The following is a 113,486-nucleotide window of genomic DNA, read 5'->3' as shown; positions in this document are numbered from 1 at the left end:
CCCTCGGGCTGCAGCATCGGCGTCGACGGTGCGGACACGAACGGCGGCTCGAGCATCCGCGCGGGCAGCAGCCGGCCGGCGTTGACGATGCGCTCGTTGTGCGAACTGCTCCACAGCGCGTAGTTCCAGTCGACGATGCGGCCGCCCGCGTCGAGCGACGCGCTGAGCTCGGTGACCATCGCCGGCGTGAAGTGGTCCCACGTATGTTCCTGCTCGCGCATCCATTGCACGCGGATCGGCTTGCCGGGCATCGCCGCGGCGATCAGCGCCGCATGCGCGGCCGCATCGTCCGCGCCATTGTGCCCGTAGCAGCCGGAACCCTCGGTGTGAATGCAGCGCACGCTCGCCTTCGGCAGCGACAGCATCTCGGCGAGGGCGTCGCGCAGCGGGTAGACGCCCTGCGAGTGGGTCCACACCGTCAGCGTGCCGTTCTCGAGATGCGCGACCGAACACGACGGCCCGATCGAGCCGTGCAGCAGGTAATTCTTCAGGAACGTGGCGGACAGCGTCTTGGTCGCCGGCGCGGCGGGTGCATGCGTGTTGGCGATTTCGATGCGCTGCGTCGCGATCCGCTTCAGCTCCGCGTGGACCGTCGCGCGATCGGGCAGCGTGCGGCCGCCGGACCAGCGGCAGCTTGCGGCCAGCGCGCGCTGCGCGACGACCGCCTGCCATTCCCCGTGCGCGACGACCGCGAGCATGCTGCCGTTGCGCACGATTCGCACGACGCCCGGCATCTTCAGGATCGCGGCTTCGTCGAACGACTGCAGTGCCGCGTCGTACACCGGCGGCATCACGACGCGCGCGTGCAGCATGCCCGGCAGTTCCATGTCCTGCACGTAGCTGACGCCGCCCGTGACCTTGTTCGGGATGTCGACGCGCGGCAGCGACGTGCCGATCACGGCGAACGTGGCCGGGGGCTTCAGCGGCGAGGTCGGCGTCGCGTTGCGGTGCAGGTCGACGGTGCGCACCGCGTCGCCGTAGCGCATCGTGCGGCCGTCCGGCGCCTTGATGACGGCATCGGCGACACTCAGCGTGCGCGGATCGACGCCGAACTGCTTCGCCGCGCCGTCGACCAGCAGCCCGCGCACCTGCGCGGCGGCGTTCAGCAGCGCGGAGCCGCTGTCCGCCATCGTGTGGCTGCCCGCCGTCAGGCCCTCGTCCGGCGACGCGCCGGTGTCGGCGGTCAGGAACGTGATCAGCGAGGGCTTCATGTTCAGCTCCTCGGCGGCCACCTGCAGCAATGCGGTGCGCACGCCGGTGCCGAGCTCGACCTTGCCGGTAAACACGGTGACCTTGCCGTCGGGCGCGATCTTGATCCACGCGTCGAGCAGCGGGTTGGTCTTGAGGCTGCCGGCCAGCGTTTCGGTGGCCTTGGCGACGTGGACGGCGGCGCCTTCGTCCGCGATCACGACTTCGGCGAGCGCGCGCGCGGCCGGCGCGAGGCTGAACGCGACGAAGAGCGCGCCGGAGACCATGAAGTGCCGGCGGCCTTCGTCGATGTCGTCGGGTGCGTTCATCAGATTCCCTTGCTGATCATGACCGGCGCGGCGGACGGTTCCGGCTCCGGCAGGCCCGCGACCTGGCGCACGGCGGCCAGGATCCGCATGTGGGTGCCGCAACGGCACAGGTTCGGTTCCATGTGGGTGCGCAGCTCGCGTTCGGTCGGTTTCGGGTTGCGTTCGAGCAGCGCCTGCGCACGCATGATCATGCCCGCGATGCAGTAGCCGCACTGCGCCGCCTGGTGGTCGATGAACGCCTGTTGAAGCTTGCCCGGATGGTCGGCCGTGCCGAGGCTTTCGAGGGTTCTGACGCGGCGCTCGCCGAGCGCGGCGACCGGAATCAGGCACGAGAACATCGGCTTGTCGTCGACGATCACGGTACATGCGCCGCATTGCCCGAGGCCGCAGCCGAATTTCGCGCCGTGCAGGTGCAGGTCGTTGCGCAGCGCGTACAGCAGCGGCGTCGACGGATCGATGTCGAGCGTGTGCCGCACGCCATTCACGGTGAGGGCGATCATGGTGCGCGGTCCTCCTTTCTGAGCTTCGCGGCGAGGGTGTCGATGCCGCTCCATGCGGGGCGATCGGAGTACGTCTCGCGCAGGTAGGCGGCGAGATCAGCGATCTGCGCGTCGTCGTACTGGTCGAGGTAGGACGGCATGTAGTTCAGCGTGTCCTCGCCATGCCAGCCGATGCCGTTGAACATCATCTGGATCGCGTTGCGCGGCGTGTCGGCATGGATGGCCGTGCTGAACGCGAGCGTCGGCCGCTCGCCGATCGACTGCATCGGCGAGGCCGGCCCGTGACACTGTGCGCACGACGCCTGGAACAGTACGGCGCCGCGCTGCGCGGCCGGCGTCGTCGGGCCGTGTTCCGCGGCGGCCGTTGTTGCGGGACGGGCGGCCGCCGGCTTCTGGATGGACAGGATGTACGTGGCGATCGCCTCGACGTCTTCCGCCGGCACCGTCGCGAGATCGCGCGTGACCGGCAGCATCGGTCCGGCGGCCGCGCCGTGCTCGCTCGCGCGGCCGGTGCGCAGGTACGTGACCAGTTGCGCCTGCGTCCACGGCCGGGCCGCGTTGCCGAGCGTGTTGAGCGGCGGCGCTTCCCAGCCGTCGACGATGCCGCCGTCGAACGCCTTGCCGGCCTGTTCGCCGCCGATCGCGTTCAGCGGCGAATGGCAGGACGCGCAGTGCCCGAGGCCGTCGACGAGCATCTTGCCGCGATTCCATTGCGCGGATTGCGACGGATCGGGCCGGTACGCGCCTTCGCGCAGGAACAGCACGTTCCAGAACGCGACCAGCGGCCGGAAGTTGAGCGGGAAGATCAGGTCGTTCGCCGGCGTCTTCGTCTGCACCGGTTCGCGCGTCATCAGGTACGCGTATGCGGCTTCGATGTCCTGGTCGGACATCCGCGTGAAATGGATGTACGGAAACGCCGGGTAGAGCGGATGGCCGTCGCGGGCGATGCCGCTGCGCAGCGCGCGCGCGAACGCGGCCAGCGACCAGCGGCCGATGCCCGTCTCGGCATCCGGCGTGATGTTGGTCGCGTAGATCGTGCCGAACGGCGTCGCGAGCGGCAGGCCGCCGGCGAACGGCTTGCCGTCCTTCGCGGTGTGGCACACGACGCAGTCGCCGAGCGCGACGACGCGCGCGCCCGCACGAACGAGCTGCGGATCGAACGACGCGCGCGCGGGCGGATCGATCGGCGCGATCGACGGCCGGACCATGATGCCGATCGCGACCGCGAGGCCGACGAGCGCGACCACCGCCGCGCCGAACCAGAGTCGTTTGTGCTTCATGCGCGCTCCACGCGAACCGGTTCGTCCGGCGTCATGCGATCGGCGCGGCGCGGCCGGTTGCCCGATGCGGCGCGGATCGATGTGGCGTAGCGGGCGCGCCGGTGTGCGCGGCCTGGACAGCGCGTGCCGGCGGCGGATGTCGCAGCCGGGGCCGCCGGATGGCGATGCGGCATGGCCGATCGATTCGGCCATGCCAGGCCTGTCCGGCCGCAGCGATTCGCGGCGGAAATCATGTCGTCGCTCCTGGGGTGGGGGCGCGCGGGCCAGAGGCCGCGCAGCGATTGGTGGAGGCAGTCTACGCTGGCGTCGGCGGCAATTCCTGAAGCCGCGCTGAATCGTTCTGAACGGTGACGGACGGCGGATGCGCACACGCCGGCTGTGACTTGCGCATGAGCGGCGCCGGTAACGGCGCGCGCAGCACGAACGTGAAGTTGCACACCTTCGTTCACCGGCTGGCGGCGATCACTTTCTTGCGGCCGTGCGCGGGTCGCATGATTCGCGTGGCAAAACAGGCTGGCGCAGGAGTGGCCGCACCGTGCAGCGTCGAGGCGGGTTCCGTCGAAGAACGCGGCCGCCTATGCGACAAGGTAAGGACAACGAAGCGGGGAGTGGAAACGGAACATCATGCAATGACCTCAGCGCGGCGAGCCGAGGCCGAACGATGCGGCGAGTTGCGGCCCTTTCTCGAGCAACGCGGTCACGTCCTCGCGCCGCCGTGCCGACCATTGCGCGAGGCGCGCGACGACATCGGCCGCGTCCGCCGGCAGCGCTTGCGCGAGCGACACGGCGTCGCTCGCCGCCTTCGATGTGCCGGACGCCGTATGCGGGCGCACGGTGCAGGCCGCATCGCCGACCAGTGCGACGCGACCGTCGGCGAAGGCTGGGCTCAGCACGTCGAAGATCGCCTGGTTGAACGGCGCGCGTGTCGCGAGCACCAGCTGCGACAGCGATGCCGGCAAGCGCTCTTGCGCCAGTTGCCGCAGCGACGCAACGGTCTCGTCGGCAAGCATGCCGGGGTGCACGGACGCATGATGGACGTTGCCGTTCCGGTCGGTCAGGTGGCGGCGCAGCGCGGCGCGATCGGCTTCGTTGCGATACCACAGCCAGTTGAAGCGGCGCAGGCCCGGCGCGAGCGAGCCGTCGAGCGCCGGAATCAGGAACGCCATGAACAGTTCGCCCGGCGCTTTGTGAAGCGTCATGTTCTCGACCAGCGGTGCGATCGCGGCGGGCTCGAAGCCGGCTTCGTCGACGATGCCGCGCCACGCGAGGTAGCCGGCAAACGACGGCGCATGGCCGGGAAACATGCGCGCGCGCAGGCTCGAGCCCGCGCCGTCGGCGGCAATCAGCACGTCCGCGCGGATGCATTCGTCGCCCAGGTGCACGTCGACCCCGCCGGCATCCTGCTCGAAGCCGCTGACCGCGCGGCCATAACGGATGCGTCCGTGCGGCAGTGTCTCGCACAGCGAGCGGTAGACGGCGTCCCACGACGAGAACGGCAGCATTTCGGGTTCGTCGCGCGTGACGATGCCGGCGCGGTCGATCCAGCGCCGCCGACGGGTCGGCACGCTGATCGTCTGCCGGCAATGACGGCCATGCTGTTCGAGAAACGCCATCATCCGGCGCAGCACGGCCACGCCGCCGCCCTGGCCGCGCAGCGGAGACGGCGAGCGCTCGTAGACCGTCACGTCGTGCCCGATGCAATCGAGTGTCAGCGCGGTTGCGAGACCGGCGATCGACCCGCCGGCAATGGCTATCTTCATGGTGCGTGGCTCCGTGTTCGAGAAGCGGCCTGGCGGTCCGGCGGCCCGGCTGCGCGGCGACGTGTGCCGTGCCGTGCCGACGGCTCGCCGGATGATGGCATGTCGGCCGGCGGGCTGCGCCGATCGTGCAAGCGTCGTCGCGCGAGCGCGACATGGCGGCCCGATCGCGCTAGATCCGCAGCAGCTTCCCCGCATTGCCGCCGAGTATCAGCGCGCGCTGGGCCGCGCTCAGGTCGAGCCGGTTGAGAAAGCGGACCGGCTGTTCGTAACCCATGTCGAAGCAGTAGTCGCTGCCGAGCACGAGCCGGTCGACGCCGACGTTCGCGATCAGGAAGTCCAGCACCGGCCCCGAATGGGACACCGTGTCGTAGCTGAAGCGCCGCAGATAGCTGCTGGGCTTCTGCGCGAGCCGGCGCGTTTCGGGACGCACGGTCCAGCCCGCGTCGAGGCGCCCCGCGACGATCGGCAACGCGCCGCCGGCATGCGGCAACGTGAAGTGCAGGTTCGGATGACGGTCGAGCACGCCGCCGAGGATCAGGTGCGCGGCCGCGATCGCCGTGTCGAACGGATTGCCGAGCAGGTTGCTCAGGTAGAAATCGCCGAGCCGCGCGCCGCCGACGGTCTGCTGCGGATGCAGGAACACCGGCAGGTTCAGTTGCGCGATGCGCGCGAAGACCGGTGCGAACAACGGGTCGTCGAGATCGCGGTTGTCGATGTTGGTGCCCATGTACACGCCCCGCACGCCCGGCAACTGCGCGGCGCGCTCGAGTTCGTCGATCGCGTCGGTCGCGTTCAGCATCGGCAGCGTCGCGAGTACGACGAAGCGCGTCGGATGCCGCTCGTAGACGCGCGACGCGGCCGAGTTCCAGGCGCGCGCGAGCTTCGCATTGAACGGCCGGTCGCCCCAGTACGCCATCGGCACGCTGAGCGACAGCGCCTGGACGTCGACGCCCGATGCATCCATGTCCCGCAGCCGCGCATCGACGTCGATGAACTTCATCGGCAGCGGGCCGAGGCCGCCGGCGGGCGTGCGGAACGTGAACGACGCGTCGTCGCACGCGAACGCGCCGCCGAAGCGCTTGCCTTCGCCGCCGACCAGATCGCAGAAGCTTTCCGGGTAGTAGTGCGCGTGGATGTCGATCGCGCGCGGCCGCTGCAGCGGCGGGGTGGCCGACGCGGCCGGCGTGCTCGCGGTTGCGGCGGCCGATGCCGAGCGGCCGGCCAGGGCCGTGCCGGCGAGTGCGGCGAACGTGCCGAGCAGGCGTCGCCGGGCCGGCGACGGGCAGCAGGTGCAGGTCAGCATGGTGTCTCTCATGGTGTATCGGGTGTTCGAATCGTGCGGCTCAGCCGCGTTGCGTGATGCCCGTCGTGATGCCCGTTTCGCACGCGACGAGCTGCGTGTCGAACTGCTCGCGCTCGCGCTGCGCGCGGGCCGAGCGATCGGTGACGGAGAACAGGACGATGCCGGCGAACGCCGCCGCCATCGAGAACAGTGCCGGGTATTCGTACGGATAGACCGCGTGCGCGTGGCCGAGCACCTGCACCCACACGGTCGGGCTCAGCACGGTGAGCCCGACGGCGGTGGCGAGCCCGAGCAGGCCGCCCAGCACCGCGCCGCGCGTCGTCAGGCCGCGCCAGTAGATCGAGAGCAGCAGTACCGGAAAATTCGAGCTCGCCGCGATCGAGAACGTGAGGCTGACGATGAACGCGATGTTCTGCTTCTCGAACGCGATGCCGAGCAGGATCGCGAGCACGCCGAGCACCACGGTCGTCGCGCGTGCCACGCGCATTTCCTCGCGATCGGACGCGCGCCCGCGGCGCAGCACGTTCGCGTAGAGGTCGTGCGAGATCGCCGATGAACCCGCGAGCGTCAGCCCCGCCACGACGGCCAGGATGGTCGAGAACGCGACCGCGCAGACGAAGCCGAGGAACACGTTGCCGCCGACCGCGTGCGCGAGGTGGATCGCCACCATGTTCACCCCGCCCGTCACGGCGCCGGATGCATCGTGATAGCGCGGGTCCGGTGCGACGAGCGCGATGGTGCCGAAGCCGATGATGACGATCAGCACATAGCCGGCGCCGACGATGCCGGTCGCATGGAGGATGCTCTTGCGGGCGGCCTTGACGTCGCCGACCGTGAAGAAGCGCATCAGGATGTGCGGCAGGCCCGCCGTGCCGAAGATCAGTGCGAGGCCGAGCGACACGGCGGAGACCGGATCGGAGACCAGGCCGCCGGGGCGCAGGATCGCCGCATGCTTCGGATGCGCGCTCACAGCCTGCGCGAACAGCGCGTCGAGGCTGAACCCGAAGCGGCTCAGCACCATGAATGCCATGAATGCGGCGCCGGCGAGCAGCAGCACGGCCTTGATGATCTGGATCCAGGTCGTCGCCAGCATCCCGCCGAAGAACACGTAGATCACCATCAGCACGCCGACCACCAGCACCGCGACCCGGTAGTCGAGGCCGAACAGCAGCTCGACCAGCTTGCCCGCGCCGACCATCTGCGACACCAGGTACAGCAGCACGATGACGATCGAGCTCGACGCCGCGAACGCGCGGATCGGCCGTTGCCGCAGGCGATAGGACACGACGTCGGCGAGCGTGTACTTGCCGAGGTTGCGCAGCGGCTCGGCGATCAGGAACAGGATGATCGGCCAGCTCGCGAGAAAGCCGACCGAGTAGATCAGGCCGTCGTAGCCGCTCGTGAACACCAGCGCGGAGATGCCGAGCAGCGACGCCGCCGACATGTAGTCGCCGGCGATCGCCCAGCCGTTCTGCAGCGCGGTGATCCGGCCGCCGGCCGCGTAATGGTCGGCCACGCTGTGGTTCTTGCGCGCGGCCCAGCGCGTGATGACGAGCGTCGACGCGACGAACAGCAGGAACATGCCGATCGCGACCGGGTTGTGTCCGTGCGCGAGCGCCGCGGGGCCGGCCGCGCACGCCGGTGCCGTGCAGGCGGCGGCGATCGATGCGAGGAGCAGGCGTTTCATTGCGTGTCTCCGTGACGGATGGACGCGACGCGCGCGTCGTGGACCGAATTCGCGTGGCACACGTACAGCGCGACCAGCGCGAACGTGACGACGAACATCCCGAAGCCGACCGGGATGCCCCACGGCGTCGGCCGGCCCGGCACGATCGGCTGGCCGAGCAGCGCCGGCGAAAACGCCAGCGTGAGGATGAACGCGAAATAGAGGGTGAGCATGACGAGCGTCAGCGACCAGGCGAGCAGCCTTCTGCGCCTGACGAGCGTGCGAAAACGGGCATCGCGCAGCAGCGGATGGGCGGCCTGCGCCGGCGAGTCATGGGCGGGCGCGGTGCCGGCGGTGGCCGGAAGCGGGTGGTTCACGGTGTCTCCTCGATGGATCGAATGTCGCGGCCGGGCGGCGGGCGTCGCGCGTCTCGTACGCGGCGCCCGCCCGTGCCCGGCTCAGAAATGCGGCTCAGAAATGCGGCGGCACGGCGGTTTCCCGCATCACGACTTCCGGCGTGCGATAGCGCTCGGCCATTTCGCGCTCGATGTCGTTTTTCAGTTGCGCCTGCATGTAGGCGCCGAGATGGCGCGCGTGCTGCACGATCGCGACGCCGAAGGCGGTGCGCGTTTCGCTGTAGTCGCTCAATGCGTCGAGCGTGTCGGCGCGCGTGCCGAGTGCCGCGGCGAGTGCCAGCGCATCGCCGGCCGCCTTCGTGACGCCCATTCCGCAATGCGGCCGCGCGACGAACGCGGCGTCGCCGAGCAGCGCGATCCGGCCGAATGCCATGCGCGGCACTTCGAGGTCGTAGATCGGCTGGAACAGCGGTTGCGTCGCGCGTGCGACGACTTCGGCGAACTGCGGCGCGAGCAGCGCGTCGGCCGCGTCCTCGAGATCGGCGAGGACGTCGCGCCGGATCAGCGTCGGCGGAATGCCGCCCGCCCACAGCTTGCCGGTCTCGTCGGTCAGCAGGTTCGGCAGGTCGGTGTCTTCGCGCGTCGCGCGATACCAGACGAAGTTGTAGCGGCGCGCGCCGGGTTGCGTGCTGTTGCCCTGGCCGGCGACCGGGTAGCCGAGGATCTGCTCGTGCGGCGGCAGGCCGAACGCGAACTTGTTGAACAGGCTCGCGTGGGTCGCGTCCGACAGCGCGGTTTCGTCGACCAGCCCGCGCCACGCGACGTAGCCCGCGTATTGAAGCCGCGCGTCCGGCAGCAGCCGCTCGCGGATCGCGGAGCGGAACCCGTCGGCGGCGATGACGAGATCGGCGTGCACGACCGAGCCGTCGGACAGCGCGACGCACGCGTGCGCCGGCCCGTCCGCGACGTCGGTCACGACGGCGCCCGCGTGGTAATGCTGATCGGGTAGCGCCGCGCGCAGCACGTGATACATCTTGCTCCACGCGGTGAGCGTCTGCGGCAGCCGGCGCGCCGACTCGACGGTGCCGTCCTGCGACAGCGTGATGCGCGACTCGACCTCGACACCGATCGACGCATCGATGCGCACGCCCGCGGCGCGCATCACGTCGAACAGCTCCGGATGCGTGACGATGCCTGCGCCGCGGCCCGACAGCGCCTCGGGCACGCGTTCGAACACGTCGACGTCCCAGCCGTTGCGCAGCAGGAGGTTCGCGGCGAACAGGCCGCCCAGCGAGCCGCCGACGATCGCAGCCTTGCGGCGGGTCGAAATGCTGTGGTTCATATCAGTCTCCGTGAGCGATGCCGGCCGATGCGGCCGTGTCGGGAAGCGTCAGGCCGGCGACTTCGGCGGCAGGAAAGTTGAGTTCGATCGTCACGCCGGACGGGTCCTCGATGAAGATCTGATGCAGCCCGAGGCTCGGCACCGTGCGGTCGCGCCACGGGACGTTCTCGGCGCGCAGCGTGCCCCACATGGCTTCGACGCCGGTCGCGAGGAACGCGATGTGGTCGACGGTGCCCGTGCCGGTGGCCGGCAGCGCCTTGTCGCCGAGATACGCCGCGAGCCCGTCCGGGTTGTCCGGATCGACGCCGATGATGTGGACGATGCCGTAGTCGGCTTCGTCGCCGCCCTTGTAGAGCCATGCGCCGGGAAAGTCGAACGGCGGGCGATAGCCGCGTTCGAAGCCGAGCACACGTTCGTAGAACCGGCACGATCGTTCGAGATCGAGTGTGCGGATCGAGTAATGCGCGAGTCTGGATACAGGCATGGCGGACCTCGTGTTTATCATTCGATAAGTTATCGTTCGATAAACTATAGTCGAAAAAAACGACGGCCAGAAGCCGCGATCGAACGGTGTTTACCCGCAGCCGGAAACGGTGCCGGATGCCGCCGCGCGGCGGGCGTTACGACGTGATCTCGCCGGCCATGACGTTGTCCGCGTAGCACCATACCCAGCGCTCGCCGGGTTCGATCGAACGCGCGAGCGGGTGGCCGGTGTCGTGAAAATGCCGGCTCGCGTGGCGATTCGGCGACGAGTCGCAGCAGCCGACCTGCCCGCAGGTCAGGCACAGGCGCAGATGCACCCACTGGCTGCCGGACTTCACGCATGCCTCGCAGGTGTGCTTGTCGGTGTTCAGGACGCGTGCTTCGCCGAGATGCGTGCAGGTCGTGGTCATCTTTCGCTCCGATGCCGGCGCCGCAGGGTGCTCGCAGCGCGGCCGGCACGACGCTGCAAGCGGAGGTGGACGGGCTTCATTGTGGACGGCGCGCGGCGCGAGCCGACCTTAATTCTTGTTAACCGCGGCGGCGCGAAGGCGACGAGGACGTACAGTCGCCAGTGCGGCCGGCATTGAAATGCGGCAGCGCAGTCACCGGGAGGGATTCATGACGCAGTCTCAGCATGTCAAGGTCATCGGCTTGCCGAACAGCAAGGAAGCCTACGCAATTCGCGATTTCCTGAAGCGCGGCGTGGTCGAGTACGCATGGTGCGAACTGACGTCCGACACCGACTGCATGCGCGAACTGGGCATCGCGCCGCTCGCCGACATCCGGCTGCCGGCCGTGGTCTTCCCGGACGGCACGTGCCTCTACCAGCCGACGCTGCCGGAGATTGCCGCGAAGCTCGGCTGGGTCGCCCGGCCGCGCTTCGTCGAGTACGACGTGTCGATCTACGGCGCCGGTCCGGCCGGCCTGTCGGCGGCCGTCTATGCGGCGTCGGAAGGGCTGCGCGCCGTCGTGATCGAGCGCGACGCGATCGGCGGGCAGGCGGGAACGAGTTCGATGATCGAGAACTACATGGGGTTTCCGGACGGCATTCCGGGCGCCGAGCTGGCCGAGCGGGCCCGCCAGCAGGCCGTGAAATTCGGCGTCGAGCTGCTGATGATGCGCGAGGGCGTGCACGCGACGTTCGTCGGCGGCAAGATTCGCGTCGACCTGGCCGACGGCGCGATCCTGACCGCGCGCACGAACATCTGCGCGACCGGGATCGAATATCGCAGCCTCGGCCTGCCCGACGAACAGCGGTTTCTCAACGCCGGCCTGTTCTACGGCGCGGGTTCGAGCGAGGCGCCGATGTGCGAAGGCAAGCACGTGTTCATCGTCGGCGGCGGCAACTCGGCGGGCCAGGCCGCGATGAATTTCGCGCGGCACGCGCGCGAAGTCACGATGATCGTCCGCGGCGCATCGCTGGCGGCAACACTGTCGCATTACCTGGTCGACCGGATCGAGCGCACGCCGAACGTGACGGTCCGGTACCGCTCGAATGTCGACGCGCTCCACGGCGACGGCCGCCTCGAAGCGATCGTGCTGCGCTCGGACGACGGCGCGCGCGAGGTGCTGCCGGCCACGCACCTGTTCGTCTGCATCGGCGGTGCGCCGAACACGGAATGGGCGAAGGATACGGACATCATCCGCAACGCGGGCGGCTATCTGGTCACCGGCAGCGACCTGTACGACTGTCCCGCGTTCGAGCGCGTGTGGCCGCTCGAGCGCCGGCCCTACCATCTGGAAACGAGCGTGCCCGGTTCGTTCGCGGCGGGCGACGTCCGGTCGGGGTCGGTCAAGCGGGTGGCGTCGGCGGTCGGCGAAGGCGCGATGGCCGTGACCTTCGTGCACCAGTTCCTCGGCGAGGACGCGCACCGGCCGCGCGCAAACTGAGCAGTGCGATGCCGGCGCCGCCGCTGCCTCTGGCGCGCATGGGCCGGTATCAACGGGGCGCCGAAACCGGCAGCCGGAACGTCATCATGGTCCCGTGCCCGTCGCGCGGCGCCGCTTCGAGCGTGCCGCCATGCGCCTCGATGATCGAACGGCAGATCGCGAGGCCCATCCCCATGCCGTGCGACTTCGTCGTGAAGAACGGATCGAAGATGCGATTCGCGATGTCCGCATCGATGCCGGCGCCGCGGTCGGCGATGCGGACGACCGCATGGCCGTCCTCGACCTGCGAGGCGATCTCGAGTTCGCGCGGCGCGACGAGTCCGTCCATCGCGTCGAGTGCATTGGTGACGAGGTTGAGGATCACCTGCTGGATCTGGGTGCGGTCGGCCATCGCGGGCACGCCGTCGCAGTGCAGGTCGACGCGCAGCACCACCTGCTTCGCGTCGATTTCCGTCGCGGTGAGGCGCAGCATGTCGCGAATCAGGTCGTCGATCGCGACCGGCGCCAGCGCGGGCGGTGCCTGGCGCGCGAGCGATCGCAACGCGCGGACGATGTCGGCCGCGCGCACGCCGGACACACGGATGTCCTCCAGGCTCGCGAGCGCCTCGCCGAGATCGGGTTGCGGGCCGCGCAACCAGCGCATGCCTGCGCCGGCGCTCGACACGATGCTCGTCAGCGGCTGATTGATCTCGTGCGCGATCGATGCGGCGAGTTCGCCCATCACCGTCATGTGCGCGGTGCGCGCGAGCTCGGTGCGCGCGTGCCGCAGCGCGGCTTCGGTCTCGACCCGGCGGGCGTTTTCGTCGATCAGTTCCGCGTAGAGTCGCGCGGATTCGAGCGCGTTGGCGGCCTGCGGCGCGAGCACTTCCAGCATCGCGATGCGCCGCGGCGAGAACACGCCGTTGCTCAGTGCATTCTCGAGATACAGCACGCCGACCAGCGCGCCCTGTTTCAACAGCGGAAGGCAGAACAGCGAGCGCGTCGGGTGCGCGCGCAGGCTGTCGACGTGATCGGGAACGCCGTCGCGCTGCGCATTCGCGAGCACGATCGGCTTGCGGGTGCGCGCGACGGTGTTCAGGATCGACAGCGGCACATCCTGTTCCGCGGGTTCGCTGCGGGCGATGTCGACGATCACGTCGCTGCCCGCGATGCGCGCCACCGCCTCGATGGTCAGCCGGTCGTGCCGGGTGAGCAGCAGCAGGCCATAGCGCGCGCCGGCATACACGAGCATGTTGCGCATCAGCGTCTGGATCAGGCGCTCCAGCACGATTTCTTCGGACAACGAATGGGCTGCGCGCATCGCGAGCGCGAAATCGAGGTCCTCGCGCGCGGGCGCGGCCGGGCCGCCCGGCGACGGATCCATCACGAGGAACGGATGCTGCGCTTCCATCGCCCGCGTCTTGCCGGTCGCGCCCCAGCGCCGGTAGCACGCATGGGCGAGCCGCAACTGATGACGGGCCTGGCCGGCGAGCCCGAGCGACGCGGCATGCTGCGCGGCCCGTTCGTGCGCGAGCGCCTGTTCGTGCACGAAGCCGTGTTCCGCCGCGAGACTGGCCGACGTTTCGTACTGCTGCATCGCGACGACGTGCTCGCCGCGCAGGCGCGCGAACTCGGCATCGATCAGCGCGAGCTTGTTGAGAAACGTGCCCGGATTTCGCGCGCTCCACGTCGCGAACCTGGCGCGCTGCGGCGCGAAGCGCTCGAGCATGCGTTCGGGAGGCGTGGTGCCGTCGTCGGCGGCGATGCCGGCCAGCACGCCGAACAGGTGGAAATCGGACAACATGATGTGCGCGGGCGTCGACCACGCGCTCGACGCGGCCGCCTCGAGCGATGCGTGCGCCGTCGCCGCGTCGCCGAAGATGAACGCCGCCTGGCCGACGAGCACGTCGGTCCAGAACGCCAGCACCGACATCGGGGTCCGGGTCGACGCACGGGCACGCCACGTGCCGATCATCCGGTCGTGGCCGAACTGCAGCGCGTCGATGAATTCCGACTGGGTGGAGACGAGATCGACGATGTCGTCGTAGTGTGCGCCGCGCGCGATCTCCAGCAGCGGGTCGATTTCGTCACGGATCGCGGGCAGCGCTTCGCCCATCGACAGCAGGTCGCTGACGATGTGGTTGCAGCTGTAGCACATCCAGCGCAGCTCGGCGCTCGCATTGCCGGCCGCTTTCGCCTCGCGCGCGCGTTCGAGTGCATAGGACAGCGGCCGGGTCCAGACGCTCACCTGGTCGAGTGCGATCAGCGTGGCGGAGCGATAGCGTTCGAAGCCGTGGCGATCGACCAGCGCGAGCGCGACCTTCGCGAATTCGAAGCCGTCTTCATACGCGTTGTGGTGCCCGGCGATGCTGACGCCATACCACGCGAGCCCCTGTACCGACGCGGCAGTGACACCGTGGCGCAGCGTCAGCCGCACCATCGTCGCGAAATGGAGCAGCATCAGCCCGCCGCTCGGATAGAACATCGCGGCCTCGAGCGCGGTCAGCAGCGCCATCGTGGCTTCGACGCGCGTGTCGGTCATCACGGGCAGGTCGACCAGGTCGGCGATGGCGCGGCCGTCGAGCGCCGCGCGCACCGCATCGCAGGCCGCATCGAGATCGGCCCCGGACGGCTCGGCCGGCAGTTCGACGCCGAGCAGCGCCAGCCCGGCCAGCGCGACGTCGATGGCTTGCCGGTAGTGCGACTCCACCGTGAGCTGCGCGGCCTTCAGCCGATGCGCCTCGGCCCGGTCGGCGGGCGTGCGCGTACGCGCGATGAGCGTGTCGATCGCGTCGGACGCCTGCGCGGTTTCGCCGGTCGCGAGCAGCAGGCCGCTGCGCAGGATGCCGATCCGGCTGGCGAGGCCGTAGTGTTGCGACCAGGCATGCGGGCCGAGCAGCGATTGCGCCGACGCGAGAAACGACAACGCACGATCGCGCGCGGCGGCCGTGGCCGCGGCCTCCGCGGCGTCGGCGAGCGCACCCGCGAACGCGAGCGCGAGCGTGTCGTCGAGCGGCACGCCTTGCGCCAGTTCGATCTGGGCGGCGAGCGCCAGCAAGGAGTCGGGTGACGGCGGGTTCGCGCGTGCGAGCATCGCGGCGGCGATCCGGGCGTGGCGCAGCGCGCGCTCCGGGCGCCCCGTGAGTGCGTAGACGGCCTCGAGGATGCGGTCGTGAGCGAAGCGCCAGCGGTCGCCGGAGAGCGACACGAGACCCATCCGGCGCGCCGGGTCCAGCCAGAAGCGGAGTTCGGCCAGCGTTTTGTCGGCGGCCGCGCGCAACAGCGCTTCGTCGATATCGATGCCGATACAGGCCATCAGCGCCAGCAGTGTTCTCGTTTCGTGTGGCAAGCGCTGCATCCGGACCGCGAGCAGGCTCACGACGTTCTCGGTCTCGTGGCGCGCGTCGATGTCGTCCGCATTCCATTGCCACGTTTGCCGCACCGGATCGTAGCCGAGCAGCTGCTCGTCGATCAGCGTGCGCAGTAGCTGCTGGATATAGAAGGGATTGCCGCCCGTCCTGCGATGAACGATGTCGCCGAGCCCGGACAAGCGGGCCGGCGCCTCGCCGAGCATGCCGGCGAGCAGGCGCGTGACGTCGGGCGTATCGAGCGGCGCCAGCGTCAGCGACGCGACGCGGGCGGAATCGAGCTGCTCGAGCAGGCGCCGGAACGCCGGCGCGTCGTCATGCGGCGGCCCGCTCCGATAGCTGGCAACGATGCAGACATGGGCCGGCGGATCGAGCGCGATCGATGCGAGGAACGCGAGCGTCGCGTCGTCGGCCCACTGGATGTCGTCCAGTGTCATGACGAGCGGCTCGCCCGGCGCCGCGAACGCGCGGAATGCATTCACGACGATCTGGCACAGATGAAATTCGGGGATCGCGTCGGTCGGGTCGAACGCGACGGGCTCGACGTCGAGCAGCCACCCGGTTTCCGGGAAGATCGCCGCAAGAAGACTGGCCTGACGGCCCACGCAGTCGCGCAGCCGCGCGGCGATCGCCGCGATTTCGTCGTCGCGCCTGGCCAGCGCGCTGCCGAACAGCGTGCGCAGCGCCTGCAGCACGGGCGCATACGGCCGCGCGGGCTGGAACCGGTCGACCGTGGCCGACGCGAACCAGGCGGTGCGCGACGCGGCGCGCGCATGACGCACGAAGTGTTCGGCGAGCGCGGTCTTGCCGACGCCGGCCGGTCCGCCGACCAGCACGATGGCCGACTCGCCGGTGCGCGTGACGGTCTCCAGGATCCCTTCGAGCAGGTGAATTTCCGCGTCACGGCCGACCGGCAGGTCGGGTGTGTGCAGACCGGCGAACGGATCGCAGCCGCCGAGCGCGAAGGGCTCGACGCGCCCCGCGGCGAGCCAGTCGTGCAGGATCCGTTCGAGATCGTGCTGCACCGCTTCACAGGACGGGTAGCGATCGGCGGGTTCCTTGGCGATCAGCTTCAGGATCAGATCGTTCAGGATGGCGGGCACGTCGCCGCGAAACGCCGCGGGCGGCGACGGTTGGATCGCGACGTGCGCGTGGACCCAGTCGGACGTCGACGCGGCCTTGTAGGGCATCGCGCCCGTCAGCAGGCGGAACAGCGTGATGCCGAACGCGTACAGGTCGGCACGCTCGTCGACGGACGCGCCTGCCGAGACTTCCGGCGCGGCGTACGCGGCGAAATCCGTGCGCATCGTGCGGTCCGCCGCCTGCTGCGTGGCGCGCTCCCGGGCATGGGCGAACGAGCGGAGCATGACGGTGCCGTCCGGTGCGATGACGAAACTGGCCGGCTGGAGATCGCCATGCAGCCAGCCGCGCCGATGCAGTTCGCCGAGCGTGCGGGCGGCGCCGATCGCCGTTTCGAGAAAGGCGTCGAGCGGCAGCCGGCCGTCGGTCAGCGTGTCGAACGCACGCATGTCCAGGCGCGGATGGACGAGCACCGGGCCGTCGGCCGCGCGGATCAGCGCCACCGGCATGAGCGCCCAGGCCGGGTCCAGGATCCCGGTCAACGCATATTCCTGCTCGAACTGCCGGCAGCGCTGATCGAATTCCCAGCTGGTCTGGCACGCCGGCCACACGCGCCCCGTCGCGGGGTCGGTCAGGTCGAACGTCAGGACGTCGCCCGAGCGCACCACGTTCGACAGGCGGGCACGCGCGAGCCATTCGGCATCCATTCGATTCGTGTCGTCCGGGTCACGCAAGGGCTGATTCACGGTGGGGCGGCGGGCTGGGTGGAGGAGGGTGGAACCGGCTCGCGATGCGGGATCGGCCGGGCTCGGTCGCGCGCGTTCGGGCGGCGACCCGTGCATTGTCCGACAGCCCGCGGGATTTTGCAGTACCCCCGCGCTCCTGCGCCCTTGCGCGCCGGCGGCCGGCCGGGGCCGGACTTAAACCTATGGATAATATTCGCGGCGCCGGTTGCGACCTACGATACGGTCACGCCTCCCGGCATGCATCGGCATGGCCGGACGGGCAACCCAGGAGCGCGTCGCCTCGCGAGGCGGCGCGAGGTGGCAGGCAGCATAAGCGAGTGCGGATCATGTACACGTTCGGACAGGTGACGGTTTCCCTTGAATGCCGCGAAGTCTGCGTCGACGGGCAGCCCCGGTATATCGGCGCCCGGGCGTTCGAGATCCTCGAACTGCTGGTGAAGGCGGCCGGCCGGCTCGTGTCGAAGGACGAGATCATGCAGGCCGTGTGGCCGAACACGATCGTGGTCGAGAACAACATCCAGGTCCACGTCTCGACGCTGCGCAAGCTGTTCGGCGGCAAGCACGGGTGGATCCGGACCGAATCGGGCCGCGGCTACCGGCTCGCGCCGCCCGCCGACCACGCGATCGGCGACCGGCCGCCGATCGCGTTCGACTCGGCAGGCAGTTTCCGCGCGAGTGCGGCGCCGCGCAAATGTCCGATGATTGGCCGGGAGCTGGAAGCGGCCGAGCTGCACGGGCTGCTCGATCGCGAGGCGCTCGTCACGCTGGTCGGCCCCGGCGGCGTCGGCAAGACGCATCTGGCGCTGGAGGTTGCGACGGCCTGGTCGATGGCGCACGGGATCGAGATGGTCCGGGTCGACCTGGCCGGCCAACAGGCCGACGCGACCTTGGCGTGCGCGGTGCTGGACGCGTTCGACCTGGCGGGCGGCCCGGGCGCGGGTCCCGCCGACGTCGTCCGGGCGATCGGCGAGCAGCGCGTCGTGCTCGTGTTCGACAACGCCGAGCAGTACGTCGACGAACTGGCGGACCTGAGCGAAGCGATCGCGGACGCGAACCCTGGCGCGATACTCGTCGTGACGAGCCGGGAGCCCTTGCGGGTGGCGGGCGAGCGGGTCTATCGCGTCGGGCCGCTGTCGTTGCCGCCGGCCGGCGCGAACGCCGACGACATCGTCGCGAGCGGCGCGGTCCGGATGTTCCTGGCGCGGGCGCGCGCGATGGGTACGGATCTTCCGGCGGATGCGAAGACGCTCGACGCGATCGCGACCCTCTGCCGCCGCCTGAGCGGCCTGCCGCTCGCACTCGAGCTCGGCGCGGCCCGTGTCGCGTCGCTCGGCATCCAGGGGCTGGCGGCGGATCTCGACAAGTCGGTGCTGTCGCTGTCCGGCGGCCTGCGCACGGCGCACCCGCGCCAGCAGACGCTCAGGGCCACCATCGAGTGGAGCTATCGGCTGCTCGACGACATGGAGCGCACCGTGCTGTGCCGCCTCGCGGTGTTTCCGGATGCGTTCCGGCTCGACGCGGCCTGCGCGCTGGCCGCCTGCAACGAACTGGGTGCGGACGATGTGCTGGACTGTCTCGTCAGCCTGGCGTCGAAATCGCTGCTGGTCGTTCATTCGGTCGGACTGTCGAAGCGCTACTCGCTGCTCGAGGTCGTGCGCGCGTATGCGCTCGAGAAACTGGCGGAGTCGGGCGAAGCCGGGCGTCTCCACGCGCGCTGCGCGTCGTTTGCGGCCGACCCGCACGCGGACGCGCTGCAGCCGGCGCCGGCCGTGCCGGTCGCCGGGTCGTGGGCGTGACAGCCGGGCTGCGCGACCTGGCGCGCCGCGGCGGCGCCTGTCGATGCGGCATGAACTGCACGGCGATCACCTCGATTGACACCATTTAGGTTCTTATTTCATGGCCCTTGTTTGCATCATCGATGACGATGCGTCGGTCCGAAAGAGTCTTGCCAGCCTGCTGAAATCGGCGGGCCACACCGCATTGCCGTTCGCGTCGGGCGAGGAATTTCTCGCGACCGGCCCGCTGGACGACGCGGCGTGCGTGCTGCTCGACCTGAAGATGAAAGGGCTGGGCGGTCTCGACGTCCAGCGCCTGCTGGTGCAGCGCAACGCGGCGCTGCCGGTCATCCTGATGTCGGCGCACGGCGACGACGAGTCGGTCCGCCGGGCGCACGCGCAAGGTGCGGTCGCGTTCCTGCGCAAGCCGTTTCCATCGGACGACCTGCTCAACCTGATCGATCAGATCGCATCCGGCACACCGCCCGCGTGAGCGGCGCGTCCGCCGTCATGCCGCGCGCGTCGGCGTGTCCGCCCGGACTTTTCTCGGTTTATCATTCGATAATGAAGCGGATGCCTACACGAGGAATGCGATGGCGAGCACGCCGGATATGACTTCGAACCGTCACCAGGGCGCGGGCGATCCCGCGCCGATCGTCTATGTGGTCGACGACGACGAAACGCTGCGGCGCGCGCTGAGCGCGCTGTTGCGTTCGGCCGGGTTTCGCGTCGAGACGTTCGCGTCGTCGCGCGCGTTCCTTGCATTCGAGCGGCCCGACGTGCCGAGCTGCCTGATCCTCGACGTGCGCCTGGCCGACGAGAGCGGGCTGGCCGTCCAGGAGGAAGCGGTGCGCGCGGGCCTGAACGTGCCGATCCTGTTCATGACGGGTTACGGCGACGTGGCCACCACCGTCAAGGCGATGAAGGGCGGTGCGCTCGATTTCCTGACGAAACCGTTCGACGACGACACGATGCTCGATGCCGTCGGCCGCGCGCTGGCCCGCGACGGCGAACGCCTCGCGCGCGAGCGTGCGCTGGATGCGGTGCGGCAGGCCTATGCGTCGTTGACGCCGCGCGAACGCGAAGTCATGAGCCAGGTGATCGCGGGCCTGATGAACAAGCAGATCGCGTCGAATCTCGGGCTGCAGGAAATCACGGTGAAGGTGCATCGTGCGCAGGTGATGAAGAAGATGCGGGTCCGCACGCTGCCGGATCTCGTGCGCCAGGCCGAAGCGCTCGGCGTGCGCCCGGCGGGGGTGGGCGGCTGAGCGGGCGACTGAGTAGGCGACTGAGTAGGCAACTGAGCGGGTGACTGAGCAGGCAACTGAGCAGGCAACTGAGCAGGCGCGCCGGCCCGTTCGACGCGACGGCATCGGCATGCGCGCGTCGGCGCGGCGCCCGATGCCGCGAACGGCGACGTTCATGCGGCCACTTCGCGGCCGGCATCGGCGGCATGCGCGACCGCGCGTGCGTCGTGCCGGGCGGCCGGCCGCGGGTCGCCGCCGCCGTCGAACGCGGCGACGAGATGTTCGGCGAGCGTCCTGATGCGCGCGGGCAGGTTGCGGCGCGAGTGGTAGAGCAGCGATGCGTCGAGATCGCCGACCTGCCAGTCGGGCAGCAGGCGAACGAGTTCGCCGTCGCGCTCGAGCGGCCGCGCGAGATGTTCCGGCAGCACGGCGAAGCCGGTGCCGCGCGTCGTCGCTCGAATCAAGGTGTCGAGGCAATTCGAGCGTATCGCGCCGGCCAGCCTGATCTCGGCGGTTGCGCCCGTGCGCCGGTGCCGCAGCGGCCACGCCGAACTGCTGCTGCCCGGTTTGCCGCCGTGCGCGTCCAGGCGTTCGAGCGAGCGCGGATCGTCCGGTGCGCCGGCCGCGGCGCGAAACCGCGGGCTCGCGTACAGGCCCATCGCGATGCGTCCCAGGCGCCGCTCGACGCAGGTCACGCTCGACGTCCGGTCGGTGACGATCGACAGGTCCGCGGCGCCGCTGAACGCCGCGCTCGGATGATCGACCCAGTCGATGCGGAGACGCACGAGCGGATGCTGCCGATTGAAATCGGCGAGCACCGGCACCAGCCGATCGGCGCTGAACAGGTTCGAGACCTCGATCGCGATGTCGCCCTGCACGTCGCTTGCATGGATGTGACAGCACACGGAAAAATGCTCGTACTGCTCCAGCAGCGCGATCGCCTGTTCGAGCACGTCGTGGCCGGCGCGCGTCAGCGTCACCTTGCGCGTCGTGCGATGAAACAGCAGCACGCCGAGCGACGTTTCGAGGCACTGGATGGTGCGGCTGATGCACGGCACGCCGAGCCGCAGGGTGTCGGCGGCTTTCGTGAAGCTGCCTTGTTCGGCAACCGTCTTGAGTATCTCGAGCGCTTTCAGGCGATCCATGTCACGTCCCGCTCCGGTGAATGCGTATGGGAGCAATGTATGCGGCACGCTCGCGCGCAACAACACAAAAAACGTTAGGTAAGCTTAAGAGCGGTATGAAAACGTCTGAGGCCGTTCCGGCGAACGCGCAGCGCGCGTTCGTGCAGCGTCAGAAGCGTCCGGCGCGACGTGCGTCGTCGGCCGGCGCAGACACCGACGCCGGCGGCGTCCATCCGCCGCCCAGCGCGCGCACCAGGCCGATCGTCGCGATGGCGAGCGACTGGCGGCTGTGAATCAGCTGGCGTTGCGCACTCAGTGCATCGCGGTCCGCGTCGATCACCTCGAGATAGCTGACGTAGCCGTGCGCATAACGGCTCAGCGACAACCGCGCGGCCGCCTCGGTGGCGCGCGCCGCGCTGTCGTAGCGCGCGATCCGCTCCTTCTGCGCGGCGATGTCGTTGAGCGCGTCCTGAACCTCGCGCAGCGCGCCGAGCGCGGTCGCGCGATAGTTCGCGTCGGCGAGGTCCGCGCCGGCCGTCGCGGCGGCCACCGCGGCGTCGCGCTTGCCGCCGTCGAACAGCGTTTCGGCGACGCTCGCGCCGAGCCCCCACAGCGAACTGTTGCGATCGAGAAACGTGCCGAGATCGCGGCTCGCGAAACCGCCCTGCGCGGTCAGCGTCAACGTCGGCAGCCAGGCGGTGCGGGCGACGCCGATCTCGAGCGACGCCGCGTCGGCACGGCGCGCGGCCGCGTAGACGTCCGGCCGTTGCGCGAGCAGCGCGGACGGCAGGCCGGGCGGCACGTCCGGCACGCGCACGAGCGATGCGGTGGGCGCGACGGCGAATGCGGTCGGCGACACGCCGGTCAGTACGGCGAGCGCGTCGACGAGGTTCTCGCGCAGCCGCCGGCTGTCCGCGAGATCGGCGCGTGCCGTATCGAGATCGGCCGACGCGCGCAGCGCGTCGAGATCGCTCGCCGCGCCGGCCCGCACGCGCGCGGCGATCACGTCGAGCGCGGTGCGGCGCAGCTCGATCGCGCGCGCGAGCGTCGCGAGATCCTGTTCGACGAAATGGAGCGTCAGGTAGTCGGTCGCGACGTCGGTCGCCACGCGCAGGCGTACCGCCGCGCGATCCGCGTCCGCTTGCAGCACGTTCTGCCGGCCGATCTCGGCGTCGCCGCGCAGGCGCCCCCACAGATCGACTTCGTAGCTCGCGGTGAACGGCACCGACCAGTTGTGCATCGTGCGTTTCGGCAATGCGTTGTCGACCGTGCCCGACACGCGCGAGCGGCTGAACGACGGCGCGACGCCGACGGTGGGCGCCAGCGCGGCTTCGCGCACGCCGAGCAGCGCCTGCGCCTGGTCGACGCGCGCCGCGGCGGCGCGAAGGTCGGGATTGCCGGCGAGCGCGGCCTCGACGAGCGTGACGAGCGGCGGCGCGCCGAACCATGAGGGCCACTCGGCGAGCGGCGCGGCGGGTGGGTCCGCCGCATCCGCATGGCGGAACGGGGCCGGTCCGACCGGGACGGGTGCAAGCGGCCGCGGCGCGATCGTGCACGCGCTCAGCAGGCCGGCGGCGAGCAGGGCGGCGAACGGGGTGGCGATGCGGATCATGGCTGCGTGCGCTCGCGCTGCAGCGTGACGACGACCGACAGGCCGGGCCGGATGCGCGGCTCGGTCGCTGCTTGCCCGTCGAGCAGGATCTTGACGGGCACCCGCTGCGTGACCTTCGTGAAGTTGCCGGTCGCGTTGTCGGGCGGCAGCAGGGAAAACTGCCCGCCGGTCGCGGGCGACAGGCTGTCGACATGGCCGCTGAAGGTCCGCTCCGGCAGCGCGTCGAAGCGCAATTGCACGGCGTCGCCGGTGCGCACGTGCCGCAGCTGGGTTTCGCGGAAGTTCGCGACCACCCACGGGTGCGGCTCGACGAGCGTGAGCAGCGCCTGGCCGGGCGCGACGTGCTCGCCGGTCTCGACGGTCTTCTTGCCGACATAACCGTCCGACGGCGCCACGACGGTCGTGTATTGCAACTGGAGTTCCGCGTCGCGCAATTCGGCGTCGTTCTGGTTCGACACGGCGGCCGCCGCCTGCCACGCGGCCTGCGCGCTGCGCCATTGCGCGTCGGCCGCGTCGATGCGCGCGCGGGCCGACTTGCGGGCCGCGTTGGCCGCATCGAATTCCTGCTGCGACAGCCCGCGCGGCGTTTCGCGGGTGAGCTCGCGGGCCCGCGCGTAATCGAGCTCGGCCTTCTCGGCATCCGCATGCGCCGACACGCGCGTCGCGTCGGCCTGCTCGACCAGCGCCTTCGCGCGGCTCGCATCGGCGTGTGCCTGCGCGACGCGCGCCCGCTGCAGCGCGACGCGCACGTCGAAATCGCGCGGGTCGAGCCGCACGAGCGGCTCGCCCGCATGCACGAACCGGTTGTCGTCCACCAGCACGCGCTCGACCGTGCCGGCCACGCGCGGCGAGATCACGTGCAGATGGCCGGTCACGTACGCGTCGTCGGTGCCGCGTTCGTGCGCATCGTATTCGTAGACCAGCAGCGCGACGAGCAGCAGCGCGCCGGCGGCGATCAGCACGACCGGCCACTTGCGCGAACGCGCGGCGGGAACGGACGGCGAGTCCGGCGGGTTCGGGGTCATGATCGGGATACTCCATCGTACGGACGACTTTCTTCGTATCGCGCTATGCTTGCGCGAGCCTCATATGCGGGAGCCGCTCGACGATGAACACCACGTTCGCCCCCGGTGGCGCGACGCCGGGCCCGGCCGCCGCGCCGGCCGCCGACATACCGACGTTTCGCTCGATCGCCGCGATCGCGTCCGTGCTGCTCGGCGCGATCATCGCGACGCTGACGTCGCGCATCACGTCGCTCGGGCTCGCCGACGTGCGCGGCGCGCTCGGCGTCGGGTTCGACGAAGGCGCGTGGATCAACACGGCGTTCACCGCGTCGCAGATGTTCGTCGGCCCACTCGCGATCGCGGCGGCCTTCGTGTTCGGCACGCGCCGCGTGCTGCTGGCGGGCGCCTCGGTGTTTCTCGTCGTCGAAACCGTGCTGCCGCTGTGCACGAACTTCGGCACCTTCATCGCGTTCCAGAGCCTCGCCGGCTTCGCGTCCGGCGTGTTCGTGCCGCTCACCGTCGGGTTCGTCGTCCGCACGCTGCCGCCGCGGCTGATTCCGTTCGGCATCGCCGCGTATGCGATGAACCTCGAGATGTCGCTGAACCTGTCCGCGACGCTCGAAGGCTGGTACAGCGAACACCTGAGCTGGCGCTGGCTGTTCTGGCAGAACGCGCTGCTGACGGTGCCGTTCATCGTCTGCCTGCTGCTGTCGCTGTCGAACGAGCCGGTCAAGCGTTTCGTGTCCGGCATCGACACGCGCGGCATGCTGCTCGGCGCCGGCGGGTTCGCGTGCCTGTGCATCGCGCTCGACCAGGGCGAACGGCTGTTCTGGTTCCAGTCGCCGCTGATCGTCGCGCTGCTGTGCATCGGCATCCTGATGATTGCCGCGTTCCTGATCCACGAACTCACGTCCCGGCAGGCCGGGCTCGATCTCGGCTACCTCGCGCTGCCCAACGTCGCGCTGCTGATCCTGCTCGTCGGTCTCGTGCGCTTCACCGTGCTCAACACGAGCTTCATTCCGTCGGTGTTTCTCGCGAGCACCTACGGGCTTCGCCCGCTGCAGATCGGCGATACGCTGCGCTGGATCGCGATTCCGCAATTGCTGTTCGCGCCGTGCGTCGCGTGGCTGCTGCAGCGCGTCGATCCGCGCCGGCTGATCGTGGCCGGTTTCCTGATGGTGGCGGTCGCGTTCGCGCTCGGCGCGCGTCTCACGCCCGCGTGGGCCGAGCCCGACTTCATCCCGTCGCAACTGCTCCAGGCGCTGGGCCAGACGATGGCGCTCACGTCGGTCATCTTCTTCTTCGGCAAGCATGTGACGGCCGAGCACGCGCTGACGTTCGGCGCCGTCGTGCAGACGACGCGCCTGCTGAGCGGGCAGCTCGGCACGACGTCGATCGCGGTGATCCAGCGCATCATGGAGGCTACCCATTCGAATCTCGTCGGTCTGCATGTCACGCTGTCCGATCCGCAAACGCTCGCGCGGCTGCGGGCTGGCGCGGCGTCGCTCGTGTCGCACGGCGCCACCTTCGCCACGGGCGACCAGGCGACCTATGCGCTGCTCGACCGGGCGGTCCGGGTCCAGGCGACCACGCTCGCGCTCGCGGACAATTTCCGGGTCGCGATGGCGTTCGCCGTCGCGGGGGTGTTGATCGGCATCCTGCTCAGGCCGGCGCGCGCGCCATGAGCACCCGGCATCGCGCAGCGACGATCTTAGCGATCGCGCTCGCCGCGACGGAATGGCGCCGGGCTGAAAATTCCTGAATCTTCCTGAACGGCGCGCCGGCGCCAGGGCCGCGCGCGCCGTGCCGCAGCGCTTACGCCTTCAGGAACGCGAGCAGTTCAGCATTGATCAGGTCGGCGTTGACGACGCACATCCCGTGCGCGCCGCCGGGGATCACCTTCAGCTGCGCGTGCTTCACGATCTTCGCGGACAGGCGCGCCGAATCGTCGATCGGCACGATCTGGTCGTCGTCGCCGTGCAGGATCAGCGTCGGCACGTCGATCTTCTTCAGGTCCTCGGTGTAGTCGACCTCGGAGAATTCCCTGACGCACTGATACTGGCCGTACACGCCGCCCATCATGCCTTGCGCCCAGAACGCGTCGATCGTGCCTTGCGACACCTTGACGTTCGGCCGGTTGAAGCCGAAGAACGGCACCGCGAGATCCTTGTAGAACTGCGAACGGTTCTCGGCGACGTTCTTGCGGATGCCGTCGAACACGTCCATCGGCAGGCCGCCCGGATTCGACGCCGATTTCACCATCTGCGGCGGCACCGCGCCGATCAGCACGGCCTTCGCCACGCGCTTCGTGCCATGCCGGCCGATGTAGTGCGCGACTTCGCCGCCGCCGGTGGAATGGCCGATGAGCGTAGCCTCGCGCAGGTCGAGCGCATTCATCAGCGCCGCCAGGTCGTCGGCGTACGTGTCCATGTCGTTGCCTTGCGACGGCTGGCTCGAGCGGCCGTGACCGCGCCGGTCGTGCGCGATCACGCGGTAGCCGTGCTGCACGAGGAACAGCATCTGCGCGTCCCACGCATCGGCGCACAGCGGCCAGCCGTGCGAGAACACGACCGGACGGCCGCTGCCCCAGTCCTTGTAGTAAATCTGCGTACCGTCTTTGGTGGTGATCGTGTTCATCGCATGGGCTCCTTGATGGGCGGAAGCGGCGTGTTTGGGGGCGGCGGCGGCAGCGGCCGGCAGCGCGGCGGCGGCAACGGCGGTCGCGCCGGCCAGCAGCATGTCTCGGCGGCGCGCCGAGGGAATGGCGTCGTGATCTGCGGGACGCATGAGGACTCCTTGAACGTGCGGTGCAATGGTGCCGCGTTGGATTTGAAGGGTTTCGGATCTGCCCGCGAGCGGCGCTCGCGCGGGCGGCCGGCGCGTTCGCGTTCGCGCGCCGGCAGGCACGCAAGGGCACGAACGAACGCCGACAGGAGGCTATCCCGCGACCGCGCGGCGCGTACTGAAATCGTGCTGAATTGTCATGAACGCGGCCGCCGCGCGCCACGCGAGCGCGCCCGCCAGAAAAATTAAGCCCGGCGTAAAGACTCTTCAGCGGCGGCCCGTTATCGTCGGCATCAGGTCATCCAGTCGCGGGTCTTGCCGGTTCGCGTCGGCGGATGACGCATCGCGATGCGTGCGGGTGCGAGACATCCGGCCCGTCGCCACTTGCCCGGATACGCCGCCATGGACGCCTTCAATCGCTGGGAACACGTGATGACGCTGCTCGACCCGTCGCCCGCCGCGCGTCGCCACGCACCGCCGCCACTTCGCGACCCGGACGCCGCGTGCCGTCGCCACCGCGACGAAGTGCCGGCCGCGTCGAGCGGCGGCATGCGCCGCCGGTGCGCGATCGTCGCGGCCGAGCGGCAGACCGATTCGTCGGTCCTGATATCGTGGAGCGATCCCACGCGCTTTCGCTACGACGAGCAGCGCTGGATCAGCGCCAAGTCGCGCGGTCTCGGGCGCTGCGCGCTGACCGGCATCACGATCCGTGCCGGCGACGCGATCTACAAGCCGCAATGGCGCGGCGCGAAGCGCCCGGCGAACTATCGGGACGTGATCCTCACGTCCGAGCTGAACCGCTTCATCGCCAGGCTGCCGCGGTCATGACGCGGCACCCCGCGCGCCGTCCGTCGGCACCGGCCGGCGGCCGCCTTTTCACCACCGAGGGATCCGCATGAGCACGTTCACGACACGCGACGGCGTTTCGATTCACTACAAGGACTGGGGCGCCGGCCGCCCGGTCGTGTTCATTCACGGCTGGCCGCTGAATGCGGACATGTGGGACGTCCAGATGCATCATCTCGCGTCGCACGGCATGCGCTGCATCGCCTACGACCGGCGCGGCTTCGGCCGCTCCGGCCAGCCGTGGACGGGTTACGACTACGACACGCTGGCCGACGATCTCGCGACGCTGATCGAGACGCTCGGGCTGCGCGACGTGACGCTCGTCGGCTTTTCGATGGGCGGCGGCGAGGTGGCGCGCTACATCGGCCGGCACGGTACGCGGTACCTCGCGAAAGCCGTGCTGATCGGCGCGGTGACGCCGCTGGTCGCACGCCGCGACGATCATCCCGACGGTGTCGACGTTGCCGTGTTCGACGGCATTCGCTCGGGCATCGTCGCGGATCGCGCGGCGTTCCTCGAAAACTTCTGGCCGCTGTTCACCGGTTCGAACCGGCCCGCGTCGACGATCTCGCGCGCGGCGCTCGACTGGACGACCTTCATGGCGTTGCAGGCCGGCTTGAAGGGCACGCTCGATTGCGTCGGGGCGTTTTCCGAAACCGATTTCAGGGCGGATCTCGACCGGTTCGACGTGCCGACACTCGTGATTCACGGCGACGACGACCAGACGGTGCCGCTGGCGCTGACGGGTGCCGCGACCGCGAAGCGCGTGCCGCGAGCGACACTGAGCGTCTACGAGGGCGGGCCGCACGCGCTGTATCTGACGCACGCGCAACGCCTGAACGACGAACTGCTGGCGTTCGTCCGCGCATGATGCGGCGGCGGAGCGGTGCGGCGAAGCGGGCACGGCCGGCCGCTCGCACTCACTCCGCCCATTTCGATCCGAGCACCAGGCCGCGGAAATTCGTCCGACGATAGCCCGGGTCGCAACGCTCGGGCACGTCGGCGCATACGTTGGCGAACGCGGTTTCGGGGCGATGCGCGGGTGCCCGCGGCATGTGCCTCGAGGAACGGCGCCTTGAAGCCCGGGCCCCGTTGCCACGCCTGCACGATCTCGTCGCGTTTTGGCGTGTTTTGGCGCGGCCCACCTCGTCGCAACGCAGCGTAAAGAGATCCGCTTCGACACCCGCGCCACGCAATGCCGTCAGCAGTGTCATGTACGGATGAATGCCGACGGCCGCGTGCAGCGCGATCGCGCGCCGTACCGCGGCCGCGTCTTCGGCGGCGACGCCGTATCCGCCGGGAAACGAGAAACGGGAAACGCGTGCGCGACGTTCGCGCCCGTCGATTTCGTCGCGCCGGCGCCTGTGCCGCTGGCCTTCCGTCAGCCCGATGCCATGGAACAACGCGGCGGCGTACAGCAATTCGGCATCGAATGCGATGTGCGCGGCGCATACCGATGATCGATGCAAATGCGAACACGCGCATCGCATGCAGGAACAAAAGTTTTTCCCGCAACATCGGCGTAATTCATTCAAATCGCCACAGCAAATGATTCGCTGCAAAAACGAATCAGGAATGGCGGCGCTTTTACCACACCAAAGAGGTTCATCGGTGAATCGCTGTTTCGCCTGTTGCCGGCGCCGGAAGCCGTGATGCGCGGCGCCGGACAAGGTGCAGCGCGAATGCCGGCCTGCGGCGGCCGCTCGCGGTTGCCGTCGATTCAAAAAATTTGCTCTTTGGCTTCTAATAATTTGAATCAATGGATGCTTAAAATGCCGTAGCATCTGCATCAAACCGGTGTCATTTCCGACAGGGCATCGACGAATGGAAAGCGATTAAGAATTCAAATGATCCGGATTGGAACACTTCACGTTTTCCTCGACAGACGTGAAATTCGCTCGAACGGCAAACTGCTGCGAATCGGCAGTCGCGCATTCGAAATTCTCGAACTCCTGATTCGAGCGAACGGCGCCCTGGTATCGAAAGACGAGATCATGCAGCGCGTGTGGCCGCACACGGTCGTGGAGGAAAACAACCTGCAGGTGCATGTCGCCGCGTTGCGCAAGGCGCTCGCCCACGACCGGAACCTGATCATCACGGTGCCGGGGCGCGGCTACCGGCTGGTCGGCGGGCAAGCGCAAGCGCCGGCCGCGGCGCCCGTGCGTCCCGCGACATCGCGGCTGGCGCCCGCGCCGACCGCACTCATCGGCCGCGAGCAGACGGTCGCGGACGTCCTCGCGGCGCTCGACACCGCGCGCGTCGTGACGCTGGTCGGTGCGGGCGGCATCGGCAAGACGCGGGTAGCGCTCGAAGCGGCCATGCGGGCCGAAGCGCGCTTTCCGGATGGCGCCGCGTTCGTATCGCTGGCCACGGTGGCGTGCCCGCAATTCGTGCCCGACGCCCTGGCCGGCGCGTTGGGCCTCGTGCACCCGGCCGGGTCGCTGACGCTCGAAGCCGTGCTCGCCAGCGTCGCGCATCGGCGGATGTTGCTCGTGCTCGACAATTGCGAACACCTGCTCGATGCCGCCGCGCGGATCGCGACCGCGCTGACCGAGTCGGATGCCGGTTTGTGCGTGCTGGCGACCAGCCGCGAGGCGCTGCGGATCCAGGGCGAGCGGCTGTGTCCGGTTCCGCCGCTCGAGGTACCCGGCGAGGGCGCCGACGAACGCGAGACCGTTGGCGCGAGCGCGGTGCAGCTGTTCTCGGCGCGCGCGCGCGCCGCCGATCCGCGCTTTCCGCTCGACGAACGCTGCCTGGCGCTGATGGCGTCGGTCTGCCGGCGTCTCGACGGGCTGCCGCTCGCGATCGAACTGGCCGCGGCGCGCGCGGCCGTGCTCGGCATCGACGTGCTGGCCGCGCATCTCGACGACCATTTCCGGCTGCTGACCGGCGGCTTTCGCACGGCCTTGCCGCGTCACCAGACGCTGCAGGCGATGTACGACTGGAGCTATCGCCTGCTCGGCGACGCGGAGCGCCTGCTGCTGCGCTGGCTCGGGGTGTTCCGCGACAGCTTCTCGATCGACGCGGTGCGCAACATCGTCGGAACGAAGGGGCTCGTCGACGCGGCGCTGCTCGACGCGATCGCGGGCCTCGTGTCGAAGTCGCTGCTGAGCCTCGAGAGCGCGCACGGCGTGCCGCGCTACCGGCTGCTGACGACGACTCGCGCGTATGCGCTGCAGCAGCTCGAGACCAACGGCGAATGCGCGGCCGCGGCGCACGCGCACGCGCACTACTTCCTGGCGCTGTTCCGGCGTGCGCCCGGTAGCGCCGACGGGCTGCGCGCCGAATCGCGGCTCGACGTGATCCGGCGCGAACTCGGCAATCTGCGCGCGGCGCTCGACTGGGCGTTTTCGCCGAACGGCGACGCGCGGGTCGGCATCGCGCTGGCGGCGGTCGCGGTGCCGTGCCTGTTCGACCTGTCGCTCGTGGACGAGTGTCGCGAACGGGCGCGCGCGGCGCTCGACGCGATGCGCGATCTCGACGAGACGCCCGCGTGCGCCGACGCGCGCGTGCGGCTGCTGGCCGCGTATGCGGCCGCGCTCGCGCATACGTCGGGGCCGACGCAGATCGCGCACGACGCATGGTCGGCGGTGCACGCGCTCGGGTTCGAGGCGGCCGAGGCCGAACTGCCGCCGCGCCAGCCGTAACGGCGCGCCGCCGCCGCATTCAGAACGTTTCAGGTCGAACACAGGACCTCGCCGGCCGGCCCCTCTACATTGCCTCGACGGGGATTGCCCGTTCATCGCTGGCGCGACGCCACGGCATGCCCCGCCCGTCGCGCAGCGTGCATTCAGCCCATTCCACATGCCGAACCTGTCCGTCACGGTCGCTTACGGCGCGCCGATCATTCTTGCCGACCTGATCGCCTGGCGGCTGCTTGGGGCTGGCCGTTCGACGACGAAAGCCGTCTGGCGCTGCGCATCGTTCGCAGCGTTGACCTACGTGCTGTTCTCGACCGGCGTGAGCCCGCTCACGGTGCCGCCGTCGCCCGACCGGTTCGACCGGCTCGCGATCCAGGTGATCGGCGTCGCATGGTGGCTGCAGTGCGCGCTGGTGTTCAGCCTGATGCTCGACCATCTCCTGCTGCCGCGCGCATGGCGCAACCAGCGGCTGTTCCACGACATCGCCGCGGGCGCCGTGTTCGGTGCCGCCGCCGTCGCCGCGCTGGGCTACGTGCTCGGGCTGCCGCTCAGCGGCGTGGTCGCGACGTCGGGGGCGGTCGCCGTCATCCTCGGGCTCGCGGTGCAGAACACGCTGAACGACGTGTTCTCGGGCCTGGTGCTGAATACCACGCAGCCGTTTCGTCTCGGCGATACGGTGGCGATCGGCGCGCTCGAAGGGCGCGTCGTCGAAAGCAACTGGCGCGCGACCAAGCTGATCGACAGCCTCGGCAATCTGGTCGTCGTGCCGAACAGCGTCGCGGCCAAGGCGGCGATCGTCAACCTGAGCGAACCGGCGAACGTGTACGGCGTGACGCTGACGATCGAGATTGACCCGCACGCGCGACCTGCCGTCGTCGTCGATGCGCTCGCGCGTGCCGCGGCCAGTTCGCTGGACGTGCTCGCCAGCCCGGCGCCGATCCCGGTCGTCAAGGCGTTCAGGACCAACTCGATCGAATACGAACTCGTCTGTTACGTCGACTCGCTGCAGAAAAAGATCGACGTCCGCAACCGGCTCTACGATCTGGCCCACCGGCATCTCGCTGCCGCGGACGTCGCGCTGCGCCCGCTGACGGGCGCGCCGGCGGCACCCCGTGCGGCGTCGCGCGGGCAACGCCTGCTGCGCGCGGTCGAGCTGTTCAGGCAGCTCGACGACGCGGACCTGGCGGTGCTGGCCGATGCGCTCGCGTCACGCGTGTTCAACAAGGGCGAGGTGATCTACGCGTCGAATTCCGACGCGCGCCTGCTGACGATCGTCGCGGCCGGCGTCGCAGCGGTGTTCGTGCCGGGCGCGACGGGCGACACGGAAGTCAGGCGGATGGCGCCCGGCGACGCGATCGGCCAGTCCGTCGTGCTCGCCGGCACGCAGCTGCATGCGAGCGTCTACGCGGTGACGGCCGTGACGGCCTATCAGCTGAGCAGTCGCGACCTGTCGCCGCTGCTCGCGCGGAAGCCCGAACTGGGGCGGCTGATGTGCGAATCGCTCACCGAGCACATCGCGACCGAGGAGAAGATGAGGATGCCGCCGGCCGCGAGCGCGCATGCGTCGTTCAGCCTGATCGAGTGGCTCGAGAAGGAGATGAAGCGCCTGCACGATTCGTTCGGCTGACGCGGCGGGCGGCGGGCGGTGGCGGTCGCGGTCGCGAAGAGCGCGCGGTCAGGCGAGCGCGGTGAACCGGTCGACGAGGTCCGGGCGGTCGAGTTGTTCGACCCACCAGTGCAGTGCGCGTCCGGCCTCGTCGCCGCGCCACGCGAGGTAGCACTGGGTCGTGTCGCGCATGCCGGTCACCTGGCGTGCGACCAGCTTGCCTTGCCCGATCGCGCGTGCCGCGATGCACTCGGGGAGCGTGCCCACCGCGAGTCCTTCGCACTGCGCGGCCAGTTTGGCGGCGAGGGTGGGGACGGCGAGATACGGCTGCCCCGCGTCGAGGGCGACCGAACGCGGCTGCAGCTCGCGGGACGTATCGGAGATCGCCGCGCCGCGATGGGCGACGACCGATGCCAGCGACAGCGGTTCCGGCAGCGCCGCGAGCGGATGGGTGGGGGCGACGGCGAACACGTGCCTGAGTGTGCCGATCGGCCGTGCCACGATGTCCGGCAGCTCGGGCGGCTCGCCCGTCGCGCCGACGACGAGATCCGCGCGGCGCGAAATCAGCGCATCCCAGGTGCCGCCGAGCACTTCGGTGGACAGTCGCAGCCGCGTGTCCATCTCGAGATCGTAGAACGTGTGCACGTACGGCCACATCGCCTCGAACGGCAGGATCTCGTCGACACAGATCCGGACCTCGGTTTCCCAGCCCTGCTGCGCACGCTGCGCCTTGCGTTCGAGCTGTTCGGCGGCATGCAGCAGCCGGCGGCCCTCTTCGACGACCACGCGCCCCGCGTGCGTGAGTTTCGCACGGCGTCCGCTGCGGTCGAACAGCGTGACGTCGAGGTCGCTTTCGAGCTTTTGTACGAGGTAAGTCAGCGCGGACGGCACGCGGTGCAGCAGCTCGGCAGCTGCGGCGAACGTGCCGGTGCGGTCGATCGCGTCCAGTGCTTCGAGCGCTTCGAATGACAGCTTCATGGCGAATTCCACGGAGGGACGTCGGGCTGCCATGTTAGCGTCAAGCGCCGCGCGATCCAACCCCGTTCAGGACGATTCATCGCGCGGCCGGGCGGCGGGACGCAACGGCATGGCGCGGGCCAGGCCGCGCATCGCGGACGTGCGGCACCACCGTGATCGAAGGAACACGACGGCATGGCGATGCCCGCGGACGGGCCGGGCTGCATCCGGTCAACGAGCGTGCGTCATGTCGGCGTCATGTAGGCGTCACGTCGGCGTCGAATCGCGGCGTGTCGCGGCGGTGTCGGGTGCGTGGGCGCCGGGCAGCGCGCCGAACATGTGCTGGCTGCACTTCGCATCGCGCCACGCGGTGCCGAGGCGGATACCGCTGAACATCCGCCGCGCGACCGGCAGGATCTGTTCGCCGGCCAGGATGCCCAGCAGGCCGACGAGCGCGATGGTCGGCGGCGCCGGCGATGGCACGCCGATCAGCGCATAGACGATACCGGCGAGGAGGCCGGCGAACAGCGAGGCGGTGTACGGTTTCATGGGATCCGGGTGAAATGGCGGCCGTGTAAAAAATACGGATAACTACCGATCTGGCGTCGCTTCGACAGTCCGCGACCAGCCTATCAGGTCTTCGCGCTCACCATGGGGCGGTTCAATGAAATTCAGATCTTTTAAGCCTGAGCGGCGCGGCCCGCAGGAATCAGAATGATTAATTGGCGTGATCGGGCGTTTGCGTATTGAATGATGCGGGCTGGCTGTCGAATCTCCCGGCACAGCGCATTGGCTGCCTCCCGCATGGGTCGGCGAGGCAGGCCGTATTTTTCTCCGCGTCAAAGGACATCACCGCCATGAGCAACCCGAAGCTTGAAGTACTCACTCCGCACAACAGCCAGCTGATCTTCATCGACCAGCAGCCGCAGATGGCGTTCGGCGTCCAGTCGATTGATCGCCAGACGCTGAAGAACAACGTCGTCGGCCTCGCGAAGGCTGCGAAGGTATTCAACATCCCGACCACGATCACGACCGTCGAAAGCGACAGCTTTTCGGGTCATACGTATCCCGAGCTGCTCGACGTGTTCCCGAACCAGAAGACGCTCGAACGCACGTCGATGAACTCGTGGGACGACCAGAAGGTGCGCGACGCGCTCGCCGCGAACGGCCGCAAGAAGGTGGTCGTCTCGGGCCTGTGGACCGAAGTCTGCAACACGACGTTCGCGCTCTGCGCGATGCTCGAAGGCGACTACGAGATCTACATGGTCGCCGACGCATCGGGCGGCACGACGCAGGCCGCGCACGACTTCGCAATGCAGCGCATGGTGCAGGCGGGTGTGGTGCCGGTCACGTGGCAGCAGGTCCTGCTCGAATGGCAGCGCGACTGGGCGCACCGCGAGACGTACGACGCCGTGATGGCGATCGCGAAGGAGCACTCGGGCGCGTACGGCATGGGCGTCGACTACGCGTACACGATGGTCCACAAGGCTGCGCCGCGCACCGCGACGCCGCACGAGTCGATCCCGGCCGTGCCGGCGAAGTAAGCGCAGACGGTCTGCGACCGTCGATGCCGGTGCGGCGGGTTCGATGCGAACGCGCCGCACCGGCTCCGTTGCCGCGGGCGGCGGACCGTGAACGAATCGCGGATGCCGTCCGCGGCATGTTGGCCAGGACGTCAGGACCTGCTCTCCAACCAGTCCGAGAAATTGATCGTATGGAACCCTATCTGGTTTCCCTTGGTGCGGGCTTGCTGATCGGTGTCATTTACAGCGCCATCAAGGTGCGCTCCCCGGCACCGCCGCTGATTGCCCTTGTCGGGTTGCTCGGCATGGTGATCGGCGTGCAGGCCATCCCCACCCTCAAACAGCTCTTTGGCTTCTGATCGAAACGAGGTGATGCACATGACCGCAACCGGGACTCAACCGGATCTGATCCTCCACAACGGACGATTCACGACCCTCGACCGCGCGAACCCCGTCGCGACTTCCGTCGCGATCAAGGACGGCCGCTTCGTCGCGGTCGGCAGCGACGCGGAAGTCATGCCGCTCGCGGGCCGCGCGACGAAGATCGTCGATCTCGGCGGCCGCAGCGCGCTGCCGGGCCTGATCGACAACCACTGCCACGTGATTCGTGGTGGCCTGAACTACAACATGGAACTGCGCTGGGATGGCGTGCCGTCGCTCGCGGTTGCAATGGACATGCTCAAGCGGCAGGTGGCGATCACGCCCGCGCCGCAATGGGTGCGCGTGGTCGGTGGCTTTACCGAACACCAGTTCGCCGAGAAGCGCCTGCCGACGATCGAGGAACTCAACGCGGCCGCGCCCGATACGCCGGTGTTCATCCTGCATCTTTACGATCGCGCGCTGCTGAACGCGGCCGCGCTGCGCGTGGTCGGCTACACGAAGGACACACCGGAGCCGCCGGGCGGCACGATCCTGCGCGATGCCGCGGGCAACCCGACCGGGCTGCTGCTCGCGAACCCGAACGCGACGATCCTGTACGCGACGCTCGCGAAGGGACCGAAGCTGCCGTTCGAATACCAGTACAACTCGACGCGCCACTTCATGCGCGAACTGAACCGTCTCGGCGTGACGGGCGTGATCGATGCGGGCGGCGGTTCGCAGAACTATCCCGACGATTACGAAGTGATCCGCAAGCTGCACGACGCGGGCGAGATGACGATCCGGATCGCGTACAACCTGTTCACGCAGAAGCCGAATGCGGAGAAGGAAGACTTCGTGAACTGGACGAAGAGCACGAAGTATCACGACGGCACGGATTATTTCCGCAATAACGGCGCGGGAGAAATGCTGGTGTTCTCGGCCGCCGACTTCGAGGACTTCCGCGTCGCGCGCCCGGACCTGCCGGCGCAGATGGAAGACGATCTCGAGGGCGTCGTGCGCGTGCTCGCGCAGAACCGCTGGCCGTGGCGCATGCACGCGACCTACGACGAAACGATCAGCCGCGCACTCGACGTGTTCGAGAAGGTGAACAAGGACATCCCGCTTGAAGGGCTGAACTGGTTCTTCGATCACGCGGAAACCATTACCGAAAAATCGATGGACCGCATCGCCGCGCTGGGTGGTGGTATCGCGGTGCAGCACCGGATGGCGTACCAGGGCGAATACTTCGTCGAGCGCTACGGTGCGCAGGCGGCCGAAGCGACGCCGCCCGTCGCGAAGATGCTGTCGAAGGGCCTCAAGGTGTCGGCCGGCACCGACGCGACACGCGTGGCGTCGTACAACCCGTGGGTGTCGTTGTCCTGGCTCGTGACAGGCAAGACGATCGGCGGCCTGCGCATGTACCCGCAGCGCAACCTGCTCGATCGCGAGACCGCGCTGCGCATGTGGACCGAATACGTGACGTGGTTCTCGAACGAGGTCGGCAAGAAAGGGCGCATCGCGGTCGGGCAACTGGCCGACGTGGTCGTCCCGGATCGCGATTTCTTCGCGTGCGCCGAGGACGACATCGCGGGCACGACCGCACTGCTGACCGTGGTGGGCGGCAAGATCGTGTGGGGCGCGGGCCCGTTCGCGTCGCACGATGCGCCGATTCCGCCCGCGATGCCGGACTGGTCGCCGGTGCGTGAGTATGGCGGCTACGGCGGTTGGGGCGCGACGCAGCGCAGCGGCGCACCGCTGCAACGCGCGGCGGCCGCCGCGATGTGCGGCTGCGCGAATGCATGCAACGTGCACCAGCATGCGCACGCGAGTGCGTGGGGCAGCGCGCTGCCGACGTCGGACGCGAAGGGCTTCTGGGGCGCGTTCGGCTGTTCGTGCTGGGCGGTCTGACATGTCGACGACGATCGGCCGGTACAGCCCCGCGTGGATCCGTGTCCTGCTCGCGCAGCCGTGGGTCGGCGCGCTGGTCCGGCTTGCACTCGTTTCCGCCTTTCTGATCGGCGGCGTCGCGAAGGCGCTCGACTTCGACGGCGCGGTCGCGGAGCAGGCGCATTTCGGCCTGCATCCGCCTGCGCTATGGGCTGCACTGGCGGTTGTCGTCGAGATCGGCGGTTCGCTGTGCGTGGTGTTCCGCCGCTTCACGTGGCTCGGCGCCGGCAGCCTCGGCATGCTGACGCTCGTCGCGATGCTGGTGGCGAACGACTTCTGGAACCAGACGGGCGCGGCGCGCTTCATGGCGCTCAACGGTTTCTTCGAGCACCTTGGCCTGATTGCGGCGCTCGTCCTCGTCACGATGCTGGGCGATGCCCGGCATGCGCAAGGGGACGGTCGCGCCTGAGGGCATGAGCGGCGCATTGCGACGGAACGCTGATTCGATCACCTGGCGGCTTTTCCCCGTTGCGCCTTTGAAAGAGGCGCAACGGGGATTCCTTCGCGCGACGCGTTGCAGGCGGTGGGGCAATTTGGGGCACGCGTGGCGTTGCCCATCGTGCTCACCGGCGAAATCACTTTTGATCTGGAATCACGAATCGGCGGCCGATTCCGTCACCAGCCTTGTCGGGCGGGGCCGTCGCGCGAACGGACCCTCCGGACGCGATACCCGCCCACCCCTTCAGACCACGTTTTAGACCTCCGGGGACTCAACTGTGTCGAATTCCGTCTTGGACAGACTTAACCCGTCTGCCTAGACTGAACTCGCTTTCCCTCACCCCTGGAGAAAATCATGAGTCTCAAAGACAAGCTGCCCGGTAACAAGATCCTTGGTTTCGGTACTGCCCCGCTCGGCAACATGTTCCGCAACATCCCCGACGCGGAAGCCGCGGCCACCGTCGAAGCGGCATGGCAACACGGCATCCGTTATTTCGATTCGGCCCCGTTCTACGGCGCCGGCCTCGCGGAAATCCGCCTCGGCGACGCGCTCGCCAACCATCCGCGTGACGAATACGTACTGAGCACGAAGGTCGGCCGCGTGATCCTCGACGAAGTCGAGGACGTGTCGGCGCGCGATCTCGGCGAAAAGGGCGGCCTGTTCGAACATGGCCGGCCGAACCGCATCGTCAACGACTACACGGCCGACGCGACGCTGCGTTCGATCGAGGACAGCCTGAAGCGTCTGCGCACCGATCGCCTCGACATCGTCTGGGTGCACGACATCGCGCAAGACTTCTACGGCGACGAATGGCTCGCGCAGTTCGAAGTCGCGCGCAAGGGCGCATTCCGCGTGCTGAGCAAGCTGCGCGAAGAAGGCGTGATCAAGGCGTGGGGCCTCGGCGTGAACCGCGTCGAGCCGATCGAGCTCGTGCTCGACCTCGCCGAACCGCAACCGGACGGCATGCTGCTCGCCGGCCGCTACACGCTGCTCGATCACGAGCGCGCGCTGCAACGCGTGATGCCGGCGGCTGCCGCGCAGAACGTCGGGATCGTCGTCGGCGGCCCGTACAGCTCAGGGGTGCTCGCAGGCGGCACGCACTTCGAATACCAGAAGGCTTCGCCGGAAATCCTCGCGAAGGTCGAGCGCATCAAGGCGATCGCGACGCGCTACAACGTGCCGATCAAGGCCGCCGCGCTGCAGTTCTCGATGTCGCATCCGGCCACCGTCGCGGTGATTCCGGGCGCGAGCCGTCCGGAGCGGATCGCGGAAGACCAGGCTGCACTGAACGTGGTGATTCCGGCCGACTTCTGGCGCGAAATGCGTGAACAAGGTCTGATTGCGGCCAATGCGCCGCTGCCGACCGATCGTTGATCCGCAAAGGTGATGACATGGCACAGGCCAATGCAAGCATCGAGATCGCGGCTTCGGCCGACACGGTCTGGACACTGATCGGCGGCTTCGGGTCGCTGCCCGACTGGCTGTCGTACATCCCGGCGAGCGAGCTGAGCGAAGGCGGTCGCGTGCGCAGCCTCGCGAACCCGGACGGCGACGCGATCGTCGAGCGGCTGGTCGCCTTCGACGACGCGGCACGCAGCTACACGTACGCGATCCTCGAAGCGCCGTTCCCGGTCGTGAACTATCGCTCCACGCTGCGCGTGCGCGAGAACGGCGCGAACGCGGCGACGGTCGAGTGGTCGGGCACGTTCACGCCGGACGGCGCGACCGACGACGAAGCGATCCGCCTCTTCCGCGGTATCTACGAAGACGGTCTCGCCGAGCTGGCGAAGCGGTTCGCGGCGTGACGGCGTAGTGGCGTAGTGGCGCGATCGCGTGACGGTGTGACGATGTCGCGCGCGGTGAACGGGTGCCGGTCGTGTCGGCACCCGCCGGCGCCGTGTGTCGTGGCGGGTTTTCATCCGTGACGACGCGTGGCACCGGCGCCACCGCGCGTGCATCGTCAATCGTCGTATGAACGTGCCGAGCCGTCGTCGGCGTTCCGGTCGCGCCGTTCGTCGTCCGGCCGCCGCGGCGGCATGCGATGGACGCGGAACGCGCACGCATGCGGCGGCGGGGCAACGACCGATAACGCGCGGTTATACCGGTATCACATCCTGTCAATTGTCGCGCGGGGGCGGACTCCGTATGCTGGCCCATTGCGCGGCTTTCCGGCGCATTTCGGACGTGCGCGTCAGTCGGTGCGCCGCCGCCACGTGCCACGCGGACGCGCGCGCACGGCAGCGCCGGCGCGTGAGCGTGCCGGCCGGCGCACGCGGCAGCACCGGGCGGCGCGCACGGCATTCCAGGAACAAGGCAGATGAACCTGAACATCGAAGGCCGCTGGGCGCTGGTTTGCGCAGCGAGCAAGGGGCTCGGCAAGGGGTGCGCGCAGGCGCTCGTCGCCGAGGGCGTGAACGTCGTGATCACCGCGCGCGGCAGCGACGCGCTCGACGCGACCGCCCGGGAACTGCGCGCGCTCAACCCGGCCGTCACGGTGATCGCGGTGGCCGGCGACATCACGACGAGCGCGGGCCGCGCGGCGGCGCTCGCGGCCGCGCCGCACCTCGACATCCTCGTGAACAACGCGGGCGGCCCGCCGCCGGGCGACTTCCGCGAATGGACGCGCGACGACTGGATCGCCGCGCTCGACGCGAACATGCTGACCGCGATCGAGCTGATCAAGGCGACCGTCGACGGGATGACCGAGCGTGGCTTCGGCCGCATCGTCAACATCACGTCGAGCGCGGTGAAGGCGCCGATCGACGTGCTCGGCCTGTCGAACGGCGCGCGCACGGGCCTGACCGGCTTCGTCGCGGGCATCGCGCGGCAAAAGCGCATCGCGACGCGCAACGTGACGATCAACAACCTGTTGCCGGGGCTGTTCGACACCGATCGCCTGAAGAAGGCGACGGATGCGTCGGCGAAGGCGGAAGGAAAGGATTACGAAGCGATGCGCGAAGCGAAGCGGCAGGCCGTGCCGGCCGGGCGCTTCGGCACGGCCGACGAGTTCGGCGCGGTGTGCGCGTTCCTGTGCAGCGCGCACGCGGGCTACCTGACGGGGCAGAACGTGCTGCTCGACGGCGGCGCGTATCCGGGTACGTTCTGATCGTTCGAGGCGGCCACCGACGCACCGACGCACCGACGATGCGGCTCGACGGCAATGCACGCGTTGTCGGGGCCGGGTGATGCGAGCCCGGCAGCAAGCGCCCCGCCGCACGGATTCGAACCGCCCGGCCCACTCACGGCGACGCGACAGGCGCGCCGGCACGACATACGACACACAACACACAACACCTATGCGAGCCCGTGATCGCACGGCGTTCGCACCCCCGATCCATCTACAGAGGAAACGAACATGACACTCGCAGGCAACCTGCTGATCGGCTCGCGCGCACGGCGCGGCACGAACGGCGACACATACGCGGTCAACGCATCCAGCGGCGAACGCATGGCGCCGGCCTTCGGCGGCGCGAGCAGCGTCGATCTCGATGAAGCATGCGCGCTCGCCTGGGCCGCGTTCGACACGTATCGCGAAACGCAACCCGACGCGCGCGCGACGTTCCTCGACACGATCGCGGCAAACATCCTCGCGCTCGGCGACGAGCTGGTCGAGCGCTGCGTCGCGGAAACGGGCCTGCCGCGCGCCCGCGTCGAAGGCGAGCGCGGCCGAACGGTCGGCCAGCTGCGGATGTTTGCCGACGTGGTACGCGCGGGCGACTACCTCGACGCGCGCATCGATCCGGCGCAGCCGGCACGCCAACCGGCACCGCGTCCCGACCTGCGCCTGCGTCATATCGGCCTCGGGCCGGTCGCGGTGTTCGGCGCGAGCAATTTCCCGCTGGCATTCTCGGTCGCGGGCGGCGATACGGCGTCCGCGCTCGCGGCCGGCTGCCCGGTGATCGTGAAAGCGCACCCGGCGCATCCGGGCACGTCGGAACTGGTCGGGATCGCCGTGCAGCAGGCGGTGAAGGCGTGCGGGATGCCGGAAGGCACGTTCTCGCTGCTGTTCGACACCGGCCTCGAGATCGGGCAGGGGCTCGTGCGCGATCGGCGCATCAAGGCGGTCGGCTTCACCGGTTCGCGCCATGCCGGCACCGCGCTGATCGCGCTTGCGAACGCGCGGCCCGAGCCGATCCCCGTGTACGCGGAGATGAGCAGCATCAATCCGGTGCTGCTGTTCCCGAACGCGCTCGACGCGCGCGGCGACGCGATCGCGCAGCAGTTCGTGCAGTCGCTGACGCTCGGCGCCGGGCAGTTCTGCACGAATCCGGGGTTGATCCTCGCCGTGGACGGGCCGGCGCTCGAGCGTTTTACCGCCGCGGCGGCGGAGCGGCTCGCCCAGGCCGCGGCGGCGACGATGCTCACGCCGGGCATTCATCAGGCCTTCGAGCGTTCGGTGGCCGCGCTCGCGAAGCATCCGCAGGTGCGTACCGTCGCGCGTGCGCATGCGCCGGCCGGCGCGAACCAGGGGCAGGGCGCGCTGTTCTCGACGAGCGCGGATGCGTTCCGCGAGTCGAAGGCGCTGCACGAGGAGATGTTCGGCGCGGCGTCGCTGATCGTCCGCTGTCCGGACCTCGAGACGATGCTCGGTTTGATCGAGTCGCTGGAAGGGCAACTGACGACGGCGCTCCATATCGACGAAGCCGACTACGCCGCCGCGCGCACGTTCCTGCCGGCGCTGGAGCGGCGCGCGGGCCGCGTGCTCGTCAACGGTTTCGGCACCGGCGTGGAAGTCGCGCATGCGATGGTGCACGGCGGCCCGTATCCAGCCACCGCGGACGGGCGTACGACGTCGGTCGGCAGTCTCGCGATCCGTCGTTTCCTGCGGCCGGTCTGTTATCAGGATATGCCGGAGGTGCTGCTGCCCGATGCGCTCAAGACAACGAATCCGCTGGCGATCAACCGGCTGATGGACGGGAAGGTCACGCTCGCGAACTGACGCGCGAGCGGGGTGATGCCGGCATCCGGTGTCGCGCATGGAATCGCATGCGGACCGATGCTGGCTCGATCGATTTCAGACGGATTCGTGTGCGGGGATGCGGACGGCATGACAGATTCCCTGTTTTTGCCGGCGATTGCGCGCCCCCGTCACGTCACTCGACGATCGCGACCACATCCTCGCCGGTCAGGATCTCGCGGAACACGCCGACCAGCGGCCGTAGGTTGACCTTGTGCCACGCGGCCCACAGCGGCGTGCGATAGCTGAACCACGGCAGCTCGCGCAGCACGACGCCTTCCGGCACCTGGTGACGCAGGCTCTGCTGGATCATCGTCACGCCGAGCCCGGCGGCGACGAGCCCGAGCGCCGCGAGCGGCTCGCTCGCCTCGACGGAAATATCCGGCGAGAAACCGGCCTTCGCGCATGCGGCGACGAACGCGCCGTGGCGCGGCGCGCTTTCCTGCTGCGTGACGCCGATCCACGGCTGCGTCGCGAGATCGTCGGCCACGAGCGTCTTCTTCTTCGCGAGCGGATGGCCTTCGGGCAGCGCGAGCAGCATCGGATCGTTCAGCACGCGCATCGATTCGAGTTCCGGATCGTCGGGCGCGGGCGGCTCGGTCACGAGCGCGATGTCGAGACTGCGCTCGCGCAGGCCTTCGAGCTGCGCGGCGGACGTGTAGTTGTACAGCGCGATGTGGACGGCCGGGCGGTCCGCGCGCAGCGTCTTCAGCGCGCGCGGCAGCACGCCCGAGTGCGTGGCCGTTTCCAGGTAGCCGATGCAGAGCCCGCCTTCGTCGCCGCGGCCGAGCCGGCGCGCGAGCGATTCCAGCCGGTGCGCATGGCGCAGGAACGCCTGCGTCTCGCTGAGGAACGTGCGGCCGTCGCGCGTCAGACGAATGCGCTGCTGGCTGCGTTCGAACAGCGTCAGCCCGAGCTTTTCCTCGAGCTGCGCGATCTGGCGGCTGAGCGGCGACTGCGAAATGTGCAGCCGTTCGGCGGCGCGGCCGACGTGTTCTTCCTCCGCGACCGCGATGAAATATTGAAGCTGACGGATGTCGAGCATATAAGACCTCGAGGGACTCAAGTTTGATGAATTATGTCTTGGACAGACATAACCATGCAACCTAGACTGGGCGCACTTTTCCGTGACCTGTGGAGAAATGCATGCGTCTCGAAGACACACTGCCGGCCGACAACACGCTCGGTTTCGGCGCCGCCCCGCTCGGCAACATGTTCCGCGACATCCCCGACGACGAAGCCGTCGCGACCGTCGAAGCCGCGTGGGCGCGCGGGATCCGCTACTTCGACACCGCGCCGTCGTACGGCGCGGGGCTGGCCGAGTCGCGTCTGGGCGACGTGCTCGCCGGCCATCGGCGCGACGACTACGTGATCAGCACGAAGGTCGGCCGCGTCGTGCTCGACGAACTGGAAGACGCGACCGCGCGCGACTACGGCGAGAAGACCGGGATCTTCGCGCATGGCCGCGCGAACCGGCTCGTCAGCGACTACACGGCCGACGCGACGCTGCGCTCGATCGAGGGCAGCCTGAAGCGCCTGCGCACCGATCGTCTCGACATCGTGTGGGTGCACGACATCGCGCAGGACATCTACGGCGACGAATGGCTCGCGCAATTCGAGGTCGCGCGCAAGGGCGTGTTCCGCGTGCTGGGCAGGCTGCGCGAAGAAGGCGTGATCGGCGCGTGGGGGCTCGGCGTGAATCGCGTCGAGCCGATCGAACTCGTGCTCGACCTCGCCGAACCGCAGCCGGACGGCATGCTGCTGGCCGGCCGCTATACGCTGCTCGATCACGAGCGCGCGCTGCAGCGCGTGATGCCGGCGGCAGCCGCGCAAGGCGTCGGGATCGTCGTCGGCGGTCCGTACAGCTCGGGCGTGCTGGTCGGCGGCGCGCACTTCGAATACCAGAAGGCGCCGCCGGAAATCGTCGCGAAGGTCGAACGCATCACCGCGATCGCCGCGCGCTACGACGTGCCGGTCAAGGCGGCCGCGCTGCAGTTCGTGCTCGCGCATCCCGCGGTCGCGTCGGTGATTCCCGGTGCGAGCCGTCCGGCGCGCATCGCGGAAGATGTCGACGCGCTGAACGCGACGATTCCGGCCGACTTCTGGCGCGAGATGCGCGAGCAGGGGCTCGTCGCCGCGAACGCGCCGCTGCCGATCGATCGCTGATCGGGCCGGTCGACGCAAGTCGATAAAAAATGCCCGCGCAAGCGGGCATCGTCGTGACGGCGCGGTGCGGCGCGCCGTTCGGGCGCGCGCTTGGCCGTGCACTTAGAAGCTCTAACAAAATGAACTGACGGGGCTGCTAACCTGCCGCACGCTCTGCTTACCACTTCGTTGTTTCGCTGACGACGAGACCATGGCAAAACCGATACTCGATGGCGAATTGCGGTCGCTGATCCAACCGCTGCGATATTTCGTGCGCGAATGAACGGGTTGAGCACTTGCGTGCCGTTGCGGTCATCGCTGACAAAGGCTACGACTCGAACGCCTTTGTGGCGAGTATCCACTCTCCGCGTGCGAAGGCCGTCATCCCGCCTCGCTCGAACAGAAAAACCAAGCGTCGCTATAGCCGCGTGCTGTATCGGATGAGCTTTATCGATGATCGCCATGCCCCTGAACAAGCCGCTTGACTTCCTCAATCACCTCGTCTGCCAGCGTCTCGGGTACGCCCCAGTAATCGAAGATACCGCCATCCGCGCAATTCTGTCCGCACGTCACAAATACGCCGGTGCCAAATCGATTCTTGAGATGGGTAGCTAGCCAGCCAACGAAGCCACTATTGTCTGCCCCTGCCGGGAAGTGGAATCGAAAGATGCCGAACTGTTCCTGGTGTGCACCGTCACTCGGCACAAGCTGACTCCACACGTTGTCGTCTCGCACCAAGGCAAGTGCATCGGCCCGCGCAGCGCTTGGGAATTGATCCAGCGGAAATTCAATGAACGTGTACGTGCCGGTATATATCCGCAGGCGTGCCTCGGTGATGACTCGTCGAAGGCGACGCTCGGTTTGTTCGACGGTCTCACGTGAAATATCAACCATGTTTACTCCGAGAATGAGCCGGTTACAGGTCAGATCATCAATGCAAGCAAGAACAAACTTCATCTTACCTGTCATGTAACGCAATCACCGGCGAATAGTCACCCGAACCGAGCGGACCGGATGACCCGACAACCCGCACAAATGTAAACAGACCCTGGAACTGCCCGGAGCAGGCGTTTGGCGGACAAATCGGTCGCTCAACACCACCCTGCACTCAAATCGTCGATCGCGGCCAGCGCCTGTCTTGTCATTCCGATTCCGATGGCGAGGCGACGACGCGCATGCCAGCCAAGCCTTGTGGAGCCGGCTACTGCTGCATCACGGCGCCTGCGCTGGCACCGATGACAAGCAACGTGCCGATACATTGCAGTAGGGTCATGGGCTGCCCGAGTACCGCAAATCCGATTGCTGAGGCAATCGCAGGCTCGACACTCATCAGGATGCCAAACGCCGACGCCGTCATGCGCCGTAACGCAATCATCTCCAGAACATAAGGCAAGAGCGGGACGAGCGCGGCGAGACAGGCAGCGTCGATCAATTGCCCGGCCGGCAAATGCCCGCCGCTTTCTGCGAGGCCGAATGGCGCCGTCACGAGCGCCGCGACGATCAGCGACGTGGACAGGCCTTGCAGACCATCGAACAGCGACCCCACCCGCTTCATCATCAGGATGTAGGCGGCCCATCCGAGCGCCGAGCCGAGCGGGAATATGAGCGCCGCAACGGGCACGATCCACATGTCGTCCTGGCGCGCGAGCAGCACGATTCCTGCCAGGGCGAGCGCGGGCCATGCGAGCATCCGGATCTTGCGTACGCCGATGGTCGCGACGCACAGCGGCCCCAAAAAATTGATCGCGACGGCGAGCCCGAGCGGCACGCGCTTGACCGCCTCGAAGAAGCACAGTGTCATGCAGGCCATCGCGCAGCCGAGCGCGATGGCGGCGATCCAGCGCTGCCGGGAATAGCGCCGGACGGGCGGGCGCACGATCACGGCCAGCGCGAAGGCGGCGAAGCACAGGCGCAGCCAGGTCGTGCTGAACGTTCCGTACTCGATCATCGCGGGCCGCGACAGCGCAGCGCCGAGCTGGACGCTGCACATCGACACCACGGCAAGCCCGGGCGCCAGAGCCGCTCGGAAGCGTCGTGTCCGCGACGCGCCAAACGACGCATTCGCCATGAACGCGCCGCGCGCAACCGGTGTGGAATCGGTCGTGTGCCGGCCGGCCCGGATGCTTCCGATTTCTTCGTTCATGCAGTGCTCCATGATGGCGATGCGGCGATGTTAACCACGCATGTTCGTTTGGTATAAGCTCGAATTTTTTATGGGCGCTTCAAGAATATTTATGGCTCGAGATCTCGACAGCGGCTTGTTGCGCACCTTTCTGATCGTGGTCGAAACCGGTAGCGTGAGCGAGGCGGCGCAGGCTCTGCATCGCACGCAGGCCGCTGTCAGCATGGCATTGCGCCGGCTGGAAGAATCGGTCGGGCAGCGCCTGCTCGACCGTTCGCCACGCGGCATCAAGCCGACAGCGGCGGGCAGCGTGCTGCTGCCTTACGCGCAGCGCATGCTCGACATCGGTATCGCGGCGCGCGCTGCGCTGAATGCAGGTGAGATTTCAGGGACGGTCCGGCTCGGTCTCCTCGAGGACATCGCTGTTGGCCATCTGCCGCACACGCTGCGTGATTTTGGCGCGTCGTTCCCGAATGTCGCCGTGGAGATCGTCGTCGATTCGAGCAAGGCGCTGTCACAGGATTTCATGAATGGCTCGCTCGATTTCGCGATCATCGACCCGACGTTCATCCATGCGGAACCGCTCGTGCGGTGGCAGCATCCGCTATTCTGGGCGGCTGGCCTTGCGTATGACGGAGATGTCCGCCACGCTCCATTGCCGTTCGTCGCATTCGGCGGTGCGTGCCCGTGGCAAGACAGGCTGTATGCGTCATTGCGCGATGCTCGGGTCGCATGGAAAGTCATCTGCACGAGCACGAGCCTGGCCGCCATTCAATCCGCAGTCGAAGCAGGGCTGGGGGTCACGGTCCTGCTCGAATGGAACGTCCGGCGCGATTCGATGCGCGTGCTCGATCCGGCCGCCACCGGATTGCCGCGCCCGCCATCGGCGGAATTCGGCTTGTTCAGCCATGCGGATGACAGCGATCGCATGTCGGCGGTACAGGCTTTGCAGCGCTTTCTCCTTCGCGAGTTGCGCGATGCCGCAACGCTCCAGGAAGCGCTAACACAATGAGTTTTGAAGCCGTCGCCAGCAGATGATGCAGCGGCGATCTTCATGAACGCTTCGTGGATCGCCGCGAGGCGTTCGAACCGGATGCGCAGTCGCCTGAAGTTGTGCAGCCAGGCTGTTGCCGGTCGCGCCGTCTGCGCCAGCAGCTCATGCCCGAGCCGCAGCCCATTTCCTGCGGAAGCATCTCCCAGGGAATGCCGGACTGCAGCACGAACAGGATGCTGGTCAGCACGGCGCGATCGTCGAGCGGCTTGCGCCCCCGGGTATCGCGCGCGACGTGGTTTCGGTGGTAGCAGCAGCGGTTGGATCAGTGACCGCAATTCGCCATCGAGTATCGGTTTTGCCATGGTCTCCTCGTCAGCGAAACAACGAAGAGATGAACAGCGCGTGCGGCAGGTGAGCAGCCGCATCAATTCATTTTGTCGGAGCTTCTTGGCCGTGCGCGCGTGGCCGGTAGTCGATCAGGCTGGAGAACACCGCGATCAGCACGGCCATCACGACGAAGAACAGCAGCGCGAGGAAGTACGAGCCCGACCACTGGACGATCAGCCCGATCAGGATCGGCACCACCACGCCGACCATGCTGCCGCAGAAGTTCATCGTGCCGCCGAGCACGCCAGCGCGCTCGGGGCCGCCGACGATCGCGGGCAGGCTCCAGTACATCCCGCAGAAGCGGATGAAGAACATCGCGATGCTGAGCAGCAGCACGACCGCATTGGCGTTCGCGATGTACGCGGCGGCCAGGATGCACGCGGCGGCGATCAGCGACGAGCCGCTGAACATCGTGCGCATCACGAGGTTCGGCGACGCCCCCGACGCTTTCCAGCGGTCGCCGATGGTTCCGCCGATCAGTTCGCCGACGAAGCCCGACATGAAGATGACGAACGTCGCGCCGCCCGTCGTCGCGATGTTGAAGCCGTAGGTCTTGTGCAGGTAGCTCGGCATCCACGTGAGCAGCCCGTAGAACACCGCGAGGATGCAGCTGTAGCCGGCGAACATCGCGAGCACCGAACGGTCCTTCACGAGTTCGCGTAGCGGCACGCGTTCGGCCGCGGCTGGTGCCGGCGGGTTCGCGCGCGTGATGTGCTCGAGCTCGGCCGCGTTGACGCCCGGATGCTCGGACGGATGGTTGCGGATATAGCGCCATACGAGCACGCCCACCAGCATCGTGCCGATACCGGCGATCACGAACGCGATGCGCCACGAGCCGAACCACGCGATCAGCGCGGAGATCAGGATCGCGCCGAGCGCGCTGCCGAGCGGTGCGCCGCCGTCGACCAGCACGGCGCCGCGGCCGCGCTCGTGCGGCGTGAGCCACGAGCCGATCAGCTTCGCGCCGGCCGGAAACACCGGCGATTCGGAGAAACCGAGGCCCATGCGCGTGAGCATCAGCAGCAGCCAGTTGTGCGAGGCCGCGCCGAGCGCCTGGAACGCGCCCCACGCGAGCGTCGCGGTCGCGATGATGCCGCGCGTGTGATAGCGGTCGAGCATCACGCCGACCGGGATCTGCATCAGCGCGTACGACCAGAAGAACGCGCTGAGCATCAGTCCTTCGAGCGCGGGCGACAGGTTGAATTCCGGCGCGATCAGCGGCATCGCGACCGACAGCGACGCGCGATCGATGTAGTTGATCGCGACGAGCAGCAGCATGAGCAGGAAGATGCGCCAGCGGACGCTGGTCGGCCGGGCCGCCGCGTCGAGCGACGCCGATGCGGCCGATGCGGCAGGGGAATGCGAGAGGGGCATGGTTGTCTCCGTCGTTATGGTTGCGGGGCGATGACGCGTTCCGTGCAGCGACTGTAGGGCGGCCGCCGCGTCTTGCCTAATGACGCTTCGTGATCGCGTGATAACCAAACGGCGCGGCGGGCGAGGGAATAAGCGGCCGTTATCGGGCGATCCGGTTTTTTCATTACCGGCGGCGATCGGCCGCTTGTAGTGTCTGGTGCGGAGACTTCACACGGAGAAAGCACCATGAACCCATTCCAATACTTCTTTCCCACCACGCTGAAATTCGGCAACGGCCTCGCGCGCCAGGCCGGCGAGCTGCTGAAGCCGCTGTTCGACGGCAAGCTGCTGGTCGTGACCGACGAAGGGCTGATCAAGAGCGGCGTGCTCGAGGGTTTCTTCGCATCGCTGCGCGAGGCGGACGTTGCGTACGCAATCTTCTCGGGCGTCGAGGCGAACCCGAGCACGGCCGTGCTCGACGACGCGCTGACGTTCCTGAAGGAGCACCGCTGCACCGCGGTGATCGGCGTCGGCGGCGGCAGCAGCATCGACACCGCGAAGGGCGTGGCTGCGATGGCGACCAACGGCGGCACGATCCTCGATTACGAGGGCTACAACAAGATCCCTGAAGAGCCGCTGCCGATCTTCGCGATCCCGACCACGTCGGGCACCGGCAGCGAGTGCACGGCATCGACGGTGTTCACGAACCAGGAAACGCTGTTCAAGACCGTGATCGTCAGCCACAAGATCTTCCCGAAGCTCGCGATCCTCGATGCGGAACTCACGCTGAAGCTGCCCGCGCCGATCACGGCGGCCACCGGGATGGACGCGCTGACCCATGCGATCGAATCGTACGTGTCGAAGCAGGCGAACCCGGTCAGCCAGTCGCTCGCGCTCGGCGCGATCCGCCTGATCGGGCGCAGCTTGCGCACCGCGTTCTACGTCGGGTCCGACCTGGCCGCGCGTGAAGACATGCTGCTCGGCTCGTTCCTCGCTGGCGTCGCGTTCTCGCAGTCGAAGCTCGGCAACGTGCATGCGATCTCGCACACGATGGGCGGCGTATTCAACATTGCCCACGGCATCGCGAACGCGGCGCTGCTGCCGTACGTGATCGACTTCAACCGCCCGGCGTGCCCGGCGCTGTTTCGCGACATCGCGGCGGCGCTCGGCGGCGACGTGGCCGGCCTCGATGCGGAAACGGCCGCGCGCGCGCTGGTCGAGCAGATCGTCGAACTCAATCGCGCGCTCGCGATTCCGTCGAACATCCGCGAACTCGGCGTCGATCTCGCGCACCTGCCGCAGATGGTGGCCGACTCGATGCGCAGCGGCAACGTGCTCGTCAATCCGCGCCTGACGACCGCGCGCGACGTCGAAGCGATCATCCGCGCCGCATACGCCGGCGAGATCTGATCGCGCGGCGCTTCATGCGCACGCCTCCGATTCCCCGATTCCCCGATTCGATTCAACCAGGAGCAGTCATGTATTACGAAATGCGGACCTACACGGTCCAGATCGGCAAGATGAACGAATACCTGCGGCACTTCGAGAAGGAAGGCCTGCCGGTGATTTCCCGCTATGCGACGCTGGTCGGCTGGTGGTACACGGAAATCGGCGAACTGAACCAGGTCGTCCACATCTGGGCGTACGACAGCCTCGACGACCGCATCAAGCGGCGCACCGCGCTGTACGAGGATCCGGACTGGCTCGAGAAGTTCGTGCCGAAGGCGTTCCCGATGCTGGAAAGGATGGAGTCGAAGCTGCTGCGTCCGGCTGCGTTCTCGCCGATCAAGTAGGCAGCGGATGCTGTAGCGTCTCGACGAGCATGCGCGCACCGGGAGTCAGGTGCGCGAAGGTGCGGGCCACCACGCCGAACGGCTCGTCGAGCGCGGGGATCGCGACCGGCAGGCACGCGACGAGGCCGAAGCGCTCGCCGAACTCGGCGACTTCGCGCGGGATCACCGCGACCAGTTCCGGGTTCGCCTGCAGCAGCGTCAGCGTCGCGAACGTCGACGCCGTCTCGATCGGATAGCTCGGCACCTCGATGCCGGCATCCGCGAGCGCGCGTTCGAGCGCGAGCCGCATCGGCGTGTTGACCGGATACGCGACCCATTCCGCGTCGGCGAGATCGCGCAGCGACAGCGCGTCGCGTTCGGCCAGCGCATGCGTGCGCGCGGTCACGACCGCGAGCGGTTCGGATTGCAGCGGGATAGAGTCGTAGGCTTCCGGGCGCCGGGTGTTGCCGTTGCGGCAGATCGCGAGATCGATGCGGCCGTCGTCGATCAGGGCGAGCAGGCTCGCGCTGGTGCCTTCGACGATCTCGACCGACAGGTGCGGCTGGCGGCGGCGCAGGTCGGTCAGCGCGCGCGTGAGCAGCGGCACCGCGCCCATGATCACGCCGACGGCCAGATGGCCGCCATGCCCCTGCGTGATCGCGAGCACTTCGGTATGCAGGTGTTCGAGGTCGCTGTAGATGAGGCGCGCATAGCGCGTGACGCAGCGGCCGAGGTCGTTCGCGACGAGGCCTTTCGGTTGCCGCTCGAACAGCGGCATGCCGAGGATGTCCTCGATCTCGCGCAGCACCTTGGTCGCGCCGGGTTGCGAGATCGCGATTTCTTCGGCGGCCTTGTGCAGCGAGCCGTGGTTTTCGAGCGCGATCAGCAGCTTGAGCTGCTTCAGGCGAAGGCGCGACGCGATGTTCGCGAGAGAGGGAACGGCCAGCGGTTTCATGGCGACGACCAAACCGAAAGCGGCGATTATAGCCCTGCCGGGCCGAAAACGATCTTGAGGATCGCTAATGCAGAACCGGTTCGCGCGCGTGCGGTGAAGCGGCCCCGCACGCGTCGCGGCCCGTGATGTCCGTCGTCAATTCCCGTACATGTCGAAGTCGAAGTATTTCGACTGGATCCGGTTGTACGTGCCGTCGCCGCGGATCTGCGCGATCGCGCGATTCAGTGCGTCGCGCAGGTCCGCATCGGCCTTGCGCACGCCGGCCGCGTCGCCGTTGCCCATGATCTTCGGGTCGAACACGACCCCGCCCGCGAACGAGAAGCCCTTGCCGCGCGGCGTCGCCAGGAAGCCGAGCTGGCCCTGCACCGCATCCATCAGCACGCCGTCCACGCGGCCGGTCACGAGATCCGCATAGGCCTGGTCGTAGCTCGGATACGGCACCACCTCGACCTTCGCCGCCGCCCATTTTTCGCGCGCGTAGGTTTCCTGGATCGTCCCCTGTTCGACCGCGACCCGCTTGCCGGCGAGCTTCGCCGCTTCGGGCAGCAGCCCGGAGCCGGTGCGCGCGATCAGGCGTGTCTGGTTGCGGTACAGGCGATCGGTGAAGTCGATCTGCTGGCGGCGCTGTTCGGTCGCGGCCATCGACGACAGGATCACGTCGAACTTGCGTGCCTGCAGCCCGGGAATCAGCCCGTCGAAGCTGCTCGACACCCACACGCATTTCGCGTTGAGCTTCGCGCACAGTGCGTTGCCGAGATCGATGTCGAAGCCCTGCACGCTGCCGTCGGTCGCGGTCGATTCGAACGGCGGGTAGGTCGGGTCGACGCCGATGCGGATCGTCGTCCATTCCTTCGCCGAGGCGAGCGTCGCGAAGGCCATCGCGGCCGCGGACAGCAGGATCGTGATGCGCGTCTTGTTCTTCATGGTCAGGCTCCGTTCGTGTGGGGAAGCGTGGGCGTGCGCGGGCCGCGCTTCAGCTCGGGAATTCGCCGCGCCGGAAATCGTTCGACAATTCGAGGGTGTCGGCCATCTCGCCGACGGTGACCGGCTTGATCGGCGCGCGGATCCGGTAATGGCCCACGTCGCCGACGCCGCGCTGCTGCACGTCGGCAATCAGTTCGCCGACCGTCGTGCCGCACCAGCGTCCCTGGCACGGGCCCATCCCGCAGCGCGTGAACGCCTTCATCTGGTTCGGCCCCTGGCAGCCGAGCGCCGCGAGCGCGCGGATCTCGCCGGCCGTGACCTCCTCGCAGCGGCAGACGATCGTGTCGCCGTCGGGGCGGCGCAGCGCGGCCGGCGGCGTGTACAACGCATCGAGCAGCGGGCGCACCGCGAGATGGCGGCGCCACGCACGCAGCGCCGGGCGCTCGCGTTCGGCTTGCCGGCGACGATCGAGTGCGCCGAGCGCGGCCGCGATGTCGAGCGCCGACACTTCGCCCGCGCGGGCCGCGGCTTGCGCGCCGCCGATGCCCGCACCGTCGCCGGCGATCCATACCTGCGCGACGCTGCTGCGGCCGCGTGCATCGCATGTCGGCCGCCAGCATGCCGCGTGTTCGTCCCATTCATGGGCGCAGCCGAGCGAGCGGGCGAGTTGCGTCGACGGAATCACGCCTTGATGCAGCAGCACGAGCGACGTGTCGAGCGATTGCGCGATGTCGTCTTCGTCGCGAAAGCGGAGGCGTTCCGCGTGGCCGTCGCCGTCGATACTGATATCGGTTGCGCCGCGATAGACGGGAATGCCTGCGTTACTCACCGCGCGCAGCATGCGCCAGCCCTTGAGCAGATAATCGGCGCCGTGCAGTGCCGGCAGCGCATGCGGGAGCGCGCGGCGCCACGCATCGCGCGGCGTCGTGTCGACCAGCGCGCGCACGCGCCGGCCCGCATTCAGCAACTGCGCGGCGAACAGCCACAGCAGCGGGCCGCTGCCCGCGAGCACGGTGTCGGCCGACGGCGCGAGCCCCGACGATTTCAGCAAGGTCTGCGCGGCGCCGACGCCCATCACGCCCGGCAGCGTCCAGCCGCGCACCGGCCACGGGCGCTCCTGCGCGCCGGTGGCGATCAGCACCGCGCGTGCGCCGATGTCGAGCGTGCCGCCCGATGGACCGCTCTGCGTGAGCATCGCGACCGGCTCCGGTTCGAACGCGACCTGCCACACCATGCTGCGCGGCAGATACAGCGCGCCGCTCGCGAGCAGGCCGTCGACGAGCGGGCGGCCGGCCGCGTAATCCTTGCCGAGCCAGCGCGCGAGATCCGCGGGCGCGTCGGCGACGTTGCGATAGATCTGGCCGCCGGGCGCGCGGCCCTCGTCGGCGACGACGACCGACAGCCCGGCCGTGCGCGCGGCCACGGCCGCCGCCATGCCGGCCGGCCCGGCGCCGACGATCAGCAGGTCACACTGGCGGCGCGTCATGCGAGCCTCGCCTTGCCGTGCATCGCACGCACCTGCATGCCGTCGTGCACGGGCGTCATGCAGCCCTGCACGTTCGGCACGCCGTCGACTTCGACGAGGCAGTCGAAGCACACGCCCATCATGCAGAACGGGCCGCGCGGCGCGCCGCTCACGGCGCTCGCGCGGCAGGCGAGGGTGCCGGCGGCGAGCAGCGCGGCCGCGACGCTGTAATGGGCGGGCACGTCGTGCGGCGCGCCGTCGATGTGGATGCGCACGCGTTCGCGCGTCGCGGCGGGGACGATGGAATCAAACATGCCGGGTAACCGTGGGCGCGGCGAAGCGCGCGGTGTTGAAGGCGGACAGGTCGGCGGGCGCGGCGTCGCCCGCGATCCACGGCGCGACGAGATCGGCATGCGCGGCCGCGAGCGTCACGCCGCTGTGGCAGATCGCGACGAACGCGCCGGGATGCGTGGCCGACGCTTCGTAGACGGGCAGGCCGTCGGGCGTCATGATGCGCAGCGCGCCCCACGCGCGCACGACGCGCGCCTGCGCGAGCGCCGGGAACGCGGCGCGGGCGCGGCGCGCGATGTCGACCATCGCGGGGCGCGTCTGGCCGTCGTCGAAGCCGACGTCTTCTGCCGAGTCGCCGAGCAGCACCGAGCCTTCCGGCGTTTGCCGGACGACCAGCGTCGGATAGTCGAGAAACGGTGCAAGCCGCTCGGTGACCATGATCTGGCCGCGCAGCGGCGAGATCGGCGCGACCATGTCGACCATCGGCGCGAGCCGCGCGTTGTCGAGGCCGGCCGCGAGCACGACGCGCCCGGCCTCGAGGCGGCCTTCGCGCGTGTCGATCTCGAAGTGTCCGGCGCGCGGACGAATCTCGTCGACCGCGTTGCGCGGCAGATAGACGCCGCCGCGCTGCACGAACGCCTGCAGCATCGCGCGCAGCGTGTAGAGCGGATTCGCATGACCGTCGTTCGGCGACCACAGCGCGCCGGCCAGCGCCGGCGACGCGGCGGGAATCCGTTTGCGCAGCGCGGCCGGATCGAGCACTTCGTACGACAGCGCCGCATCCTGGCGATGCAGTGACGCGAGCAGATCGGTCGCGCTGGCCAGCTCGGCGTCGTGCTCGAACAGTTCGATGCCGCCCGGGCGTTCGAACCCGCAGTCCACGCCGGTTTCGCGCCGCAGCTGCGCGGCGAACGCGCCCCAGCGCGCGGACGATTCGCGCGACCAGCGCGCGTAGGGCAGGCAGCGTCCGCCCTTGCCCTGCACCCACACCAGCCCGAAGTTGCCGCGTGCCGCGCGAAACGCGATGTCGTCGCCGTCGCACACGGCGACGCGCTTGCCGAGGCGCGCGATGCCCCACGCGAGCGCCATGCCGACGAGGCCGCCGCCGGCCACGACGACGTCGAAGCCGCGCACGGTCATGTGCGGCTCCGGCGGCATCGGGTCGATGTCTGCATGTTATGGGGCATGGTGGCGCGGTTCCTTGCGTGTGTGACGTTGCTGAACCGATATTCGGGCAGGCAAAATAGACTGTCCAATACAGCTTGATCAACGATCCATAATCCAGTGTTATGACCACGCCTTCACTCAGGATTCGTCAGATCGAAGCATTCCGCGCGGTGATGCAGCGTCATACCGTCACGCGCGCGGCGCGCGATCTGCATATCTCGCAGCCGGCCGTGAGCCGGCTGATCGCCGACCTCGAGGATCGCGTCGGCTTCGTGCTGTTCGAGCGCCAGCAGGGGCGCTTCACGCCGACCGCGCAGGCGCGCGTGCTGTACGAGGAAGTCGAGCGCGCATTCGTCGGGCTCGATCGCGTCGCGCAGGCCGCCGAGCAGATCCGCGCGATGCGGCGCGGCACGCTGCGCGTGGCCGGCTCGCCGGCGGTCGCACTCGACCTGCTGCCGGAGCTTGTCACTCGCTTCGCGGGCGCGCATCCGGGTGTCGACATCACGCTGCTCGCGCACAGCGCGTCGACGGTCGTCGACAAGGTTGCGTCGGGGCAATGCGACGTCGGGCTGATCGCCGAGCCGGTGCCGCATCCGGCGGTGCGCGGCGAGCGGCTCGCGGAAAGCGCGATGTGCTGCATCGTGCCGCGCGGGCACCGGCTCGCGCGCAAGCGCGTGGTGCGGCCGGCCGACCTGCGCGACGAATCGTTCATCTCGTTTCCGCCGAGCTTCGAGGCGCGCAGCGCGATCGACCGCGTGTTCGTCGAGGCCGGCGTGTCGCGCGTGCTGTCGATCGAGGCGCAGTTGTCGCAGACGATCGTCGCGTTCGTCGCGAATGGTGCGGGCGTCGCGCTGATCGATCCGGTGACGGCCGCGTATGCGGGCCATCGCGTGGCCGTCAAGCCGTTCGAGCCGGCCGTGCCCGATCACTTCTATCTGGTAACGTCCGCGTCGCAGCCGCTGTCGATGATCGGCGATGCGTTCTGCACGGATTTGCGGGAGGCGTTTGCGCGGATGCGGGATCGGCGCGACGCATGAGCGGGGAGAGCGGGGGAGCGGATCGCGATTGCGCCGCACCGATTGGCCGTTGCCCGTCGATCATGCCTGGCCCGTATCGCAATGCAGGCGGGTGTTTGCCCACACGTAGCGGGGTGTTCGGCGTCTTGCGGTTGCACGGGCGAGCACACAAGCGAGCGTAGGGTGCCACTACGCTCGCTTTAGCGCTCCTTGCGAGCGGCTTCATCGACGCGACGACGTGCATTGCCGAAACACATGATCGGCGTTCGATGAGTGTGTTGCCGCTGATCGAGCTGCGGCGTTAGCCGGAATGGTTCATTCCTGAATCAGGAATCGATTCCGGTTCTTGGCATCCTTGATCCATGCGGGCGCGCGGCCACGGCCCGACCAGGTTGCGCCAGTCTTGGGATCGCGATACTTCGCATTCACCGGCGCCGGCTTTTTTGCCGCCGCTCGATCCCGACGAACACCGAAGATGTCTTTTTCGGTAATTCCGTACTCTGCGACCTTGGTACGGATGTCTTCGATTACAGCCTGGAGCTCGGTGAGACGGGCGGTTTCCGCTTTCTCCGCCAGTGCGTCCATTTGAGCCTTCAGTTCCTTGTATGTAGCCATGCTTTCCTCCGCGGGTTGTACTGCAAACATGATATGCGGCTTTTTGCCGAAATGATCGAGATAATGATTGGCTATGCCTAATTCGCCAAGTTTAAAGCAAATTGAACTTTGGATCTGAAGCCTGATCCGCAGGACCGGCACATCGAATTCAGCCTGTTGTGCCGTGGATCTCCCTTGCCTTTGGCGCGAGGAACTGTCCAGCCATCAAATTCTATTTTCATATGATGTGAGTTTCGCCGCCGATCGCACTGCCTTCGACTGGAAATCGGCGATGAATCCGTTTGCCATCGTGTTCGGCGAGCGATTCGCGCCATCGTCACGACAGTAAGCAGGTCGGTCATGAGTGTCATCAAAAGCGGAGCAGGACCAGAAGGCTACAACATAGTTACCGAATTGCAACGGAAAGCCGGCAATAACGTCGCGAAACGAAAGATGATGTAAAAAGACGCCTGGCTTATGACTCCGCCAAAGGCGGCGGGGCGGCCGCGCTTACTCGAACAGCGGGCTTTCGTGCTTGATCCGTTTGGCGAAATTGCTTTACGAACGGGGCCCGAATTTCGCGCTCAAGGCTCTTGTGGTAGCCACGACGCCGGGGTGAGGAGGAAGCAGGGGGCGCCGGATTCGCGACATTTTTTCAAATGAAACGAGACTTACGATTGTTCAGTGTGTGGTGGCAGCGCAGCAGGCTGAAATCGTAGATCAGACAGTGTCGACTCCGGTGATTGACGGAATTGCGAGATTTGCTCTGGAATTCCGGATCGAGTCGAAGCGTTTAAGGCAGGGTGCGGCGAAAACGCCCCGTACGAGGATCTTGTTTCCCGCCGGCGATCGATTGGCTCGCTGTCAGACCGCGTGATCAGCCGCTTTTCCCGTGCGTTTTCGCAGTCGCGTTGCGGCGGATGATCGTCCGAGAGGGCGGACACACCCTACATCCGGTAGCAGGACGCGATCGGCGGAAAGCTCCCGCCGAGCCCGTCCGCGCCATTCATGCGCTCCGCGTGTCACGCGATCGAGCTCGAGGAACGCGCGGCACCTCCCGCGCGCGGGAGGGAAGATCGCGCGCGTTGCCGCTCGAGTTCGGACTCGTGCTTGCGCTCGTGCTCATGCACACGCACACGCTCAGGCTCAGGCTCAGGCTCAGGCTCAGGCTCAGGCTCAGGCGAGCGCGGTGTCCGCGGTGCGGGAGGCCGACACGCCGGCCCCATTGGACGAAGACGTACCGGCCAGCGCAGCGCCGGCCAGACGCCGATAGCGCGCGAGCGCCCACAGCGGAAAGTACGCGGTATAGCCGTGATACTTCAGGTAGAAGATGCGCGGAAAGCCCGGCGCATTGTGCGAGCGGTGCCACCAGAAGCCGTCGTCCTGCTGCACCGATTGCAGATACGCGATGCCGCGTTTCACCGAGTCGGATTCGCAGTCGCCGAACGCCATCTGCGCGAGCAGCGCCCACGCGGTGAAGTTCGACGTGCTTTCGCCCGCATTGGTGCCGGCGAGCGCCGGGTCGATGTAGCTGTCGTTCGTCTCGCCCCAGCCGCCGTCCGCGTGCTGACGCGCGCGCAGCCAGGCGAGCGCGCGGGCGATGTACGGCTGCGCCGGGTCTTCGCCCGCGAGCGCGAGCCCGGCCAGCACGCTCCACGTGCCGTAGAGGTAGTTCGTGCCCCAGCGGCCCCACCAGCTGCCGTCGGGCTGCTGCGTGCGCTTCACGTAGTCGATCGCGCGCGCGAGCGACGCGCGGTCGGCCGCGCGCTTCGTGACACCGAAGCACAGCAGCACGCGGCCCGATACATCCTCGGTCGGCGGATCGAGCAGCGCGCCGTGATCGGCGAACGGGATCGCGTTCAGGTACAGGCGGTCGCAGTCGGCGTCGAACGCCGCGAAGCCGCCGTTGCGCGATTGCAGCCCGCGCATCCAGTCGAGTGCGCGTGCGATGCGCGCTGCATACGGGTGCGAGCCGTCCGCGTTGCGGTGCGTGCGGCCACGGCGGTCGAGCATCGCGGTGACGACCGCGGTGTCGTCGATGTCGGGGTAGTGCGGGTTCGCATACTGGAACGCCCAGCCGCCCGGTTGCGTGTCGGCGGGCGCGTTCTCGATCCAGTCGCCGCGCAGGTCATTCACCTGGCGCTCGGCGAGCCAGTCGTATGCGCGGGCGATGCGTGCGTCGAGTTCAGCGTCGAGTTCATTCTGTGAGCCTGCCGGCTCGCCGGCGTCGCGCGCGGCCACGCCACGCGCCTGCTCGAGCGCCATCGTGCTCCACGCGGTGTCCCATACCGGCGACAGGCACGGCTGGCAGTACACGCTGCCGTCGGGCCGCATGACCAGCAGCTTTTCGAGCGCGTTCTCGCAGTCGCGGCGCAGCGGATGATCGTCCGGGTAGCCGAGCACGTCCATCATCTGGTAGCTGTACACGATCGGCGGAAAGATCCCGCCGAGCCCGTCCTCGCCGTTCATGCGCGCCGCGCACCACGCTTCCGCGTGCCGGATCGCGCGTTGCCGCAGGCGTTTCGGCAGCAGCGGCTCCACGTGACGCACCACGCGATCGAGCGCGAGGAACGCGCGGCGCATCCCGCGCGCGGGCGGGAAGTACTGACGCTCCTGGTCGGGCGGCGTGACGAACAGCTCGGGGATCGCGATGTTGCGCGGGTTGCGCGCACGCGCTTTCAGCGAGCACAGCACGAGCAGCGGCACCATCGTCGTGCGCGCCCAGTACGCGACCTTGTACATCGAGATCGGCACCCACTTCGGGAACAGCACGAATTCGACCGGCATGAACGGCGCCGCGCGCCACGGCACCTGGCCGAACGTCGCGAGCAGGATGCGCGTGAACACGTTCGCGCGTGCCGCGCCGCCGAGCTTCAGGATCGCGTCGCGCGCGCGGACCATGTGCGGCGCCTGCTCGCTGTCACCGGCGGCCTTCAGCGCGAAGTACGCCTTCACGCTGCACGACACGTCCGGGTCGCCGTCGACGTACAGATCCCACCCGCCATGCGTGTCGAGCCGCTGGATCGCGCGCAGGTAGCGCGCCATCTTCTCCTGGCGCGCGTCGTCGATCTTGTCCATGAAATGCATCATCAGGATGTATTCCGCGGTGATCGTCGCGTCGGATTCGAGTTCGAAACACCAGCTGCCGTCGGGCTGCTGAAGACGCATCAGCGCGTCGCGGCCGCGGGCGATCGCGGTGTCGAGCGCCGACCAGGAGGAGGGGGCGGGATTATTCATGCGGCGGATCATACCATCCAGCCGGAATGTTTATCTCGAGACCGCGGGTGCTAACATCGCCGCCATGAAGAAACGCCCCGAACCCGCTCTGCACGACATTCCCGCGCCCGCCGACACGGCCGAACCGGCCGGCCCGCAGGCGTCCGGCGTACCGGCTGTGGCCGGTTCCGTGCCTGCTTCCGCGCGTGATTCCGCGCCCGTCGCCGGCGTGCGGCGTAAAAAGGCGCCGGAGCAGGTGCGCGCGCAGCTGCTGGAAGCCGCGTCGGAAATCGCGACTCATCACGGCGTGGCCGCGTTGACGCTCGACGCGGTCGCCGAGCGCGCAGGCGTGACGAAAGGCGCGCTGCAGTATCACTTCGCGAACAAGCAGGGCTTGCTCGACGCGCTGTTCGGGCAGGCGACCGAACGCTTCGCGACGCAGATGGCCGCACGCCGCGCGGCCGATTCGCACGGCGACGGCGCGGCGGCGCGCGCGTATCTGCATGCGGTGCTCGACACCGCGCAGCCGGCCGCGAGCACCGACGTGCTGCGCGTGCTGGTCGCGTCGATGATCACCGAGCAGGAGACGCGTGCGCGCTGGTCGGTGCCGATGCGCGAGTGGACGCGGCCGGACCCGGTGCCGCTCGAACGGGCGGCGACGCTGATGATCTGCCGGCTCGCGGCCGACGGGCTGTGGATCTCGGAGCTGCTCGACAGCGTGGAGATTTCGGCGGAACTGCGCGCGGAGATCGTCCGGCAACTCGACCGGATGACCGCGGCAGAGCCGGCGGGCACGGGCAAGATCAAAGGTGCGCGCGGCCGGCGCCGCTGAGTATTCAGTCGCCGAACAGCGCGACGAGATCGGCAATACGTCGCACGCCCGTCTTCGCGAAGACCGCCTTGATCTGGCTGCGCACGGTGCGGATCTGCACGCCGTTGCATGCCGCGTACCCGGCCGGCGTCAGGCCGCCGGCAATGCCGTTCGCGATGGCCGGTTCCGCGCGTGGGAGCGAGAACGGACGCCGGTGCCGGTGCGCGCGTCGCGCACGAAGCAGTTCGCCGCCCACGCGTCGGCGAGCGCCATGAGGGCCTTGAGCGCGACGTCCCATTGCTCGGGATCGACGGCGGGCGTGCAGAGCGCCGAGATCGACGCGTCGGCCGGGCAAATCCTGGACATCCCCGTTCCCCAGTTTCCGCACGCGCTACGTTGCGCGTGTCGTCGCATCGCGTTCGCCGGGTCGGGCATGCCGGCGTGTCGCGCGGATGCGGTGCGATCGATTCCGGCAGGCGTCCTCAATTTTGGGGATGCCGTCGCGATGCAGAGTGTCTACGATCGGCAACGAAGAGCGGGGCCGTGGACGTGACGCGCGCGGCACGATGATCCGACGATATGAAGAAAATCGTCGTGCTGCCGGGCGTTTTTCTGACATACGACGCGCGTACCGTGAAGCGAAACGAGGACGACGCGTCGAGCGAAAGGACCATGCGGCGATGCGCCGATGAAGACAGGCCGGGTGCTGTGTTTCGGGGAGTGGCAATCACATGCTGACGAGAGACTATGTGGAGCGCGAGCTCTCTCATATCGAGAGAATGGTCGCGCTGCTGGAAAGCGATGCCGATACCGGCGCGGCGGTGATGCCGGTTGCGATGCGCGTGAGTCACCCGAGTTACTGGCGCGAGCGGATCGAGGCGCTGCTGGCGATCCCCGGCATGCCGCGCCATCTGACGAAGCTCGGCAATGCGCTGCTCGCGAAGATCGACGGGATGGAGTCGCGGCCGGCGCCGGCGAAGCCCTGAACGGATGGATGCGCGCGGCCCGGGACGTGCCGCGCGCGCCCGCCTTTATCCATTATCGAGATAGTCCATATTCCGGATATCGCGTTGCGGGATAGCACGCGTCGCCGCCACACTTGCGCAAAATCAATCCCAACCGGAGACATTCATGCGTACGCAAGTCGGCATCATCGGCGCTGGGCCCGCGGGCCTGCTGCTTTCCCATCTTCTTCATCTGCGCGGCATCGAGTCGGTCGTGCTCGAGTCGCGCAGCCGCGAACAGATCGAATCCACCATCCGCGCCGGCGTGCTCGAACAGGGCACGATGGACGTGCTGACCGAATCGGGCGTCGGCGACCGGATGAAGGCGGAAGGCGCGCTGCATCACGGGTTCGAACTGGCATTCGAAGGCAAGCGCCGCCGCATCGACCTGACCGAACTGACCGGCAAGGCGATCACCGTCTATGCGCAGCACGAGGTGCTGAAGGATCTCGTGGCCGCGCGCGTGGCGGCCGGCGGCGCGCTGTACTTCAACGTGTCCGGGACGACGATTGCCGGCATCGAGACCGATGCGCCGTCGATTCGCTTCGTGCACGACGGCGTCGAACAGACGCTCGACTGCGACTTCGTGATCGGCTGCGATGGCTCGCAGGGCGTATCGCGCACGATGATCCCCGCCGCCTTGCGGCAGGACTATGAGCGCGTGTTTCGGTTCGGCTGGTTCGGCATTCTCGTCGAGGCGCCGCCGTCGTCGGACGAACTGATCTATGCGCGCCACGAACGCGGCTTCGCGCTCGTCAGCACGCGCTCGCCGAACGTGCAGCGCATGTATTTCCAGTGCGACCCGAAGGATTCGGTCGACCAATGGTCCGACGATCGCATCTGGGCCGAGATGCACGCGCGCGTCGACTCCGCCGATGGCCGGCAGGTCGTGGAAGGGCGGATTTTCCAGAAGAACATCGTCGGCATGCGCAGCTTCGTGTCGACCACGATGCAGCACGGCCGCCTGTTCCTTGCCGGCGACGCCGCGCACATCGTGCCGCCGACAGGCGCGAAGGGCCTCAATCTAGCGGTGTCGGACGTGCGCATCCTGACGTCCGCGCTGCAGGCGTTCTACGACGAAGCGCGCACCGACCTGCTCGACGCCTACAGCGAAACCGCGCTGCGCCGGATCTGGCGCGCCGAACACTTCTCGTACTGGATGACGCGCATGATGCATCGTCTCGACGACGCGTCGCCGTTCGAGCAGCGTTTGCAGGTGGCCGAACTCGAGCACGTGACGACATCGCGCACGGCGGCGATGGCGATGGCCGAAAACTACGTCGGCGCGGTCGCGGTCTGACGCGCGGCGATCGAGCCGGCTGTTGCGGTCGCGGCATTCGGGAGCCGCGACCGCCTGCATCGCCTGCATCGCCAGCACCGCCCGGCCCGTTCACGAGCGGCCCGGCATCAGGTCGCGATGGGCCGATTCCCTGAATTCGCCCGGCGTCAGGCCGGTCTGCTTGCGGAAATAGCGGCTGAAATACGCGCTGTCCGCAAACCCCATCTCGTGCGCGATCTGCTTCACGCTCAGATTCGAATAAACCAGATCGCGCTGCGCTTCGCGAATCAGATGCGCGTTGACGACCGCCGTCGTCGAGATGCCCAACTCCTCCCGGCACACGCGCGCAAGCTGCGCGGCCGTCACGCCGAGCCGGTCCGCATAGAATTCCACCGGCCGATGCTCGCGAAAATGCGTGTCGATCAGTTCGCGAAAACGCCGCAGCAACGTGGCGCGCCGATCGGTGCCGGCATGCGACGGCGCAGCCGCGAGATCGCTCAGGCGCGCGACATGCACGACCAACGCCACCAGCAACGCCATCCCGGCCGCGCCTCGCCCGCGTGAGGTGCTGCGGAATTCCTGTTCGAGCAACGCGAACAACGGCATCAGCATCGACGCGCTCGCGTCTGGCTCCTTGACCGGAATCACCGCCGCGCGTTGCAGGATCGACAGCGCGCCCGGCGCGGCGGTCTTGACCAGCGTTTCGAGCGCGCGCTGCACGACCGTGATCACCAGGCCGTCGATCTGCGGCGAGAACTCGAACGCATGGACCGTCTGCGCGGGCAGCAGCACGAGGCACGGCGGCGCGAACGTGTGCTTCCCGCTCTCGATCACGACATGCCCCTGCCCGCCGCGGATGTACAAAATCTGCAATAGCGCGTCGTGACGGTGCGCGGCGATATGCCAGTCGTTCGGCCGGCTGCGCTCCGGTATCCATTCGAAGTTGAACGCGTCGTACCAGGACGGACGAGCCGATTCGCCATACAGATCGTAGTTAGGGATTCTCCTCATGCCGCGCGGCCTCCTGTGTACAAATTGTCCTGTTGCTTGCGGCGTTTGTCCAATTTTCGCGCGATGCGCGCTCCTATACTTTTCCCATCGACGTAGCGCTTGCCACTGACGCGACGCGCGACGTTCGGGCAGCGTGTGCCGGATCGATCCGGACGTTTCCAGCCTATTTCGGAAGGATACCTAATGATATCGCAAGCGAACAATCAACAGCAGGACTGGCTTCGTCTCGACGGGCAGGTGTGTGTCGTGACGGGGGCCGCGGGCGGTATCGGCGCATCGATCGTTGAAACGTTCGTGGCGGCCGGCGCGCGGGTCGCGCTGCTCGACCGCGACGCGGACGGCACCATCGCGATCGCCGAGCGGCTGCGCACGGCCGGCGGCGACGTCGTCGCCATCGGCTGCGATATCGGCGACGCCGCCAGCGTGACCCAGGCCGCCGAACGCGTGGCGTGCGACCTCGGCCCCGTCGACGTGCTCGTGAACAACGCCGGCCTGTTGCGTGCCGGCGGCATCGAGAGCATCGGCCTCGACGCATGGAACGCGATGCTGCAGGTCAATCTCACCGGCTACATGTTGTGTTCGCAAGCATTCGGGCGCGCGATGCTCGCGCGCGGCTCGGGTGCGCTGGTGCATGTCGCGTCGATCGCGGCGCGCCACCCGCAGACGTACAGCGGCGCCTACAGCGCGAGCAAGGCGGCGGTCGCGATGCTCGCGCGGCAACTGGCGGCGGAGTGGGGGCCGCGCGGCGTCCGCAGCAATACCGTGTGCCCGGGCATGATCCGCACGCCGCTGTCCGAGTCGTTCTATGCGAGCGGCGACATCGAGGCACGCCGCAGCGCGATGACCGCGAACCGCCGTATCGGCCGGCCCGACGACATCGCGAACGTCGTCGCGTTTCTCGCGAGCCCGCGTGCGGCATACGTGAATGGCGCGGAGCTGGTGGTCGACGGCGGCCTCGACGCGATGCTGATGGATCTCGTGCCGCGGCCCGGCTACGAGGCCGGTGCCGGCGCACGCTGATTCGCGGCCTTGCCGCGCTGCACGCACGGCGCGCAGCACGAGCTCGGCGACGCAGTTATTCAAGAGACGGAGGAAGACATGATGAACGATCGGCAGCACTCGAAGCAGGTCACGTGCGATCTGCTCGTGATCGGATCGGGAGCGGGCGGCCTGTCCACCGCCATTACCGCGCGCAAGGCGGGGCTCGACGTGATCGTCGTCGAGAAGGAAGCATGCTTCGGCGGCACGACCGCATTTTCCGGCGGCGTGCTGTGGATCCCCGGCAATCGCCATGCGCGCGCAAACGGCGTGCAGGATACGCGCGATGCGGCCCGCACGTATCTGCGCGGCGAGACCGGCGAGTTCTACGACGATGCGGCGATCGACGCGTTTCTCGAGCACGGGCCGCGCATGCTCGATTTCTTCGAGCGCGAGACGGACGTGAAATTCGTGCCGACGCTGTATCCCGACTATCACCCGGACATGCCCGGCGGCGTCGACATCGGCCGCTCGGTCGTTGCCGCGCCGTACGATGCGCGCGGGCTCGGGCGCGATCTCGAGCGCCTGCGTCCGCCGCTGAAGACGATCACGTTCATCGGGATGATGTTCAATTCGTCGAACGCGGACCTGAAGCACTTCTTCAACGCGACGCGCTCGCTCCAGTCGGCGTGGTACGTGACGAAGCGGCTTGCCGCGCATCTGAAGGATCTCGCGCTGTACCGGCGCGGCGTGCAGATCACGAGCGGCAATGCGCTCGCCGCGCGCCTCGCGAAGTCCGCGCTGGATCTCGGGATTCCGATCCTGACGAACACGCCCGCACGCGAACTCGTCGCGGACGGCGCACGCATCGCCGGCGCGACGGTCGGGGCCGACGGCGCGACGTATCGCATCACCGCGCGCCGCGCGGTCGTGCTCGCGAGCGGCGGCTTCTCGCACGACGTCGCGCGCATCGCGCGTGCTTATCCGCACGTGGCGCGCGGCGGCGAGCATGTATCGCCGGTGCCGGGCGGCAACACCGGTGACGGCGCGAAACTCGCCGAGCGCGCGGGCGGCCGCGTCGAGATCCGCTATCCGCAACCGGCCGCATGGATGCCCGTCTCGCGCGTGCCGCTCGGCGACGGCCGCTTCGGTGTGTTTCCGCATCTGCTCGATCGCTACAAGCCCGGCGTCATCGGCGTGACCCGGCGCGGCACGCGTTTCACGAACGAATCGAATTCGTATCACGACGTCGGCGCCGCGATGATCGCCGCATGCCGCGACGAGACCGAGACCGCGATGTGGCTCGTGTGCGATCACGCGACGATCCGCAAATACGGGCTCGGCTTCGCGAAGCCCGCACCCGTGCCGCTCGGGCCGCTGCTGCGCAACGGCTATCTCGTGCAGGGGCGCACGCTGGCCGAACTCGCGCAGCGCGCCGGCATCGATGCGGCGAATCTGGAGGCGACCGTGCGGCGCTACAACCGCGATGCTGCGCGCGGCGAGGATCCCGAATTCGGCCGCGGCACGACGTCGTTCAACCGTTATCTCGGCGACGCCGACCATCGTCCGAATCCGTGCGTCGCGCCGCTCGGCGACGGGCCGTATTACGCGCTGAAGGTCGTGATGGGTGACCTCGGCACCTTCGACGGCATCCGGACCAACGCGGTCGGCCAGGTGCTCGCCGCCGCCGACCGGCCGATCGCCGGCCTGTATGCGGTCGGCAACGATCGCGCCAGCATCATGGGCGGCAACTATCCGGGCGCGGGGATCACGCTCGGGCCGATCATGACGTTCGGCTATCTGAGCGCACGCCATATCGCTGGGCTCGACGACCTTGGCGAGCGCACCGACGTCGCAGAGCCACCCCCGCCCACTGCCGCGCCGCATCCCGCCGCCGCGCGCGCGACCGCCTGAATCCGGAGCCGACCATGACAACCGCGAAATTCTTCATCGACCATCGCATCTACACGATTCGCCCGCGCGGCATGGCGGAGTTCATCGAGATCTTCGACCGGCTCGCGATGCCGATCCAGGTCAAGTATCTCGGCGCGCCCGTCGGCTTCTACATGAGCGACATCGGCGCGTTGAACCAGGTCGTCCATCTGTGGGGCTACGACAGCATCGCCGACTACGACGCGCGGCGCACCGCGCGCGATGCCGATCCGGACTGGCCTGCGTATCTGCAGGCGTCGGGCCACCTGATCGTCGCGCAGGAGAGCCGCATCATCCGCCGCGTCGAGTTTCCGAGCCTCGCGTACCTGACGCGCTGAGCCCATGACGATCAAACCGGGACACGACATGGACGACACCCGCGTGACACGCGTCGCAATCGTCACGGGCGGCGCGCACGGCATCGGCTGGGCGTGCGCGATGCGGCTCGCGACCGCCGGCTACCGCGTCGCGATCGCCGACCTGCACGGTGAACGTGCAGCGGAACGCGCGGCCGCACTCGGGCCCGAACATCTCGGCCTGCGTGCCGACGTCGCGAGCGAAGACGACGTGGTCGCGCTGATGCGAACCGTCGTCGAGCGCTTCGGCCGGATCGACGTGCTCGTCAACAACGCCGGAATCGGCGAGCAGAACGCGCCGACCGTCGAGCAGTCGGCGGCGGCGTTCGACCGGCTGCTGGCGGTGCACGTGCGCGGGACGTTCGTCGCGAGCCGCGAAGTCGCGCGCGTGATGCTCGCGCAGCGTGCCGGCGCGATCGTCAATCTCTGCTCGATCGCCGGGCAGGGCGGGATTCCGACGCGCAATGCATACGGCGCGGCCAAGGCTGCGATCGCGTCGCTGACGCGATCGATGGCATGCGAATGGGCGCGCGCCGGCGTGCGCGTCAATGCCGTCGCGCCCGGCTACGTCGCGACCGAACTGGTCGACACGCTCGCGCGCAACGGCCAGCTCGATCGCGCGGCGATCGAGCGCCGCACGCCGCTCGGCCGCCTCGCCGAGCCCGACGAGATCGCGGCCGCGATCGCGTTCCTCGCATCGGACGCGGCGAGCTACGTCACCGGCACCGTGCTGAACGTCGACGGCGGCTGGCAGGCCTACGGCGCTGCGGAATCACCGCCCGGCTGACGTGCGCCGCTCATCCGGGCACCGGATTCACAACTCGACAATGACCATGAACAGGTCCGCGCGCGGGCGGTGCATCGGCACCGTCCTGCGACCGGATCGAAGGAGACATACGATGAAAACCCCCCCGCGTACGCTCGACGTGCAGTCGTTCATCGACGCCGAGCGCTTTTCCCCCTGTCAGTGGCTGATCCTGATCCTGTGCTTCCTGGTCGTGGCCGCCGACGGCTACGACACGGCCGCGATCGGCTTCATCGCGCCCGCGCTGACGCACGACTGGGGCATCGCGCGCAGCGCGCTCGGCCCCGTGATGAGCGCGGCGCTGGCCGGGCTCGGCATCGGCGCGCTCGCCGCCGGCCCGTGCGCGGACCGGCTCGGTCGCAAGACCGTGCTCGTGCTGTCGGTTGCGTGTTTCGGCGCGTGGAGCATGGTGTCCGCGCATGCGCAGTCGATCGAAGCGTTGACTGCGTTCCGCTTCCTGACCGGGCTCGGCCTGGGCGCGGCGATGCCGAACGCCGTCACGCTGATGTCGGAGTACGCGCCGGCCCGGATCCGCGGCGTGGCCGTCAACGCGATGTTCTGCGGTTTCTCGTGCGGGCTCGCGGTGGGCGGCGTCACGTCCGCGTGGCTGATTCCGCAGTTCGGCTGGCAAAGCGTGCTGACCGCGGGCGGGATCGGGCCGCTCGCGCTGGCGGTCGCGCTCGTGATGCTGCTGCCCGAGTCCGCGCAGTATCTCGCGGCGCGACCGGGCACGCATGCGCGCATCGCGCGCATCCTCGCGCGGATCGCACCGCGCGAGCGCTTCGACGACTGCACGTTCGTGGCCGCCGGCGCGCGAACGCAAACGGGCGGGGCGTCCGCGCTCGCGCAGGTGGTATCCGCGCAGTTCCGTTCGCGCACGCTGATGCTGTGGGCGGCCTATTTCATGGGACTGCTGATCTATTACCTGCTGACCAACTGGATGCCGACGCTGCTTCGCGACGCCGGTTTCAGCGCCGAAGGCGGTGCGTTGATGACCTCGCTGTTCCCGCTCGGCGGCGTGCTCGGCAACCTCGGCGCCGGATGGCTGATGGACCGCTTCAATCCGAACCGGACGATCGTCTGCGCGTATGTCGTGGCGGCGCTGCTGGTGCTCGTGGCGAGCCGCACGATCGGGCATGCCGCGTGGCTCGGCACGCTGATTTTCCTGTGCGGCACCGTGGTGACGAGCGCGGTGACGTCGATGTCGGCCTATGCGGCGAGCCTGTATCCGACGCGCTGCCGCGCGACGGGCGTGGCATGGATGCTCGGCATCGGACGAATCGGCGGCGTGGCCGGTGCGTTCGCCGGCGCGATGCTGATGGGGCTCGGCTGGCACTTCGGCGACGTGTTCAGCTTGTTGGCGGTGCCGGCGCTCGCCGCGGCCGGTGCGTTGTACATGATCGGCCATTGCCGCACGGAGATCACGGAACAGGAGCGCGCGAGTGGGGCGGCCGTGCAGCAGCACTGATCCAGCAGGCGCGCGGTTGCAGCGCGCAGCGCGAATGAAAAAAGCCACGGAGTGCTCCGTGGCTTTTCGTTGTCGTCACGCAGCCGTTTCATGGCTGCGTATCGAACGGTTTCGTACGAACGCGCTTACGCGATGCTCTTCGACCAGTTCGCGTACCAGTTGCGGAACAGCGTGTACTGCGCTTCCGCGTAGTTGCGCTGCGCGTCGCTCAGGGCGTCGGTTTCGTTGAAGTGCAGCGTGTATTCCTTGTCGCCGTTCAGCACCATCAGGTGCTTGTAGAACAGGACCAGGTCGCAGCCTTCGTCGAACGACGACAGCACGGCCAGCGCCGCTTCCAGTTCCTTCGCACGCACGCGCGCCACTGCGTCGCCTTGCGCGGCCTTCTTGCACAGGTCGACCAGTTGCAGCACTTCGCGCGGCAGCGCGTTGCCGATACCGGTGATCGCGCCTGCGGCGCCGCAGTTCACGAAGCCGTGGAAGACCTGCGTGTCGACACCGGCCATCAACGTGACGCTGTCGTCCTGCGACGTGATGTTCTCGGCTGCGTAGCGCATGTCGGCGGCGCCGCCGAATTCCTTGAAGCCGATCAGGTTCGGGTGCTGGCGACGCAGTTCGAAGAACAGGTCGGCGCGGGTCGCGAAGCCGTAGTACGGGCTGTTGTAGATCACGGCCGGCAGGTTCGGCGCGGCGTTCAGGATCGCGGCGAAGTGCGCCTTCTGGGCCGCCGGCGACGCGCCGCGCGACAGCACGCGCGGGATCACCATCAGGCCGTGTGCGCCGACCTTCGCGGCATGCGCGGCGTGCGACACGGCTTCCTTCGAGTTCACCGCGCCGGTGCCGACGATCGTCGGGACGCCGGCCTCGACCAGGCGCGCGACGCCTTCCTGGCGCTGCGCTTCGGTCAGCAGCGGCCAGTCGCCCATCGAGCCGCAGTACACCACCGCGCGCATGCCGAGTGCAATCAGTTCCTTGCCCTTCTTCACCAGCGCGTCGAAATCCGGCTGACGGTCAGCGGTGCACGGCGTCATCAGGGCCGGAATGGTGCCGGTAAAAATGTTGTCGCTCATCTCGTTTCCTCACATTCAGATAGGGTCAACTGCCATTGCTGGCAACCTGGGCTGTACGCGCGCTCGCCGTCTCGTCGGTGCTGCATGCGATCCGGACGGCGGCTGGCCGCCTCTTGTTTGCCTCGGTGCCGAAACGTTGCCTCCGGTTTCGCCCGAGAGTCAGCCATCGACGGAAGTCATTCTAGCCAGTCCGCATATTTTATACAATATAAAATAAAAAGGGCGTGACGAAGGTTGTCGTGCCGGAGCCGCGGGAAGGGTGACGAACCGCGCCGCAGCGGCTTTGGGCGGGGGCGACGGACGATCCCCTCGACACCGGAAAATTCACGCAACGCCCCGCCCGTCGGCCCGCGAGCCGCGGTCAGCGTCCCGTAGACAAGTCCCTGCCGTACTTTCCTCTGATCAGAAACATCGTGCTCGCGGGCTCGGAACCTGACTGCCAGATGCCGCCCGGCGTGTCACATTTCTGCCGAAAGCTTTTTTGAGATTGCGTGGATTGTGTATTGTATAAAATCTTTCGACGTGCTTACGCGCGAACCCGGCCCGCCAAGGGAAATGGAAGACAACGAGAGGAGATACGGAGATGACAAGTCAGGTCGGCGAGGCAGTCTCGCCCGGTAGTGCAGCAGCCGTGCAGGACACGGCGTCGAAGCGGGAATTGAAGCGGGTCGTCGCGGCGTCGATGGTCGGCTCGGTGGCGGAGTGGTACGAGTTCTTCCTGTATGGAACGGCGTCGGCGCTGGTGTTCGGCACGCACTTCTTCAAGAAGACGGGCAACCCGATCGACGGCCTGCTCGCCGCGTTCGCGCTGTATGCGGTGGGATTCGCCGCGCGCCCGATCGGCGGGCTGGTGTTCGGTTACTACGGCGACAAGTTCGGCCGCAAGTATCTGCTGCAGGTGAGCCTGATCGTGGTCGGCGTCACGACCTTCCTGATGGGGTGCCTGCCGACCTTCGATGCGATCGGGTACTGGGCGCCGGTGCTGCTGGTGTCGCTGCGCCTGATCCAGGGCTTCGCGTTCGGCGGCGAGTGGGGCGGCGCGATCCTGCTGGTCAGCGAACACAGCCCGGACAACCGCCGCGGCTTCTGGGCCAGCTGGCCGCAGGCCGGCGTGCCGGCCGGCAACCTCGTCGCGACCATCATCCTGCTGGTGCTGTCGAGCTCGCTGTCCGAGGCCGACTTCCTGGCGTGGGGCTGGCGCGCGGCATTCTGGTTCTCGGCGGTGTTCGTGCTGATCGGTTTCTGGATTCGCCGCAAGGTCGACGATGCGCCGATCTTCAAGGAGGCGCAGGCGCGCCGCGCGCAGAAGCAGGAAAAGCAGCTCGGCGTGGGCCACGTGTTCAAGTATCACTGGCGGCAGGTGCTGATCGGCATCGGCGCGCGGTTCGCCGAGAACATCCTGTATTACATGGTCGTCACGTTCTCGCTGACTTACCTGAAGCTGGTCGTCGGCTTCGACACCACGCGGATCCTGAAGCTGATGTTCGCCGCCAACGCGATTCACTTCTTCTTCATCCCGCTGATGGGGCTGATGTCGGATCTCGTCGGGCGCAAGCCCGTGTATCTGACGGGCGCCGTGCTGACCGCCGGCTGGGGCTTCGTCGCGTTCCCGATGATCGAGAAGTGCGTCAAACCTCGTCCTTCAGGGCGAGGAAGGAAAGCGCGGACGCCGCAGGCGTCCTTAGCTGCGCTTAGTGCGGGGTTTTCTGCTGTTCGATGTACTGGCGCACAATTTCGATAGGTGCACCGCCGCAACTTCCTGCAAAGTAGGACGGAGACCACAGAGCACCACCCCATAGCTTCTTGCGGATACCGGGGTAATTTTTCCGCCGAATCATGCGACTGGATACGCCCTTGAGGCTATTCACCAGCGACGACACGGATACCTTTGGCGGATAGTTCACCAGCAGATGAACATGGTCGTCTTCGCCGTCGAACTCCACCAGCTCGGACTCGAAGTCGCTGCAAACATTGGCAAGGATCTCGCGCATGTCGGCCAGTATGGATTTCGAGAACACGTCTCGCCGGTATTGGATCACGAAGACCAAGTGCGCATGCATCAGGAAGACGCAATACCGCCGGCGCCGGATGTCTTTGTTCGTCGTCAGAGGCCAAATGTACAATGGCCCGATGCAGCGACTCCAGGCCTTCAAGTTCGAACTGATGCCAACTGGCGAGCAGCAGCGCGATATGCGCCGCTTCGCCGGATCGTGCCGGTTCGTCTACAACAAGGCGCTGGCATTGCAGAAGGAGAATTACGACGCGGGCGGCAAGTTCATCGGCTACGTGGCGATGGCAAAGCACCTCACTGCGTGGCGTAATGGGTCGGAGACGCCGTGGCTCAAGGATTCACCCGTTCACCCGTTGCAGCACGCGCTCAAGGACCTGGAGCGGGCCTACAAGAATTTTTTCGGCAAGCGTGCAGCATTCCCGCGCTTCAAGAGGAAGGGCAAGAGCGACAGCTTCCGCTACCCCGACCCGAAACAGATCAAGCTGGATCAGGGTAACAGCCGAATCTTTCTGCCCAAGCTCGGTTGGCTTCGTTACCGCAATAGCAGAGGCGTATTGGGTGAGTTGCGCAATGCCACGGTATCCCGGAGTGCCGGGAAATGGTTCGTCTCGATTCAGACACAACGCGAGGTCGATCCGCCCGTGCCGCAAGCCACCCGCGCAGTCGGCATCGATGTCGGCGTAGCTCGCTTCGCAACGTTGAGCGACGGCACGTTCCTCGCACCGCTCAACAGCTTCAAGCGGCACGCGGCTTGGTTGCGCCGTGCGCAACGGGCCATGAGCCGCAAGGTGAAATTCAGCAGCAACTGGAAGAAGGCGAAAGCCCGCATCCAGCGCATCCATTCCCGCATCGGTAACTCCCGCCGCGATTACCTGCACAAGGCCACGACCACGATCAGCAATAACCACGCGATGGTGTGTATCGAGGATTTGCAGGTGCGGAACATGTCCAGATCGGCAGCGGGCAACACCGAGAATCCTGGTAAGAACGTTCGGGCCAAGTCCGGCCTGAACAAATCCATCCTCGATCAGGGCTGGTTCGAGTTCCGTCGCCAACTGGACTACAAGCTGGCATGGAACGGCGGCTGGCTGATTGCGGTGCCGTCCGCGAACACGAGCCGGACGTGTCCGGCGTGCGGTTGCGTGAGCGCGGAGAACCGGCTTACGCAGGCGCAGTTCGCCTGTATCGAATGCGGTTTCGAGGAAAACGCCGATGTGGTCGGCGCGATCAATATTTTGGCGCGGGGACACCGCGTTGCAGCCTGTGGAGAGCCGGTGCAGTCGGGCCGCTCCGTGAAGCAGGAACCCGCTGAGGCGATCTGAAGCAAGCATCATCGCTTTGGGAGCGGTAGGAATCCCCTGCGTTCAGGCAGGGGAGGATGTCAAGGATACCGGCAACGACTGGATCATCATGGCCGCGATCGTGCTCGGCCTGTTCATCGAATCGATGACGTACTCGCCGTATTCGGCACTGATGACCGAGATGTTCCCGACCAACGTGCGCTATACCGCGCTGTCGCTGTGCTACCAGGTCGCGCCGCTGATGGCCGGCTCGCTTGCGCCGCTGATCGGGCTGTCGCTGCTCGAGCGCTATCACTCGTCGACGCCGATCGCGTTGTATCTCGTCGCGGCCGCGCTGATCTCGATCGTGTGCGTCGGGTTTGCGAAGGAAACGCGCGGCAAGTCGCTGCGCGAGGTCGATGCGGAGGCAAGTCGGCGCACGCACGCGTGAGGCGGGTGATCGAAGACTGATTGCGTCCAGGCAAGCCACCCGCGAGGGTGGCTTTTTTGTGGTTCATCGAGGATGCCCGGGGAGCGCGGGGAAGACGGTCGGCGTTCGGTCCACTACGGTCGTAGCTGATTGCGCCCGACAGCGCCCGACAGCGGCCATCGACGGGTGCTTGTCGAGGGGATCGAATCTGCTGCAGTGCACTGCACTGCGTTCGCTCGTTCCCGGTGATGTCGCGCATGCCGTCGGATGGCGACGTGTCGGCAACGGGCGTAGCATTCAGACATGCGGCCGGCCGCGATGCTCACTGACGGATCGGCGGCACGCCCGGTCCGGCCGCAGCCGGCCACCCATGACGGCCCGGCAAAGGAGCCTCGATGCGCTCGCAAGCAACGTCCGTCCCACGCCTGAGACGCTACGGGATCGCGGCTGCGATCGTCATCGCCTGCCTGATCGTCGCCGGGCGCATCACCGGTCTCCTGGTCGACTGGCTTTGGTTCTCGTCGATCGGCTATGCCGGCGTCTTCTGGACGATCCTGTCCGCGAGGGTGCTGCTGTTCGTCGCGGTGTTCGCCGTGTCGGCCGCCGCGATCGGCGCGTCGGGGTGGCTCGCGCATCGTCATGCCAGGCCCGTCGATGTCTGGCAGGTAGCGGACGCTTCGTCCACGCGTGCGGAGGATGTCCTGCGGGCGCTGGCAGGGGAGGTCGCGTCGCGCATTCCCTGGCGCGCGGTCATCGCCGCGGGTGCCGTCATACTCGGGCTTGCGATCGCCGCCGGTGCGATGTCGAGCTGGGATGTTGCGCTTCGATTCCTGCATCGGGTGCCGTTCGGCGCGCACGATCCGATCTTCGGCAAGGACATCGGTTTCTATCTGTTCGCGCTGCCCGTCTGGATCGTGCTGAAGAACCTGCTGCTGCAAGTGGTCGTCTGCTGCGCGATCGTCGCGGGCGGCGTCTACTGGCTGCGCGGCGACATCATGCTTCGCCCGCCGAAGGGGCTTTCGTCGGCCGCTGCGGTTCACGGGTCGGCGCTACTGGCACTGTTCTTCCTGCTAAAGGCCTGGTCCTGGTGGCTCGAGCGCTTTCTGCTGCTCTACGACAACAACGGGGTCGTGGTCGGCGCCGGTTATACGGATGTCCACGTGATGCTGCCGGTGCTGTGGCTGCTCGTCGGCCTCGCCGCCGCGTCGGCCGTTGCGATGCTGGTCAACCTGCGCCGGCCCGGCTATCGATTGCCGGCCGCCGCGATGCTGCTCGTGTTCGGCACTTCATTCGCGCTGGGCATCGTCTATCCCGCGCTGTTCCAGCGCTTCTACGTCAAGCCGAGCGAGCTGCAGCTCGAGACGCCCTATATCCAGCAGAACATCGCGTTGACGAGGCAGGCTTACGGTCTCGCGCAGATCGAGGTCAAACCGTTTGCGGCCGAGCAGGGCCTGAACATCGCGTCGCTGCAGGCCAATCGCGCGACCGTCGACAATATCCGCCTGTGGGATGTGCAGCCGCTGATGGATACCTATGCGCAGTTGCAGGAGATCAGGACTTACTACAAGTTCTTTTCCGTGGATATCGATCGCTACCGTCTCGACTCCGGCTACCGGCAGGTCATGCTGTCGGCGCGCGAACTGGATCAGACGATGCTGCCGGAGAACGCCCGAACCTGGGTGAACCTGCATCTGCTGTTCACCCACGGCAACGGCATCGTGATGTCGCCGGTCACGGAGAAATCCACGGAAGGCTTGCCGTCGCTCTATCTGCGCGACATTCCGCCCGTCGCCGATGGCGGACCGGCGATCGACGAACCGCGCATCTACTTCGGTGAAGGCGGGCACGGCTATGTGATCGTGAAGGGCAGCGTGCCCGAATTCGACTACCCGAAGGGAGATAGCAATGTCTATACGTCCTACAGCGGGCGCGATGGTGTCGCGATCGGCGGCGCGGTGCGGCGCAGCCTGTTCGCATGGCAGTTCGGCGATCCCAACATCTTGCTGACGCACTACATCACGAACGAGAGCAGGATCCTCTTTCACCGCAACGTCCGGGACCGGATACGCACGATTGCACCGTTTCTCGCGCTCGACCACGACCCCTATGTCGTGGCAAGCAACGGACGCCTGTTCTGGATGCAGGACGCCTATACGACCAGCCACTGGTTTCCGTATGCGCCGCCCGGCACCGGCGATGGCGCCAACTACATTCGCAACGCGGTCAAGGTGGTGGTCGACGCGTACAACGGCACGGTCGACTTCTACGTCAGCGATCCGTCCGATCCGCTGGTGCGGACTTACGCGCGCATCTTCCCCGGCATGTTCAAGCCGCTCGACGCGATGCCGCAGGATCTTCAACGGCACATCCGCTACCCCGAGGATCTGTTCCTGATCCAGGCGAACCTCTACCGCGCTTATCACATGGATGCACCGGAAGTGTTCTATAACCGTGAGGACCTCTGGCAGTTTCCTCGTGCGCTGGGCGATATCGACGGGGGCGACGCCGCGAACCGGCAGATGGCGCCGTACTACACGATCATGCGGTTGCCCGGCGATGCGCAGGCCGGCTTCGTGCTCATGCTGCCGATGGTGCCGAGCCAGCGCGAGAACATGATCGCGTGGCTGGCCGCGCGTTGCGATCCGCCCGGGTACGGCAAGCTGATCGTCTACGCGTTCCCCAAGGAAAAGCTGATCTACGGGCCGTACCAGATCGAGGCGCGCATCCAGCAGAGCACGGAAATTTCGCAGCAGATCTCGCTGTGGAACCAGATGGGCTCACGCGTCATCCGCGGACATCTCGTGGTCGTTCCGATCGAGCACTCGATTCTCTACGTGTCGCCGCTCTATCTGCGCGCGTCGTCCGGCCAATTGCCCGAGCTGAAACGGGTGATCGCGGCCTACGGCGATCGCGTCGTGATGGAGGAAAACCTGAGCGAGGCGCTCGCGGCGCTGTTCAAGGAGACGAGGCCGGGGCCGGTGGCGGCGCCGGCCGGCGGCGCGGCGGATGCGCGCGCCCGCGATGCGCTGGCCCATTACGATCGTGCGATCGAGCGGCTGAAGGCGGGGGATTGGGCCGGCTTCGGCGCGGAACTCGATGCGCTCCGACCGTTGCTCGAAGCGATGGGCGCCGCTCGTGCGGATCACAAGCAGTGAGTGAGGCGCGGCTGAACGGGCGTGAGCCTGGCTGCCGCGATCAAGCAGTTGTCGCGTTGTTCCGGGCGCGCGCATTGGCCTGAACCGGGACCGGGTGCGGAAAGCGGGCCGGCAGCCGGCTCGTTGCCCCATAGATCGATCGAGCCGGCCAACCCGTCAGGTCAGCGGCGGCGCGTGCCCGTGATCCTCCAGACTTCGCGCGTCGTCGTATTCCCGCGAAATATCCTTGTTCGTGTAGTCGCCGAGTTTCGATGCGGCGACCAGGCTCAACACCGCACATATCAGCACGTACACTGCGATCGCATACCCCGAATGGTAGTAGGCAAACAGCGCGGTCGCGATCAGCGGTGCCGGGCCGCCTGCAATGACCGAAGCGAGCTGATAACCCATCGACGCACCGCTATACCGCAACCGCCCGGTAAACGACTCGGCGATCAATGCCGCCTGCGGTCCATACATCATCGAATGCGGGACCAGCGACAGCACGATGGCCGCGAAGATCCATGCCGGATTCCGGCTGTCGACCATCGCGAAGTAGAGGAATCCGAATACACCAACGGAAACCGCACCGATCATGTACATCCGCCGCCGCCCGATCAGATCCGACACGTGGCCGAACAGAGGAATGGTGACGAATTCGACCACGGACGCCACCAGCACCGCCGTCAGCAGCAGCTCGCGCGTGACGCCCAGCGCCGTGATCCCGTACGTGAACACGAACGCCGTAAAGATATAGAAGGGCGCCTGTTCGGCCATCCGCGCGAACGCCGACAGCACGATATCCCTCGGTTGCTTGCGCAGCACTTCGAGCATCGGTGCCTTCTCGATCCGGCGCTCGGCCAGCAGTTTCGCGAAGATCGGCGTCTCGAGAATGTTCAGGCGGATATAAAGCCCGATCGCGACCAGCAGGATGCTGAGGACAAACGGCACGCGCCAGCCCCACGTGAGGAAACTGCTGCCGGACAACCAGCTCATGGCCAGCACGGCGAGGTTGGCGAGGAACAATCCCGCCGGCACGCCGAACTGCGGCCACGACGCGACGAAGCCGCGATGTGCATTGGTGCGCGCCCACTCCATCGACATCAGGACCGAGCCGCCCCATTCACCGCCGACGCCGACGCCCTGGATGAAGCGCAGCACCGTGAGGAGAATCGCGCCCCAGATGCCGATCGCTGCGTAGGTCGGAACGAAGGCCACGGCGAACGTGGCGAGCCCCATCAGCAACAGGGTCACGATCAGCGTGGCCTTGCGGCCGATGCGATCGCCGTAGTGGCCGAAGATCGCCGCGCCGACCGGCCGCGCGACGAAGCCGACGGCATAGATCAGGAACGCCTGAAGCGTGCCGACGAGTGGATGGGATTGGGGGAAATACAGCTTTGCGAAGACCAGGCCGGTGACCGTGCTGTAGAGGAAAAAGTCATACCATTCGATCGTGGTGCCAATCGTGCTGGCGATGACGGCGCGGCGCAACTGGCGCCGGGCTTCCTCGTCGGAGAGGGGCGTGGCCGCGGATTGCATGGCAGCCATTTTGGTATCTCCCGGAAAAGGGCGATAAAGAAATAAACCATACGCCCGGCGACAGGTTTCGGCAAGCGCAGGCCAGGAATGGATCGCAGGGCGCTTGAACCTTTTAGTAAGAAGTCCTGATATATAGCCAGATCAACCGCCCGCGCGAGCATGCATGTCGACGAACGCCCGGTTGCACGATGGCTCGGTGATTGCCGTCCATTGAAGATGCGCGTATTTGCAGAACGCCATCCGCAGCGATTCCCGGTTTCCGTGAGAAAGCCCGGTGCGGTCTCGGTCGAAACAGCGGCCGTCGAATCGTGGAGTAGTATTCCCCCATGTCCAGGTTATGGCTCGGCCTCTACGGCGCATAGCCAACCCATCCGTGACGCGGGCGGCTGGCTCGTTAAAGGGTTGGGAAGCTGCTTCGACGATACGTATGGTGGCGTCGGCCGTGACGACGGCATTGATGGGAGTGCGTCATGTCAACCGAGTGGAAGCAGCGCGTCAGACTGTTTATCCAGCGCTTCTGGCAGCCGACCAGTGCGTGCATGACCTGCATGCCGGGAAGCTGGGGCAATATCATGAGCCTCGCCCACTGGTCGATTGCATTTCATACAGGTCTGTTTACCGGACTCCTGGCTGTCCTGCTGACTTTCACGCCCGCGGCGAAACTCTACGCGCATCGATACGGCAATGCGGTGATCGTTGGCCTCCTGACGACGTTGGGCGACGCCTACTCGCACACGAGTCACTACCGTATCCCCTATGTCGAGCACATCGTGACGGGGGCAATTTCAGGTCTCTTGACGCTGGCGGCCTCATATCTGTTCGAAGACCGCGCGCGACGCCTTCGGGCGGTATGGGCCCGGGTGTTCGGATAGCTTGTCTGCTGACTTTCCGAACCCGCCGGGCCAAACGGCAAGAGGCTCGCCGGTGAGGCTGCGCTTCGCCGGCGCGCAGCCGCGGCCCGCCGCCAAAGCGACGACGGTCTTCCCCCGACAGGTCACGTCAGCGCGAAGCCACGCCGTCGCGCGGCGACGATCCTTGACAGCCGACGACGTTCAGGCTGCTGCCGCGATTTGAACCGAGTCTTGCCGCTCGCCACCCAGGATATCGACGAGATCGGTCAACATCCGCGCCAATTCACCCGTCATCAGCGTGACATCCGAGTCGAAGCGTTCCTCGTCGTTCTGCGCGGTGGGATCCGTTGCCTCCTTGATCACGTCGAGCGGCGTGACACGCTTGATCGTCAGCGACGGCGTCAGCACGAACGAGATTCGGTCATTCCAGGTCATCGCGAGGCGCATGCATTGTTTGCCGGCCTCGATGTGCCGGCGCATGTCGTTCGCTTCCAGCGCGTGGCCGACGTATCGCACCGTGGCGCCACCTTCGCCGCTCGAGCGCAACTCGGCGTCCTGGTCCACGGTGAATCCGCCCGGCGCCTCGCCGGACAGCAGCCAGTCCGTCATCGCGGCGACCGGCGAAAGCGCCACCTGAACGCCGGCGAGCGGCAATTGATCGATCGATTTGACGAGCAGGCCGCGAACGTCGTCGGCAAGTGCCTGTGCGGCCGCATCGATGACGAGCCAGCCGTTCACCGTATCGATCCACACGCGGGTATCGCGGCGAATGGTGAACGCGCGCGGCAGCAATTCGTCGGTCACCTGCTCCTTGAGTTCGCGCAGCTGTTTTCGCCCCACCTTGAAACCCTGCTGCTCCTCGACCTCAAGCGCCCGGGCCTTGGTCACCTGATTGACGACCGACGCCGGGAGCAGCTTCTTTTCGGCACGAAACGTCAGCAGCATCTGCCGGTTGATCGAATACACGAGCGCGCCGTCGTCGCGCGGCGACGCCCAACCGGAGCGCTGCATCTCGACGCTGGTGCCCGGCTGAAACGCGTGGGGCGCCAGCCATGCTTCCATCTGATCGGGGGTAACGGGCCACGGTGCCGGAAGACGGTGAAGCTGAAGATTCTTGAACCACATAGGCGTGCGGGCAAAGCGCGTCATTCTATATGACGGTGACGTCTACCGGCCAGAAGCGCCGGTCGGGATGCAACATCGGCGGGCCGCTTCTATTGCTCGGGCGGCCATTCATCGTCATCTCGTCAAGCGGGTTACGGCGTCGAGAACGCGTGTGCCGCAGCCATCGTATCCAGTGCTTCGCGCAACAGCAGGATTTTGCCGTCGCGCGCCACCAGCCGCCCTGCGTACAACTGGCGATAGATTTTCCCCGTTGATGGAACGAGCGCTTCGACTTCATATTCGGCGAATACCTGCTCGGGCGTTTCGATCAGCAGCCGCACATTGCTGAACGCAAAATCCGGCACTTTCGTGAGCAGCGAGGCAATGAAGGCTTCGATCGCAGCGGGCCCCTGCGCGCGTGCGTCGATACCCAGTGACTTGAGATACGGCAGTTCCAGCACACCGTCGTCGGCAAACAGTGCGCCAGCCGCGCGTGGATCGCGAATCGATTCGAGGTAAGCGAAAAGCAGCTGTTTGGCGTTGTTCATGATCGGCTCGATAAAAGCGTTAATGGAAGCGATTCATTGCAGGCGCGTCGTCGACGCAGTCGCCATCTGCTGCATGGCGGCGCGCGTCGGTGCGTCGGCGGCAAGCACGTCGAGCAGGCCGAACTCGCGGCGCGTGACGTCGTTGCCCGACGCGTCAACGAGCGCGCCGCGCCGGGCGCCTGCCGGGACTTCGCGCGCCTCGGCGGGCGTAAGCGTCTCGACTGCCGGGCCGGTGGCGCTGTTCAGCGCGTCGAGGAACGGGACAGTCGCGGTATCGGGCGTGTCCGGGGTGGCTTGCGTATTCATCGTGATTCTCCTTTTGCCTGGTTGAGCGGTTTGCGGCGTGATGTCGTGCAGCCGGTGGAAAGGAGAATACGGTCCGGACAATGTTTGCGAAACGGAATCGTTTGAAAACCATCGTTGCATGAATGCAATGATGGACGCCGGCCGATCAACCGCGCCGACGCATCATTTCGGCCATCGCCAGGTCGGCTCGGAAAGGTGCTCGGCAAGATAATCCGACAGCGCCGCGACTTTCGCGGGCCGCGCGCGCGCCGAGGGCGTGACGAAGTAAACACCGCCCTTCGTCAGCGACCAGTCGGTCAGGATCGCTTCGAGACGACCATCGGCCAGGTAATCGCCGGCGATGAACTCGGGCAGTTCGGCAATCGCCAGTCCGGCGAGCAGCGTGGGCAACAGCGCATCGGCATTCGTCACGCGCAGCGGGCCCGCCGGCATCACCGGTTCTTCGTCGCCTGCGTCGTTCGTGAAGCGCCATACGGCGCTACGCGCGCGGTACGCGTACGAGAGACAGGGACGATCCGCCAGCTCGCGCGGATGGGCGGGCCGTCCTTCACGCGTCAGATATTCCGGCGACGCCACCACGAATTGCGTCACCGCGCACAGCCGCCGCGCGACCAGCGACGAATCCGGAAGCGCGGCGATTCGCAGCGCGGCGTCGAACCCGTCGGCGACCAGATCGACCGACGCATCCGACAGATGCAGGTCGATCGACACTTCCGGATACGCGCGAAAGAAGCCCGGCAGCAACGGCGCGACCCAGCGCAGCCCGTACGACATCGGCACGGCCAGACGCACCAGCCCGCGTGGCTGCACCGACATTTCGCGTGCCGAGCTTTCCGTCTCCTCGGCCTGGCGATAGATCTCGCCGGCCTTCTCGCTGATCGTGCGGCCGAACTCGGTGAGCGAGAGTTGACGCGACGTGCGATTGAACAGCCGCGCGCCCAGCCGGTCCTCCAGGCGGGCCACGCCGCGCGAGACGGTCGCGACCGACACGCCGGTCGCGCGCGCCGCGGCGGCAAACGAACCGTGCTCGGCCACCTTCGCGAACATCGCGAGCCCCTCGAAATCGGGTAGTTGAGCCATTTTTCCTCATCTTTGCATTTATGCAACGTTTGTTTGCAATCAATTCTATTTCGAAAAGATAAGGCCGTCGATATTCTCCTCACATCGCAGTACGCAATGCAACGCAACCCCCCACCGACCCAACGAAAGGAGCAATACCATGGCACGCAAACTCGACAACAAGATCGCACTCGTCACCGGCGCAACCAGCGGCATCGGTCTCGCCACCGCCGAACGCTTCGCGGCCGAAGGTGCGCACGTCTATCTCACGGGCCGCCGACAAGCCGAACTCGATGCCGCCGTGAAGGGCATTCGCGAAGCAGGCGGCAAGGCGACCGGCGTACGTTCGGATTCCACCAAGCTCGATGAGCTCGACGCGCTGTATGCGCAAATCAAGGAAGAACAGGGGCGCCTCGACGTGCTGTTCGTGAACGCCGGCGGCGGCTCGATGCTGCCGCTTGGCAGCATCACCGAAGCACACTACGACGACACCTTCGAGCGCAACGTGAAGGGCGTGCTGTTCACGGTACAAAAAGCGCTGCCGCTGCTTGCCGAGCGGGCCTCGGTGATTCTCACCGGCTCGACGGCGGGCAGCGCGGGCACCGCGGCGTTCAGCGTGTATTCGGCTTCGAAGGCAGCGGTGCGGGCCTTTGCACGCAGCTGGATTCTCGACCTCAAGGAGCGTGGCATCCGCGTGAACACGATCAGCCCGGGCGCGACCCGCACGCCTGGCCTGCTCGATCTCGCCGGTGACGATGCCGCGCAGCGCCAGGGGCTCGCCGATTATCTGGCTGCCCAGATTCCGATGGGGCGCCTCGGCGAGCCGGGCGAGATCGCGAGCGCGGCGCTGTTCCTCGCCTCGGACGACGCGAGCTTCGTGAACGGCATCGAATTGTTTGTCGATGGCGGCCAGCAGCAGATCTGAGCGCAGCCAGGGCGCGCGGGTGCGGAAGACGCCGTCTGCGACGATCGCGATCCGCGCCCGGCGTACTCGAACCGGGCTCCATCATGATTGAACATCGGCCATTTCTTGCGCTTGGCGCAATCCGGCGCGGCCGTGTCGACATCCGCCAGCATTTCCGCATCGGCGAGTCCGGGCGCGCCGACGATGCGCCGCTCGGTCCGCTCTACATGTGGAGCGACGTCGAATTCGCGCCGCGCTCGGGCCTCGGCCCGCACGCCCACCGCGACGTCGAGATCGTCACGTGGGTGCGTTCGGGTGCCATCACGCATGAAGATGACGCGGGCAATCGCGCGCGACTGGTCGCCGATTCCGTCCACGTGACGAGTGCCGGCACGGCGATCCATTATGCCGAGCGCAACGACGAGCATATGCCCGCGCGGCAGTTCCGGATCTGGCTGCGTCCGCGCACACCTGCCGGCACACCGCGCTGTGCGACGCGAGTCTGTTCGCCCGGATGTCGCGAGGGCCGATTCGTGACACTGGCGAGCGGCGATCCGGAAGATGTCCGCGGCGGCGCGTTGCCCATTCATGCCGATGCACGCGTGCGTATCGCGACGCTGCGCGAAGGCACTGCGTTGCGGCACGCGTTGCCGATGCCCGGTTCCGCTTATCTGGTTGTCGATCATGGCCGGCTGGACGTAGGGCCGATCAGGCTGGCACGACGCGATGGCGTTGCCGTTCGCGATGAAACGTGGCTCATGTTGCGGGCGCGGGACGACACGGACGTCATGATTGTCGAGCGCTTATGCTAGGGCGCATGCTCGATCAGCGCGCGGCCGCAGCCTGGTTCATTGCCGTGCCGACTTCGAGAATGCGCGCCGGTGAGCATCGGGTGGCCGTATTGCGGGAACACAGGACGTCGATGCCGACGTCGCCTGTGGCGGCGGTCGCCGACGCTCGCCCGCATGGCCGCTCTGCTAATATCGTAGAAAGTATGCAATATCCATCGCCGCGTCGGCGCTTGCCTGACCGCCATCCCCAGTCCGAACCGCAACATGAACGAGAAACGCCCCGCTCTTGTCTACGCCACGCGCGCCGAAGCCGCAGCGAATGAACTGCGCCGCCGCATCCTGACGGGGGAATACGTCGACGGCTACCAGCTTCGCCAGGACGCGCTGGCGACCGAGCTCGGCATCAGCCGGATCCCGTTGCGCGAAGCGCTCGTGCAGCTCGAGAGCGAAGGGCTCGTGAAGATCCTGCCGCACAAGGGCGCGATCGTGTCGGAGCTGTCGCCGGAGGACATCACCGAACTGTTCGAATTGCGCGCGCTGCTGGAGCCCGTGCTGCTGAAAAAGTCGATTCCGAAGCTGACCGCCGAGGATTTCGCGCGGCTCGATGCGATCCTCGACGAATACAGCGCAGTGCTGCACGCGAGCCAGTCCGGCCGTTGGGGCGAACTGAACACCGAGCTGCATCATCTGCTGCTGTCGCGCGCCGACCAGCCGAAGACGGCGGCGATCGTCGCGTCGCTGCTGCAGCAGACCGACCGCTACACGCGCGTGCAGCTGTCGCTGTCCGAGGCCGCGCGCGACGTGGCCGAATCCGAGCACGCGGAGCTCGTCGCGCTGTGCCGCAAGGGCGATGCGCGCGCGGCGGCGTCGCTGCTCAAGCGCCACATCGAGCATGCGGGCGGCGAGTTGAATGCGTTTCTGCGGGACCGGCGGCTCGGGCGTTGAGGTCGTTCACGCGCCGCGCGCCGCGCGGATACCCGATTCCGGTCAATCCCGGCGTTGAGGCGGGGTTGCGTGCGGTCCGTGGCCCGTCCCGTGCGCCGCACAGCGCCGAAGGCGGCCTGCACGCACCGCTTCCGTGTGACCGTCTAGCCGCCGCCGATCCCCTGCAACACCTTGCCCGTCCCGCCGCACACCGCGCATGGCTGTCCTTCGACCATCCCGGTGCCGCGGCACACGCCGCATAGATCCTCGCCGACGCCCGGTGCATCGGGCGGCCCTTCGTCGCCCGGATTCAACGGCGTGTCCTGACGCTGTCCCGCCGACGTTCTGGTCGTCTGCATCGCACACCTCCTTTCGTGTTTCCGATGTCGCGGCAAGCACGCATCGCGCGTGCCTGCCGCGACGGCACGCGCCGCGGCCGACGCGCGGCGCCGCCAGCATGCGTGAACAGGCACGCCGGCAACGATGGCGCGACGCTCCGCATGACTGCGGGGCGTCGGCTTCATCACGTCCTCCTTACAACGACGGCGCCCATGTCGAGCCCGTCGTCGCCGACGGCAGTCAGTCATCCTATGACTGTAGAAATAGAAACGAAAGAGAGCATCCGGCTCCGGAAAACGACACGTCACCGCGCCGGTTCAAACGCAGCTCATTTCCGGAAAACGTTTCGCGGGCTGCACGCCCAACAGAGAAGGCTTTTCCCTCCGCCTCGCCGAGAACCCGCTACAGAAGCGCCCATAGGGTATGCACCAAGTGAGTTAAACGATTAACCGACGTACATTCGCTCCCACACGTCATACAACGTATGACTGCGATTCAGCGAAGGCCGTGCCCCGGCTGATGCGCAAGCCGCCCGGATCGCCGCCAGACAACGAGCAACCATCAAGGAGACTGACGATGAAGCACCGATTCACCCGCTCCCGTACCGCCCTGGCCGTCGCGCTGATGGCCGGCTTCGTGGTGTCCGCGCAGGCCCGCGTGTTCCGCTCGGCGGACGTGCACGGCGACAGCTTCCCGACCAACATGGCGGTCAAGTACATGGGCGACGAGCTGTCGAAGCTGACGAGCGGCAAGGACTCGATCAAGGTGTTCGGCAACAGCGCGCTCGGCTCCGAGAAGGACACGGTCGACCAGGTGCGGATCGGCGCGATCGACATGGCGCGCGTGAACGGCGCGTCGTTCAACGAGATCGTGCCGGAGTCGCTGATCCCGTCGTTCCCGTTCCTGTTCCGCGACGTCGACCATTTCCGCAAGGCGATGTACGGCCCGGCCGGCCAGAAGATCCTCGACGCGTTCGCGGCGAAGGGGATGATCGCGCTGACGTTCTACGAGAGCGGCGCGCGCTCGATCTACGCGAAGCGCCCGGTGCGCACACCGGCCGACATGAAGGGGCTGAAGGTGCGCGTGCAACCGTCCGACCTGATGGTCGACGAGATCAAGGCGATGGGCGGCACGCCGACGCCGATGCCGTTCGCCGAGGTCTACACGGGCCTGAAGACGGGCCTCGTCGATGCGGCGGAAAACAACCTGCCGTCGTACGAGGAAACCAAGCACTTCGAGGTGGCGCCCGACTACTCGGAGACGCAGCACGCGATGACGCCGGAAGTGCTGGTGTTCTCGAAGAAGATCTGGGACACGCTGTCGCCGCAGGAACAGGCCGCGATCAGGAAGGCCGCGGCCGATTCGGTGCCGTACTACCAGAAGCTGTGGACCGCGCGCGAGGCATCGGCGCAGCAGACGGTGGCGAAGGGCGGCGCGAAGATCCTGCCGGCCGCGCAGATCGACCGCGCGGCATTCGTGAAGGCGATGCAGCCGCTGTGGGCGAAGTACGAGAAGACGCCGCAGATGAAGCAGATCGTCGATGAGATCGAGGCCACCAAGTGACCCGTCGCACTTCCCTGAACGGCGCGGCGGCCGTGGATGCATCGGACGCGGCTGCCGCGGACGGTGCGGCGCCGTGCCGGCCGCAGGCGGCGGCGCCGCGCCTGCGCTGCGTGAACGACCTGCTGTTCCGCGCGCTGGCCGTGGTCGCGTCGCTGTGTCTCGCGGCGCTCACCGTGCTGGTGTTCTACGCGGTCGTGATGCGCTACGTGTTCGAGAACGCGCCCGATTTCGTCGAGCCGATCGCGCTGCTGCTGGTGATCGTGATCGCGATGTTCGGCGCGGCGATGAAGGTGCGCGACGGCGGCCATATCGGCCTCGACTCGCTGGTGCGGCGCTTGTCGCCGGGCCCGCGCACCGTGGTGATCGCGATCCAGCACCTGAGCCTGATCGCATTCGCGATCGCGATCATGGTCGGCTGCGGCAGCATGGCCGCGGAGACGATGGGCGACCGCATTCCGATCATCGGGTTGCCCGAAGGCGTGCGCTACTTGATCACGATTCCCGCGGCGATCGCCATCATCCTCTTCTCGCTCGAGCACCTGCTCGCGCTTCGTCGTTCTTCGTCGGGACAATAACGCCATGGAACTCGCGATCCTGTCCGTCAGTTTTCTGGTTTTCCTCGTGCTCGGCGTGCCCGTCTCGTTCGCGCTCGGCATTTCCTGCGTGCTGACCTACCTGGTCGAAGGGCTGCCGATCGCGACCGCGATGCAGGCGATGATCTCGGGGATGAACGCGTTCTCGTTCCTCGCGGTGCCGTTCTTCATCTTCTCCGGCGAGCTGATGCTGCACGGCGGCATCGCGGACCGGATCCTGCGCTTCGCGCAGGCGACCGTCGGCCATTTCCGCGGCGGCCTCGGGATGGCCAACGTCGTCGCGTGCACGCTGTTCGGCGGCGTGTCGGGCTCGCCGACCGCCGATACGTCCGCGATGGGCGGCGTGGTGATTCCGCTGATGAAGCGCGAAGGCTACAGCGCGGCTTACGCGGTCAACGTGACGACCCACGCATCGCTCGCCGGCGCGCTGATGCCGACGTCGACCAACATGATCATCTACGCGTTCGCCGCGCAGGGGATCACGGGGATGCTGCACGGCCAGCCGGTGAGCGGCGTGTCGATCGGCGACCTGCTGTTCTCCGGCCTCCTGCCGGTGTTGTGGGTGATGGGCTTCGTGCTCGCGGCCGCATACTGGCAGGCCGTGCGCCACGGCTATCCGCGCCGCGAAGACGGTTCGTCGGCGCTGCCGTCGTTCCCGGGCTGGTATGCGGTGCTGCGCAGCTTCGTCGGCGCGGTGCCGGGCCTGATGGTGATCGCGATCATCCTCGTGTGTGTCGCGAAGGGGATTGCGACCGCGACCGAAGCCGCCGCGATCGCCGTCGTGTACTCGCTCGTGCTGACCGCGCTCGTCTACCGGACGCTGACGGCCGAGAAGCTGCGGCGCGCACTGTCGCATGCGGCGCGCACGACGGGCGTCGTGCTGCTGCTGATCGCCGTGTCCAACATGCTGCGCTTCCAGATGTCGTACCTGGAGATTCCGGATGCGATCGAAGGGCTGCTGAAGCAGTCGACCGCTGCGCCCTGGCTGATGCTGCTGTACATCAACATCATCCAGGTGTTCCTCGGCACGTTCGTCGACATGGCCGCGCACATCCTGATCACGACGCCGCTGTTCCTGCCGATCGCGATGGCGTGCGGCGTCGGGCCGGTGCAGTTCGGGATCATGCTGCTGCTGAACTGCTCGCTCGGCCTCGTGCACCCGCCGATCGGCTCGGTGCAGTTCGTCGGCTGCGCGATCGGCAACGTGTCGATCGGCGAGACGACGAAGATGGCGTGGCCGTATTACCTCGCGATCTTCAGTGCGATCAACATCGTCACGTACATGCCGTTCTTCTCCACCTGGCTGCCGAGCCTCATCAGCGGGCACGCGGTGTTCTGAGCGCGCGTTTCGACCGTCGCGGCGCCGGACGACCGAGGTTGTCCGGCGCCGCAGTCACGTCGGCGGTGGCTTCACGCGCGGCGGCAGCACCGGCGCCGGCCGCGTCGCGCGATCGGCGTCGTCCCGGCCGCACGGCGGAAGTGCGCGATGCGATGCGTCGCGGCACGCGCGGCAGTCACACGCAACGGCGGCAACCTGTGCGATGATTCGCCGCTTCGCGTTCGTCGCAGAACGCCGCGGATCGCGACGCCCGTTTCCGGGCCGCCGCCCACCGCATTGACACGGAGACGACATGCCCGCACACATCGTTCATGGCAGCACCCTGCATTACCAGGATCGCGGCACCGGATTTCCGGTGCTGTTCGGGCACAGCTATCTGTGGGATGCCGCGATGTGGGCGCCGCAGATCGACGCATTGTCGAGCCGGTATCGCGTGATCGTGCCGGACCTGTGGGGGCATGGCGCGTCGGGCCCGCTGCCCGGCGGCACGCAGACGCTCGACGATCTCGCCGCGCACGCGAGCGCGTTGCTCGATGCGCTGGAGATCGAGCAGTGCGCGGTCGTGGGGCTCAGCGTCGGCGGGATGTGGGGCGCGCAGCTCGCGTTGCGCGAACCGCGGCGCGTGCGCTCGCTCGTGCTGATGGACGCGTCGCTCGAGGCCGAACCCGACGCGACGCGGCTGCGCTACTTCGGGATGCTCGATGCGATCGCCGCCGCCGGCTGCATCGCGCCGCCGCTGCTCGATGCGATCGTGCCGCTGTTCTTCCGGCCGGACGTGAACCTGGCCGACCCGGTGCCGCGCGCCTTTCGCGCGGCGCTCGCGAACCTGCCGGCCGACCGGCTGCGGGAATCGATCGTCCCGCTCGGCCGGCTGATCTTCGGGCGGCCGGATACGCTCGCCGCACTCGCCGGGCTGGATGCCGAACGCACGCTGCTGTTGTGCGGCGCGGGCGACATGGCGCGCCCGCCGTCGGAGACGGTGAAGATGGCGAGCGTGATCGGCTGCCGCCATGCGCTGGTGCCGGACGCCGGCCATATCTCGAACCTGGAGAACCCCGCGTTCGTCACGCGGACGCTGCTCGACTGGTTCGACGAGCAGCAGCTCGCGGCGGGCTGAACGCCGCACGCGATGCCGGCGGCGGGCTGAACGCCGGATGCGATGCCGGCGGCGGGCGCCGCGCGGCATCGCGTGACGACGCAACGACTTGCGTTGCGACGTGACTGCGGCATAGCGACATTACCGCGTCATGCGCGTTCGCCGACCGGCGTGAACTGGCGGTCGCGCACGCGGCCCGCGTCGGCGCCGCGGCGAATCAGGTCCTGCGCCTCCGCGCGGCTCGCGACGCACGGCGCGGAGCCGGGCAGCGGCCGGCGTGCGGACTCGCGCAGCGCGAGCACCGACACGATGCCGATGAACGATGCGCCCATCAGGTAGTAGGCCGGCATCATCAGGTCGCCGGTGCGATCGACGAGCCATGCGGCGACGAGCGGCGTCGTGCCGCCGAACAGCGATACCGACACGTTGAAGCCGATCGCGAGCGCGCCGTAGCGGATCCGCGTCGGGAACAGCGCGGGCAGCGCGGACGGCATCACGCCGGTAAAGGTCGACAGCAGCGTGCCGTAGATCAGCATCCCGCCGAACACCGGCAGCATCCCGCCGGTGCGGATCAGCAGCAGCGCGGGCACCGACAGCACGAGCAGGCCGACGCAGCCGAACATCATCACCGGCTTGCGGCCGAGCCGGTCCGACAGATGGCCTGCGTAGAGCGTCATCGGCATCATCAGCACCATCACGAGCAGCACCATGAACAGGCCGTGCGTTTCGTTGAAGTGCAGCGTCGCCGACAGGTAGTTCGGCAGGTACGACAGCGCCATGTAGTCGGTCACGTTGAAGATCAGCACGAGGCCGACGCACTGCAGCAGCGGCTTCCACTGTTCGACGAGCAGCGTGCCGAACGACTGCTTCGGGCGCGATCGTTCGTCCGCTTCGCGCGCTTCGGCTTCCTTCTTGAACGCGGGCGTTTCCTCGAGCTTGAGCCGCACGTACAGGCCGACGAGGCCGAGCGGGCCGGCGATGAAGAACGGCACGCGCCAGCCCCACGACAGCAGCGCTTCCTGCGACAGCGTCGCCGTCAGGATCGCGACGGTGGCCGCGCCGAGCGTGTAGCCGATCAGCGTGCCGAACTCGAGGAAGCTGCCCATGAAGCCGCGGCGCTTGTCGGTCGCGAACTCGGCGATGAAGGTGGCGGCGCCGCCGTATTCACCGCCGGTCGAGAAGCCCTGCACGAGGCGCGCGACGAGCAGCAGGATCGGCGCCATGATGCCGATCGACGTGTAGCTGGGGATCAGGCCGATCGCGAAGGTGCCGACGGCCATCATGATCATGGTGGCGGCGAGCACGCGCTGGCGGCCGATGCGGTCGCCGAGCGGGCCGAACACCATGCCGCCGAGCGGGCGCACGAGGAACGCGGCCGCGAAGGTGCCGAAGGTCGCGAGCAGCTGCGCGGACGGGCTGCTGGACGGGAAAAACACTTTACCGAGCGTGACGGCGATATAGCTGTAGACGCCGAAGTCGAACCATTCCATCGCGTTGCCGAACGCCATGGCCCCGACCGCACGCTTGAGGACGGCAGGGTCGACGATCGTGATGTCATCCAGCTTGAGGGCCTTGCGCGAAGACCGGGCTTTCGCGGGGTGCGCTTGCGATGAACTCAATGAACGCTCCTGGAAGGAGCCTTCGCGGCCGGCCGAGCGGGTGCGCGGCGGGGCGGGCGCGGGACCGTCGGGGACGAAGGCGGTTGTCTCTGGATCGCCATGATGTCGGTGATGCGGCACGCGGCACGCGACACCAGGCAAGTGTGTTGGTGTGAAGCAGTGTAGAGAAACGGGGAACACGGACTATCGGTCATACGCCCGGAAACCGGTCGAAAACGACACGGATGGCGCAGGCGGGCAAGTCGCCATGCCGCGCGGCGGCGCGTGTGCGGCGGCAAGGCGGTACGGGTTGCGTCAACGGCGGTCTATGCCGCGATCACGGCGTGGACGGATGCGGCACGGTACGGATCGTGTGGGCGCGTGGGTGTGTCGAGGTATGGGCGTGTCGGCGTGTCGGCGTGTCGGCGTGACGGGCAAGACGGACGTGACGGGCGGGCGGAGCGTTGCACGCGCATCCGCCCGCCACGGAAGCCGTGCCGAATCCGGATGCATCGCTGCAGGCCGGCGTCGGTGAAAAATAATTCGGAGTGCGAATGAATCGGGGCGGTGGTTCGATGCAGCCTCCACCGCCCGTGCATCAGAACATGTGGCGGATCCCGAGGTTCGCGCCGACGGTCGTGCCGGTGACCGCGTAAAGCGCGTTGTTGATCCCGAGCCCGGTGTTCATCGCACCGTGGTTGTTGACCATCGCGACCTGCGCGTACAGCGCGGTCGCCTTCGACAGGCTGTAGGTCGTACCGATCGCCGCGAGCAGCGAGTGATTGGCCGTGTCGTTGCGATCGCTGGTGAACCAGACGCCGCCGTTCAGGTCGACGGCCGGCGTCGCCTGATAGTCGAGGCCGCCGCCGTACACGTTGTTGCTGAACGAGCCGCCGACCTTGTAGCTCGTGAACGACGCCTTCGCGGTGACCGGGCCGAAGCGGTAGGCGGCACCGATCGTGCGCCCGACGAACGCGACGGTGCTCGGCGTCGGCGTCGGGTTGGTGCCGTCGTTGCCGTCGTAGAACGCGGCGTCGATCATGAAGCCGTCGTGCTCGTACTTGAGGCTCGCCGAGTATTGGCGGCCGGCCTGGAAGTCGCCGGCCTTGCCGCCGAACGCGAACATCGCGCTGCCGGTGAGGCCGGCGATCGTCGGGCTCGTGTACGACACGGCGTTCGGGTTGAACAGGCCCGTCACCAGCACGTTGTCGACGTAGTTGATCAGCCCGCTGCCGAAGTGCGAGAAGCTGCGCGGATCCGAATCGAAGATCGCGAGCAGGAACGGCGAATACTGCACGCCGGCCTTGACCGTGCCGAACCCGCCGTCGAGCCCGACCCACGCCTGGCGGCCGAAGAAGTTGCCGTTCGAATGCGCGAACGCGCCGTTGGTGACGGCGAAGCCGCTCTCGAGCTGGAATTTCGCCTTGAGGCCGCCGCCGAGATCCTCGGTGCCGGTCATCCCGAACGTCGTCGGCGTCATGCCGGTGTCGGTCATCGCGAACTGATGGCCGGCGTTCGCGCCGGTGGCCGCGTCGCGTGTCTTGCTGGTGTACAGCAACGCGGCGTCGAGGTTGCCATACAGCGTCACGCTGCTCTGCGCGAAGCCGCTGCTACTGGCCAGCGCGCCTGCCAGCGCCGCGCAACCGATCACGATTCTGCTTTTCATTGAGGTGTCTCCAGTGTTGTTGTACGTCGATGCATCGAACAAGGGGAGGCGACGGATGCCCGCGTGGCGGTGTCCGTCGCATGAGCCGCGCACGCAGGGTGGGGCGCGGCGGGACGCACGTGCGCGGCCGGGTGGTGGCCGCGTGCGACGCGTTCAGGGCGGGGATGGGCGCCCGAACGCGCGTGTGTCGACAGTGTCGGGTGGGGCCGGTGCCGGCCGCGTCATTCAGAGCGACCGGTTGAGCTGCTCGAGGATCGCCGGGTTCTCGAGCGTGGACGTGTCCTGCGTGATCGCCTCGCCCTTCGCGAGCGAGCGCAGGAGACGCCGCATGATCTTGCCCGAGCGCGTCTTCGGCAGGTTGTCGCCGAAGCGGATGTCCTTCGGCTTGGCGATCGGCCCGATCTGCTTGCCGACCCAGTCGCGCAGCGCTTTCGCGAGCGCCGCCGCTTCGTCGCCTTCCGGCCGCGAACGCTTCAGCACCACGAACGCGACCACCGCCTCGCCCGTCGTGTCGTCCGGGCGGCCGACCACCGCCGCTTCCGCAACCAGCTCGTGCGACACCAGCGCCGACTCGATCTCCATCGTGCCGAGCCGGTGGCCCGACACGTTCAGCACGTCGTCGATGCGGCCCATGATCGTGAAGTAGCCGGTGTCCTTGTCGCGCACCGTGCCGTCGCCGGCGAGATAGAGCGTGCCGCCGAGTTCTTCCGGGTAATAACTCTTCCTGAAGCGCTCCGGGTCGCCCCAGATCGTGCGGATCATCGCGGGCCACGGACGCTTGACGACGAGGATGCCGCCCTGACCGTTCGGCACGTCCTGGCCCGTCTCGTCGACCACCGCGGCCATGATGCCCGGCAGCGGCAGCGTGCACGAACCCGGCACCGTCGGCGTTGCGCCGGGCAGCGGCGTGATCATGTGGCCGCCGGTTTCGGTCTGCCACCACGTGTCGACGATCGGGCAGCGCTCCTGGCCGACGTGCTTGTGGTACCACATCCACGCTTCCGGATTGATCGGCTCGCCGACCGTGCCGATGATGCGCAGGCTCGACAGGTCGTAGCTCTTCGGATGCACGTTGTCGTCGGCTTCGGCGGCCTTGATCAGCGAACGGATCGCGGTCGGCGCGGTGTAGAACACCGTGACCTTGTGATCGCCGATCATCTTCCAGAAGCGCCCAGCGTCCGGATACGTCGGCACGCCCTCGAACACGACCTGCGTGCCGCCGCACGCGAGCGGGCCGTACGTGATGTACGTGTGGCCGGTGACCCAGCCGATGTCGGCCGTGCACCAGAACACGTCGGCCGGCTTCCAGTCGAAGGTCCACTTCATCGTCTGCGCGGCCCACAGCAGGTAGCCGCCGGTGCTGTGCTGCACGCCCTTCGGCTTGCCGGTCGAGCCCGACGTATACAGGATGAACAGCGGATGCTCGGCGCCGACCCATTCCGGCTCGCAGGTGTCGGACTCGCCGTCGGCGATCTCGTGCATCCACAGGTCGCGTTCGGCATGCCAGTCGATCTTGCCGCCGGTGCGGCGATAGACGATCACGCTCTTGACCGCTTCGCAGCCGCCCATCGCGAGCGCTTCGTCGGCGATGCTCTTGAGCGGCAGCGTCTTGCCGCCGCGCGCCTGCTCGTCGGCGGTGATGAGCGCAACGGCGCCGACGTCGACGAGCCGCTCGTTGAGCGATTTCGCGGAGAAGCCGCCGAACACGACCGAGTGCGTGGCGCCGATGCGCGCGCAGGCCTGCATCGCGACGATACCTTCGATCGACATCGGAATATAGATGATGACGCGATCGCCCTTGCCGATCCCGCGTTTCTTCAGCGCGTTCGCGAAGCGCGACACGCGTGCCAGCAGCTCGGCATAGGTGACGCGCGTGACGGTGCCGTCGTCGGCCTCGAAGATCACGGCGACGCGTTGGCCGTTGCCGGCTTCGACGTGGCGGTCGAGGCAGTTGTACGACGCGTTGAGTTCGCCGTCGTCGAACCACTTGTAGAACGGCGCGTTGCTCTCGTCGAGCACCTTCGTGAACGGCTTGTGCCAGCTGAGGCCCTCGCGCGCGAGACGCGCCCAGAAGCCTTCGTAATCCTGCTCGGCCTCGGCGGCCAGCGCGCGGTAGGCCGGCATGCCGGAGATGTTGGCGCGCTCGCGCGCGTCGGCCGACGGTTCGAAGATTCGGTGTTCCTGCAGGATCGATACGAGGGCAGTCAAGGTGTTCTCCGTGGAAATCGTTAGTGTGCGGCCTGACTGTTGAAACGCAACTTGCATGCCAATCGCGCGGGTATTCGGCCGGAGCGGCGTGCGTGCGCGTTGTAGTGTGGTTCACGTAGATCGATATGCAGTGCAAAGCATAAAAATACCGAGCACTCGGTGCGCTTGTCGGCCTGCGTGTTGCGTCGAAATGCAGCAGCGGGTGTTGCAGGCGTCAACACGGCGCACGATGCGCGGCGCGCACGCCACCGGCCGGACGCCGTGCTAGGCGATGAACGACCGGAGCGCGCCGAGCGCGTCGGACGCGCGAAGCCGCGCGAGCGCCGACGCCTCGATCTGCCGCACGCGTTCGGCGGACAGGTTCAACTGGCGGCCGATGTCGCGCAGCGAGCAGCCTTCGTCCGCGTGCAGTCCGTAGCGCAACCGCAGGACCGTCGCTTCGCGCGGCGGCAGCCGGTCGATCGCGGCAGCGATCGTATGGCGCAACTGGGCGGCGCCGGCGGCGTCTTCGGGCGACGGCGACGACAGGTCCGGCGCGACGTCGGCGAACGTCATGTCGCCTTCCGGCGAGACCGGCAAATCCGCCGACACCGGCTCCTTCACGATCGCCATCAGGTCGCGCACCTTGTCGACCGGCTCGCCCATGTGGACGGCCAGTTCGGCCGGCGTCGCGGCCGTGCCCGCGCGTTGCCGATGCTCGCGCGCGAGCCGCGACAGCTTGTTCAGCGCGTCGACCGTATGCGTCGGCACGCGGATCGTGCGGCCGAGGTCGGCGAGCGCATGCGTGATCGCCTGCCGGATCCACCAGGTCGCGTAGGTCGAGAAGCGGAAACCGCGCCGGTAGTCGTAGCGCTCGATGGCCTTCAACAGGCCGATGTTGCCTTCCTGGATCAGGTCGGCGAACGGCAGCCCGCGATCGGGATAGCGCTTCGCGATCGACACGACGAGCCGGAGGTTCGCGTCGAACAGTCGCGTCCTCGCCGGCTGCATCGCGCGCTCGATCGCAGCGAGCCGCGCATCGAGCGACGCGGTCGCGCCGGGCGGCAGCGCCGACGCCGGGGCATCGCGCACGATCGCGGCACGCGCGTCGACGAACTCGGCCGCGCGTCGCGTCAGCGTCGGCCCGCAGGCCGGATGGGCGGCGATGCACGACGCGAGCCAGCCCGCGTGGTCGTCGTCGGTCGACTGTGCAAACGACGGCGGGACGCCCACGTCGGCCAGCATCCGCGCCAGCCGGCCCCGCAGCGTGCGCTGCCGGCATGCGCGCTTGCGCAACGGTTCGCTCATTCGTTCGAGTGCGCGGGCGGACAGGCGCACCGTGCCGAGCAGCGCCGCGACGTCGCGTACTTGCGCGCGATACGCGGCAGAAGCGGTGCTGCCCGACACCAGCGCCGCGCGCATGCCGCCGGTGAGCGCGTCGATGCGGGCGAGCCGCGCTACGACGGCGTTGCGCCAGGCCGAATCCTCCGGTGGCGTCTCGTCGTCGCGTGCGGGCTCGCCGATGGAGGCGGGCGAAGCGTCCGCATCGACTGTGTCTGCCGGTCGATCGTCGCGTGGGCCATCGGCGAGAAAGATCACGTAGGTCGATGCGGCGGTCCGGCATTCGGCGATCTCGGTGCGGATCGACACCAGCGCGTCGAGTGCGTCGGGATCGCCGCACAGCACCGCGACCGACGCCGCGCGGCCGCGCTCGATGCGCTGCGCGTACGCGAATTCCTCGTCGCGCGTGAGGAGCGGCGTCGTGCCCATCTCGCGCAGGTACAGCCGGACCGGGTCGGTCGTGCGCGGCGCGAGCAGGTCGGCCGCGGTGAGCGCGCCGGCGCCGTCGGCCCATGCGCGCGCGGGCGGCGCGGGCCGGAAGTAGCGATCGAGCGTCCAGCCGCTCGCGGTATCGGCGCTGTCGCACACCGTGATGCCGAGTTCGGCGAGCACCGCGGCGGCCGCATCGATGCCGCCGTCGCTCGCATCGTCGTCGGGCAGCGCGTCGATGATGTCGCCGCGCGTGACGAAGCCGCGCGACAGGCCGGTCGCGATCAGCGCGTGCAGATGCGCGACGGCATGCGGCGGCGCGCCGTCGTCGATGCCGGCCACGGGGGCCGGTGCGTGCCGCGCCGGCATCCCGTCGCGCGACGCGTCACGCGCGCTTCGCATACACGTTGCACCAGCCGTCCGCCGCGACCAGCTTGCCGCCGAACATCGGACACGTGCCGGCGGCATCCGCCGCTTCGCCCTTGTAGAAGCGGCAGTTGACGCAGCGCTGGCCGGCCTGGTATTTCGGGAACTGCGCGGTGTCGACGCTGGACGCACGCGCGCGATAGCCGAGCGTCTTCGCGGCGGCGTCGTTCTCGTCGACGAGCGGCGGCGCCGCGAGTGCCGTGCGTGCGGCGGCGAGCGTCGCGCACAGGCCGATGGTATGGATGATGAAGGTTCTGCGGGAGGTCGGGTACGTCACGGTCGTTTCCTGGTGAAGATGAAATCGTGGGGAAGGGCGCGGCCCGCATCGCGTGGCGGAGCCGCTGGCCCGGTGTTACTGGCTCGCGTCCTTGTGCGCGGCGGGACCGGCGATGAGCGGCGCGGTCGACGCGTGGGCGGTATCGGCCGTCAGCTTGCTCTTGCCGGCGACGTAGCCGTTCGACGCGAGCAGGAAGGCCATCAGGTCCGCGTAGTCTTCGTCCTTCAGCTTGCCGGGCTGGTCCGCCGGCATGTTGGTCGCCATGTAGCCGAACACGCCGCCGATCGTCAGGTGCGAATGCGACAGCGGCGCGAACGACGGGCCGCTCAGCGCGGGCGCGGTGTTGCCTTCGAGGTCGGCGCCGTGGCACTTCGCGCAGGCGTTGCCGTAGATTTCCTTGCCGTGTGCGACCTGGACGGCGTCGAACGTCGGCGCGGCGTCGCCGGTGCTCGCGGCGACGCGGATGAAGCCGCCGGCGGGCACGTTGCGCGCGCGCAGCAGGCTACCGGGCGCGCGGCCCGAGTTCGCCGTCGCGCCGTCGAGGAAACGCGACGGCGTGCGCGACTCGTGCGCTTCGAGCGCGCTGCCGGGCAGCGCCCACTTGCGGGTCAGCGCGGCCAGCCGGCCGTTGTCCTTCATCTGCGTGAGTGCCGCGTCGATCCGCTGCTGCAACGCGGCCGAGCGCGGCGCGAACGCGAACGTGAGCTGCCATTCCGCATACGGCGACGCGGCCGCGCCGATGCGGAATGCCTGTTTAGGATGCGCGGCCTGATACGCGACGACCGCCGGATACCAGACGATCGCGCGATGCGCGCGGCCGCGGGCGAGCGCGTCGATCGTTTGCTCGGACGTGTTCTCGAGATCGAAGCGCGCGTTCTTCTGCTGCACCGCGATCAGTTGCGCGGGGCTCGCGTAGGTGGCCGCGACGATTTCCCGGCCGGTCGCCGGCGTGCCGGCATCGCGGCGCGTGACGCTCACGTAGCCGGAGCGCAGGTAGCCCTGCGAGAACAGCAGCTTCGTGTCGGATGCGTCGGCGATGGCCGAGCGCGGGAAGCCGGCGAGCACGTCGCAATCGCGTTCGAGGATGCCGGCGAGCTCGTGCGCGGATACGCCGTCGTCGTCGCTGCCGCCTGCGTCATGTGCGGAGAAGGTGGCGGTTATGCCGGCCGTGCGGAACACGTCGCGGGCGACGGCCTTGTCGAGCGCGGCCGTCGGCGTACCGGGCAGCGAGCAGACGCGCACCGCCGTCGCGGCCGTGGACAGCGCCGGGGTCAGCGCCGTGCCTGCCGCGAGCGCACAGGCCACGGCGAGGCGGGAAAGTCGGATGTTCATGATCGTACGCTCGGTTGAAAAGGAGAATGGAGGCGGCACCCGCGCCGGCGGCGCGGGTGCGATGCGGTTGAACGGACGTCGATCAGCCGCGGTCGAGGGCGAACACGTACAGCGTGCCGCCGCGCGGCACGTCGTCCGCCGCCTTGGCCATCGGGCCGCCCCAGATCGGGTTGGCGCCGCCGTAGCCGGCGAGCACTGCTACGTACTCCTTGCCGTCGACTTCGAAGACGGACGGCTGCGCGATGATCCCGCTCGCGAGCTTCGGGCTCTCCCACAGCACCTTGCCGGTCGACACGTCGAACGCGTACAGGTGGCCGTCGAGCGAGCCGCTGAACGCGAGGCCGCTCGCGGTCGTCGCGACGCCGCCGTTCCACGGCAGCTTGCTCCAGTGGCTCCACACCTTCTTGCCGGTGTTCACGTCGATCGCCTGGAGTTCGCCGTAGCCTTCGCTGCCCGGTTCCGGCTTGATCTCGAAGCCTTCGCCGAGATACGGCAGCCCTTCCATGTAGTTGACCGACTTGCCGGACAGGCTCATGCACGCGTGCAGCGCCGGGACGATCGCGAGATGGCGCACGGGGTCGTACGACATCGACCACCAGTTCTTGCCGCCGAGGAAGCTCGGGCAGGTGTCGATCGTCGTGCCGACCTTCGGATACTTCGCGGGATCCTGGATCGGCGCGCCGTCTTCCGTGTAGCCGGTGACCGACGTGGCCTTCACGAACGGCTCCGCATAGATCAGCTTGCCGGTGTCGCGGTCGATCGCGTGGAAGTAGCCGTTGCGGTCGGCATGGACGATCGCGTCGTGTTCCTTGCCCTTGTACTTGATCGTCGCGAGCACCGGCGTGTTGACGCCGTCATAGTCCCAGGTGTCGTGCTTCGTGTACTGGTAGTGCCACTTGAGGTCGCCGTTCTTCGGATCCAGCGCGAGCAGCGAATCGGAGTACAGGTTGTCCCCCGGCCGCAGGTCCGCGAGCCACGGCCCCGGGTTGCCGACGCCCCAGTACAGCGTGCGCGTCGCCGCGTCGTAGGTGCCGGTCAGCCAGGCCGGTGCGCCGCCGTGCGCCTGCATCCCGTCGGGCCAGGTATCGGCGTGCTTCTCGCCCTGGCCGGGGATCGTGAAGCGCTTCCACAGCAGCGTGCCGTCGTTCGGGCTGAGCGCCGCGATGAAGCCGCGCGCGCCGTATTCGCCGCCAGAGCTGCCGACCACGATCGCGCCGTCGAGCGCGAGCGGGGCGAGCGAGAACGCGTAGCCGAGCCCCGGTTCGAACATCTGCTTCTTCCACACGAGTGCGCCGGTCTGCGCGTCGAGCGCGGCCACCTCGCCGCTCAGCATCGCGACGTAGACGTTCTTGCCGTACAGCGCGACGCCGCGGTTCACGACGTCGCAGCAGGCCGTCTTGAACGATTCCGCGCCGAGTTTCGGTTCGTATTTCCACAGCTGCGCGCCGGTGGCCGCGTCGAACGCGTACACGTTGTCCTTCGGCGTGGTCACGAACAGGTAGCGGCCGTTGACGATCGGCGTGGCCTCGAAACCCTGCTTCAGCTCGGCCGGAAACTTGTAGCTCCACGCCTGCGTGAGCTGCTTCACGTTCGATGCGTCGATCTGCTTGAGCGGCGAATGCGCCTGGCCGCTGTACGTGCGGTAGTAGGTGAGCCAGCCCGGATCGCGTTGCGCATCCGTGAGCCGCTGGTACGTGACGGCCGGATAATCCGCGGCAGCGTCCACCAGGCCGGGATTCAAGGCGATCGCGGCAGCCGCCGCGATGCCGATCGTTGCCAGTCGGCTCGTCGAAGCCGAGAGTTTTTTCATGGTTGTCTCCTGAGTCATTGTGGTCGCACCGCGGCCAACACATGGCCGGGCCGGCAGGGTGGGGATCCGGGTCCAGTGCGCAGCCAGTCACGCAAATCGCATGCCACTGCGGCGCGCGCCTTGCTGCGCAAGGCGCAGCGGCCGATTGCGCGCGCTGCGGCGACGCGTGCGGCGCGGCGCGGGTGATCCGCGTGTGTTGCGTTCGGGGACAGCCGCGGGCCGAGTGTTGCGAAACATGACAACGCCGTGAGCAGACGGGAGCCGCGCGCATGCGATACGCGGCGCACGGCGAAGCGCGGCGGTCATGCGCGAGGGCATGCCTGAATGGATGAAGGTGCGGCGCAGGGAAGGCGATCGTCGTCGACGGTGCGAGTCGATGGCGCGCCGTTACCCGGTGCGACGGACGCATGCAACGGACGGCGCGCCTGCGGCGGCGCGCTCGATCCGAACGAAGATCACGCATACGATTGCGCGAGCGCCGTACCGTTGATCCAAATTGACACAGGTGCGACAGCGGTGGCACGAACTGCAACAGGTTGGCGGTTGCGGATCGACGCGTGGTGGCTTCGACCGGCGCCGGCCGGGCGATGCGGGCATCGGCATGCTTCTTGCCGTTCGAACCGGCAACGATTCCGCGCAGCGAGAAACCGCCATGCCTGTCCCGATGCCGTTCGATGCCAACCGCAGGTCCGACCGCCGCCGCGTGGTCGCGCTCGCATACGGCATCGCGCCCGTCGGCGCGGATGCGGCGACGATCGCGATGTCGCAGGCCGTGCGCGCACGCGAACCGCTGCACGTGGTCGCGCTGGCGGTATTCGCCGTCCATGCGGCCATCACGGTCGCGCTGTGGCATGCATGGGTGCCCGCTGCACGCCCGACGCTACCCCGTGCGCTCGCGGTCGAGGTGGATGCGAGCGCATCCGCGCGGGTGGCCGAACCGGGCGAGCAGCGCCGTACGGATGGCGCAACACAGGTTCCTCCCGTGCACCGGCCTTCGCATGCGAGCCGCGAAACCGTCATGTCTCGGGAGATTCGGCCGAACCTGACGGTGCCGCGTCGGGTCGATCGCACAAGTCCTTCGCGCCGGCGCCCGGCCGCAACCGCCGTGGCGCGGCCGGACGGTGAATTTCAGCGAGCCGGGCCGGTACCGGAGCCGGCCTCGCCGGCCGCCGCCCACGCATCGGCCGATACCGCGACGGTGCCCGCGCACGCGGCACCCGTCGCACCATCGGCAACGGCGCCCGAACCCGTCACCGCACCGCGCTTCGCGGCGGCCTACCTGCGCAACCCCGCGCCTGACTATCCGGACGTCGCGCAGCGGCGCGGCTGGGAAGGCACCACGTTCCTGAACGTGCACGTGCTCGCGAGCGGCCGGCCCGACCAGGTCCTGCTGTCGGCGAGCAGCGGACACGACGCGCTCGACGAGGCGGCCGTCGCGGCGGTGACGGACTGGCGCTTCGTGCCGGCGAAGCGCGGCACGGAATCGATCGACGGCTGGGTCAGGGTGCCGGTCGTGTTCAAACTCGGAAACTAGGGAGTCCTTCATGTCTGACTACATCCACTACGCGGTTGTCGGCGCGTTTGCGCTTCTTGCGGTGCTGTCGGCGCTCACCTGGACGCTGATCGTCGTCAAGGCGCTGCTGTCTGCGCGCGTCGCGCTCGGCAACCGCCGCTTTGCCGCGGGCCGCGGCGATTGCGCGGCACTGTCGATGCCGACGGACGACGAGGCGGCCGCCAGCCCGAACGCGCGCCTGCAGCGCGCCGTGTATGCCGCATTGCGCGATCTCGACGCACCCGAGCCGCACGCCCCGGCCACATTGGTTGCGTGGGACCGCCGCGACCTGCTCGAACGCACGCTCGCGCGCGCGATCCGGCGCGAACGGCGGCCGCTCGAGCGCGGGCTCACCGTGCTCGCGTCGATTGCGAACGTCGCGCCGTTCGTCGGGCTGTTCGGCACCGTGTTCGGCATCGTCCACACGTTGCAGTCGATGACGGCGTCGGCCACGAACGGAATCGATGCGATCGCGGGGCCGATCGGCCAGGCGCTGGTCGCGACCGGGATCGGGATCGGCGTCGCGATTCCGGCGGTGCTGGCTTACAACCTGTTCCTGCGGCAGCTCAAGACCGTGACGGCCGGGCTCGACGAGTTCGGGCAGGACCTGATCGCGCTGGCCGAACAGCGCCGGTTCCGGATCGACGTGCCGGTGCATGCCGCGCTGCCGGCCGCAAGCAATGCGGGCGTGCGCCGGGCGGCTGTATGAGGACGGACGAGCGCGAAGCCGACGCGGGCGAACCGCTCGGCGAGATCAACGTGACGCCGCTCGTGGATGTCGTCCTCGTGTTGCTGGTGATCTTCATGGTCGCGGCGCCGCTGATGACGCATGCGATCCGCGTCGACCTGCCGAAGGCAGCCGCGCCCGCGCGCGACACGCGTGCGGCGACCGTCACCGTGACCGTCGACGCGCACGGCGCGATCCGGATCGACGGCACGCCGGCCGCGCCGGCCGAGGTCGAAGCCGTGCTGGCACGCCGCGTCGCGCACGACCCGCAGACGAGCGTGAGCCTGCACGCGGACCGCAACGAGCCGTTCGGCACCGTGGCCGGCATCATCGCGTCGATCGGACGCGCGCGTGTCGCGCATGTCGCGATCGCGACGGCGGACGGCGCTGCCGGGCCGGCGCCATGAAGCGAACGATGTCAGCGGAGCTGAGCGCCGACATATCGATACGGACAACGATATAACGACGCGACGACAAGAAAAGAGGAGACGTGGAGATGAAGGAAACCGATGGGGCGAAGCGCCGCTTCGCCGCACGGCGCGCGGGCGTGACGCTGTGCTTCGGCGGCATGCTCGGCGGCTGGCTCGCGCCCGCGTCGGCGCAGGTCGAACCGGCCGGCAACGCCGATGCGCCGACGCTCGCGCCGATCGTCGTCGTCGGCACGACGCCGCTGCTCGGGATCGGCACGCCGCTCTCGCGCGTGCCGGCCAATGTCCAGACGATTCGCGGCGAGGACGTCGCGCGCCAGCACGACAGCGTGTTGACCGACTACTTCGAGAAGAACGTCTCGAGCGTCGACATCAACGAGGCACAGGGCAATCCGTACCAGACGGATGTGAACTACCGCGGCTTCACCGCGTCGCCGGTGGTTGGCACGCCGCAGGGGCTGTCGGTGTTCGTCGACGGCGTGCGCGTCAACGAGCCGTTCTGCGACGTCGTGAACTGGGATCTGATCCCGCAGGCGGCGATCGAAACGATGCAGCTGATCCCCGGTTCGAATCCGACCTACGGCCTCAACACGCTCGGCGGCGCGCTCGCGATCACGACGAAGAACGGTAAGACTAGCCCGGGCGGCGCGGCGCAGGCATCGATCGGATCGTGGGGACGCAAGACCGCGCAGATCGAGCAGGGCGGGCGCATCGGCAGCCACCTCGACTATTACGTGACGGGCAACGTCGCGAACGACAACGGCTGGGCCGATCACAACGCGAGCCGCGTGCGGCAGGGCTTCGGCAAGCTGCGCTACACGGACGCCGATACGACGCTGTCGATCTCGGCCGGCGGCGCGGACAACGCGCTGCAAGGCTCGCAGACGATTCCGCGCACGTTTCTCGACAATCGCGCGCAGGCCTATACCTATCCCGACCTGAACCGCAACAGCGCCGCGTACGTCACCGTGGCGGGCGACCATTCGTTCAGCGACCACGTGCAGCTGAGCGGCAACGTCTATTACCGGCACTATCGCAACACCAACATCAGCAGCAACGTGAACGACGATTTCGGCAGCGTCGACGGCAGCGGCGCCACCGACACCGTGCAGGCGACCAACGCCCGCTCGGTGATCGCGACCGACAGCTACGGCGCGAACCTGCAGCTGACGCTGCTCGGCAAGCTCGCCGGCATGGACAACCAGTTCGTGGTGGGCGCATCCGCCGATCTCGCGAACTCGGGGTTCGAGCAAGCGTCGCAGGATGCGATGTTCACGGCGACGCGCGCGACGGTCAGCATCGGCGACTTCACGCAGACGACGCGCGCGAAGACGCGCAACGCGAACTACGGCGTCTACTTCGACGACACGCTCGCGCTGACGCGGCAATGGTCGCTGACGCTGGCCGGGCGCTACAACCTGTCGCGCGCGGCGATCGAGGACGTGAGCGGCCTGCAGCCGCTGCTCACCGCGCGCCATACGTTCTCGCGGTTCAATCCGGCCGTCGGCGTCACGTGGAATCCGGTGCCGGGCTTCACCGCGTATGCGACGTACAACGAAGGGATGCGCTCGCCGACCGCGATCGAGCTCGCGTGCGCCGATCCGGCCGCGCCGTGCTCGTTGCCGAACGACTTTCTCGCCGATCCGGCACTGAAGCCCGTGATCGCGAAGACGATCGAGCTGGGCGCGCGCGGCCGGGTGGGGAAGGAGACGACGTGGAGTGCGGCCGTCTACCGCACGACCCTCGACGACGACATCCAGTTCATCAGCAGCAACGGCGGCGCGAGCACGCTCGGCTATTTCCAGAACGTCGGCAAGACGCGCCGGCAAGGCTTCGAACTCGCGGGCCATACACGGCTCGGGCCGCTCGGCATCGGTGTCAGCTACAGCTATGTCGACGCCAGCTACCGCTCGACGTGGACCGAAAGCAGCGCGAGCAATTCGAGCGCCGATGCGCACGGCAACATCGTCGTCCGCTCCGGCGACCGCATTCCCGGGATTCCGTCGAGCACCGTGAAGCTGCGGCTCGACTATGCGGCGACGCCGAAGTGGACCGTCGGCACCCGCATCACGTATCGCAGCGGCGTGTTCGCGCGCGGCGACGAGAACAACCAGGACGTGAACGGCAAGGTGCCCGGCTATGTCCTCATCGACCTCGATACGACCTGGCAGGTCACGAAGCACCTGCAACTGTTCGCGTCGGTCACCAACCTGCTCGACAAGCGCTATGCGAGCTTCGGGATGCTCGGCCAGAACTTCTTCAACGGTCCGAACCATTCGTTCGACGGGCTCAATGCCGTCAACGAACAGTTCGTCGGGCCGGGCGCGCCGCGCGGCGCGTGGGTCGGCGCGCGCTATGCGTGGGACTGAACGGGCGGCTCGGCGTGTTGCGGTGCGCCTGCCGCCGTGACGTCGAGCATCTTGCGTACCGCGCGGGCGACGCCACGCGCGAGCGCAGCGTCGCTCGCGAGATGTCCGGCCGGCACGCGCTCGACGATGGCGGCCGGCACCGCGCGCGCGAGTCGATCGACATTGTCGACCGGGCACACGCGGTCGCGCGTGCCGTGCACGGCATGTATCGGCACGCCGGCTTTGGCGGCCTGCCGGGCGAGCGCCAGCAAGCGGCGTTCGCCGAGCCAGCAATGGCGTTGCAGGTAGTGCGCCTGGATCCGGTATTTGTCGACCAGCCGGTCGATCGCCGGTTGCGTCGGCCGCGCGCCGCGCGCCGGCCGCCCGGTCAGGATCGCATCTTCATACGCGTTCCATGCGAGCGCGACCGCGCGCTGCCGTGCCGCGCCGGCGCCCGGCTGGAGACGCCGCGCGCAGCAGGCGATCAGGCGATCGGCGCGCGCGGTGCCGGCGGCGGCCGTCAGGCGCTGCCAGGCCCGCGGTGCCCGTGCGCGTGCGCCGACGAACAGGCCGCGCACTTCGCGCGACGACGTGAGGAACAACCCGCGCAGCACGACGCCGGTGATGCGCGACGGATGCCGCCCCGCATAAGCGAGCGCGAGCGCCGCGCCCCACGACCCGCCGACGACGCCCCAGCGTGCGATGCCGAGCCGCGCGCGCAGCGCGTCGAGATCGCCGATCAGCTGCATCGTGTTGTTGTGACGCAGGCCGCCGCGCGGCGTCGACGCACCCGCGCCGCGCTGGTCGACCAGCACGACGCGCGTGCGCGTCAGGTCGAACAGGCGCAGCACGGCCGGCCGGCTGCCGCTGCCGGGCCCGCCGTGCAGCACGACGACCGGATCGCCGCGCGGGTTGCCGGCTTCGGTCCACGCGATCGTGCATGCGTCGCGGGACAGGCGGCGCACGGGGAGGGCGGAGCGGTGGCTGCGTGATTGCGACATGTCGGCCGGGCGTAGAGGGAGAGGGAAAGGGAAACGCAATGGCGCGATACGGCCGCGCTCGAACCGTATGAAGCCAGATGCGCGCCGGCGATGAAGATAGGGATTCGTCCGGGTGGCGGCACGCGTGCGTTTCACGTTATCACGTCGACCACGCGCTCGGCACGCCGCGTCCAGGGCATGCCGGTGCCGTCATTTCATTTCCCTTTCAATTCCGGTCGGGACGGCGATGCAACGAAACAAGGTCGCACGCGCATCCCGTCGTGGCCCGATGTTTGCTTGCATCAAGGGCAAAGAGTCCGGCACGACCGGAAGGATCCCCGGAGGAGACAATGCGCGATGACGTTCATCCGACGGCCAACGCACGGGCCACGCATGCGCCCGGCTGGCCGACGCCGACGATCCAGAAGTCCCATGAGCGGTCCGAGACGTTCGGCCTGCAGGCGTCGGCACGTCCCGACTACGACCTGCTGTCCGGCGCCGCGCTGGCGCTCAAGCGCGAGCAGAACCGCGTGCTGTGCGTGCATGCGATGCCCGTGATGGAGACGCTGCACGAGCAGATCGTCAATACGCAGAGCATGATCGTGCTGACCGATGCGGAAGGGCTGATCCTGCATTCGATCGGCGACGACGACTTCCTGCGGCGCGCGGAACGGGTCGCGCTGCGCCCCGGCGCGAACTGGGCCGAGAACCGGCAGGGCACCAACGCGATCGGCACCGCGCTCGCGGAGCTGTGCCCGATGGTCGTGCACGGCGACCAGCACTTCCTGGCCGCGAACCATTTCCTGACCTGCTCGAGCGTGCCGATTCTCGATCCGTACGGCGACGCGATCGGCGTGCTCGACGTGACGGGCGACCACCGCAGCTATCACCAGCACACGATGGCGCTCGCGAAGATGTCGGTGCAGATGATCGAGAACCACCTGTTCACGACGACCTTCCAGGAGACGCTGCAGGTGTCGTTCCACGGCCGCCCCGAATTCCTCGGCACGCTGATGGAAGGGATCGTCGCGTTCACCGCGGACGGCCGCTTCCTGTCGGCCAACCGCAGCGCGCAGTTCCAGCTCGGGATGCCGCTTGCCGCGCTGCGCGCGCATACGCTTGCGTCGCTGTTCGACGTGACGAGCGCGCAACTGATCGACCGGATGCGCGCGAGCACCGAGCCGCACGTGTCGCTGAACCTCGGCAACGGCGCGGTGGTCTGCGCGCGCGTGCAGTTCCGGCGCGCGTTGCGGCCCGAGGGCAGCCGGCCCGCCGAGGTGCACGACGGCGCCGCGCCCGCCGCGCGGCCGCCTGCCGCGCAGGGCGCGGCGAGCCTGTCGCGCCTCAGCTATCTCGATACCGGCGATCCGCAGGTCGCGGCAGTGATCGCGAAGATCCGCAAGGTGATCGGCAAGGACATTCCGGTGCTGATCACCGGCGAAACCGGCACCGGCAAGGAACTGCTCGCGCAGGCGATCCACAACGACTCGCCGCGCCGCGACGGGCCGTTCGTCGCCGTCAACTGCGCGTCGATTCCGGAGACGCTGATCGAATCCGAGCTGTTCGGCTATGAGGAGGGCGCGTTTACCGGCGCCCGCCGCAAGGGCGCGACCGGCAAGCTGCTGCAGGCCAACGGCGGCACGCTGTTTCTCGACGAAATCGGCGACATGCCGTATCCGCTGCAGGTGCGGCTGCTGCGCGTGCTGCAGGAGCGCATCGTCAATCCTCTCGGCTCGACGAAGGCGATCGGCGTCGACATCGCGATCATCTGCGCGACCCACCGCGACCTGCGCGAGATGATCGCGCAGAACCGCTTCCGCGAGGACCTGTACTACCGGCTCAACGGCCTCGTCGTGCGCCTGCCGCCGCTGCGCGACCGTACGGACCTCGCGGTGGTCGTCCAGAAGATGCTCCAGCGGGAGACGCTGTCGGGGCCCGGACGCCGGCCGTTGAGCGTCGCGCCGGAGGTGATGGCGCTGTTCGAGCGTTGCGCGTGGCCGGGCAACTTCCGGCAGCTCGCGAACCTGCTGCGCACCGCGGCCGCGATGGTCGACGACGACTGCGAGATCCGCTGCGAGCATTTGCCGGACGACTTCTTCGACGACGTGCGGCGCGACGGCGGCCCGGCGACGCAGGGCGCCGCTGCGCCGCCGCCGCTCGCAGCGGAAGCGCCCGCGTTCGCGAACACGACCGCGACCGCGGCCGGTGATGCGCGGCTGCAGGACGTGGCTGCATCCGCGATCGCGGCCGCGCTCGCGCGTCATGGCGGCAACGTGTCCGCCGCCGCACGCGCGCTCGGCGTGTCGCGCAACACGATCTACCGCAAGATGCCGGCCGCCGGGCCGGATGCGCTGGAGCCGGACGAACCCTGACGGAAGCCGCGACTGTCACACCGGTGTGTCAGGTTGCAACACCCGGTGTTCAAGGATTCAACACTTGCTCAAGCGGCCGCGCGCATCGTGAACCGTCGATCGACGGATTCTGAAATGTTCGTGTTGGTAAATCGTAAGATTTCCGATGCCGTGACCACCCGGCGGTGGCCGCACGCCTGCGCACACCGCTGCACGACGCAAATCCTGGCCCGGCACGCTCCTTGCTGAATGGGTATCGGCCGCTCGATCGATGCGGTTTGTTCGACTCACCAACTCACAAGGAGACACATCATGCAGTGGACCACCCCGGCTTATACCGACCTGCGTTTCGGTTTCGAAATCACGATGTACATCGCCAACCGCTGATCGAGGCGCGCAGTGCCGCCCGCATCGACGGACACGATGCGGGCGGCACCCGGAGCACACGCAGATGAAGATCAAGATACTCGGCTCGGGCGCCGGCGGCGGACTGCCGCAATGGAACTGCAACTGCGGCAACTGCCGTCGCGCGCGGGCCGGCACCGACGGCCTCGTGCCGCGCACGCAATCGTCGATCGCTGTCAGCGGCGACGGCATCGACTGGGTGCTGGTGAACGCGTCGCCGGACATCCTCGCGCAACTGCGCGCCGCCCCCGACCTGCAGCCCGCCCGCGCGATCCGCGACAGCGCGATCGTTGCCGTCGTGCTGTGCGACGCGCAGATCGATCACGTGACGGGCCTGCTGATGCTGCGCGAACGCACGTCGCCGCTGCCGCTGTATGCGAGCGCGCCGGTGCTCGACGACCTGTCGACCGGGCTGCCGCTCGTGCCGCTGCTCGGCCACTACTGCGGGGTCGACGTCCACCCGATCGCGCCGGGCCAGCCGTTCGCGATCGCGGGCGCCGGCGGCCTTCGCTTCACCGCCGTGCCGGTCGACAGCAAGCCGCCGCCGTATTCGCCGCGCCGCGAGGCGAGCGTGCCGGGCGACAACATCGCACTCCTGATCGAAGATACGGCGACCGGCCGGCAGGCGTTCTACGCGCCGGGGCTCGCCGACGTCGACGACGGCGCGCGCGCCGCGATGCGCGACGCCGATCTCGTGCTGGTGGACGGCACCTTCTGGACCGGCACGGAGATGATCGACCTCGGCCTGTCGTCGAAGCACGCGGCCGACATGGGGCATCTCGCGCAGTGCGGCGACGCGGCGCGGCCGGGGATGATCGAGCGGCTGCGGCTGTTGCCGGCGCACACGCGCAAGGTCCTCACGCACATCAACAACACGAATCCGATCCTCGACCCCGGTTCCGCGCAGTGCGCGCAGTTGCGCGAGCACGGCATCGAGGTCGCCCACGACGGCATGCAATTCGAGGTTTGACCATGAACGCACCGATTCCCGCCGCGGCGCTGCACGCGACGCCCTGGAGTGTGCAGGAGTTCGAGGCGCGCCTGCGCGCGCTCGAATCGCGCTATCACATCCATCATCCGTTCAACCGGCGCTTGAACACCGGTGCGTGCTCGCCGGCGCAAATCCGCGGCTGGGTCGCGAACCGCTTCTACTATCAGGTCAGCATTCCGCTGAAGGACGCGGCGATCCTGTCCAACTGCCCGGACCGCGACACGCGCCGGCTGTGGGTCGAGCGGATTCTCGACCACGACGGTCACGGCGACCAAGAAGGCGGGATCGAGGCCTGGGCGCGGCTCGGCGAGGCGGTCGGCATCGAGCGCTCGGAGCTGTGGTCGCTCGCGCACGTGCTGCCCGGCGTGCGGTTCGCGGTCGACGCCTACGTCAATTTCGCGCGGCACGCGCCGTGGCAGGAGGCCGTGTGCTCGTCGCTGACCGAGATGTTCGCGCCGCAGATCCACCTCGACCGGCTCGCGGGCTGGCCGTCCCACTATCCGTGGATCGAGGCGGACGGGCTGCAGTATTTCCGCAGCCGCGTGCCGCTCGCGCAGCGCGACGTCGAACACGGGCTCGCGGTGACGCTGAGCCATTTCACGACACCGGACGCGCAACGGCGC

97 protein-coding genes and 3 pseudogenes (2 of these 100 cut by a window edge) are annotated in these 113,486 nt (G+C 67.9%); 51 read left to right on the top strand and 49 right to left on the bottom strand.

Annotation, left to right across the window (positions count from 1 at the left end):
* From U4Y91_RS18485 to U4Y91_RS18440, 10 genes are all read right to left on the bottom strand, one after another.
* Positions 1–1,517, bottom strand: the 5' portion of a protein-coding gene (locus U4Y91_RS18485; protein ID WP_321806251.1) for a xanthine dehydrogenase family protein molybdopterin-binding subunit. Its footprint begins 745 nt before the window's first position; 1,517 of the gene's 2,262 nt are visible here — the first part of the coding sequence; its start codon is at positions 1,515–1,517; its stop codon lies off the left edge, out of view.
* A complete protein-coding gene (locus U4Y91_RS18480; RefSeq protein ID WP_321806250.1) occupies positions 1,517–2,017 on the bottom strand; it encodes a (2Fe-2S)-binding protein in 501 nt (166 codons plus the stop codon). Before U4Y91_RS18480 ends, U4Y91_RS18485 begins: the two co-directional genes overlap by 1 nt.
* Entirely contained in the window at positions 2,014–3,297 is a 1,284-nt protein-coding gene (locus U4Y91_RS18475; protein WP_321806249.1) for a c-type cytochrome, read from the bottom strand. Before U4Y91_RS18475 ends, U4Y91_RS18480 begins: the two co-directional genes overlap by 4 nt.
* Before the next feature lie 635 nt (positions 3,298–3,932).
* On the bottom strand, positions 3,933–5,057 hold the full coding sequence (locus U4Y91_RS18470; RefSeq protein WP_321806248.1) for an FAD-dependent monooxygenase: 1,125 nt from the start codon (positions 5,055–5,057) through the stop codon (positions 3,933–3,935).
* A gap of 169 nt (positions 5,058–5,226) precedes the next feature.
* The gene (locus U4Y91_RS18465; RefSeq protein WP_321806247.1) at positions 5,227–6,372 is read right to left on the bottom strand and encodes an amidohydrolase family protein; all 1,146 of its coding nucleotides are present in this window, start codon (positions 6,370–6,372) and stop codon (positions 5,227–5,229) included.
* 28 nt (positions 6,373–6,400) lie between these two features.
* Positions 6,401–8,047 (bottom strand): cation acetate symporter, encoded by a 1,647-nt coding sequence (locus U4Y91_RS18460; protein ID WP_321806246.1) that lies wholly within the window; start codon positions 8,045–8,047, stop codon positions 6,401–6,403.
* Positions 8,044–8,403 (bottom strand): DUF485 domain-containing protein, encoded by a 360-nt coding sequence (locus U4Y91_RS18455; RefSeq protein ID WP_321806245.1) that lies wholly within the window; start codon positions 8,401–8,403, stop codon positions 8,044–8,046. Before U4Y91_RS18455 ends, U4Y91_RS18460 begins: the two co-directional genes overlap by 4 nt.
* Before the next feature lie 94 nt (positions 8,404–8,497).
* Complete coding sequence (locus U4Y91_RS18450) at positions 8,498–9,724, bottom strand: FAD binding domain-containing protein (protein ID WP_321806244.1); 1,227 nt, start codon at positions 9,722–9,724, stop codon at positions 8,498–8,500.
* 1 nt (position 9,725) lies between these two features.
* Complete coding sequence (locus U4Y91_RS18445) at positions 9,726–10,208, bottom strand: VOC family protein (RefSeq protein ID WP_321806243.1); 483 nt, start codon at positions 10,206–10,208, stop codon at positions 9,726–9,728.
* Between the two features lie 136 nt (positions 10,209–10,344).
* Positions 10,345–10,617: a UBP-type zinc finger domain-containing protein gene (locus U4Y91_RS18440; RefSeq protein ID WP_321806242.1), complete on the bottom strand. Its 273-nt coding sequence runs from the start codon at positions 10,615–10,617 to the stop codon at positions 10,345–10,347.
* A 208-nt stretch (positions 10,618–10,825) separates the two neighbouring features.
* Here U4Y91_RS18440 and U4Y91_RS18435 point away from each other — a divergent pair, with 208 nt between their 5' ends.
* The gene (locus U4Y91_RS18435; RefSeq protein ID WP_321806241.1) at positions 10,826–12,097 is read left to right on the top strand and encodes an NAD(P)/FAD-dependent oxidoreductase; all 1,272 of its coding nucleotides are present in this window, start codon (positions 10,826–10,828) and stop codon (positions 12,095–12,097) included.
* 49 nt (positions 12,098–12,146) lie between these two features.
* Here the strand turns inward: U4Y91_RS18435 and U4Y91_RS18430 are convergent, their stop codons facing one another.
* Positions 12,147–17,231 (bottom strand): AAA family ATPase, encoded by a 5,085-nt coding sequence (locus U4Y91_RS18430; RefSeq protein ID WP_321806240.1) that lies wholly within the window; start codon positions 17,229–17,231, stop codon positions 12,147–12,149.
* Positions 17,232–17,596: 365 nt separating this feature from the next.
* Here U4Y91_RS18430 and U4Y91_RS18425 point away from each other — a divergent pair, with 365 nt between their 5' ends.
* The 3 genes from U4Y91_RS18425 (at position 17,597) to U4Y91_RS18415 (ending at position 20,313) form a co-directional block, all read left to right on the top strand.
* Complete coding sequence (locus U4Y91_RS18425; protein WP_321806239.1) at positions 17,597–19,066, top strand: ATP-binding protein; 1,470 nt, start codon at positions 17,597–17,599, stop codon at positions 19,064–19,066.
* A 100-nt stretch (positions 19,067–19,166) separates the two neighbouring features.
* Positions 19,167–19,538 carry a response regulator transcription factor gene (locus tag U4Y91_RS18420; RefSeq protein WP_321806238.1) on the top strand — a complete coding sequence of 124 codons (372 nt, stop codon included), beginning with the start codon at positions 19,167–19,169 and terminating at the stop codon, positions 19,536–19,538.
* A gap of 118 nt (positions 19,539–19,656) precedes the next feature.
* Positions 19,657–20,313, top strand: coding sequence for a response regulator transcription factor (locus tag U4Y91_RS18415; protein ID WP_321806237.1), 657 nt, complete (start codon positions 19,657–19,659; stop codon positions 20,311–20,313).
* 152 nt (positions 20,314–20,465) lie between these two features.
* Here U4Y91_RS18415 and U4Y91_RS18410 read toward each other — a convergent pair whose 3' ends face one another.
* The 3 genes from U4Y91_RS18410 to U4Y91_RS18400 all read right to left on the bottom strand — a co-directional run bounded on the left by U4Y91_RS18410 (position 20,466) and on the right by U4Y91_RS18400 (position 24,053).
* A complete protein-coding gene (locus tag U4Y91_RS18410; protein ID WP_321806236.1) occupies positions 20,466–21,485 on the bottom strand; it encodes a LysR family transcriptional regulator in 1,020 nt (339 codons plus the stop codon).
* Between the two features lie 100 nt (positions 21,486–21,585).
* Positions 21,586–23,028 (bottom strand): efflux transporter outer membrane subunit, encoded by a 1,443-nt coding sequence (locus tag U4Y91_RS18405; protein WP_321806235.1) that lies wholly within the window; start codon positions 23,026–23,028, stop codon positions 21,586–21,588.
* Positions 23,025–24,053, bottom strand: coding sequence for an HlyD family secretion protein (locus U4Y91_RS18400; protein ID WP_321806234.1), 1,029 nt, complete (start codon positions 24,051–24,053; stop codon positions 23,025–23,027). Before U4Y91_RS18400 ends, U4Y91_RS18405 begins: the two co-directional genes overlap by 4 nt.
* 83 nt (positions 24,054–24,136) lie before the next feature.
* On the opposite strand from U4Y91_RS18400, the gene U4Y91_RS18395 reads away from it, so the two are divergent.
* A complete protein-coding gene (locus tag U4Y91_RS18395) occupies positions 24,137–25,717 on the top strand; it encodes an MFS transporter (protein ID WP_321806233.1) in 1,581 nt (526 codons plus the stop codon).
* Between the two features lie 130 nt (positions 25,718–25,847).
* Here U4Y91_RS18395 and U4Y91_RS18390 read toward each other — a convergent pair whose 3' ends face one another.
* On the bottom strand, positions 25,848–26,669 hold the full coding sequence (locus tag U4Y91_RS18390; RefSeq protein ID WP_321806232.1) for an alpha/beta hydrolase: 822 nt from the start codon (positions 26,667–26,669) through the stop codon (positions 25,848–25,850).
* Between the two features lie 549 nt (positions 26,670–27,218).
* Here U4Y91_RS18390 and U4Y91_RS18385 point away from each other — a divergent pair.
* Together U4Y91_RS18385 and U4Y91_RS18380 are read left to right on the top strand one after the other, a co-directional pair.
* On the top strand, positions 27,219–27,644 hold the full coding sequence (locus tag U4Y91_RS18385) for a DUF3331 domain-containing protein (protein WP_321806231.1): 426 nt from the start codon (positions 27,219–27,221) through the stop codon (positions 27,642–27,644).
* Positions 27,645–27,711: 67 nt separating this feature from the next.
* Positions 27,712–28,533: an alpha/beta hydrolase gene (locus U4Y91_RS18380; protein ID WP_321806230.1), complete on the top strand. Its 822-nt coding sequence runs from the start codon at positions 27,712–27,714 to the stop codon at positions 28,531–28,533.
* A 49-nt stretch (positions 28,534–28,582) separates the two neighbouring features.
* On the opposite strand, the gene U4Y91_RS18375 is transcribed toward U4Y91_RS18380, so the two are convergent.
* On the bottom strand, positions 28,583–29,455 hold the full coding sequence (locus tag U4Y91_RS18375; RefSeq protein WP_321806229.1) for a hypothetical protein: 873 nt from the start codon (positions 29,453–29,455) through the stop codon (positions 28,583–28,585).
* Between the two features lie 54 nt (positions 29,456–29,509).
* Between U4Y91_RS18375 and U4Y91_RS18370 the strand changes: the two genes are divergently transcribed.
* Positions 29,510–31,309, top strand: a complete 1,800-nt coding sequence (locus tag U4Y91_RS18370; RefSeq protein ID WP_321806228.1) for a winged helix-turn-helix domain-containing protein — start codon at positions 29,510–29,512, stop codon at positions 31,307–31,309.
* A 157-nt stretch (positions 31,310–31,466) separates the two neighbouring features.
* Positions 31,467–32,930 carry a mechanosensitive ion channel family protein gene (locus U4Y91_RS18365; RefSeq protein WP_321806227.1) on the top strand — a complete coding sequence of 488 codons (1,464 nt, stop codon included), beginning with the start codon at positions 31,467–31,469 and terminating at the stop codon, positions 32,928–32,930.
* A 48-nt stretch (positions 32,931–32,978) separates the two neighbouring features.
* Here U4Y91_RS18365 and U4Y91_RS18360 read toward each other — a convergent pair whose 3' ends face one another.
* Positions 32,979–33,887 carry a LysR family transcriptional regulator gene (locus U4Y91_RS18360; RefSeq protein WP_321806226.1) on the bottom strand — a complete coding sequence of 303 codons (909 nt, stop codon included), beginning with the start codon at positions 33,885–33,887 and terminating at the stop codon, positions 32,979–32,981.
* A 246-nt stretch (positions 33,888–34,133) separates the two neighbouring features.
* Entirely contained in the window at positions 34,134–34,415 is a 282-nt protein-coding gene (locus U4Y91_RS18355; protein ID WP_321806225.1) for a XapX domain-containing protein, read from the bottom strand.
* A 308-nt stretch (positions 34,416–34,723) separates the two neighbouring features.
* Between U4Y91_RS18355 and U4Y91_RS18350 the strand changes: the two genes are divergently transcribed.
* From U4Y91_RS18350 to U4Y91_RS18315, 8 genes are all read left to right on the top strand, one after another.
* Entirely contained in the window at positions 34,724–35,410 is a 687-nt protein-coding gene (locus U4Y91_RS18350) for a hydrolase (RefSeq protein ID WP_321806224.1), read from the top strand.
* A 170-nt stretch (positions 35,411–35,580) separates the two neighbouring features.
* Positions 35,581–35,748, top strand: a complete 168-nt coding sequence (locus U4Y91_RS18345; RefSeq protein ID WP_044847131.1) for a DUF1427 family protein — start codon at positions 35,581–35,583, stop codon at positions 35,746–35,748.
* Between the two features lie 19 nt (positions 35,749–35,767).
* Positions 35,768–37,657: an amidohydrolase gene (locus U4Y91_RS18340; protein ID WP_321806223.1), complete on the top strand. Its 1,890-nt coding sequence runs from the start codon at positions 35,768–35,770 to the stop codon at positions 37,655–37,657.
* A gap of 1 nt (position 37,658) precedes the next feature.
* Positions 37,659–38,105, top strand: a complete 447-nt coding sequence (locus U4Y91_RS18335; protein WP_321806222.1) for a DoxX family protein — start codon at positions 37,659–37,661, stop codon at positions 38,103–38,105.
* Positions 38,106–38,489: 384 nt separating this feature from the next.
* Positions 38,490–39,509, top strand: coding sequence for an aldo/keto reductase (locus tag U4Y91_RS18330; RefSeq protein ID WP_321806221.1), 1,020 nt, complete (start codon positions 38,490–38,492; stop codon positions 39,507–39,509).
* A gap of 17 nt (positions 39,510–39,526) precedes the next feature.
* A complete protein-coding gene (locus U4Y91_RS18325) occupies positions 39,527–39,940 on the top strand; it encodes an SRPBCC family protein (protein WP_321803750.1) in 414 nt (137 codons plus the stop codon).
* Between the two features lie 512 nt (positions 39,941–40,452).
* Positions 40,453–41,241, top strand: coding sequence for an SDR family oxidoreductase (locus U4Y91_RS18320; RefSeq protein WP_321806220.1), 789 nt, complete (start codon positions 40,453–40,455; stop codon positions 41,239–41,241).
* A gap of 249 nt (positions 41,242–41,490) precedes the next feature.
* Positions 41,491–43,074, top strand: a complete 1,584-nt coding sequence (locus tag U4Y91_RS18315) for an aldehyde dehydrogenase (NADP(+)) (protein WP_321806219.1) — start codon at positions 41,491–41,493, stop codon at positions 43,072–43,074.
* Between the two features lie 154 nt (positions 43,075–43,228).
* Here U4Y91_RS18315 and U4Y91_RS18310 read toward each other — a convergent pair whose 3' ends face one another.
* Positions 43,229–44,137: a LysR family transcriptional regulator gene (locus U4Y91_RS18310; RefSeq protein WP_321806218.1), complete on the bottom strand. Its 909-nt coding sequence runs from the start codon at positions 44,135–44,137 to the stop codon at positions 43,229–43,231.
* Between the two features lie 101 nt (positions 44,138–44,238).
* On the opposite strand from U4Y91_RS18310, the gene U4Y91_RS18305 reads away from it, so the two are divergent.
* Both U4Y91_RS18305 and U4Y91_RS18300 read left to right on the top strand, forming a co-directional pair.
* Complete coding sequence (locus tag U4Y91_RS18305) at positions 44,239–45,258, top strand: aldo/keto reductase (RefSeq protein WP_321806217.1); 1,020 nt, start codon at positions 44,239–44,241, stop codon at positions 45,256–45,258.
* 242 nt (positions 45,259–45,500) lie between these two features.
* A pseudogene (locus U4Y91_RS18300) lies at positions 45,501–45,698 on the top strand (transposase); the annotation flags it as partial.
* On the opposite strand, the gene U4Y91_RS18295 reads toward U4Y91_RS18300, so the two are convergent.
* On the bottom strand, positions 45,685–46,194 hold the full coding sequence (locus tag U4Y91_RS18295; protein WP_321806216.1) for a DUF6196 family protein: 510 nt from the start codon (positions 46,192–46,194) through the stop codon (positions 45,685–45,687). The pseudogene U4Y91_RS18300 and the gene U4Y91_RS18295 sit on opposite strands and share 14 nt — an antisense overlap.
* A 244-nt stretch (positions 46,195–46,438) precedes the next feature.
* Positions 46,439–47,380 (bottom strand): EamA family transporter, encoded by a 942-nt coding sequence (locus tag U4Y91_RS18290; RefSeq protein ID WP_415750477.1) that lies wholly within the window; start codon positions 47,378–47,380, stop codon positions 46,439–46,441.
* A gap of 91 nt (positions 47,381–47,471) precedes the next feature.
* Between U4Y91_RS18290 and U4Y91_RS18285 the strand changes: the two genes are divergently transcribed.
* On the top strand, positions 47,472–48,371 hold the full coding sequence (locus U4Y91_RS18285; protein ID WP_321806215.1) for a LysR family transcriptional regulator: 900 nt from the start codon (positions 47,472–47,474) through the stop codon (positions 48,369–48,371).
* On the opposite strand, the pseudogene U4Y91_RS36770 reads toward U4Y91_RS18285, so the two are convergent.
* The 3 genes and pseudogenes from U4Y91_RS36770 to U4Y91_RS18275 form a co-directional block, all read right to left on the bottom strand.
* A pseudogene (locus tag U4Y91_RS36770) lies at positions 48,360–48,484 on the bottom strand (IS5/IS1182 family transposase); the annotation flags it as partial. The gene U4Y91_RS18285 and the pseudogene U4Y91_RS36770 sit on opposite strands and share 12 nt — an antisense overlap.
* A pseudogene (locus U4Y91_RS18280) lies at positions 48,478–48,715 on the bottom strand (transposase); the annotation flags it as partial. The pseudogenes U4Y91_RS18280 and U4Y91_RS36770, both read right to left, overlap by 7 nt.
* Positions 48,716–48,782: 67 nt before the next feature.
* Positions 48,783–50,114: an MFS transporter gene (locus tag U4Y91_RS18275; RefSeq protein ID WP_321806214.1), complete on the bottom strand. Its 1,332-nt coding sequence runs from the start codon at positions 50,112–50,114 to the stop codon at positions 48,783–48,785.
* Positions 50,115–50,339: 225 nt separating this feature from the next.
* Here U4Y91_RS18275 and U4Y91_RS18270 point away from each other — a divergent pair, with 225 nt between their 5' ends.
* Both U4Y91_RS18270 and U4Y91_RS18265 read left to right on the top strand, forming a co-directional pair.
* A complete protein-coding gene (locus U4Y91_RS18270) occupies positions 50,340–51,503 on the top strand; it encodes an iron-containing alcohol dehydrogenase (protein ID WP_321806213.1) in 1,164 nt (387 codons plus the stop codon).
* A gap of 68 nt (positions 51,504–51,571) precedes the next feature.
* Positions 51,572–51,886: an NIPSNAP family protein gene (locus U4Y91_RS18265; RefSeq protein WP_257773282.1), complete on the top strand. Its 315-nt coding sequence runs from the start codon at positions 51,572–51,574 to the stop codon at positions 51,884–51,886.
* Here U4Y91_RS18265 and U4Y91_RS18260 read toward each other — a convergent pair.
* From U4Y91_RS18260 to U4Y91_RS18240, 5 genes are all read right to left on the bottom strand, one after another.
* Entirely contained in the window at positions 51,879–52,820 is a 942-nt protein-coding gene (locus U4Y91_RS18260) for a LysR family transcriptional regulator (protein WP_321806212.1), read from the bottom strand. The two genes, U4Y91_RS18265 and U4Y91_RS18260, sit on opposite strands and share 8 nt — an antisense overlap.
* 135 nt (positions 52,821–52,955) lie before the next feature.
* Positions 52,956–53,744, bottom strand: coding sequence for an ABC transporter substrate-binding protein (locus tag U4Y91_RS18255; protein ID WP_321806211.1), 789 nt, complete (start codon positions 53,742–53,744; stop codon positions 52,956–52,958).
* A 49-nt stretch (positions 53,745–53,793) separates the two neighbouring features.
* Positions 53,794–55,230 (bottom strand): NAD(P)/FAD-dependent oxidoreductase, encoded by a 1,437-nt coding sequence (locus U4Y91_RS18250; RefSeq protein WP_321806210.1) that lies wholly within the window; start codon positions 55,228–55,230, stop codon positions 53,794–53,796.
* Positions 55,227–55,523, bottom strand: coding sequence for a (2Fe-2S)-binding protein (locus U4Y91_RS18245; protein ID WP_321806209.1), 297 nt, complete (start codon positions 55,521–55,523; stop codon positions 55,227–55,229). The genes U4Y91_RS18250 and U4Y91_RS18245 overlap by 4 nt, the downstream gene beginning before the upstream one ends.
* Positions 55,516–56,640: an FAD-dependent oxidoreductase gene (locus U4Y91_RS18240; protein WP_321806208.1), complete on the bottom strand. Its 1,125-nt coding sequence runs from the start codon at positions 56,638–56,640 to the stop codon at positions 55,516–55,518. Before U4Y91_RS18240 ends, U4Y91_RS18245 begins: the two co-directional genes overlap by 8 nt.
* Before the next feature lie 149 nt (positions 56,641–56,789).
* Between U4Y91_RS18240 and U4Y91_RS18235 the strand changes: the two genes are divergently transcribed.
* Positions 56,790–57,704: a LysR substrate-binding domain-containing protein gene (locus U4Y91_RS18235; protein ID WP_321806207.1), complete on the top strand. Its 915-nt coding sequence runs from the start codon at positions 56,790–56,792 to the stop codon at positions 57,702–57,704.
* 294 nt (positions 57,705–57,998) lie between these two features.
* On the opposite strand, the gene U4Y91_RS18230 is transcribed toward U4Y91_RS18235, so the two are convergent.
* Together U4Y91_RS18230 and shc are read right to left on the bottom strand one after the other, a co-directional pair.
* Positions 57,999–58,298, bottom strand: coding sequence for an H-NS histone family protein (locus U4Y91_RS18230; protein WP_321806206.1), 300 nt, complete (start codon positions 58,296–58,298; stop codon positions 57,999–58,001).
* A gap of 1,155 nt (positions 58,299–59,453) precedes the next feature.
* Entirely contained in the window at positions 59,454–61,526 is a 2,073-nt protein-coding gene (shc, locus tag U4Y91_RS18220; RefSeq protein ID WP_321806205.1) for a squalene--hopene cyclase, read from the bottom strand.
* 52 nt (positions 61,527–61,578) lie between these two features.
* Between shc and U4Y91_RS18215 the strand changes: the two genes are divergently transcribed.
* Positions 61,579–62,325 (top strand): TetR/AcrR family transcriptional regulator, encoded by a 747-nt coding sequence (locus tag U4Y91_RS18215; RefSeq protein WP_321806204.1) that lies wholly within the window; start codon positions 61,579–61,581, stop codon positions 62,323–62,325.
* A 4-nt stretch (positions 62,326–62,329) separates the two neighbouring features.
* On the opposite strand, the gene U4Y91_RS18210 is transcribed toward U4Y91_RS18215, so the two are convergent.
* A complete protein-coding gene (locus U4Y91_RS18210) occupies positions 62,330–62,560 on the bottom strand; it encodes a hypothetical protein (protein WP_321806203.1) in 231 nt (76 codons plus the stop codon).
* A 475-nt stretch (positions 62,561–63,035) separates the two neighbouring features.
* On the opposite strand from U4Y91_RS18210, the gene U4Y91_RS18205 reads away from it, so the two are divergent.
* Positions 63,036–63,290, top strand: coding sequence for a hypothetical protein (locus U4Y91_RS18205; protein WP_044847151.1), 255 nt, complete (start codon positions 63,036–63,038; stop codon positions 63,288–63,290).
* 145 nt (positions 63,291–63,435) lie between these two features.
* Positions 63,436–64,608: a 4-hydroxybenzoate 3-monooxygenase gene (locus tag U4Y91_RS18200; protein ID WP_321806202.1), complete on the top strand. Its 1,173-nt coding sequence runs from the start codon at positions 63,436–63,438 to the stop codon at positions 64,606–64,608.
* A 90-nt stretch (positions 64,609–64,698) separates the two neighbouring features.
* On the opposite strand, the gene U4Y91_RS18195 is transcribed toward U4Y91_RS18200, so the two are convergent.
* The gene (locus tag U4Y91_RS18195; RefSeq protein WP_321806201.1) at positions 64,699–65,598 is read right to left on the bottom strand and encodes a helix-turn-helix domain-containing protein; all 900 of its coding nucleotides are present in this window, start codon (positions 65,596–65,598) and stop codon (positions 64,699–64,701) included.
* A 183-nt stretch (positions 65,599–65,781) separates the two neighbouring features.
* On the opposite strand from U4Y91_RS18195, the gene U4Y91_RS18190 reads away from it, so the two are divergent.
* From U4Y91_RS18190 to U4Y91_RS18170, 5 genes are all read left to right on the top strand, one after another.
* A complete protein-coding gene (locus U4Y91_RS18190; protein WP_415750476.1) occupies positions 65,782–66,618 on the top strand; it encodes an SDR family NAD(P)-dependent oxidoreductase in 837 nt (278 codons plus the stop codon).
* Between the two features lie 81 nt (positions 66,619–66,699).
* Positions 66,700–68,490: an FAD-dependent oxidoreductase gene (locus U4Y91_RS18185; RefSeq protein WP_321806391.1), complete on the top strand. Its 1,791-nt coding sequence runs from the start codon at positions 66,700–66,702 to the stop codon at positions 68,488–68,490.
* A gap of 14 nt (positions 68,491–68,504) precedes the next feature.
* A complete protein-coding gene (locus U4Y91_RS18180; protein ID WP_321806200.1) occupies positions 68,505–68,846 on the top strand; it encodes an NIPSNAP family protein in 342 nt (113 codons plus the stop codon).
* A 4-nt stretch (positions 68,847–68,850) separates the two neighbouring features.
* Positions 68,851–69,651, top strand: coding sequence for a glucose 1-dehydrogenase (locus U4Y91_RS18175; protein ID WP_321806199.1), 801 nt, complete (start codon positions 68,851–68,853; stop codon positions 69,649–69,651).
* 112 nt (positions 69,652–69,763) lie between these two features.
* A complete protein-coding gene (locus U4Y91_RS18170; protein WP_321806198.1) occupies positions 69,764–71,137 on the top strand; it encodes an MFS transporter in 1,374 nt (457 codons plus the stop codon).
* Between the two features lie 125 nt (positions 71,138–71,262).
* On the opposite strand, the gene U4Y91_RS18165 is transcribed toward U4Y91_RS18170, so the two are convergent.
* Positions 71,263–72,204, bottom strand: a complete 942-nt coding sequence (locus U4Y91_RS18165; protein ID WP_124523839.1) for a dihydrodipicolinate synthase family protein — start codon at positions 72,202–72,204, stop codon at positions 71,263–71,265.
* A gap of 583 nt (positions 72,205–72,787) precedes the next feature.
* Here U4Y91_RS18165 and U4Y91_RS18160 point away from each other — a divergent pair.
* On the top strand, positions 72,788–73,945 hold the full coding sequence (locus U4Y91_RS18160; RefSeq protein ID WP_321806197.1) for an MFS transporter: 1,158 nt from the start codon (positions 72,788–72,790) through the stop codon (positions 73,943–73,945).
* Here U4Y91_RS18160 and tnpA read toward each other — a convergent pair.
* Positions 73,896–74,312 (bottom strand): IS200/IS605 family transposase, encoded by a 417-nt coding sequence (gene tnpA, locus U4Y91_RS18155; protein WP_321806390.1) that lies wholly within the window; start codon positions 74,310–74,312, stop codon positions 73,896–73,898. The genes U4Y91_RS18160 and tnpA overlap by 50 nt on opposite strands.
* Before the next feature lie 22 nt (positions 74,313–74,334).
* Between tnpA and U4Y91_RS18150 the strand changes: the two genes are divergently transcribed.
* The 3 genes from U4Y91_RS18150 (at position 74,335) to U4Y91_RS18140 (ending at position 79,080) form a co-directional block, all read left to right on the top strand.
* Positions 74,335–75,537 (top strand): transposase, encoded by a 1,203-nt coding sequence (locus tag U4Y91_RS18150; RefSeq protein ID WP_321806196.1) that lies wholly within the window; start codon positions 74,335–74,337, stop codon positions 75,535–75,537.
* Entirely contained in the window at positions 75,524–75,946 is a 423-nt protein-coding gene (locus U4Y91_RS18145; RefSeq protein ID WP_321806389.1) for an MFS transporter, read from the top strand. The genes U4Y91_RS18150 and U4Y91_RS18145 overlap by 14 nt, the downstream gene beginning before the upstream one ends.
* A gap of 374 nt (positions 75,947–76,320) precedes the next feature.
* Positions 76,321–79,080, top strand: coding sequence for a UPF0182 family protein (locus U4Y91_RS18140; protein ID WP_321806195.1), 2,760 nt, complete (start codon positions 76,321–76,323; stop codon positions 79,078–79,080).
* 156 nt (positions 79,081–79,236) lie between these two features.
* Here the strand turns inward: U4Y91_RS18140 and U4Y91_RS18135 are convergent, their stop codons facing one another.
* Positions 79,237–80,607, bottom strand: coding sequence for an MFS transporter (locus U4Y91_RS18135; RefSeq protein ID WP_321806194.1), 1,371 nt, complete (start codon positions 80,605–80,607; stop codon positions 79,237–79,239).
* A gap of 461 nt (positions 80,608–81,068) precedes the next feature.
* Here U4Y91_RS18135 and U4Y91_RS18130 point away from each other — a divergent pair, with 461 nt between their 5' ends.
* On the top strand, positions 81,069–81,470 hold the full coding sequence (locus U4Y91_RS18130) for a hypothetical protein (RefSeq protein WP_321806193.1): 402 nt from the start codon (positions 81,069–81,071) through the stop codon (positions 81,468–81,470).
* 180 nt (positions 81,471–81,650) lie between these two features.
* On the opposite strand, the gene U4Y91_RS18125 is transcribed toward U4Y91_RS18130, so the two are convergent.
* The 4 genes from U4Y91_RS18125 to U4Y91_RS18110 all read right to left on the bottom strand — a co-directional run bounded on the left by U4Y91_RS18125 (position 81,651) and on the right by U4Y91_RS18110 (position 84,487).
* The gene (locus U4Y91_RS18125; protein ID WP_321806388.1) at positions 81,651–82,574 is read right to left on the bottom strand and encodes a recombination-associated protein RdgC; all 924 of its coding nucleotides are present in this window, start codon (positions 82,572–82,574) and stop codon (positions 81,651–81,653) included.
* 131 nt (positions 82,575–82,705) lie between these two features.
* The gene (locus U4Y91_RS18120) at positions 82,706–83,101 is read right to left on the bottom strand and encodes a nuclear transport factor 2 family protein (RefSeq protein WP_321806192.1); all 396 of its coding nucleotides are present in this window, start codon (positions 83,099–83,101) and stop codon (positions 82,706–82,708) included.
* 33 nt (positions 83,102–83,134) lie between these two features.
* Positions 83,135–83,407, bottom strand: coding sequence for a hypothetical protein (locus tag U4Y91_RS18115; protein ID WP_321806191.1), 273 nt, complete (start codon positions 83,405–83,407; stop codon positions 83,135–83,137).
* A 162-nt stretch (positions 83,408–83,569) separates the two neighbouring features.
* Positions 83,570–84,487: a LysR family transcriptional regulator gene (locus U4Y91_RS18110; RefSeq protein WP_321806190.1), complete on the bottom strand. Its 918-nt coding sequence runs from the start codon at positions 84,485–84,487 to the stop codon at positions 83,570–83,572.
* Positions 84,488–84,626: 139 nt separating this feature from the next.
* Between U4Y91_RS18110 and U4Y91_RS18105 the strand changes: the two genes are divergently transcribed.
* The 3 genes from U4Y91_RS18105 to U4Y91_RS18095 all read left to right on the top strand — a co-directional run bounded on the left by U4Y91_RS18105 (position 84,627) and on the right by U4Y91_RS18095 (position 87,106).
* Positions 84,627–85,391 (top strand): SDR family NAD(P)-dependent oxidoreductase, encoded by a 765-nt coding sequence (locus U4Y91_RS18105; protein WP_044847165.1) that lies wholly within the window; start codon positions 84,627–84,629, stop codon positions 85,389–85,391.
* 83 nt (positions 85,392–85,474) lie between these two features.
* Complete coding sequence (locus U4Y91_RS18100) at positions 85,475–86,182, top strand: pirin family protein (RefSeq protein WP_321806189.1); 708 nt, start codon at positions 85,475–85,477, stop codon at positions 86,180–86,182.
* A 243-nt stretch (positions 86,183–86,425) separates the two neighbouring features.
* The gene (locus U4Y91_RS18095; protein WP_044847167.1) at positions 86,426–87,106 is read left to right on the top strand and encodes a GntR family transcriptional regulator; all 681 of its coding nucleotides are present in this window, start codon (positions 86,426–86,428) and stop codon (positions 87,104–87,106) included.
* Positions 87,107–87,249: 143 nt separating this feature from the next.
* Here the strand turns inward: U4Y91_RS18095 and U4Y91_RS18090 are convergent, their stop codons facing one another.
* Complete coding sequence (locus tag U4Y91_RS18090; RefSeq protein WP_321806188.1) at positions 87,250–87,444, bottom strand: hypothetical protein; 195 nt, start codon at positions 87,442–87,444, stop codon at positions 87,250–87,252.
* Between the two features lie 556 nt (positions 87,445–88,000).
* On the opposite strand from U4Y91_RS18090, the gene U4Y91_RS18085 reads away from it, so the two are divergent.
* The 4 genes from U4Y91_RS18085 (at position 88,001) to U4Y91_RS18070 (ending at position 92,036) form a co-directional block, all read left to right on the top strand.
* Complete coding sequence (locus tag U4Y91_RS18085; protein WP_321806187.1) at positions 88,001–88,987, top strand: TRAP transporter substrate-binding protein; 987 nt, start codon at positions 88,001–88,003, stop codon at positions 88,985–88,987.
* Complete coding sequence (locus U4Y91_RS18080; RefSeq protein ID WP_321806186.1) at positions 88,984–89,562, top strand: TRAP transporter small permease; 579 nt, start codon at positions 88,984–88,986, stop codon at positions 89,560–89,562. The genes U4Y91_RS18085 and U4Y91_RS18080 overlap by 4 nt, the downstream gene beginning before the upstream one ends.
* A 4-nt stretch (positions 89,563–89,566) precedes the next feature.
* Positions 89,567–90,919 (top strand): TRAP transporter large permease, encoded by a 1,353-nt coding sequence (locus U4Y91_RS18075; protein ID WP_321806185.1) that lies wholly within the window; start codon positions 89,567–89,569, stop codon positions 90,917–90,919.
* Between the two features lie 292 nt (positions 90,920–91,211).
* Positions 91,212–92,036 (top strand): alpha/beta fold hydrolase, encoded by an 825-nt coding sequence (locus U4Y91_RS18070; RefSeq protein ID WP_321806184.1) that lies wholly within the window; start codon positions 91,212–91,214, stop codon positions 92,034–92,036.
* 128 nt (positions 92,037–92,164) lie between these two features.
* Here the strand turns inward: U4Y91_RS18070 and proP are convergent, their stop codons facing one another.
* The 7 genes from proP to U4Y91_RS18035 all read right to left on the bottom strand — a co-directional run bounded on the left by proP (position 92,165) and on the right by U4Y91_RS18035 (position 103,081).
* Complete coding sequence (gene proP / locus U4Y91_RS18065) at positions 92,165–93,634, bottom strand: glycine betaine/L-proline transporter ProP (protein ID WP_415750475.1); 1,470 nt, start codon at positions 93,632–93,634, stop codon at positions 92,165–92,167.
* A gap of 577 nt (positions 93,635–94,211) precedes the next feature.
* Positions 94,212–95,279, bottom strand: coding sequence for a porin (locus U4Y91_RS18060; protein ID WP_321806183.1), 1,068 nt, complete (start codon positions 95,277–95,279; stop codon positions 94,212–94,214).
* A gap of 225 nt (positions 95,280–95,504) precedes the next feature.
* Positions 95,505–97,544, bottom strand: a complete 2,040-nt coding sequence (gene acs / locus U4Y91_RS18055; protein WP_415750474.1) for an acetate--CoA ligase — start codon at positions 97,542–97,544, stop codon at positions 95,505–95,507.
* A gap of 207 nt (positions 97,545–97,751) precedes the next feature.
* Positions 97,752–99,605: a sigma-70 family RNA polymerase sigma factor gene (locus U4Y91_RS18050; protein WP_321806386.1), complete on the bottom strand. Its 1,854-nt coding sequence runs from the start codon at positions 99,603–99,605 to the stop codon at positions 97,752–97,754.
* 16 nt (positions 99,606–99,621) lie between these two features.
* Complete coding sequence (locus tag U4Y91_RS18045) at positions 99,622–99,939, bottom strand: high-potential iron-sulfur protein (RefSeq protein WP_321806181.1); 318 nt, start codon at positions 99,937–99,939, stop codon at positions 99,622–99,624.
* Positions 99,940–100,014: 75 nt separating this feature from the next.
* Positions 100,015–101,271 (bottom strand): c-type cytochrome, encoded by a 1,257-nt coding sequence (locus tag U4Y91_RS18040; protein ID WP_321806180.1) that lies wholly within the window; start codon positions 101,269–101,271, stop codon positions 100,015–100,017.
* Positions 101,272–101,353: 82 nt separating this feature from the next.
* A complete protein-coding gene (locus U4Y91_RS18035; protein WP_044849070.1) occupies positions 101,354–103,081 on the bottom strand; it encodes a methanol/ethanol family PQQ-dependent dehydrogenase in 1,728 nt (575 codons plus the stop codon).
* Between the two features lie 652 nt (positions 103,082–103,733).
* Between U4Y91_RS18035 and U4Y91_RS18030 the strand changes: the two genes are divergently transcribed.
* The 4 genes from U4Y91_RS18030 to U4Y91_RS18015 all read left to right on the top strand — a co-directional run bounded on the left by U4Y91_RS18030 (position 103,734) and on the right by U4Y91_RS18015 (position 108,157).
* Entirely contained in the window at positions 103,734–104,615 is an 882-nt protein-coding gene (locus U4Y91_RS18030; protein ID WP_321806179.1) for an energy transducer TonB, read from the top strand.
* A gap of 10 nt (positions 104,616–104,625) precedes the next feature.
* Positions 104,626–105,342: a MotA/TolQ/ExbB proton channel family protein gene (locus U4Y91_RS18025; protein ID WP_321806178.1), complete on the top strand. Its 717-nt coding sequence runs from the start codon at positions 104,626–104,628 to the stop codon at positions 105,340–105,342.
* Complete coding sequence (locus U4Y91_RS18020; RefSeq protein ID WP_321806177.1) at positions 105,339–105,767, top strand: biopolymer transporter ExbD; 429 nt, start codon at positions 105,339–105,341, stop codon at positions 105,765–105,767. The genes U4Y91_RS18025 and U4Y91_RS18020 overlap by 4 nt, the downstream gene beginning before the upstream one ends.
* Positions 105,768–105,856: 89 nt before the next feature.
* Entirely contained in the window at positions 105,857–108,157 is a 2,301-nt protein-coding gene (locus tag U4Y91_RS18015) for a TonB-dependent receptor (RefSeq protein WP_321806176.1), read from the top strand.
* Here U4Y91_RS18015 and U4Y91_RS18010 read toward each other — a convergent pair.
* Positions 108,142–109,137, bottom strand: a complete 996-nt coding sequence (locus tag U4Y91_RS18010) for an alpha/beta fold hydrolase (RefSeq protein ID WP_321806175.1) — start codon at positions 109,135–109,137, stop codon at positions 108,142–108,144. The genes U4Y91_RS18015 and U4Y91_RS18010 overlap by 16 nt on opposite strands.
* A 329-nt stretch (positions 109,138–109,466) precedes the next feature.
* Between U4Y91_RS18010 and U4Y91_RS18005 the strand changes: the two genes are divergently transcribed.
* The 4 genes from U4Y91_RS18005 to pqqC form a co-directional block, all read left to right on the top strand.
* Positions 109,467–111,488: a sigma-54-dependent Fis family transcriptional regulator gene (locus U4Y91_RS18005; RefSeq protein ID WP_321806174.1), complete on the top strand. Its 2,022-nt coding sequence runs from the start codon at positions 109,467–109,469 to the stop codon at positions 111,486–111,488.
* A 291-nt stretch (positions 111,489–111,779) separates the two neighbouring features.
* Positions 111,780–111,854, top strand: a complete 75-nt coding sequence (pqqA, locus tag U4Y91_RS18000) for a pyrroloquinoline quinone precursor peptide PqqA (protein WP_006410019.1) — start codon at positions 111,780–111,782, stop codon at positions 111,852–111,854.
* Between the two features lie 64 nt (positions 111,855–111,918).
* On the top strand, positions 111,919–112,842 hold the full coding sequence (pqqB, locus tag U4Y91_RS17995) for a pyrroloquinoline quinone biosynthesis protein PqqB (RefSeq protein WP_321806173.1): 924 nt from the start codon (positions 111,919–111,921) through the stop codon (positions 112,840–112,842).
* 2 nt (positions 112,843–112,844) lie between these two features.
* Positions 112,845–113,486, top strand: the 5' portion of a protein-coding gene (gene pqqC / locus U4Y91_RS17990; RefSeq protein WP_321806172.1) for a pyrroloquinoline-quinone synthase PqqC. Its footprint extends 78 nt past the window's final position; only the first 642 of its 720 coding nucleotides appear in the window; the start codon lies at positions 112,845–112,847; its stop codon lies beyond the right edge, outside the window.

This window comes from Burkholderia sp. BCC1993 (genome assembly GCF_905339865.1).
Taxonomy (GTDB): Bacteria; Pseudomonadota; Gammaproteobacteria; order Burkholderiales; family Burkholderiaceae; genus Burkholderia.
The sequence above is the reverse complement of the archived record's forward strand: the minus strand, read 5'-3'. Positions and strand labels throughout refer to the sequence as shown.

What these genes read in the sequence shown, in the direction of transcription:
- U4Y91_RS18425 (WP_321806239.1), top strand. Translation starts at nt 17,597, where the DNA reads ATGTACACGTTCGGACAGGTGACGGTTTCCCTTGAATGCCGCGAAGTC.
- U4Y91_RS18270 (WP_321806213.1), top strand. Translation starts at nt 50,340, where the DNA reads ATGAACCCATTCCAATACTTCTTTCCCACCACGCTGAAATTCGGCAAC.
- U4Y91_RS18195 (WP_321806201.1), bottom strand. Translation starts at nt 65,598, where the DNA reads ATGAGGAGAATCCCTAACTACGATCTGTATGGCGAATCGGCTCGTCCG.
- U4Y91_RS18390 (WP_321806232.1), bottom strand. Translation starts at nt 26,669, where the DNA reads ATGAACACGATCACCACCAAAGACGGTACGCAGATTTACTACAAGGAC.
- U4Y91_RS18430 (WP_321806240.1), bottom strand. Translation starts at nt 17,231, where the DNA reads ATGGATGCCGAATGGCTCGCGCGTGCCCGCCTGTCGAACGTGGTGCGC.
- U4Y91_RS18095 (WP_044847167.1), top strand. Translation starts at nt 86,426, where the DNA reads ATGAACGAGAAACGCCCCGCTCTTGTCTACGCCACGCGCGCCGAAGCC.
- U4Y91_RS18340 (WP_321806223.1), top strand. Translation starts at nt 35,768, where the DNA reads ATGACCGCAACCGGGACTCAACCGGATCTGATCCTCCACAACGGACGA.
- U4Y91_RS18160 (WP_321806197.1), top strand. Translation starts at nt 72,788, where the DNA reads ATGACAAGTCAGGTCGGCGAGGCAGTCTCGCCCGGTAGTGCAGCAGCC.
- U4Y91_RS18240 (WP_321806208.1), bottom strand. Translation starts at nt 56,640, where the DNA reads ATGACCGTGCGCGGCTTCGACGTCGTCGTGGCCGGCGGCGGCCTCGTC.
- U4Y91_RS18235 (WP_321806207.1), top strand. Translation starts at nt 56,790, where the DNA reads ATGACCACGCCTTCACTCAGGATTCGTCAGATCGAAGCATTCCGCGCG.
- U4Y91_RS18090 (WP_321806188.1), bottom strand. Translation starts at nt 87,444, where the DNA reads ATGCAGACGACCAGAACGTCGGCGGGACAGCGTCAGGACACGCCGTTG.
- U4Y91_RS18315 (WP_321806219.1), top strand. Translation starts at nt 41,491, where the DNA reads ATGACACTCGCAGGCAACCTGCTGATCGGCTCGCGCGCACGGCGCGGC.
- U4Y91_RS18305 (WP_321806217.1), top strand. Translation starts at nt 44,239, where the DNA reads ATGCGTCTCGAAGACACACTGCCGGCCGACAACACGCTCGGTTTCGGC.
- U4Y91_RS18255 (WP_321806211.1), bottom strand. Translation starts at nt 53,744, where the DNA reads ATGAAGAACAAGACGCGCATCACGATCCTGCTGTCCGCGGCCGCGATG.
- U4Y91_RS18335 (WP_321806222.1), top strand. Translation starts at nt 37,659, where the DNA reads ATGTCGACGACGATCGGCCGGTACAGCCCCGCGTGGATCCGTGTCCTG.
- U4Y91_RS18165 (WP_124523839.1), bottom strand. Translation starts at nt 72,204, where the DNA reads ATGAGCGACAACATTTTTACCGGCACCATTCCGGCCCTGATGACGCCG.
- U4Y91_RS18085 (WP_321806187.1), top strand. Translation starts at nt 88,001, where the DNA reads ATGAAGCACCGATTCACCCGCTCCCGTACCGCCCTGGCCGTCGCGCTG.
- U4Y91_RS18010 (WP_321806175.1), bottom strand. Translation starts at nt 109,137, where the DNA reads ATGTCGCAATCACGCAGCCACCGCTCCGCCCTCCCCGTGCGCCGCCTG.
- U4Y91_RS18075 (WP_321806185.1), top strand. Translation starts at nt 89,567, where the DNA reads ATGGAACTCGCGATCCTGTCCGTCAGTTTTCTGGTTTTCCTCGTGCTC.
- U4Y91_RS18005 (WP_321806174.1), top strand. Translation starts at nt 109,467, where the DNA reads ATGCGCGATGACGTTCATCCGACGGCCAACGCACGGGCCACGCATGCG.
- U4Y91_RS18245 (WP_321806209.1), bottom strand. Translation starts at nt 55,523, where the DNA reads ATGTTTGATTCCATCGTCCCCGCCGCGACGCGCGAACGCGTGCGCATC.
- U4Y91_RS18475 (WP_321806249.1), bottom strand. Translation starts at nt 3,297, where the DNA reads ATGAAGCACAAACGACTCTGGTTCGGCGCGGCGGTGGTCGCGCTCGTC.
- U4Y91_RS18460 (WP_321806246.1), bottom strand. Translation starts at nt 8,047, where the DNA reads ATGAAACGCCTGCTCCTCGCATCGATCGCCGCCGCCTGCACGGCACCG.
- U4Y91_RS18135 (WP_321806194.1), bottom strand. Translation starts at nt 80,607, where the DNA reads ATGGCTGCCATGCAATCCGCGGCCACGCCCCTCTCCGACGAGGAAGCC.
- U4Y91_RS18100 (WP_321806189.1), top strand. Translation starts at nt 85,475, where the DNA reads ATGATTGAACATCGGCCATTTCTTGCGCTTGGCGCAATCCGGCGCGGC.
- acs (WP_415750474.1), bottom strand. Translation starts at nt 97,544, where the DNA reads ATGCAAGTTGCGTTTCAACAGTCAGGCCGCACACTAACGATTTCCACG.
- U4Y91_RS18465 (WP_321806247.1), bottom strand. Translation starts at nt 6,372, where the DNA reads ATGAGAGACACCATGCTGACCTGCACCTGCTGCCCGTCGCCGGCCCGG.
- U4Y91_RS18175 (WP_321806199.1), top strand. Translation starts at nt 68,851, where the DNA reads ATGACGATCAAACCGGGACACGACATGGACGACACCCGCGTGACACGC.
- U4Y91_RS18480 (WP_321806250.1), bottom strand. Translation starts at nt 2,017, where the DNA reads ATGATCGCCCTCACCGTGAATGGCGTGCGGCACACGCTCGACATCGAT.
- U4Y91_RS18170 (WP_321806198.1), top strand. Translation starts at nt 69,764, where the DNA reads ATGAAAACCCCCCCGCGTACGCTCGACGTGCAGTCGTTCATCGACGCC.
- U4Y91_RS18190 (WP_415750476.1), top strand. Translation starts at nt 65,782, where the DNA reads ATGATATCGCAAGCGAACAATCAACAGCAGGACTGGCTTCGTCTCGAC.
- U4Y91_RS18285 (WP_321806215.1), top strand. Translation starts at nt 47,472, where the DNA reads ATGGCTCGAGATCTCGACAGCGGCTTGTTGCGCACCTTTCTGATCGTG.
- U4Y91_RS18040 (WP_321806180.1), bottom strand. Translation starts at nt 101,271, where the DNA reads ATGAACATCCGACTTTCCCGCCTCGCCGTGGCCTGTGCGCTCGCGGCA.
- U4Y91_RS18070 (WP_321806184.1), top strand. Translation starts at nt 91,212, where the DNA reads ATGCCCGCACACATCGTTCATGGCAGCACCCTGCATTACCAGGATCGC.
- U4Y91_RS18330 (WP_321806221.1), top strand. Translation starts at nt 38,490, where the DNA reads ATGAGTCTCAAAGACAAGCTGCCCGGTAACAAGATCCTTGGTTTCGGT.
- pqqB (WP_321806173.1), top strand. Translation starts at nt 111,919, where the DNA reads ATGAAGATCAAGATACTCGGCTCGGGCGCCGGCGGCGGACTGCCGCAA.
- U4Y91_RS18020 (WP_321806177.1), top strand. Translation starts at nt 105,339, where the DNA reads ATGAGGACGGACGAGCGCGAAGCCGACGCGGGCGAACCGCTCGGCGAG.
- U4Y91_RS18180 (WP_321806200.1), top strand. Translation starts at nt 68,505, where the DNA reads ATGACAACCGCGAAATTCTTCATCGACCATCGCATCTACACGATTCGC.
- U4Y91_RS18435 (WP_321806241.1), top strand. Translation starts at nt 10,826, where the DNA reads ATGACGCAGTCTCAGCATGTCAAGGTCATCGGCTTGCCGAACAGCAAG.
- U4Y91_RS18035 (WP_044849070.1), bottom strand. Translation starts at nt 103,081, where the DNA reads ATGAAAAAACTCTCGGCTTCGACGAGCCGACTGGCAACGATCGGCATC.
- U4Y91_RS18060 (WP_321806183.1), bottom strand. Translation starts at nt 95,279, where the DNA reads ATGAAAAGCAGAATCGTGATCGGTTGCGCGGCGCTGGCAGGCGCGCTG.
- U4Y91_RS18110 (WP_321806190.1), bottom strand. Translation starts at nt 84,487, where the DNA reads ATGGCTCAACTACCCGATTTCGAGGGGCTCGCGATGTTCGCGAAGGTG.
- U4Y91_RS18290 (WP_415750477.1), bottom strand. Translation starts at nt 47,380, where the DNA reads ATGAACGAAGAAATCGGAAGCATCCGGGCCGGCCGGCACACGACCGAT.
- shc (WP_321806205.1), bottom strand. Translation starts at nt 61,526, where the DNA reads ATGATCCGCCGCATGAATAATCCCGCCCCCTCCTCCTGGTCGGCGCTC.
- U4Y91_RS18150 (WP_321806196.1), top strand. Translation starts at nt 74,335, where the DNA reads ATGCAGCGACTCCAGGCCTTCAAGTTCGAACTGATGCCAACTGGCGAG.
- U4Y91_RS18050 (WP_321806386.1), bottom strand. Translation starts at nt 99,605, where the DNA reads ATGCCGGCGCGGCACGCACCGGCCCCCGTGGCCGGCATCGACGACGGC.
- U4Y91_RS18405 (WP_321806235.1), bottom strand. Translation starts at nt 23,028, where the DNA reads ATGATCCGCATCGCCACCCCGTTCGCCGCCCTGCTCGCCGCCGGCCTG.
- U4Y91_RS18310 (WP_321806218.1), bottom strand. Translation starts at nt 44,137, where the DNA reads ATGCTCGACATCCGTCAGCTTCAATATTTCATCGCGGTCGCGGAGGAA.
- U4Y91_RS18125 (WP_321806388.1), bottom strand. Translation starts at nt 82,574, where the DNA reads ATGTGGTTCAAGAATCTTCAGCTTCACCGTCTTCCGGCACCGTGGCCC.
- U4Y91_RS18320 (WP_321806220.1), top strand. Translation starts at nt 40,453, where the DNA reads ATGAACCTGAACATCGAAGGCCGCTGGGCGCTGGTTTGCGCAGCGAGC.
- U4Y91_RS18355 (WP_321806225.1), bottom strand. Translation starts at nt 34,415, where the DNA reads ATGAAACCGTACACCGCCTCGCTGTTCGCCGGCCTCCTCGCCGGTATC.
- U4Y91_RS18030 (WP_321806179.1), top strand. Translation starts at nt 103,734, where the DNA reads ATGCCTGTCCCGATGCCGTTCGATGCCAACCGCAGGTCCGACCGCCGC.
- U4Y91_RS18440 (WP_321806242.1), bottom strand. Translation starts at nt 10,617, where the DNA reads ATGACCACGACCTGCACGCATCTCGGCGAAGCACGCGTCCTGAACACC.
- U4Y91_RS18205 (WP_044847151.1), top strand. Translation starts at nt 63,036, where the DNA reads ATGCTGACGAGAGACTATGTGGAGCGCGAGCTCTCTCATATCGAGAGA.
- U4Y91_RS18470 (WP_321806248.1), bottom strand. Translation starts at nt 5,057, where the DNA reads ATGAAGATAGCCATTGCCGGCGGGTCGATCGCCGGTCTCGCAACCGCG.
- U4Y91_RS18275 (WP_321806214.1), bottom strand. Translation starts at nt 50,114, where the DNA reads ATGCCCCTCTCGCATTCCCCTGCCGCATCGGCCGCATCGGCGTCGCTC.
- U4Y91_RS18415 (WP_321806237.1), top strand. Translation starts at nt 19,657, where the DNA reads ATGACTTCGAACCGTCACCAGGGCGCGGGCGATCCCGCGCCGATCGTC.
- U4Y91_RS18370 (WP_321806228.1), top strand. Translation starts at nt 29,510, where the DNA reads ATGATCCGGATTGGAACACTTCACGTTTTCCTCGACAGACGTGAAATT.
- U4Y91_RS18115 (WP_321806191.1), bottom strand. Translation starts at nt 83,407, where the DNA reads ATGAATACGCAAGCCACCCCGGACACGCCCGATACCGCGACTGTCCCG.
- U4Y91_RS18295 (WP_321806216.1), bottom strand. Translation starts at nt 46,194, where the DNA reads ATGAAGTTTGTTCTTGCTTGCATTGATGATCTGACCTGTAACCGGCTC.
- U4Y91_RS18260 (WP_321806212.1), bottom strand. Translation starts at nt 52,820, where the DNA reads ATGAAACCGCTGGCCGTTCCCTCTCTCGCGAACATCGCGTCGCGCCTT.
- U4Y91_RS18105 (WP_044847165.1), top strand. Translation starts at nt 84,627, where the DNA reads ATGGCACGCAAACTCGACAACAAGATCGCACTCGTCACCGGCGCAACC.
- U4Y91_RS18445 (WP_321806243.1), bottom strand. Translation starts at nt 10,208, where the DNA reads ATGCCTGTATCCAGACTCGCGCATTACTCGATCCGCACACTCGATCTC.
- U4Y91_RS18200 (WP_321806202.1), top strand. Translation starts at nt 63,436, where the DNA reads ATGCGTACGCAAGTCGGCATCATCGGCGCTGGGCCCGCGGGCCTGCTG.
- U4Y91_RS18230 (WP_321806206.1), bottom strand. Translation starts at nt 58,298, where the DNA reads ATGGCTACATACAAGGAACTGAAGGCTCAAATGGACGCACTGGCGGAG.
- U4Y91_RS18385 (WP_321806231.1), top strand. Translation starts at nt 27,219, where the DNA reads ATGGACGCCTTCAATCGCTGGGAACACGTGATGACGCTGCTCGACCCG.
- U4Y91_RS18325 (WP_321803750.1), top strand. Translation starts at nt 39,527, where the DNA reads ATGGCACAGGCCAATGCAAGCATCGAGATCGCGGCTTCGGCCGACACG.
- U4Y91_RS18365 (WP_321806227.1), top strand. Translation starts at nt 31,467, where the DNA reads ATGCCGAACCTGTCCGTCACGGTCGCTTACGGCGCGCCGATCATTCTT.
- U4Y91_RS18450 (WP_321806244.1), bottom strand. Translation starts at nt 9,724, where the DNA reads ATGAACCACAGCATTTCGACCCGCCGCAAGGCTGCGATCGTCGGCGGC.
- U4Y91_RS18350 (WP_321806224.1), top strand. Translation starts at nt 34,724, where the DNA reads ATGAGCAACCCGAAGCTTGAAGTACTCACTCCGCACAACAGCCAGCTG.
- U4Y91_RS18345 (WP_044847131.1), top strand. Translation starts at nt 35,581, where the DNA reads ATGGAACCCTATCTGGTTTCCCTTGGTGCGGGCTTGCTGATCGGTGTC.
- U4Y91_RS18265 (WP_257773282.1), top strand. Translation starts at nt 51,572, where the DNA reads ATGTATTACGAAATGCGGACCTACACGGTCCAGATCGGCAAGATGAAC.
- U4Y91_RS18120 (WP_321806192.1), bottom strand. Translation starts at nt 83,101, where the DNA reads ATGAACAACGCCAAACAGCTGCTTTTCGCTTACCTCGAATCGATTCGC.
- U4Y91_RS18400 (WP_321806234.1), bottom strand. Translation starts at nt 24,053, where the DNA reads ATGACCCCGAACCCGCCGGACTCGCCGTCCGTTCCCGCCGCGCGTTCG.
- U4Y91_RS18130 (WP_321806193.1), top strand. Translation starts at nt 81,069, where the DNA reads ATGTCAACCGAGTGGAAGCAGCGCGTCAGACTGTTTATCCAGCGCTTC.
- U4Y91_RS18360 (WP_321806226.1), bottom strand. Translation starts at nt 33,887, where the DNA reads ATGAAGCTGTCATTCGAAGCGCTCGAAGCACTGGACGCGATCGACCGC.
- U4Y91_RS18420 (WP_321806238.1), top strand. Translation starts at nt 19,167, where the DNA reads ATGGCCCTTGTTTGCATCATCGATGACGATGCGTCGGTCCGAAAGAGT.
- U4Y91_RS18215 (WP_321806204.1), top strand. Translation starts at nt 61,579, where the DNA reads ATGAAGAAACGCCCCGAACCCGCTCTGCACGACATTCCCGCGCCCGCC.
- U4Y91_RS18380 (WP_321806230.1), top strand. Translation starts at nt 27,712, where the DNA reads ATGAGCACGTTCACGACACGCGACGGCGTTTCGATTCACTACAAGGAC.
- U4Y91_RS18025 (WP_321806178.1), top strand. Translation starts at nt 104,626, where the DNA reads ATGTCTGACTACATCCACTACGCGGTTGTCGGCGCGTTTGCGCTTCTT.
- U4Y91_RS18185 (WP_321806391.1), top strand. Translation starts at nt 66,700, where the DNA reads ATGAACGATCGGCAGCACTCGAAGCAGGTCACGTGCGATCTGCTCGTG.
- U4Y91_RS18250 (WP_321806210.1), bottom strand. Translation starts at nt 55,230, where the DNA reads ATGACGCGCCGCCAGTGTGACCTGCTGATCGTCGGCGCCGGGCCGGCC.
- U4Y91_RS18395 (WP_321806233.1), top strand. Translation starts at nt 24,137, where the DNA reads ATGAACACCACGTTCGCCCCCGGTGGCGCGACGCCGGGCCCGGCCGCC.
- U4Y91_RS18140 (WP_321806195.1), top strand. Translation starts at nt 76,321, where the DNA reads ATGCGCTCGCAAGCAACGTCCGTCCCACGCCTGAGACGCTACGGGATC.
- U4Y91_RS18015 (WP_321806176.1), top strand. Translation starts at nt 105,857, where the DNA reads ATGAAGGAAACCGATGGGGCGAAGCGCCGCTTCGCCGCACGGCGCGCG.